Annotated in this window: 119 protein-coding genes and 4 tRNA genes (2 of these 123 running past the window's edge); 79 read left to right on the top strand and 44 right to left on the bottom strand. The window is 67.6% G+C overall.

Features of this window, described 5'->3' with window-relative positions:
• The 3 genes in view from ASF94_RS12645 to ASF94_RS12635 are tightly spaced (at most 5 nt apart) and all read right to left on the bottom strand, a layout consistent with a single transcriptional unit that may run on beyond the window.
• Window positions 1–865, bottom strand: the 5' portion of a protein-coding gene (locus tag ASF94_RS12645; protein ID WP_056667255.1) for an ABC transporter ATP-binding protein. The gene continues 221 nt to the left of window position 1, outside the view; only the first 865 of its 1,086 coding nucleotides appear in the window; its start codon is at window positions 863–865; its stop codon lies off the left edge, out of view.
• Between the two features lie 5 nt (window positions 866–870).
• Window positions 871–1,722 carry an ABC transporter permease gene (locus tag ASF94_RS12640; protein ID WP_056666665.1) on the bottom strand — a complete coding sequence of 284 codons (852 nt, stop codon included), beginning with the start codon at window positions 1,720–1,722 and terminating at the stop codon, window positions 871–873.
• A complete protein-coding gene (locus tag ASF94_RS12635; protein ID WP_056667254.1) occupies window positions 1,719–2,681 on the bottom strand; it encodes an ABC transporter permease in 963 nt (320 codons plus the stop codon). The genes ASF94_RS12640 and ASF94_RS12635 overlap by 4 nt, the downstream gene beginning before the upstream one ends.
• A gap of 277 nt (window positions 2,682–2,958) precedes the next feature.
• Between ASF94_RS12635 and ASF94_RS12630 the strand changes: the two genes are divergently transcribed.
• On the top strand, window positions 2,959–3,216 hold the full coding sequence (locus ASF94_RS12630) for a YfhL family 4Fe-4S dicluster ferredoxin (RefSeq protein ID WP_056666663.1): 258 nt from the start codon (window positions 2,959–2,961) through the stop codon (window positions 3,214–3,216).
• A 69-nt stretch (window positions 3,217–3,285) separates the two neighbouring features.
• Here ASF94_RS12630 and pth read toward each other — a convergent pair whose 3' ends face one another.
• The 7 genes from pth to ASF94_RS12595 all read right to left on the bottom strand — a co-directional run bounded on the left by pth (window position 3,286) and on the right by ASF94_RS12595 (window position 9,144).
• Complete coding sequence (gene pth, locus ASF94_RS12625; protein WP_056666661.1) at window positions 3,286–3,924, bottom strand: aminoacyl-tRNA hydrolase; 639 nt, start codon at window positions 3,922–3,924, stop codon at window positions 3,286–3,288.
• 143 nt (window positions 3,925–4,067) lie between these two features.
• Complete coding sequence (locus tag ASF94_RS12620; RefSeq protein WP_056666658.1) at window positions 4,068–4,706, bottom strand: 50S ribosomal protein L25/general stress protein Ctc; 639 nt, start codon at window positions 4,704–4,706, stop codon at window positions 4,068–4,070.
• 148 nt (window positions 4,707–4,854) lie between these two features.
• Complete coding sequence (locus ASF94_RS12615; RefSeq protein ID WP_056666655.1) at window positions 4,855–5,829, bottom strand: ribose-phosphate pyrophosphokinase; 975 nt, start codon at window positions 5,827–5,829, stop codon at window positions 4,855–4,857.
• A 47-nt stretch (window positions 5,830–5,876) separates the two neighbouring features.
• Window positions 5,877–5,953: transfer RNA gene (locus ASF94_RS12610), tRNA-Gln, on the bottom strand.
• A 37-nt stretch (window positions 5,954–5,990) separates the two neighbouring features.
• Window positions 5,991–6,842, bottom strand: coding sequence for a 4-(cytidine 5'-diphospho)-2-C-methyl-D-erythritol kinase (ispE, locus tag ASF94_RS12605; RefSeq protein ID WP_056666652.1), 852 nt, complete (start codon window positions 6,840–6,842; stop codon window positions 5,991–5,993).
• Window positions 6,843–6,844: 2 nt separating this feature from the next.
• Window positions 6,845–7,351, bottom strand: coding sequence for a lipoprotein insertase outer membrane protein LolB (locus tag ASF94_RS12600; protein WP_056666650.1), 507 nt, complete (start codon window positions 7,349–7,351; stop codon window positions 6,845–6,847).
• Window positions 7,348–9,144, bottom strand: a complete 1,797-nt coding sequence (locus tag ASF94_RS12595) for a tetratricopeptide repeat protein (RefSeq protein ID WP_056666647.1) — start codon at window positions 9,142–9,144, stop codon at window positions 7,348–7,350. Before ASF94_RS12595 ends, ASF94_RS12600 begins: the two co-directional genes overlap by 4 nt.
• 29 nt (window positions 9,145–9,173) lie before the next feature.
• Here ASF94_RS12595 and mutM point away from each other — a divergent pair, with 29 nt between their 5' ends.
• From mutM to mutY, 3 genes are all read left to right on the top strand, one after another.
• Entirely contained in the window at window positions 9,174–9,992 is an 819-nt protein-coding gene (mutM, locus tag ASF94_RS12590; protein WP_056666643.1) for a bifunctional DNA-formamidopyrimidine glycosylase/DNA-(apurinic or apyrimidinic site) lyase, read from the top strand.
• 126 nt (window positions 9,993–10,118) lie between these two features.
• Window positions 10,119–12,086, top strand: a complete 1,968-nt coding sequence (locus tag ASF94_RS12585; RefSeq protein ID WP_056666640.1) for a dynamin family protein — start codon at window positions 10,119–10,121, stop codon at window positions 12,084–12,086.
• Window positions 12,083–13,243 (top strand): A/G-specific adenine glycosylase, encoded by a 1,161-nt coding sequence (gene mutY / locus ASF94_RS12580; RefSeq protein ID WP_056666636.1) that lies wholly within the window; start codon window positions 12,083–12,085, stop codon window positions 13,241–13,243. Before ASF94_RS12585 ends, mutY begins: the two co-directional genes overlap by 4 nt.
• Before the next feature lie 201 nt (window positions 13,244–13,444).
• On the opposite strand, the gene rapZ is transcribed toward mutY, so the two are convergent.
• Genes rapZ through ASF94_RS12565 form a run of 3 tightly spaced genes read right to left on the bottom strand, consistent with a single transcriptional unit; the run spans window position 13,445 to window position 16,896 of the window.
• The gene (rapZ, locus tag ASF94_RS12575; protein ID WP_056666633.1) at window positions 13,445–14,308 is read right to left on the bottom strand and encodes an RNase adapter RapZ; all 864 of its coding nucleotides are present in this window, start codon (window positions 14,306–14,308) and stop codon (window positions 13,445–13,447) included.
• Window positions 14,309–14,311: 3 nt separating this feature from the next.
• The gene (gene recN, locus ASF94_RS12570; RefSeq protein WP_056666629.1) at window positions 14,312–15,997 is read right to left on the bottom strand and encodes a DNA repair protein RecN; all 1,686 of its coding nucleotides are present in this window, start codon (window positions 15,995–15,997) and stop codon (window positions 14,312–14,314) included.
• Between the two features lie 2 nt (window positions 15,998–15,999).
• Window positions 16,000–16,896: an NAD kinase gene (locus ASF94_RS12565; RefSeq protein ID WP_056666626.1), complete on the bottom strand. Its 897-nt coding sequence runs from the start codon at window positions 16,894–16,896 to the stop codon at window positions 16,000–16,002.
• A gap of 28 nt (window positions 16,897–16,924) precedes the next feature.
• Here ASF94_RS12565 and hrcA point away from each other — a divergent pair, with 28 nt between their 5' ends.
• The 5 genes from hrcA (at window position 16,925) to greB (ending at window position 21,803) form a co-directional block, all read left to right on the top strand.
• The gene (hrcA, locus tag ASF94_RS12560) at window positions 16,925–17,929 is read left to right on the top strand and encodes a heat-inducible transcriptional repressor HrcA (RefSeq protein ID WP_056666623.1); all 1,005 of its coding nucleotides are present in this window, start codon (window positions 16,925–16,927) and stop codon (window positions 17,927–17,929) included.
• A gap of 46 nt (window positions 17,930–17,975) precedes the next feature.
• Window positions 17,976–18,052, top strand: a tRNA-Ile gene (locus ASF94_RS12555).
• Between the two features lie 202 nt (window positions 18,053–18,254).
• Window positions 18,255–18,331, top strand: a tRNA-Arg gene (locus ASF94_RS12550).
• Between the two features lie 1,034 nt (window positions 18,332–19,365).
• Window positions 19,366–20,187 (top strand): hypothetical protein, encoded by an 822-nt coding sequence (locus ASF94_RS21340; RefSeq protein ID WP_156382531.1) that lies wholly within the window; start codon window positions 19,366–19,368, stop codon window positions 20,185–20,187.
• 1,037 nt (window positions 20,188–21,224) lie between these two features.
• Window positions 21,225–21,803: a transcription elongation factor GreB gene (greB, locus tag ASF94_RS12540; RefSeq protein ID WP_056666616.1), complete on the top strand. Its 579-nt coding sequence runs from the start codon at window positions 21,225–21,227 to the stop codon at window positions 21,801–21,803.
• A gap of 77 nt (window positions 21,804–21,880) precedes the next feature.
• On the opposite strand, the gene ASF94_RS12535 is transcribed toward greB, so the two are convergent.
• The 4 genes from ASF94_RS12535 to ASF94_RS12520 form a co-directional block, all read right to left on the bottom strand.
• Window positions 21,881–24,151, bottom strand: a complete 2,271-nt coding sequence (locus tag ASF94_RS12535) for a bifunctional (p)ppGpp synthetase/guanosine-3',5'-bis(diphosphate) 3'-pyrophosphohydrolase (protein ID WP_056666613.1) — start codon at window positions 24,149–24,151, stop codon at window positions 21,881–21,883.
• Between the two features lie 107 nt (window positions 24,152–24,258).
• Entirely contained in the window at window positions 24,259–24,462 is a 204-nt protein-coding gene (gene rpoZ / locus ASF94_RS12530; RefSeq protein ID WP_056666610.1) for a DNA-directed RNA polymerase subunit omega, read from the bottom strand.
• Between the two features lie 21 nt (window positions 24,463–24,483).
• Complete coding sequence (gene gmk, locus ASF94_RS12525) at window positions 24,484–25,104, bottom strand: guanylate kinase (RefSeq protein ID WP_056666607.1); 621 nt, start codon at window positions 25,102–25,104, stop codon at window positions 24,484–24,486.
• Between the two features lie 36 nt (window positions 25,105–25,140).
• Window positions 25,141–26,049 carry a YicC/YloC family endoribonuclease gene (locus ASF94_RS12520; RefSeq protein WP_200933067.1) on the bottom strand — a complete coding sequence of 303 codons (909 nt, stop codon included), beginning with the start codon at window positions 26,047–26,049 and terminating at the stop codon, window positions 25,141–25,143.
• 75 nt (window positions 26,050–26,124) lie between these two features.
• On the opposite strand from ASF94_RS12520, the gene ASF94_RS12515 reads away from it, so the two are divergent.
• The 5 genes from ASF94_RS12515 (at window position 26,125) to hemW (ending at window position 30,803) form a co-directional block, all read left to right on the top strand.
• Window positions 26,125–27,141, top strand: coding sequence for a serine/threonine-protein kinase (locus tag ASF94_RS12515; RefSeq protein ID WP_056666604.1), 1,017 nt, complete (start codon window positions 26,125–26,127; stop codon window positions 27,139–27,141).
• The gene (locus ASF94_RS12510) at window positions 27,138–28,040 is read left to right on the top strand and encodes a PP2C family serine/threonine-protein phosphatase (protein ID WP_056666601.1); all 903 of its coding nucleotides are present in this window, start codon (window positions 27,138–27,140) and stop codon (window positions 28,038–28,040) included. The genes ASF94_RS12515 and ASF94_RS12510 overlap by 4 nt, the downstream gene beginning before the upstream one ends.
• 105 nt (window positions 28,041–28,145) lie before the next feature.
• Window positions 28,146–28,892, top strand: coding sequence for a ribonuclease PH (gene rph / locus ASF94_RS12505; protein WP_056667249.1), 747 nt, complete (start codon window positions 28,146–28,148; stop codon window positions 28,890–28,892).
• A 45-nt stretch (window positions 28,893–28,937) separates the two neighbouring features.
• Window positions 28,938–29,537 (top strand): RdgB/HAM1 family non-canonical purine NTP pyrophosphatase, encoded by a 600-nt coding sequence (rdgB, locus tag ASF94_RS12500; protein ID WP_056666597.1) that lies wholly within the window; start codon window positions 28,938–28,940, stop codon window positions 29,535–29,537.
• A gap of 93 nt (window positions 29,538–29,630) precedes the next feature.
• Entirely contained in the window at window positions 29,631–30,803 is a 1,173-nt protein-coding gene (hemW, locus tag ASF94_RS12495) for a radical SAM family heme chaperone HemW (protein WP_235505367.1), read from the top strand.
• Window positions 30,804–30,975: 172 nt separating this feature from the next.
• Here hemW and ASF94_RS12490 read toward each other — a convergent pair whose 3' ends face one another.
• The 3 genes from ASF94_RS12490 to ASF94_RS21335 form a co-directional block, all read right to left on the bottom strand.
• Entirely contained in the window at window positions 30,976–31,302 is a 327-nt protein-coding gene (locus tag ASF94_RS12490; RefSeq protein ID WP_056666591.1) for an I78 family peptidase inhibitor, read from the bottom strand.
• Window positions 31,303–31,444: 142 nt separating this feature from the next.
• Window positions 31,445–32,857 carry an SPOR domain-containing protein gene (locus ASF94_RS12485; RefSeq protein WP_056666588.1) on the bottom strand — a complete coding sequence of 471 codons (1,413 nt, stop codon included), beginning with the start codon at window positions 32,855–32,857 and terminating at the stop codon, window positions 31,445–31,447.
• A gap of 121 nt (window positions 32,858–32,978) precedes the next feature.
• Complete coding sequence (locus ASF94_RS21335; RefSeq protein ID WP_156382530.1) at window positions 32,979–33,131, bottom strand: hypothetical protein; 153 nt, start codon at window positions 33,129–33,131, stop codon at window positions 32,979–32,981.
• Between the two features lie 172 nt (window positions 33,132–33,303).
• On the opposite strand from ASF94_RS21335, the gene ASF94_RS12480 reads away from it, so the two are divergent.
• The 5 genes from ASF94_RS12480 (at window position 33,304) to ASF94_RS12460 (ending at window position 38,459) form a co-directional block, all read left to right on the top strand.
• Complete coding sequence (locus tag ASF94_RS12480) at window positions 33,304–34,317, top strand: M14 family zinc carboxypeptidase (RefSeq protein WP_235505350.1); 1,014 nt, start codon at window positions 33,304–33,306, stop codon at window positions 34,315–34,317.
• 25 nt (window positions 34,318–34,342) lie between these two features.
• Window positions 34,343–35,179, top strand: coding sequence for an alpha/beta fold hydrolase (locus ASF94_RS12475; protein ID WP_082493230.1), 837 nt, complete (start codon window positions 34,343–34,345; stop codon window positions 35,177–35,179).
• Between the two features lie 70 nt (window positions 35,180–35,249).
• Complete coding sequence (locus ASF94_RS12470; protein WP_056667244.1) at window positions 35,250–36,257, top strand: tripartite tricarboxylate transporter substrate binding protein; 1,008 nt, start codon at window positions 35,250–35,252, stop codon at window positions 36,255–36,257.
• Between the two features lie 100 nt (window positions 36,258–36,357).
• Entirely contained in the window at window positions 36,358–37,026 is a 669-nt protein-coding gene (locus tag ASF94_RS12465; protein WP_056666585.1) for a response regulator, read from the top strand.
• Window positions 37,023–38,459: a sensor histidine kinase gene (locus tag ASF94_RS12460; protein ID WP_156382529.1), complete on the top strand. Its 1,437-nt coding sequence runs from the start codon at window positions 37,023–37,025 to the stop codon at window positions 38,457–38,459. The genes ASF94_RS12465 and ASF94_RS12460 overlap by 4 nt, the downstream gene beginning before the upstream one ends.
• A gap of 16 nt (window positions 38,460–38,475) precedes the next feature.
• Here the strand turns inward: ASF94_RS12460 and ASF94_RS12455 are convergent, their stop codons facing one another.
• From ASF94_RS12455 to ASF94_RS12445, 5 genes are all read right to left on the bottom strand, one after another.
• Window positions 38,476–39,471 (bottom strand): Bug family tripartite tricarboxylate transporter substrate binding protein, encoded by a 996-nt coding sequence (locus ASF94_RS12455; protein WP_369818674.1) that lies wholly within the window; start codon window positions 39,469–39,471, stop codon window positions 38,476–38,478.
• Window positions 39,472–40,584: 1,113 nt separating this feature from the next.
• Window positions 40,585–41,652 (bottom strand): DUF262 domain-containing protein, encoded by a 1,068-nt coding sequence (locus tag ASF94_RS20890; protein ID WP_082493227.1) that lies wholly within the window; start codon window positions 41,650–41,652, stop codon window positions 40,585–40,587.
• Window position 41,653: 1 nt separating this feature from the next.
• Window positions 41,654–42,454 carry an FRG domain-containing protein gene (locus tag ASF94_RS20885; protein ID WP_162244642.1) on the bottom strand — a complete coding sequence of 267 codons (801 nt, stop codon included), beginning with the start codon at window positions 42,452–42,454 and terminating at the stop codon, window positions 41,654–41,656.
• A 549-nt stretch (window positions 42,455–43,003) separates the two neighbouring features.
• The gene (locus ASF94_RS12450) at window positions 43,004–44,092 is read right to left on the bottom strand and encodes a phage portal protein (protein ID WP_056666579.1); all 1,089 of its coding nucleotides are present in this window, start codon (window positions 44,090–44,092) and stop codon (window positions 43,004–43,006) included.
• 2 nt (window positions 44,093–44,094) lie between these two features.
• Window positions 44,095–45,999 (bottom strand): terminase large subunit domain-containing protein, encoded by a 1,905-nt coding sequence (locus ASF94_RS12445; RefSeq protein ID WP_082493225.1) that lies wholly within the window; start codon window positions 45,997–45,999, stop codon window positions 44,095–44,097.
• Window positions 46,000–46,139: 140 nt separating this feature from the next.
• Here ASF94_RS12445 and ASF94_RS12440 point away from each other — a divergent pair, with 140 nt between their 5' ends.
• The 31 genes from ASF94_RS12440 (at window position 46,140) to ASF94_RS12295 (ending at window position 69,254) form a co-directional block, all read left to right on the top strand.
• The gene (locus tag ASF94_RS12440; protein WP_056666573.1) at window positions 46,140–46,949 is read left to right on the top strand and encodes a GPO family capsid scaffolding protein; all 810 of its coding nucleotides are present in this window, start codon (window positions 46,140–46,142) and stop codon (window positions 46,947–46,949) included.
• 58 nt (window positions 46,950–47,007) lie between these two features.
• Entirely contained in the window at window positions 47,008–48,012 is a 1,005-nt protein-coding gene (locus ASF94_RS12435; RefSeq protein WP_056666570.1) for a phage major capsid protein, P2 family, read from the top strand.
• 98 nt (window positions 48,013–48,110) lie between these two features.
• Complete coding sequence (gpM, locus tag ASF94_RS12430) at window positions 48,111–48,836, top strand: phage terminase small subunit (RefSeq protein WP_056666566.1); 726 nt, start codon at window positions 48,111–48,113, stop codon at window positions 48,834–48,836.
• 109 nt (window positions 48,837–48,945) lie between these two features.
• On the top strand, window positions 48,946–49,428 hold the full coding sequence (locus tag ASF94_RS12425) for a head completion/stabilization protein (protein ID WP_056666563.1): 483 nt from the start codon (window positions 48,946–48,948) through the stop codon (window positions 49,426–49,428).
• Entirely contained in the window at window positions 49,425–49,643 is a 219-nt protein-coding gene (locus ASF94_RS12420; protein WP_056666559.1) for a tail protein X, read from the top strand. The genes ASF94_RS12425 and ASF94_RS12420 overlap by 4 nt, the downstream gene beginning before the upstream one ends.
• Window positions 49,644–49,647: 4 nt before the next feature.
• Window positions 49,648–49,854, top strand: a complete 207-nt coding sequence (locus ASF94_RS12415) for a hypothetical protein (protein ID WP_156382527.1) — start codon at window positions 49,648–49,650, stop codon at window positions 49,852–49,854.
• Complete coding sequence (locus ASF94_RS12410; RefSeq protein ID WP_056666554.1) at window positions 49,854–50,423, top strand: hypothetical protein; 570 nt, start codon at window positions 49,854–49,856, stop codon at window positions 50,421–50,423. The genes ASF94_RS12415 and ASF94_RS12410 overlap by 1 nt, the downstream gene beginning before the upstream one ends.
• Complete coding sequence (locus ASF94_RS12405) at window positions 50,420–50,959, top strand: DUF2514 family protein (protein ID WP_200933075.1); 540 nt, start codon at window positions 50,420–50,422, stop codon at window positions 50,957–50,959. Before ASF94_RS12410 ends, ASF94_RS12405 begins: the two co-directional genes overlap by 4 nt.
• An 8-nt stretch (window positions 50,960–50,967) precedes the next feature.
• Complete coding sequence (locus ASF94_RS12400; protein WP_056666551.1) at window positions 50,968–51,483, top strand: phage tail protein; 516 nt, start codon at window positions 50,968–50,970, stop codon at window positions 51,481–51,483.
• A 2-nt stretch (window positions 51,484–51,485) separates the two neighbouring features.
• A complete protein-coding gene (locus ASF94_RS12395) occupies window positions 51,486–51,956 on the top strand; it encodes a phage virion morphogenesis protein (protein ID WP_056666548.1) in 471 nt (156 codons plus the stop codon).
• A gap of 80 nt (window positions 51,957–52,036) precedes the next feature.
• Window positions 52,037–52,630 carry a phage baseplate assembly protein V gene (locus ASF94_RS12390; RefSeq protein WP_056666545.1) on the top strand — a complete coding sequence of 198 codons (594 nt, stop codon included), beginning with the start codon at window positions 52,037–52,039 and terminating at the stop codon, window positions 52,628–52,630.
• Complete coding sequence (locus tag ASF94_RS12385) at window positions 52,630–53,001, top strand: GPW/gp25 family protein (protein ID WP_056666542.1); 372 nt, start codon at window positions 52,630–52,632, stop codon at window positions 52,999–53,001. The genes ASF94_RS12390 and ASF94_RS12385 overlap by 1 nt, the downstream gene beginning before the upstream one ends.
• Window positions 52,998–53,849 (top strand): baseplate J/gp47 family protein, encoded by an 852-nt coding sequence (locus tag ASF94_RS12380; RefSeq protein ID WP_056666539.1) that lies wholly within the window; start codon window positions 52,998–53,000, stop codon window positions 53,847–53,849. The genes ASF94_RS12385 and ASF94_RS12380 overlap by 4 nt, the downstream gene beginning before the upstream one ends.
• Before the next feature lie 32 nt (window positions 53,850–53,881).
• Window positions 53,882–54,784, top strand: coding sequence for a phage tail protein (locus tag ASF94_RS12375; RefSeq protein ID WP_156382525.1), 903 nt, complete (start codon window positions 53,882–53,884; stop codon window positions 54,782–54,784).
• Window positions 54,785–54,788: 4 nt separating this feature from the next.
• On the top strand, window positions 54,789–55,274 hold the full coding sequence (locus ASF94_RS12370) for a hypothetical protein (protein ID WP_056666532.1): 486 nt from the start codon (window positions 54,789–54,791) through the stop codon (window positions 55,272–55,274).
• Between the two features lie 11 nt (window positions 55,275–55,285).
• Window positions 55,286–58,537 carry a DUF4815 domain-containing protein gene (locus ASF94_RS12365; RefSeq protein WP_056666529.1) on the top strand — a complete coding sequence of 1,084 codons (3,252 nt, stop codon included), beginning with the start codon at window positions 55,286–55,288 and terminating at the stop codon, window positions 58,535–58,537.
• A 9-nt stretch (window positions 58,538–58,546) separates the two neighbouring features.
• A complete protein-coding gene (locus tag ASF94_RS12360; RefSeq protein WP_056666527.1) occupies window positions 58,547–59,260 on the top strand; it encodes a hypothetical protein in 714 nt (237 codons plus the stop codon).
• A 3-nt stretch (window positions 59,261–59,263) separates the two neighbouring features.
• Entirely contained in the window at window positions 59,264–60,010 is a 747-nt protein-coding gene (locus ASF94_RS21925; RefSeq protein ID WP_156382524.1) for a hypothetical protein, read from the top strand.
• Window position 60,011: 1 nt separating this feature from the next.
• A complete protein-coding gene (locus ASF94_RS12350) occupies window positions 60,012–60,422 on the top strand; it encodes a hypothetical protein (RefSeq protein WP_156382523.1) in 411 nt (136 codons plus the stop codon).
• Window positions 60,419–61,150 carry a hypothetical protein gene (locus tag ASF94_RS12345; protein ID WP_056666517.1) on the top strand — a complete coding sequence of 244 codons (732 nt, stop codon included), beginning with the start codon at window positions 60,419–60,421 and terminating at the stop codon, window positions 61,148–61,150. Before ASF94_RS12350 ends, ASF94_RS12345 begins: the two co-directional genes overlap by 4 nt.
• Before the next feature lie 163 nt (window positions 61,151–61,313).
• Window positions 61,314–62,510, top strand: coding sequence for a phage tail sheath subtilisin-like domain-containing protein (locus tag ASF94_RS12340; RefSeq protein WP_056666514.1), 1,197 nt, complete (start codon window positions 61,314–61,316; stop codon window positions 62,508–62,510).
• Between the two features lie 45 nt (window positions 62,511–62,555).
• Window positions 62,556–63,065: a phage major tail tube protein gene (locus tag ASF94_RS12335; RefSeq protein ID WP_056666509.1), complete on the top strand. Its 510-nt coding sequence runs from the start codon at window positions 62,556–62,558 to the stop codon at window positions 63,063–63,065.
• A 135-nt stretch (window positions 63,066–63,200) separates the two neighbouring features.
• Entirely contained in the window at window positions 63,201–63,572 is a 372-nt protein-coding gene (locus tag ASF94_RS12330; RefSeq protein WP_082493223.1) for a phage tail assembly protein, read from the top strand.
• An 8-nt stretch (window positions 63,573–63,580) separates the two neighbouring features.
• Window positions 63,581–63,709, top strand: coding sequence for a GpE family phage tail protein (locus ASF94_RS20875; protein ID WP_082493222.1), 129 nt, complete (start codon window positions 63,581–63,583; stop codon window positions 63,707–63,709).
• A gap of 20 nt (window positions 63,710–63,729) precedes the next feature.
• The gene (locus ASF94_RS12325) at window positions 63,730–63,945 is read left to right on the top strand and encodes a hypothetical protein (protein ID WP_056666506.1); all 216 of its coding nucleotides are present in this window, start codon (window positions 63,730–63,732) and stop codon (window positions 63,943–63,945) included.
• Window positions 63,946–63,984: 39 nt separating this feature from the next.
• The gene (locus tag ASF94_RS12320; protein WP_056666503.1) at window positions 63,985–66,630 is read left to right on the top strand and encodes a phage tail tape measure protein; all 2,646 of its coding nucleotides are present in this window, start codon (window positions 63,985–63,987) and stop codon (window positions 66,628–66,630) included.
• A gap of 20 nt (window positions 66,631–66,650) precedes the next feature.
• Window positions 66,651–67,115 carry a phage tail protein gene (locus ASF94_RS12315; protein ID WP_056666501.1) on the top strand — a complete coding sequence of 155 codons (465 nt, stop codon included), beginning with the start codon at window positions 66,651–66,653 and terminating at the stop codon, window positions 67,113–67,115.
• Window positions 67,116–67,117: 2 nt separating this feature from the next.
• Window positions 67,118–68,194, top strand: coding sequence for a contractile injection system protein, VgrG/Pvc8 family (locus tag ASF94_RS12310; RefSeq protein ID WP_056666498.1), 1,077 nt, complete (start codon window positions 67,118–67,120; stop codon window positions 68,192–68,194).
• A 52-nt stretch (window positions 68,195–68,246) separates the two neighbouring features.
• Complete coding sequence (locus tag ASF94_RS12305; protein ID WP_056666495.1) at window positions 68,247–68,525, top strand: BrnT family toxin; 279 nt, start codon at window positions 68,247–68,249, stop codon at window positions 68,523–68,525.
• 13 nt (window positions 68,526–68,538) lie between these two features.
• Window positions 68,539–68,802, top strand: a complete 264-nt coding sequence (locus ASF94_RS12300; protein WP_056666492.1) for a BrnA antitoxin family protein — start codon at window positions 68,539–68,541, stop codon at window positions 68,800–68,802.
• Window positions 68,799–69,254, top strand: a complete 456-nt coding sequence (locus tag ASF94_RS12295) for a DUF2442 domain-containing protein (RefSeq protein ID WP_056666489.1) — start codon at window positions 68,799–68,801, stop codon at window positions 69,252–69,254. The genes ASF94_RS12300 and ASF94_RS12295 overlap by 4 nt, the downstream gene beginning before the upstream one ends.
• Here the strand turns inward: ASF94_RS12295 and ASF94_RS20870 are convergent, their stop codons facing one another.
• Window positions 69,255–70,223, bottom strand: coding sequence for a BRCT domain-containing protein (locus ASF94_RS20870; protein WP_082493219.1), 969 nt, complete (start codon window positions 70,221–70,223; stop codon window positions 69,255–69,257). It abuts the gene before it with no gap.
• Window positions 70,223–70,909: a S24 family peptidase gene (locus ASF94_RS12290; protein ID WP_056667233.1), complete on the bottom strand. Its 687-nt coding sequence runs from the start codon at window positions 70,907–70,909 to the stop codon at window positions 70,223–70,225. The genes ASF94_RS20870 and ASF94_RS12290 overlap by 1 nt, the downstream gene beginning before the upstream one ends.
• Window positions 70,910–71,013: 104 nt before the next feature.
• Between ASF94_RS12290 and ASF94_RS12285 the strand changes: the two genes are divergently transcribed.
• From ASF94_RS12285 to ASF94_RS12225, 16 genes are all read left to right on the top strand, one after another.
• Entirely contained in the window at window positions 71,014–71,235 is a 222-nt protein-coding gene (locus tag ASF94_RS12285) for a hypothetical protein (RefSeq protein WP_056666486.1), read from the top strand.
• A 22-nt stretch (window positions 71,236–71,257) separates the two neighbouring features.
• A complete protein-coding gene (locus ASF94_RS21320) occupies window positions 71,258–71,548 on the top strand; it encodes a hypothetical protein (protein ID WP_156382522.1) in 291 nt (96 codons plus the stop codon).
• Window positions 71,538–71,723, top strand: a complete 186-nt coding sequence (locus ASF94_RS12280) for a hypothetical protein (RefSeq protein WP_156382521.1) — start codon at window positions 71,538–71,540, stop codon at window positions 71,721–71,723. The genes ASF94_RS21320 and ASF94_RS12280 overlap by 11 nt, the downstream gene beginning before the upstream one ends.
• 73 nt (window positions 71,724–71,796) lie before the next feature.
• Window positions 71,797–72,219: an ogr/Delta-like zinc finger family protein gene (locus ASF94_RS12275; protein ID WP_082493218.1), complete on the top strand. Its 423-nt coding sequence runs from the start codon at window positions 71,797–71,799 to the stop codon at window positions 72,217–72,219.
• Between the two features lie 119 nt (window positions 72,220–72,338).
• Window positions 72,339–72,746 carry a hypothetical protein gene (locus ASF94_RS21590; protein WP_200933066.1) on the top strand — a complete coding sequence of 136 codons (408 nt, stop codon included), beginning with the start codon at window positions 72,339–72,341 and terminating at the stop codon, window positions 72,744–72,746.
• Window positions 72,743–72,895 (top strand): hypothetical protein, encoded by a 153-nt coding sequence (locus ASF94_RS21315; RefSeq protein WP_156382520.1) that lies wholly within the window; start codon window positions 72,743–72,745, stop codon window positions 72,893–72,895. Before ASF94_RS21590 ends, ASF94_RS21315 begins: the two co-directional genes overlap by 4 nt.
• Window positions 72,892–73,056, top strand: a complete 165-nt coding sequence (locus ASF94_RS21310; RefSeq protein ID WP_156382519.1) for a hypothetical protein — start codon at window positions 72,892–72,894, stop codon at window positions 73,054–73,056. The genes ASF94_RS21315 and ASF94_RS21310 overlap by 4 nt, the downstream gene beginning before the upstream one ends.
• Window positions 73,053–73,499 (top strand): hypothetical protein, encoded by a 447-nt coding sequence (locus ASF94_RS12265; protein ID WP_056666479.1) that lies wholly within the window; start codon window positions 73,053–73,055, stop codon window positions 73,497–73,499. Before ASF94_RS21310 ends, ASF94_RS12265 begins: the two co-directional genes overlap by 4 nt.
• Before the next feature lie 2 nt (window positions 73,500–73,501).
• Window positions 73,502–75,499, top strand: coding sequence for a replication endonuclease (locus tag ASF94_RS12260; protein ID WP_056666476.1), 1,998 nt, complete (start codon window positions 73,502–73,504; stop codon window positions 75,497–75,499).
• On the top strand, window positions 75,496–75,783 hold the full coding sequence (locus ASF94_RS12255) for a hypothetical protein (RefSeq protein WP_156382518.1): 288 nt from the start codon (window positions 75,496–75,498) through the stop codon (window positions 75,781–75,783). The genes ASF94_RS12260 and ASF94_RS12255 overlap by 4 nt, the downstream gene beginning before the upstream one ends.
• Window positions 75,780–75,998 (top strand): hypothetical protein, encoded by a 219-nt coding sequence (locus ASF94_RS12250; protein ID WP_056666470.1) that lies wholly within the window; start codon window positions 75,780–75,782, stop codon window positions 75,996–75,998. Before ASF94_RS12255 ends, ASF94_RS12250 begins: the two co-directional genes overlap by 4 nt.
• Before the next feature lie 28 nt (window positions 75,999–76,026).
• Entirely contained in the window at window positions 76,027–76,287 is a 261-nt protein-coding gene (locus tag ASF94_RS12245; RefSeq protein WP_235505347.1) for a hypothetical protein, read from the top strand.
• 3 nt (window positions 76,288–76,290) lie between these two features.
• Window positions 76,291–76,512 carry a hypothetical protein gene (locus ASF94_RS12240; RefSeq protein WP_056666467.1) on the top strand — a complete coding sequence of 74 codons (222 nt, stop codon included), beginning with the start codon at window positions 76,291–76,293 and terminating at the stop codon, window positions 76,510–76,512.
• Window positions 76,509–76,835, top strand: a complete 327-nt coding sequence (locus ASF94_RS12235) for a DUF4406 domain-containing protein (RefSeq protein WP_056666464.1) — start codon at window positions 76,509–76,511, stop codon at window positions 76,833–76,835. Before ASF94_RS12240 ends, ASF94_RS12235 begins: the two co-directional genes overlap by 4 nt.
• Window positions 76,828–77,361: a hypothetical protein gene (locus tag ASF94_RS12230; protein ID WP_156382517.1), complete on the top strand. Its 534-nt coding sequence runs from the start codon at window positions 76,828–76,830 to the stop codon at window positions 77,359–77,361. The genes ASF94_RS12235 and ASF94_RS12230 overlap by 8 nt, the downstream gene beginning before the upstream one ends.
• The gene (locus ASF94_RS12225) at window positions 77,349–77,588 is read left to right on the top strand and encodes an AlpA family transcriptional regulator (protein WP_056666459.1); all 240 of its coding nucleotides are present in this window, start codon (window positions 77,349–77,351) and stop codon (window positions 77,586–77,588) included. The genes ASF94_RS12230 and ASF94_RS12225 overlap by 13 nt, the downstream gene beginning before the upstream one ends.
• A 421-nt stretch (window positions 77,589–78,009) precedes the next feature.
• Here ASF94_RS12225 and ASF94_RS21305 read toward each other — a convergent pair whose 3' ends face one another.
• The gene (locus ASF94_RS21305) at window positions 78,010–78,312 is read right to left on the bottom strand and encodes a hypothetical protein (protein WP_156382516.1); all 303 of its coding nucleotides are present in this window, start codon (window positions 78,310–78,312) and stop codon (window positions 78,010–78,012) included.
• Between the two features lie 231 nt (window positions 78,313–78,543).
• On the opposite strand from ASF94_RS21305, the gene ASF94_RS12220 reads away from it, so the two are divergent.
• Complete coding sequence (locus ASF94_RS12220; protein ID WP_056666456.1) at window positions 78,544–79,038, top strand: ferritin-like domain-containing protein; 495 nt, start codon at window positions 78,544–78,546, stop codon at window positions 79,036–79,038.
• Window positions 79,039–79,189: 151 nt separating this feature from the next.
• On the opposite strand, the gene ASF94_RS12215 is transcribed toward ASF94_RS12220, so the two are convergent.
• The 5 genes from ASF94_RS12215 to ureE form a co-directional block, all read right to left on the bottom strand.
• On the bottom strand, window positions 79,190–80,383 hold the full coding sequence (locus ASF94_RS12215) for a site-specific integrase (protein ID WP_056666452.1): 1,194 nt from the start codon (window positions 80,381–80,383) through the stop codon (window positions 79,190–79,192).
• A 188-nt stretch (window positions 80,384–80,571) separates the two neighbouring features.
• Window positions 80,572–80,659, bottom strand: a tRNA-Ser gene (locus ASF94_RS12210).
• A gap of 55 nt (window positions 80,660–80,714) precedes the next feature.
• A complete protein-coding gene (gene ureG, locus ASF94_RS12205; RefSeq protein WP_056666450.1) occupies window positions 80,715–81,389 on the bottom strand; it encodes an urease accessory protein UreG in 675 nt (224 codons plus the stop codon).
• Window positions 81,390–81,406: 17 nt separating this feature from the next.
• Window positions 81,407–82,156 carry an urease accessory protein UreF gene (locus tag ASF94_RS12200; RefSeq protein WP_056666447.1) on the bottom strand — a complete coding sequence of 250 codons (750 nt, stop codon included), beginning with the start codon at window positions 82,154–82,156 and terminating at the stop codon, window positions 81,407–81,409.
• Window positions 82,128–82,751: an urease accessory protein UreE gene (gene ureE / locus ASF94_RS12195; RefSeq protein ID WP_056666444.1), complete on the bottom strand. Its 624-nt coding sequence runs from the start codon at window positions 82,749–82,751 to the stop codon at window positions 82,128–82,130. Before ureE ends, ASF94_RS12200 begins: the two co-directional genes overlap by 29 nt.
• 71 nt (window positions 82,752–82,822) lie before the next feature.
• Between ureE and ASF94_RS12190 the strand changes: the two genes are divergently transcribed.
• Window positions 82,823–83,047 (top strand): AbrB/MazE/SpoVT family DNA-binding domain-containing protein, encoded by a 225-nt coding sequence (locus ASF94_RS12190; RefSeq protein WP_056667224.1) that lies wholly within the window; start codon window positions 82,823–82,825, stop codon window positions 83,045–83,047.
• A complete protein-coding gene (locus tag ASF94_RS12185) occupies window positions 83,044–83,445 on the top strand; it encodes a type II toxin-antitoxin system death-on-curing family toxin (protein WP_056666441.1) in 402 nt (133 codons plus the stop codon). The genes ASF94_RS12190 and ASF94_RS12185 overlap by 4 nt, the downstream gene beginning before the upstream one ends.
• Window positions 83,446–83,474: 29 nt before the next feature.
• On the opposite strand, the gene ureC is transcribed toward ASF94_RS12185, so the two are convergent.
• Genes ureC through ASF94_RS12160 form a run of 5 tightly spaced genes read right to left on the bottom strand, consistent with a single transcriptional unit; the run spans window position 83,475 to window position 87,224 of the window.
• The gene (ureC, locus tag ASF94_RS12180; protein WP_056666438.1) at window positions 83,475–85,193 is read right to left on the bottom strand and encodes an urease subunit alpha; all 1,719 of its coding nucleotides are present in this window, start codon (window positions 85,191–85,193) and stop codon (window positions 83,475–83,477) included.
• A 19-nt stretch (window positions 85,194–85,212) separates the two neighbouring features.
• A complete protein-coding gene (locus ASF94_RS12175) occupies window positions 85,213–85,896 on the bottom strand; it encodes a LysE family transporter (RefSeq protein ID WP_056666435.1) in 684 nt (227 codons plus the stop codon).
• The gene (locus tag ASF94_RS12170; protein WP_056666432.1) at window positions 85,893–86,210 is read right to left on the bottom strand and encodes an urease subunit beta; all 318 of its coding nucleotides are present in this window, start codon (window positions 86,208–86,210) and stop codon (window positions 85,893–85,895) included. Before ASF94_RS12170 ends, ASF94_RS12175 begins: the two co-directional genes overlap by 4 nt.
• A gap of 56 nt (window positions 86,211–86,266) precedes the next feature.
• Entirely contained in the window at window positions 86,267–86,866 is a 600-nt protein-coding gene (locus ASF94_RS12165; RefSeq protein WP_056666427.1) for a HupE/UreJ family protein, read from the bottom strand.
• A 55-nt stretch (window positions 86,867–86,921) separates the two neighbouring features.
• The gene (locus ASF94_RS12160) at window positions 86,922–87,224 is read right to left on the bottom strand and encodes an urease subunit gamma (RefSeq protein WP_056666424.1); all 303 of its coding nucleotides are present in this window, start codon (window positions 87,222–87,224) and stop codon (window positions 86,922–86,924) included.
• Window positions 87,225–87,473: 249 nt separating this feature from the next.
• Here ASF94_RS12160 and ASF94_RS12155 point away from each other — a divergent pair, with 249 nt between their 5' ends.
• From ASF94_RS12155 to ASF94_RS12140, 4 genes are all read left to right on the top strand, one after another.
• Window positions 87,474–91,067 carry an ATP-binding protein gene (locus tag ASF94_RS12155; RefSeq protein WP_056666421.1) on the top strand — a complete coding sequence of 1,198 codons (3,594 nt, stop codon included), beginning with the start codon at window positions 87,474–87,476 and terminating at the stop codon, window positions 91,065–91,067.
• A gap of 19 nt (window positions 91,068–91,086) precedes the next feature.
• Window positions 91,087–92,154 (top strand): response regulator transcription factor, encoded by a 1,068-nt coding sequence (locus ASF94_RS12150; protein WP_056666418.1) that lies wholly within the window; start codon window positions 91,087–91,089, stop codon window positions 92,152–92,154.
• Window positions 92,155–92,312: 158 nt separating this feature from the next.
• Window positions 92,313–94,928 (top strand): EAL domain-containing protein, encoded by a 2,616-nt coding sequence (locus ASF94_RS12145; protein ID WP_056666415.1) that lies wholly within the window; start codon window positions 92,313–92,315, stop codon window positions 94,926–94,928.
• Between the two features lie 167 nt (window positions 94,929–95,095).
• Window positions 95,096–97,714, top strand: coding sequence for an EAL domain-containing protein (locus ASF94_RS12140; RefSeq protein ID WP_056666413.1), 2,619 nt, complete (start codon window positions 95,096–95,098; stop codon window positions 97,712–97,714).
• A 72-nt stretch (window positions 97,715–97,786) separates the two neighbouring features.
• Here the strand turns inward: ASF94_RS12140 and ASF94_RS12135 are convergent, their stop codons facing one another.
• The 3 genes from ASF94_RS12135 to ASF94_RS12125 form a co-directional block, all read right to left on the bottom strand.
• Window positions 97,787–98,575: a hypothetical protein gene (locus ASF94_RS12135; protein WP_235505346.1), complete on the bottom strand. Its 789-nt coding sequence runs from the start codon at window positions 98,573–98,575 to the stop codon at window positions 97,787–97,789.
• Window positions 98,565–100,475, bottom strand: a complete 1,911-nt coding sequence (locus ASF94_RS12130) for a potassium transporter Kup (RefSeq protein WP_056666411.1) — start codon at window positions 100,473–100,475, stop codon at window positions 98,565–98,567. The genes ASF94_RS12135 and ASF94_RS12130 overlap by 11 nt, the downstream gene beginning before the upstream one ends.
• A 215-nt stretch (window positions 100,476–100,690) precedes the next feature.
• Window positions 100,691–101,017, bottom strand: coding sequence for a hypothetical protein (locus ASF94_RS12125; protein ID WP_056666409.1), 327 nt, complete (start codon window positions 101,015–101,017; stop codon window positions 100,691–100,693).
• Between the two features lie 312 nt (window positions 101,018–101,329).
• On the opposite strand from ASF94_RS12125, the gene ASF94_RS12120 reads away from it, so the two are divergent.
• The 6 genes from ASF94_RS12120 (at window position 101,330) to ASF94_RS12095 (ending at window position 107,197) form a co-directional block, all read left to right on the top strand.
• Complete coding sequence (locus tag ASF94_RS12120) at window positions 101,330–102,142, top strand: crotonase/enoyl-CoA hydratase family protein (protein WP_082493216.1); 813 nt, start codon at window positions 101,330–101,332, stop codon at window positions 102,140–102,142.
• A complete protein-coding gene (locus ASF94_RS12115; RefSeq protein WP_056666406.1) occupies window positions 102,142–104,277 on the top strand; it encodes an acetate--CoA ligase family protein in 2,136 nt (711 codons plus the stop codon). The genes ASF94_RS12120 and ASF94_RS12115 overlap by 1 nt, the downstream gene beginning before the upstream one ends.
• 32 nt (window positions 104,278–104,309) lie before the next feature.
• The gene (locus tag ASF94_RS12110) at window positions 104,310–105,248 is read left to right on the top strand and encodes an amidohydrolase family protein (RefSeq protein WP_056666403.1); all 939 of its coding nucleotides are present in this window, start codon (window positions 104,310–104,312) and stop codon (window positions 105,246–105,248) included.
• A 17-nt stretch (window positions 105,249–105,265) separates the two neighbouring features.
• Window positions 105,266–106,018, top strand: coding sequence for an alpha/beta fold hydrolase (locus ASF94_RS12105; RefSeq protein WP_235505345.1), 753 nt, complete (start codon window positions 105,266–105,268; stop codon window positions 106,016–106,018).
• A gap of 94 nt (window positions 106,019–106,112) precedes the next feature.
• On the top strand, window positions 106,113–106,529 hold the full coding sequence (locus ASF94_RS12100; RefSeq protein WP_056667212.1) for a nuclear transport factor 2 family protein: 417 nt from the start codon (window positions 106,113–106,115) through the stop codon (window positions 106,527–106,529).
• A 176-nt stretch (window positions 106,530–106,705) separates the two neighbouring features.
• Window positions 106,706–107,197, top strand: a complete 492-nt coding sequence (locus tag ASF94_RS12095) for a MarR family winged helix-turn-helix transcriptional regulator (RefSeq protein ID WP_056666400.1) — start codon at window positions 106,706–106,708, stop codon at window positions 107,195–107,197.
• A 46-nt stretch (window positions 107,198–107,243) separates the two neighbouring features.
• Here the strand turns inward: ASF94_RS12095 and ASF94_RS12090 are convergent, their stop codons facing one another.
• The 3 genes in view from ASF94_RS12090 to ASF94_RS12080 are tightly spaced (at most 44 nt apart) and all read right to left on the bottom strand, a layout consistent with a single transcriptional unit that may run on beyond the window.
• Complete coding sequence (locus ASF94_RS12090; protein WP_056666397.1) at window positions 107,244–108,215, bottom strand: PDR/VanB family oxidoreductase; 972 nt, start codon at window positions 108,213–108,215, stop codon at window positions 107,244–107,246.
• Window positions 108,212–109,291 (bottom strand): aromatic ring-hydroxylating dioxygenase subunit alpha, encoded by a 1,080-nt coding sequence (locus ASF94_RS12085; protein WP_056666394.1) that lies wholly within the window; start codon window positions 109,289–109,291, stop codon window positions 108,212–108,214. Before ASF94_RS12085 ends, ASF94_RS12090 begins: the two co-directional genes overlap by 4 nt.
• 44 nt (window positions 109,292–109,335) lie before the next feature.
• A protein-coding gene (locus ASF94_RS12080) for an SDR family NAD(P)-dependent oxidoreductase (RefSeq protein WP_056666391.1) crosses the window boundary here: on the bottom strand, window positions 109,336–109,616 show its end. The gene runs 505 nt beyond the window's last position; 281 of the gene's 786 nt are visible here — the last part of the coding sequence; the start codon falls outside the window, past its right edge; the stop codon is at window positions 109,336–109,338.

Here is a 109,616-nt window from a genome sequence, read left to right as displayed (position 1 = left end):
GCAGGTCGGCCAGGGCCGGCACTGTGCCCGGTATGGTCGGCAGGCGCGTTCCCGGACCCCGGGGCCCCAGCCACTGCGGCCGGGCGGCGAACAGGCCCTGGGTGTAGGGATGGGCACGGTGGTCGAACACTGCCTCGGTGCTGCCGCTCTCGACGATGCTGCCGCCATACATCACCAGCACCCGGTCCACGTTCTGGGAGATCACGCCCAGGTCGTGCGAGATCAGCAGCAGGGCCATGCCGCGCTCGTCCACCAGCCCGCCGATGAGGTCGAGGATCTGCTGCTGCAGCGTTACATCCAGCGCCGTGGTGGGCTCGTCGGCGATCAGCAGGTCCGGCCCGCAGGCCAGCGCCATGGCGATGGTGATGCGCTGGCGCTGCCCACCCGAAAATTCGTGCGGATAGGCCTCGAGGCGCCGCGCCGCCTGGGGAATGCCCACGCGCTCCAGCAGGTCGATGGCCTCGCTGCGCGCCGCGCGGGCACTCAGCGCCCGATGCAGGCGCAGCGGCTCTGCGACCTGGCGACCGATGGGGTGCACGGGGTTGAGGGCGGTCATGGGCTCCTGGAACACCATGCCGATGCGGTTGCCGCGCAGCCGGCACCAGTCCGCGTCGGGCCGGCCCAGCAGTTCGTCGCCGTCCAGGCGCAGGCTGCCGGTGACGGCGGCTCCTTCCGGCAGCAGGCCCATCAGCGCCAGCGCCGTGAGCGACTTGCCGCTGCCCGATTCGCCGACGATGCCCAGCGTCTCGCCACGCCGCAGGGTGAAGGACGCCTGCCGCACGGCGGTCGCCATGCCGCCGGCCACAGGCAGGCGGACGTGGAGGTCATCGACCTCCAGCAGCGGTGGGGCTGACGGGGGCGGCATGGTGCTCAACGCTGCCTCGCCAGCCGGGGGTCGAGCCCGTCGCGCAGGCCGTCGCCCAGCAGGTTCAGCCCCAGCACCGCCAGGGCGATGGCGAGGCCCGGCCACACGGCCAGCAGCGGTGCCTGGAACATCAGCGTCTGCGCCTCGCTGAGCATGCGGCCCCACGAAGGCTGCGGCGGCTGGGTGCCCAGGCCCAGGTACGAGAGCGCCGCCTCGGCCAGGATGGCCAGCGCGAAATGCGTGGTCGCCTGCACGATCAGCACGGGCAGGATGTTCGGCAGCACATGTTCCCAGGTGATGCGCCAGCGGCCCTTGCCGCAGGCCCGCGCCGCCAGCACGAAGTCGCGCGACCAGACGGCCACGGCCGACGCCCGGGCGACCCGCGCGAAGGTGGGTATGTAGAACACGCCGATGGCCACGATGGCATTCACCATGCCCGCGCCGAACACTGCCGCCAGCATGATCGCGAGCAGCAGCGCCGGGAAGGCGAAGGTGAAGTCGGCCAGCCGCATCACCAGCTCTTCGACCCAGCCGCGCCGCGCGGCGGCCAGCAGGCCGAGCGCGATGCCGATTCCTGCCCCGATGCCCACCGCCACTGCGCCCACCAGCAGCGACGAGCGCGCCCCCACCAGCAGCAGCGAGGCCACGTCGCGCCCGAAGGCGTCGGTGCCGAGCCAGTGGGCTGCGCCCGGGGGCTGGAGCTTGGCGGCCAGGTCCATGGCGAGCGGGGGCGCGGGCGTCCACACCAGCGACAGCAGCGCGGCGGCGACGAGCAGCGTGGTGAGCGCCGCGCCCAGCGCGAAGCTCGGGTGGCGCAGCAGGCGGGCTGCCGCGTGGCCTGGCACCCGCGCCGTCACGCCGCGCCCGCCTTCACGCGCGGGTCGATCACCGCATACAGCAGGTCGACCACGGCGTTGACGATGACCACCAGCGCGGCCAGCAGCATCACGCAGTTGCGCACCACGATCAGGTCGCGGTTGGCAATGGACTGGAAGATGAGCCGGCCCAGGCCCGGCAGGTAGAAGACGTTTTCGACCACGATGGTGCCCGCCAGCAGGTTGGCGAACTGCAGCCCCATCACGGTGACGACCGGGATCATCGCGTTGCGCAGCACGTGGCCCCAGAGGGCGGCACGGCGCGACAGGCCCTTGGCGCGCGCGGTGCGCACGAAGTCTTCCCGCAGCACGTCGAGCACGGCCGAGCGCGTGATGCGCGCCAGGATGGCTGCCTGCACCACCGCCAGCGCGATGGCCGGCAGCAGCAGGGCCTGCAGCGCGGGCAGCACGCCGCCGCCCGCCGCCTCCGTCCAGCCCGGAAAGCCGCCCGCGGAGAACCACTGCAGCTTCACCGAAAACAGCAGGATCAGCAGGATGGCGAACCAGAAGTTGGGGATGGCGATGCCCAGTTGCGCCAGCCCCATCACGCCCACGTCGCCCCAGCGCCGGTGGTGCGACGCGGCGTAGAGCCCGGCCGCCAGCGCCAGCACGGTGGTGAGCAGCATCGCCATGACGGCGAGCGGCACGGTCAGCGCCAGGCGTTCCCAGACCAGCTCGGCCACCGGCGTGCCGTAGGCGGCGCTGGTGCCCATGTCGCCCGAGAACAGGCCGGTGATCCACTGCGCGTAGCGCTGCAGCGCCGGCTGGTCCAGGCCCAGCTGGCTGGCCAGCTCGGCCACGGCCTCGGGCGCCGCATCGGGCCCGAGCAGCACCTGGGCCGCGTTGCCGGGCAGGATCTCCAGCACCAGGAACACGACCAGGGAGGCCCCCGCCAGCGTGGCGGCGAGCGTCAGCAAACGCCTGAGAACGAACAGGCCCATGGGCGGATCGGGTGTGGCATGGTGGCGCAGGATAGCGGCAAAAGCGCGCCCGGCCGGCCACGCGCTGCGGTGGGCGACCGGCTTGCGGGGAGAAGCGTCGGTGGCGCAGGCTGCGCTGGCCGGCAGCAACGGGCACCCGTCCGCAGGCAGCGGCGGCGGTCGCGTTGGTCACGTCGGGGCCAGGGGCTTGCTGCGGCTGGGATAATCGCGCCATGCCGTCTGCACGCCGTCCTCTGTTTTCCGCCGCCTCGGCGCGATGCCTCCTGGGAGGCGCGCCATGGCATTGACGATCACCGACGAGTGCATCAACTGCGACGTCTGCGAGCCCGAGTGCCCGAACGGCGCCATCACCATGGGTGAAGAGATCTACGAGATCGAGCCCTCCAAGTGCACCGAATGCGTGGGCCATTTCGACGAGCCGCAGTGCGTGCAGATCTGCCCCGTCGCCTGCATTCCCGTCGATCCCCGGAACACGGAGAGCCGCGAAACCCTGTGGCAGAAGTTCCACCGCCTGCAGGCGGCCAAGACGGCCTGAATCGCGGCGTTTTCAGGCGCGGGCGCCCGCGCATTAAGCGCCTCTCGCTATCGAATCAATAGCAGATGCTCAGTCGCCCGTGGGGCGGGGCTCCGCCGGGGGCATGGCCGCAGGGCGGGGCGGCTTCGGACGCGGGGGCTTGGTGGTGTGCACCAGCAAGGTGGCTTTTTCCATGTCGCCGGCCAGCATGGCGGTGTGCGCCTTGAGCGAATGCACGATGCTGTCCTCGATCAACACGCGCTGATCCGGCGAGGGCTTCTTGAGCACCCAGTTCACCACCTCGGCCTTCACGCCCGGGTGCCCGACGCCGATGCGCAGGCGCCAGTAGTCGGACGACCCCAGCTGCGCATGGATGTCGCGCAGGCCATTGTGTCCGGCATGGCTGCCGCCACGCTTGAGCTTGACCTGGCCGGTTGCGATGTCCAGCTCGTCGTGCGCCACCAGGATCTCTTCGGGCTGGATCTTGAAGAACCGCGCCAGCGCGGCCACCGATTTGCCCGACAGGTTCATGAAGGTCTGCGGCTCCAGCAGCCAGACGCTCTGGCCCTGCACGTTGACGCGGGCGGCCAGGCCCCAGTAGCTGCGCTCGGGCACCAGCGTGGCCTTCAGCTCACGCGCCAGCGCGTCGATCCACCAGAAACCCGCGTTGTGACGGGTGGCTTCGTATTCCGGGCCGGGATTGCCCAGGCCCACAAACAGTTTGATCATGATCTGCGCGATTATCCGTGCGGCACCAAAAGCAACGGCCCACGCAGAGGTGGGCCGTGGAGGGCAGCATCGCCCTGGGGCGACCTGCCCGAGCGCAGGAGCGGCGAGCGCGCATCCTGCATTCGGTCAGCGAAAACGCTGGATTACTTCTTCTTGCCCTTGCCCTTGGCGGGTTCGGCAGCAGGAGCGGCCGCGTCGGCTGCTGGTGCTTCTTCTTCCACGACGGGGTTGGTCACGGACACCAGAACGGGGTTGTTCTGGCCGCCGCGGATCACGGGACGCAGGCCGCGGGGCAGCTTGATGTCCTTGAGCTTGAGGGACTCGCCCTTCTTCAGCTTGCTCAGGTCCACGGAGATGAACTCGGGCAGCTCGGAAGGCATGCAGGTCACGTCGAGTTCGTTCACGACGGGGTTGACCAGGCACTTGTCGACCTTGACGGCGTCGGACTCTTCAGCGCCGCTGAAGTGCAGAGGCACCTTCACGTGCAGGCGGGTCTTGGCATCCACGCGCTGGAAGTCGATGTGCAGCACGAGCTGCTTGTAGGGGTGGTATTGCACGTCGCGCAGCAGGACCTTGCTGGTGGCGCCGGCGATTTCCATGTCCAGCACGCTGGAGTGGAACGCTTCCTTCTTGAGGGCGTGCCACAGGGCGTTGTGATCGATCTCGATCAGTTGGGGTTCAGCTGCACCGCCGTAGACGATGCCGGGCGTCTTGCCCGTGTTGCGCAGACGGCGGCTCGCACCCGTACCTTGCTTGGCGCGCTCAAAAGCGACGAAGTTCATAGTTGGCTCCTGATAGGGCAGGCCGCGACCAGCCTGTGCCCTGTTGAAAAAGACCCGCACCGACACGGTGGCGAGCCTGCTTTGTGTTCCCGAACGCGCAGGCCTCCCGAAGGAGGCCTGTGACGGTCACCGCCCGAAGGCGGCTGGATCAGAAAAGGTTTTCCTGGTCCGAGAACAAACTCATGACCGACTCACCCTTGGCGATGCGCTGGATCGTCTCGGCGATCAGCGGGGCCACGGAGAGTTGGCGAATCTTGGTGCACGCCCCGGCGGAATCGCTCAGGGGAATGGTGTTGGTCACGACGACTTCGTCGAGCGCCGTGCCCTTGGCGATGCGCTCGATGGCCGGGCCCGAGAAGATGGGGTGCGTGCAATAGGCATACACCTTCTTTGCGCCACGTTCCTTCAGCACTTCGGCCGCTTTCACCAGCGTGCCGGCGGTGTCGATCATGTCGTCCATGATCACGCAGTTGCGGCCTTCGATCTCACCGATCACGTGCATCACTTCGGACACGTTGGCCTTGGGACGGCGCTTGTCGATGATGGCCAGGTCGCAGTTCAGCTGCTTGGCAAGCGCCCGTGCGCGCACCACGCCGCCGACGTCGGGCGACACGACGATCAGGTCGTCGTACTGCTTTTGCCGCAGGTCGCCCAGCAGCACCGGCGAGGCGTAGATGTTGTCCACCGGGATGTCGAAGAAGCCCTGGATCTGGTCGGCATGCAGGTCCATGGTCAGCACGCGGGCCACGCCCACCGCCTGCAGCATGTTGGCCACCACCTTGGCGGTGATCGGCACACGGCTGGAACGCGGACGGCGGTCCTGGCGGGCATAGCCGAAGTAGGGGATCACGGCGCTGATGCGTTCGGCCGAGGCGCGCTTGAGCGCATCGACCATGATCAGCAGTTCCATCAGGTTTTCGTTGGTCGGCGCGCAGGTGGACTGCACGACGAAGACGTCGCGGGCGCGGACGTTTTGCTTGATTTCGACGGTGACTTCGCCGTCGGAGAATCGGCCCACGTCGGCAGAACCCAGCGTGGTGCCCAGGTGCTGGGCGATTTCAGCTGCCATGCCCGGGTTGGCATTGCCCGTGAAAACCATGAAATCGGGGTGATTGGCTTGCATGAGCGACCCAGCAGTCTGAAGAAAAAAGCCTGAATGCAAAAAGAATTTGGCAGGGGAAGAAGGATTCGAACCTTCGCATGCCGGAATCAAAATCCGGTGCCTTAACCAACTTGGCGACTCCCCTACACAGGTCGATTGCCGAGGGCAATCAACCGAAACTTTCAATCTGCTGCCCATCCTTCCAGAGGATGAACCGCGAGATTCTCACATGACCGGACCTGCCAGGCGCTGGGCGCGTCCTGCAAATCAACCGCATGCGGCATTGGTGCGAACACTGCACTTCCAGAGCCGGTCATTCTGGACTTCAAACCCTTCGATTCAAGCCACTGGAGGGCTTGCTCGATCTCGGGGCAAAGTGCCTGAGCAACTGGCTGCAAGTCGTTTTTACCAAACTGGTAGTGTGCTGCAGCAAAGCCTGAGATTGTAGCACATGCCGAATCGCGTTTAAGTGCTTGATGCGAAAAAATTGATTTCGTATCCAGCCCGGCTTCCGGCTTCACCACTGCGAATCTACTTCGCGGCAGTTCTTGCTCCAACTCAAGAGGCCGAATTATGTCACCAATTCCTTCCACCCAAGCGTTCCTGCCGCGTAAAAAAAACGGCACGTCAGCGCCGAGCTGCAAACCGATGGTTTCCAGCTGCGTCCGGGGCAGGTTCAGCCCCCACAGCCGGTTCAAGGCCAGGAGCGCCGTCGCCGCATCGGACGAGCCGCCACCCATGCCCGCTTGCGCAGGCACGCGCTTGTGCACGCCGATGTGCGCGCCCAGCGAGCCGCCGGCCGCGGCCTGCAGCGCATGCGCCGCGCGCAGCGTGAGGTCGTCCGGCGGCAGCGGCGTGGCAAGGTCTTCCCGCGTGATCCGGCCATCGCTGCGCAGGTCGAAATGCAGGGTGTCGCACCAGTCGATCAGCATGAACACCGACTGCAGCAGGTGATAGCCGTCGCTGCGCTGCCCGGTGATGTGCAGAAAGAGGTTGAGCTTGGCCGGGGCCGGTACGTCGTAGAGCGCGCGCATCGTCAGCGGCTCAACACGACGCGCAGCGTGGCCTGGGGCGGAGGCGCCAGGCGCTGGGCCACCAGCCGGCCCTCGTCGATGCGGCTCAGGTCCGCCTGCCAGCCGGTGGCCTGCACCGCTTCGCCACGCAGCCAGCCGAACAGCGCAGCGACGGGCAGGGCGCTGCCCGTCGTTTCCTGGACCAGGGCGTCCAGCGAATCCGACTCGCGCCGCTGGCCGCCCTCCACCAGCACCGCCTTGCCGGGCGACCAGTCGATGGTGGCCATGACGTTGCCGAGCGGGTTCAGCACGGTGAGCTGCCCCTGCTCGGGGCGGCCGTTCAGCTCGAAGCCCGCACTGAACGACTGCGCGGCGGCGTCGTCCACCTGCAGCGACAGGCGGCCGCTCCACGCGCCCATGGCCGGGTCGGTGCTGGCCTTGGGCGCGGGAGGCTGCGCGCAAGCCGCCAGCAGGCACAGCGATGCGCAGGCCAGCCAGGCGCGCGGACGGCGAGCGTTCGCAGGCGTCACGGCTTGGCCCCCAGGCGCTTGAGGGTTTCTTTCAAGGTGTCGTTGTCGGCATTGATCTTGAGCGCGTCACGCCAGACGCTCAGGGCCTGGTCGCGCTGGCCCAGGCTCCAGAGCACCTCGCCCCAGTGCGCGGCGATCTCGGCGTCGGGCTGCTTCTTGAAAGCCTGCTCCAGCAGGCGCGCGGCTTCCTCGCGGCGGCCCAGCTTGAATTCCACCCAGCCCAGGCTGTCGGTGATGAAGGGGTCGCCCGGCGACAGTTCCAGCGCCTTGGCGATCAGCGTCTTGGCTTCGGGCAGGCGAATGCCGCGTTCAGCGAAGGAATAGCCCAGCGCGTTGTAGGCGTGGTGGTAGTCCGGCTGGCGGGCGATGATCTGGCGCAGCTGGCGCTCCATCACGTCGAGCTTGCCCAGGCGCTCGGCCAGCATGGCTTGGTCGTAGGCCAGGTCGATGTCGTCCGGGTGCTTGGCGGCTGCTTGCGCCTGCAGGTCGTAGGCGGCCTGGAAGTCTTTCACCTCGCGCAGCAACTGCACTTCGGCGATCAGCTTCTGGCGTTCTTCCTCGGCAGTCTTGGTGGGCAGGGCACGCAGGATGGCCCGCGCTTCGGTCACCTTGCCCTGGCGCGCCAGCAGACCGGCCCGGCGGCTTTGCGCCGTGAGCAGCCCCGAGGGACTGTCGATGCGGGTCAGCCAGGCTTCCGCCTGGTCGACGTCGCCACGCTTTTCAGCAATCTGCGACAGCATCAGGTAGGCCTGCGTGCGGGCATTGCTGCGCGGCTCGCTGGGGGGTAGCGGCTCCAGCAGCGCCAGAAATTTCTGCAGCGACGCTTCGGCCTGCGGCAGCTGGTCGGCCTGCAGGTCCAGCGAGGCCTGGACCAGCCAGGCCTCGGGCATGTCGGGTTTCTCGCGCGTGACGGCTTCGATCTGCGTGCGCGCATCGGCAAAGCGCTGCGCCTCCAGCAGGGCGCGGGCATAGGTCATGCGGATTTCGGCCAGCGGTTTGCCGGCCAGATAGGGCGCCAGCAACGCCTCGGCGTCCTTCACGCCTTCTTCCATCAACTGCAAGGCCAGCAAGGCGGCGCCGTCGTTCGTCGGTTCCAGCGTGCCAACTCGCCGGGCGGCATCCAGCGCACCCGGCTTGTCGCCCGCGGCCAGCCGCATGCGGCCGATCGTCACCCAGGCCGTGGGTGCGACGGCGGGGTTGGTCAATTCCAGCGCCAGCGCCTTCTCGACCACGGCGGCGGCCTGCGCCTTGTCGCTGGCGCGGCCATAGAGCTGGGGCAGGGCCTGCACGGTGCCGACGCGGGTGCGGGCGGAGGAATTGCTCAGCTCCTGCTGCAACAGGTCGGGGGTTTCGCCGATGCGGTTGAGCGCTATCAAGATCTGCAGCAGGTAGCGGTTGGCGTCGCGCGATTGCGGCAGGGCTTCCTTCCAGGCCTTGGCCGCGACCAGGGCATATTCCGCCGATCGCGACTGCAATGCGATGTCGGTCGCGCGGCGGTAGAGCTGGCCATCCCGGCTGCGTCGGGCGGCCTCCAGCATCAGGGCGTAAGCCGTGCCGGGGTCGCCGTTGCTGGCGGTGATCTCGCTCAGCAGCAGTTCGTAGAACAGCTCCGCGTTGAGCGCGGCCGTCGCCTCTTCCGATGAGATGGCCGCCTCGGTTTCGGCCGCCGTGGGAGGCAAGGGTTCGGCAGGAACAGGTTGCGCCTGGACCGTGCTGGCGCCTGCAGCCAGTATGCAGGCCAGCGTAATGGCCCTTGAGCGAAGTGTTTGCACCATCAACTCATAATAATCCATGCCCCTTATACCGATTGACGAGTGCCGATATGCCTGAGTTGCCCGAGGTGGAGGTCACGCGGCGCAGTTTTGCCGACCGCATCGCCGGCGCCGAAATCCGTTCCGCGACCCTGGGAAAGCCGCTGCGCTGGCCGCTGGGCCGAAACCCGGCCGGCCTGGCCGGCCGGCGCGTGCAGGGGGTCAGACGCCGGGGCAAGTACCTGCTGGTGGACCTGGACGACGGCAGCCTGCTGCTGGTGCACCTGGGCATGTCCGGCAGCCTGCGCTTCGCCCATGACCTGCCGCCGCCGGGCGTGCACGACCATTTCGACATGGTGACCGACCGGGGCGTGTTGCGCCTGCACGACCCGCGCCGGTTCGGCGCGGTCGTCTGGGCCGCGAGCGAGGACGATCCGGCCGCCCACAAGCTGTTGAAGAACCTGGGGCCGGAGCCGCTCGACGGACTGTTCTCGTTCGACGCCTTCTTCGCCGGCCTGCAGGCCAGCCGCGCGCCCATCAAGCTGCTGCTGCTCAGCGGCAAGATCGTCGTCGGCGTCGGCAACATCTATGCGTCCGAAGTGCTGTTCCTGGCCGGCATCCGGCCCACCGCGCGCGCCAGCAGCATCGGGCCGATCCGGGCGCGGCGGCTGCATGCCGCCATCCAGCAGGTGCTGGCCCGCGCGGTGGAGCGGGGCGGCAGCACGTTGCGGGACTTCTCCAGCGCGGACGGCAACGCCGGTCACTTCCAGGTCGAGGCCAATGTGTATGGCCGCGACCAGCAGCCCTGCCGCGTGTGCGGCAGCCCGATCCGCCTGTTGCGACAGGGCCAGCGCAGCACCTTCTACTGCATGCGGTGCCAGCGCAGCTGAAGGCGGCTGCGGCGAATGGCCACACGGCGGCCCGCCCTCCCGCGGTTGGCTCACGGCCGCGATGCTATATTTTGATCCACACATCGCCCGCACGGGCTGGTTGACGCACGCTATCCCGGGAGCACAGTGGGACCCTCTTTCAACGAACAGTTCGACCAGCATGGCGCATGGAGGCGGGCTTTCGCCTTGCAGCTCAAGCACCTGGCCGACTGGATGGGTTCGCACGACTTGATGGACGCCGCGGTGCAGGAGCGCCTGCAGCGGCTGGAAGAGCAGGTGCGTACCGACAAGGTGATGGTGGCCTTCGTCGCCGAGTTCTCGCGCGGCAAGTCCGAACTGATCAACGCCGTCTTCTTCGCGGGCTACGGCCGGCGCATCATGCCGGCCAGCGCCGGCCGCACGACCATGTGCCCGACCGAGCTGGGCTACGACCCGGCCGGCGCGCCCAGCCTGCGGCTGCTGCCCATCGACACGCGCCTGCAGCCCCAGGGTCTGGCCGACTGGCGGCTGCGGCCGGACCAGTGGGAGGAAGTGGCGCTCGACGTGAAGGACGCCGAGCAGCTGGCCCGCTCGTTCGAGAAAGTGTCGGAGGTGCGGCGCGTTCCGGTGGAGGAGGCGAGGGCCCTGGGCTTCTGGAGCGACGACGAGCCGGCCGACAACCCCCTGCCCGACGCAGAAGGCAGGGTCGAGGTGCCTCGCTGGCGCCACGCGCTGATCAACATTCCGCATCCACTGCTGAAACAGGGTCTGGTGATTCTCGACACCCCGGGGCTGAATGCCGTGGGTGCCGAGCCGGAACTGACCATCAACCTGATTCCCCAGGCCCATGCCGTGGTGTTCATTCTGGGCGCCGACACGGGCGTGACCCGGTCCGACCTCGCCATCTGGCGCGAGCATCTCGCGGCGCCCGGCCAGTCGAGCGACGCGCGACTGGTGGTGCTCAACAAGATCGACACGCTCTGGGACACGCTGAGCACTTCCGACCAACTGAGCACACAGCTGCAAAGGCAGTGCCGCGGATCGGCCGACATGCTGGGCGTGCCGCTGACGCAGGTGTTGCCGGTATCGGCCCAGAAGGGGCTGATTGCCAAGATCCAGGGCGACGGCGGGTTGCTGGCCGCGAGCGGCCTGCCGCAGCTGGAAGCCGCGCTGGCCGAGGGCATCATGGGCCGGCGGCAGGCCATTTTGCGGTCCGCGGTGGCGGCCGGCGTGGTCCAGCTGCAGGCCGAGGCCACCCGGACCATTAACATCCGGCAGCGCGATCTGGACGACCAGATGCTGGAACTGCGCAGCCTGCGCGGCAAGAACGCGTCGGTGATCGACTCCATGCGCAGCCGCATCGAGCAGGAGCAGCACGACTTTGAGTCCAGCGCGGCGCGCATCCAGGCGGTGCGCGCGGTGCACCTGCGGCTGCTGCGCGAGGTGTTCCAGCAGCTGGGCTCCCGTTCGCTGCGCTCTGAATTGACGCCGCTGGCTGAGGCGCTCCAGGCCCGTGGCCTCAAGCTCGGCGTGCGCAAGACCTATGCAGAGACTTTCGGCCGCCTGCGCGCGCTGATGGACAACGCCCAGCGGGCCGGCACCGAGATCCACGAAATGCTCGGTGGAACCTTCCGCCAGCTGAATGCCGAGTTCGGCTTCTCCCTGCAGCCGCCCGCGCCGGTACAGCTGGCGGCTTCCGTGCAGAGCATCACGCAGATCGAGGAACGCCATCTGCAGTACCTCGGCATGGGCAATGCGTTGCGCCTGGCGCAGCCCGAGTTCGCCCAGCGGCTGGTGCGCGCCCTCGGGATGCGGCTGCGCACCGTGTTCGAGTCCGCCGCCAACGACCTGGAGTTGTGGAGCAAGTCGGCCACGGCGCAACTCGATGCGCAACTGCGCGAGCGCAAGCGCAGTTTCGCGCGCCGCATCGAAGCGGTGGACCGGATCCAGCAAGCCGCCAGCGGCCTGGTCGAGCGCATCGCAGAGATCGAACACGCCGAACGCGCGCTGGCCGAGCTGGAGGGGCGCTTGCGCGACCTGACGCGTCAGCTGGTGGCGCTGCCCATGGCGGACGACGACGCCAGCGACACCGCGCCCCAGGCCCTCTCCGCATGACGCTGCCAGAGGACGATATCGCCGCGCTGGTGGTGCGGTGGCAGAAGGAGCATGGGCGCAACCATCTGCCCTGGCAGAACACGCGTGACCCTTACCGGGTGTGGCTGTCGGAAGTGATGCTGCAGCAGACGCAGGTGGCGACCGTGCTGGACTACTACGCGCGCTTCCTGGATCGGTTTCCCGATGTGCGCGCGCTGGCCGAGGCGCCGCAGGACGATGTCCTGGCACTCTGGAGCGGGCTGGGTTACTACAGCCGCGCGCGCAACCTGCACGCCTGCGCGCGCCAGGTGGTGGAGCGCTTCGGCGGCCAGTTCCCCCGCACGGTCGACGAGCTGGCATCGCTGCCCGGTATCGGTCGCTCGACCGCTGGCGCCATCGCCTCGTTCTGCTTCGGCGTGCGGGCAGCCATCCTCGACGCCAATGTGCGCCGCGTGCTGACCCGCGTACTGGGCTTCGACGCCGACCTGGCGGTGGCCAGGAACGAACGGCTGCTGTGGGACAAGGCGGAAGCGCTGTTGCCCACGCACGACCTGGCCGAGACCATGCCGCGCTACACCCAGGGACTGATGGATCTGGGCGCCAGCCTGTGCTCGCCCCGCAAACCGGCCTGCATCGTCTGTCCGCTGCATGCGCGCTGCGTGGCACGCCGTGAAGGCAACCCCGAGGACTACCCCGTTCGCACGCGCAAGCTCACCCGCAGCGCGCAGGCGTGGTGGCTGCTGCTGCAGCGCGATGCCGAGGGCCGCCTGTGGCTGCAGCGGCGTCCGCAGACGGGCATCTGGGCCGGGCTGTATTGCCCGCCGGTGTTCGAGGATCGCGATGCGCTGGAGCAGGCCCTGGTGGTGGGGCAGCCGCCAGCGGCGATGGATTCGATGGGGCCGCACGGCGCAGGCCTGGCAGCGCCTGCCGCCGCGCCGGGCAGCGGCTACACGCTGCGCGACTTGCCTGTTTCGCTCCATGTGCTGACCCACCGCGACCTGCACCTGCATCCGGTGCTGGCGACGGGCGGCGATGGCGCCTGGGCCGGCGGCAGCGTCCTGGCGCGGGAACCAGAGCCCACTGCTGCAGGCAGCGGCTGGTTCAGTCCTTCCGCGTGGGCGGCGCTGGGGCTACCGGCGCCCATCCGCAAGCTGCTGGATGCCTTGCCTTCCCCCTGACCGGCAACACGGTGCAGTACACGCAGTTGCTCTTCTTTTCATAGCTGGTTGCGCCCGTATCACAAGGGGTTGAGCAGGAATCGACCTGAAAAGGCCGCTGAATAAGCGCAACCAGCTATTGTCCTGATAGCAAGCGGGTGGGTGATCGGCGGGTCGCGGCCCTCTGCCCGCTGGCGGTGGCGGGCCGCCGGCTGGGCCCGCTCAGCGAGCGTCCAGTTCGCGGTGGCGCCGCAGCGTGGTCCAGACGGGGCTGAACTGGTGGGCCAACTCCTCCACCAGGTACACCGAGCGGTGCTGCCCGCCCGTGCAGCCGATGGCCACCGTCACGTAGCTGCGGTGGTTCTGGGCCAGCGCCTTCAGCCAGTGGCCGAGGAAGTGGCCGATGTGGGAGCGCATCAGCTCCACTTCCGGCTGCTGCAGCAGGTAGTCGATCACCGGCTGGTCGCGGCCCGTCAGGTCCCGCAGGCCCGGTTCGTAATGCGGGTTGGGCAGCATGCGCACGTCGAAGACGTAGTCCGCATCCACCGGTACGCCGCGCTTGAAGGCGAACGACTGGAACACCAGCGTGAGCCGGCCGGGCGGCGTGGCCATCAGGCTCTTCACATAGCTCTGCAGCTGGGACGATCGGATCGCGCTGGTGTCGATCACGTGCGAATGCTCGCGCAGGTCGGCCAGCAGTTCGCGCTCCAGCTCGATCGTCTGCAAGAGCGCGCGCTGGCCCTCGCGCAGCTCGTCCTTGGAGAGCGGGTGGCGGCGCCGCGTCTCCGAGAACCTCCGCACCAGCGTGTCGGTGGTGGCATCCAGGAACAGCGACTGCACGTGCACACCCTGCGCCCGCATCTGCTCCAGCTGCTGGGGCACCAGCGGCAGGGCGGTGGCGCTGCGCACATCCATGGCAATCGCCAGCCGGTTGCCATGGTGTTCGTGTTCCAGCGCCACGAACGACGCCAGCAGCTCCGGCGGCAGATTGTCCACGCAGTAGTAGCCGGCGTCTTCCAGCGCATGCAGCGCTACCGACTTGCCGGAGCCGGACATGCCGGTGATAAGGACGATTTCGAGTGCCATCGGTCAGCCGCGCTCCGTCGTTGCTGCGGGTGCTGCTGCCGGGCGCGCATCGCCCAGCATCTCGCGCGCATGGGCCAGCGTGGTGGCCGACACGCGCTCGCCGCCCAGCATGCGAGCCACTTCGCCGGCACGCGCATCGCCCTCGGCAGGCTGCACCGAGCTGGTGGTGCCGCCAGCGCGCTTGTGCTTGGCGACCACCAGATGGTGGTCGGCGCAGGCGGCGACCTGCGGCAGGTGGGTGACGGCCAGCACCTGCCGGTCGCGGCCGAGCTGCTGCATGAGCCGGCCCACGGTTTCCGCCACCGCGCCGCCCACGCCGGAATCGACCTCGTCGAAGATCAGCGTCGGCGCCTCGCCCAGCTCGCTGGTGGTGACCGAGATGGCGAGCGAGATCCGCGACAGCTCGCCTCCCGAGGCCACCTTGCCGATGGGTTTGGGCGTCATGCCGGGATGGCTGCTGACCAGGAAGCTGATCGCATCGGTGCCGTGTGGTCCGGGTTCGGCGGCCGAATCCACGGCCACTTCGAACCGGCCGCCCGTCATCCCCAGGCCCTGCATGGCCTGCGTGATGGACTGCGCCAGGCGCGGCGCGGCCTTGGCGCGGCGCTGCGACAGGCTGCGCGCAGCCTTGTCGTAGGCGGCCGCGGCGGCGCGTTCCGCGGCCTCCAGCTTGGCCAGGTCCGCCGCAGAATCGAGCTGCTGCAGCTCGGTCGTCCAGCCCTGCAGCAGGGCGGGCAGGTCGGCCGGCGCACGCTTGTAGCGGCGCGACAGCGACACCCATTGCGACAGGCGCGCGTCCAGCTCCTGCAGGCGATCGGGGTCGAGTTCGGTATGGCGCAGATAGCCTTGCAGCGAATGCGCCACGTCGCTGGCCTGTGCCAGGCAGGAGGTAAGCACCTCGTTCATCGAACGAAACGCTTCGTCCACCTGCTCATAGTCCTGCAGCAGGTTCTGCGCCTGCGACAGCCGCCCGAGTGCGCCGCTGTCGTCGTCTTCGAGCGCGGCCAGCGCGCCCTGGGCGCTGTCGAGCAGCGCCTGAGCGTTCGACAGCCGGCTGTGCTGTGCATTCAGCTCGTCCCATTCGTCCGGGCCCGGGGCCAGCTTGCCGACTTCACCGATCTGCCACTGCAGGCGTTCGCGTTCCTGCTGCAGCGTGTCTTGCGCCGCCCGGGCCTGCGCCAGTGCTTTCTGCGCATCGCGCCAGGTCGTCCACAGCGCGGCCAGCGGGCCGGGCTGCAGCCCGGCATAGGCGTCGAGCAGGCCGCGCACGGCATCCTGCCGCGTCAGGCTCTGCCAGGCATGCTGGCCGTGGATGTCCAACAGCTGGCCGCCCACCACGCGCATCTGCGTGGCTGTCACCGGCACGCCATTGATCCACGCGCGGCTCTTGCCCTGCACGTCGATCGTGCGGCGCAGCAGCAGCGAGTCGTCCGGCGGAATGCCGGCTTCCTCCAGCCAGGGGGCGAGCGAGGCCTGGGCGTCGAATTCGGCCGCCATGTCGGTACGTTGGGCACCTTCACGGATGACGCCGGTATCGGCGCGGCCGCCCAACAGCATCTGGAGCGCGTCGATCAAGATGGACTTGCCGGCGCCGGTTTCGCCCGTCAGCACCGTGAAGCCCGCATGCAGGTCCAGCTCCAGCGCTTCGACGATGACGAAATCGCGAAGCTCGATTCGCTTGAGGGCCATGGTCAGGAGCCCCCTTCGTTCCAGCGCAGCTTCTTGCGCAGCGTGGCGAAGTAGTTCCAGCCGCGGGGGTGCAGAAACCGCACGCTGTGTTCGGAGCGCCGCACCAGAATGCGGTCGCCGTGCAGCACCGAAGCGAGCGACTGCATGTCGAAGTTGGCACTGATGTCGCGGCCGCCCACCACCTCCACGGCCACTTCGGTCGCGTCGGACAGCACGATCGGACGGTTGGAGAGTGTGTGCGGTGCAATCGGCACCAGCACCCAGCCGGGAATAGAAGGGTGCAACATCGGCCCCCCTGCGGACAGGGAGTAGGCCGTCGAGCCGGTCGGCGAGGCGACGATCAATCCGTCGGCGCGCTGGTTGGAGACGAAATGCCCGTCCACCTCCACACGCAGCTCCACCATGCCCGAGGTCGATCCGCGGTTCACCACCACATCGTTGAGCGCCAGCGCCTCGAACACGCAGTCGCTGCCCCGCATTACGCGCGCCTGCATCAGCGGGCGCAGGTCTTCCTCGTACTCGCCCGCCAACATGGGCGTCAGCGTGGCTTCGAATCCTTCCAGCGGAATGTCGGTGATGAAGCCCAGGCGGCCCTGGTTGATGCCGATGAGCGGCGTGCCATAGCTGGCCAGCCGGCGGCCGACGCCCAGCATGGTGCCGTCGCCACCCACCACCAGCCCCAGGTCGCACTGCGCACCGATCGCGTCCACATCCAGCACCACCGGGCCGGTAATGCCGGTGTTGGCCGCCGTCTCCGCCTCCAGCACCACTTCGCAATCCATGCCGTCCAGGAAACGCACGATGGCGTCGATGGCCTGGCGCGAACTGTCGGACGCCGCTGCCGCTTGGCTGGCCTGGTATTTGCCGATGAGCGCAACGCGCCGGAAAGTGGACTTCATTCAGAAATTACATCACTAAAATGAGTCAATGCTCGATGACCGGTCCAAGTTGTTGCTGAAAGCGCTCGTAGAGCGTTACATCGCCGACGGCCAGCCCGTGGGGTCGCGCACGCTCTCGCAGGCGTCGGGGCTCGATCTCTCGCCGGCCACCATCCGCAACGTCATGGCGGACCTCGAGGGGCTGGGCCTCATCGCGAGCCCGCACACGTCCGCCGGCCGGGTGCCCACCGCCAAGGGCTATCGCCTGTTCGTGGACACCATGCTGACCGTGCAGCGTGGCCAGTTGATGACACCCGAGCTGATGCCGGAGCAGCCGCAGAAGGTGATCGCCAATGCGGCCCATCTGCTGTCCAACCTCTCGCAGTTCGTCGGCGTGGTCATGGCGCCGCGCCGAGCATCCGTGTTCCGGCACATCGAGTTCCTGCGCCTGTCCGAGCGGCGTTTCCTGGTGATCATCGTGTCGCCCGAGGGAGACGTGCAGAACCGTGTGATCTTCACCGACGCCGACTATTCGCAGTCGCAGCTGGTCGAGGCGGCGAACTTCCTGAACGCCCACTATTCCGGCCTCACCATGGAGCAGGTCCGTGAGCGGCTCAAAAGCGAGGTCGACCAGCTGCGCGGCGAGATCGCCGACCTGATGCAGGCGGCGGTGAGCGCCGGCACCGAAGCCATGACGCAGTCGCAGGACGAGGTCGTCTTCTCGGGTGAACGCAACCTGCTGGCGGTGAGCGACTTTTCCAGCGACATGGGCCATCTGCGCCGGGCGTTCGATCTGTTCGAGCAGAAGACGCAGATCCTTCGCCTGCTGGACATCTCCAGCAAGGCGGAGGGCGTGCGCATCTTCATCGGGGGCGAGAGCCATGTCGTGCCTTTCGAGGAACTCTCCGTCGTCAGCGCGCCCTATGCCGTGGACGGGCAGGTCGTGGGCACGCTGGGCGTCATCGGCCCGACGCGCATGCCCTACGACAAGATGATCCAGATCGTCGACATCACCTCGCGCCTCGTCAGCAACGCGCTGAGCCACCGCAAGTAACCACATACAATCGCCGGGTGTCTTGCCGACTGCGGCGCTGGCGCAAGGGGCGTTAGCTCAGTTGGTTAGAGCAGGGGACTCATAATCCCTTGGTCGTCGGTTCAAGTCCGCCACGCCCTACCAACTACAGCCACGGGCTGCGATGTTTTCGTCGCAGCCCGTGCTTCTTTGGAGGTAGATGCAAAAAACTGCACCGATCTTCAAAACAGGCGCCGCAGCTGCGGTACAATTCTTCATCGTCTTTCAATGACTGCCCAGCAAGGCAATTAAAAAAAAGACGATTTTTTGAAGAGGCATGTAATTTCATGCTAGAATTCAAAGCTTAGCGGCTGTAGCTCAGCTGGATAGAGTACTTGGCTACGAACCAAGGGGTCGTGGGTTCGATTCCTGCCAGCCGCACCATACGGTAAGCCCTGCAAGATCTTGATCTTGCAGGGCTTTTTCCTTTGTGGATCGCGTTCTCACATGACCCGCTCTAGCAGTCCTTGGGGACTTTGGGGGGGAGTGGCACCAGCCAACCGCGCCTGGTGCTTCGCGCGCAAGGTAGTCAGCCTCTTTTTGCTTCAGCCTGAATCCTTCATGAGCTTCTGCAACACAGCACGCTGTTGCACGATCTGCTTCATGCCCACGGTGCCGAACGCACGGTCTTCGGGAAGCATCATCTGTCGCCCGACACACTGGGCTCGCCTACTCCAGCCTTTGATGGCAGATGCCCGGATGATGAAAGTGCCGGTTGCCAAACCCCGCTGTCCGCGGGGCCTTACTCACTCTGCAGGTTCGCACCACGCCTCCAGGACGGCTCGCACGGTTTCTGCTGAATGGGTGAGATTGCAAGCTCTGCCCAGCAGGGCGTTTTGGGTGCAGGACGCTGTCGGCCCAGCTCCCACTTTTCCACCTTTCCCGCCATGAGCTTTGGCGTGCGTGCCGGCATAGGCATGTGAGACGCTGCACCGCACAAGCCAGCGTAGCGTTCAGGCTGGCGCGCTGCGGTTACACCCGACGACGTGACCAAGAGAATTTCAGGCGCCACCGGCTCCGCACTCTGCTCCGCGACAAGCCCTCGGTGAGAAATCGAGGTTTGCAGGCTGCCGCTGCAATCAATCAGCTGAGCGGGCGAACCTGGTATGGACATTTCAGGCTAGAGCAACTCAGCCGCTTTCTTTAGCCGCTTTCTTTAGCTGTCTACAGAATAATCCGGCTCTTCGGTATCAAGCCGATGGCATGAGCGCAGTTGCGCTACGCTAAGTTATGAAAATAAGTCAGTTAATCAAATGGAGACAATGTTTGACAATTGTTGACGGTTGGAGGTGAACGGCTTCCGGAATATGCAAGCGAGCGGCACTGGCGGTGGTTACGATTTATCCAACTGCTCTGTGAGGATTGGCGGCGATCTTGCGCGAGGCAGTCACCTTTATCCATGACTAGTGAGCGCTGAAATGATGACTGAGAAGAAAACCCCCCTCTGGATATTCCAACGGACAGGGTGGCTCGCGGGGCTGATCGTGAGTGCCGCAGTCAGCGCCCCCGCATTCGCTCAAGAATGGATTGACGCGCCGCTCGTGACGTCCGAAGTGGTCAACGGAACGCTTGGCTCTGTGCCGGTCAAGTTGTCATCGTATTACCCCTCGGGAACGAGAGCCCCAGGCGTGGCTTTCAATATCCAAACGAATACAGCGCCCGGATACAACATCTGGGGTAACAACATCCCGCAGAACAATGCCAAGCTCTACCCTGCGGCTGCGGTCAATGCTACGCGGGATATCGTGCTGCTGACGCAGTCCAGATCCACGCCGGCTGATCCGCATCGGGTGAGGATGAGTTTTGGCTCGCCCGTCGTCAACCCGACATTGCTGTTTTTCAGCATCGATACCAGCACTCTGGATTTTTCCTCGGCGGTCACGGCATCGGGGGCGGCTGCCGAGTTGACGATGACGACCAATCCTCCGGCGCTGGTCACCGGTAAGTCAGTGACAAAGAATCCCGCTGCCACCACCACCCAACCAGACGGTGACGAGGGGTGCAGGATCGACACGGCCCGGGCTTGCGGGGTCGTTCAATTCACAGGTGTGTATGACGAAATCACCTTCGATGTCACAGGGGCGGATGGGATAGGCATGCAGATCGGCGCCGGCGTCGTGCCTGATGCGCAGAAATCGGCAAGATCCGTACCTTCTCTTTCAGGCGCAGGGCTCATGACGATGATCTTGTCGATGGTCGGATTGGGTGGCTGGTTCGCCCGCCGCCGTATCGCAGGCTAGTAGGCACTGAAAATCCGCGCAATGCCGAATTCTCCGAAAGTTGGGGCTGCGGACAGTACGAAAACCGTGTCGCCCACTTGGCGGAGGGGAAGCCGTCGGGAATGGCGGTTGTCTTCCTTGAGCCTATTGCGTCGTGTGATGCTAGAAATTCTCCCGTTGCGCGCCCATCAGAACGCGTGGCACCCATCCATCTGAATGGTATTCAAGCCGGCTACTTGTCTAAATAGCAGGTGTATGTCAATCGAATCGATGAGCGGGATCTCACCCGCTCATGTTCGATGCAATCAAGCGGGTGAGAAATAATCGGGAGCCTGCAGGCAGGTCCGAGAGAAACCGCCATCACTGTGAGGGCAGTCACCCGCTACCGGCTGGGCCTGCAGCAGCTGATTGGGTTCGAAAAACCGTGGGATTGAGTTGGACGATTTTGAACGCCCCTGGGCAGGCGAGCGTCAAGCAGTTCGCTTCAGAGACCGTCGGCGTCTGACGAAAAATGGATCGCAGAACCAGCCGAAATGCCACCCGCCGTAGATCCTACTCCTCTCATGAGGGCGATGCGACCGCCTGATTCGAAAGAATGCCTGTCCATTCGATCACCCTCAGTGTCCCGTTGTCGCAGGCTTCAATCCAGGGCTGAATGCGGCATTGGCTGGCACGCACGAAATCCCTGCTTCGCTAGGCTCAAGGGTCCGCAACGAAAGGATCTCCATGCTCCAGCCTTCCTCGTTCCAGTCCATTCCCCAACCCGGTGGCCCACAGCCGCAACCCGTGCCGCCGCTGGACACGCCTCCGTCACCCCAACCCGGTGGCCCACAGCCGCAACCTGTGCCGCCGCTGGACACGCCTCCGTCACCCCAATGGGTGCCCCAGCCGGAAGTCGATGACCCGCCAGCGCAACCGGGAGGCGACCAGCCGGTGCAAGACCCACCTGCCCACCATTGAGTCGTGGGCTCGTTCGGCAGGCTGCCAGAATCCGGCGGCCTTTTGGCGCTTTAAGGGGGGGAACCGGAACGCTCCGACCCGGCTACAACTGCGATGCAATGAGTAAAGCTTTCACCAAAGAAAACGACGCGGCCGAAGACGATGACGACGCTGGCGGCTTGCCCGCTCCAGCGTTGCCGCAAGGCAGCAAGAACTATGTCACGCCTGCAGGGTACGAGCGACTGCGCTCGGAACTGCTGGAACTGATGGACACCGAACGCCCCAAGATCGTGGACGTCGTGCACTGGGCCGCGAGCAACGGCGACCGGTCGGAAAATGGCGACTACCTCTACGGGAAAAAGCGTCTGCGGGAGATTGATCGCCGCATCCGGTTTCTGACCAAGCGCCTGGAGATTGCAGAGGTGGTAGACCCGAGCGTCCACGATGGCAGCGACCAGATCTTCTTCGGCGCCACGGTGACCTATGCGGACGACGAAGGCGAAGAGCGCACCATCACCATCATGGGGGTGGACGAAGCGGACAACGCACGGGGCCAGGTGAGCTGGATTTCGCCCGTCGCGCGGGCATTGCTCAAGGCCCGCGAGGGGGACGCGGTATCGTTGCAGACCCCAGGCGGACTGCGCACGCTGGAGGTGATGAAAGTCCGCTATCCGGTGCGGCAGGCCGCAGCCACTTGACTCGTTGCCCGCCGGGCTGAAGCCTCGGCTGCGAAAGGCAGCTCGTTAGGTCCTCAGGTCCTCAGGTCCTCAGGTCCTCAGGTCTGCGGCAGTACCCTGAAGGCTCTCAACACCGCATTCGTGCGGCGCAGGTTGCGTAGCGCAGACTCCATGTGGGCCTGATCACGGACAGCCACGATCAGGCGCAGATCCGTGGTGTCCATCGCAGCGGCATCGTCCATCTCCACGTGCACGATATCCGCTTCCGAACTCGCCAGTTCCGCAGCCACCCGGGCCAGCACACCCTTGCCGTTCGACACCGTCACCACCACGCCGGTTTCGAACATGCGGGTCGGCTCGTCAGCCCAGTCTACGGCAATGAAGCGTTCGCTGTCGCGGTGCTGCAGCTTCTTCGCGGCGCTGCAGGCACTGTTGTGAACGACGAGCCCTTCACCTTTGCCCAGGTAGCCCACGATCGGGTCGCCGGGCACGGGGCGGCAGCAGTGGGCGTATTGCACCGATGCGTTTTCGCTGCCGTCCAGCGTCACGCCACCCTGCGAGAGGTTTTCATGCGAGCTGTAGCGCTCGCGCGTGAGCAGCAGGGCGTCGGGCCGGTGGCCGTGTTCCGACATCAGCACCACCAGCCGCTTGGCGACGATGCCGGCGATGCGCTTGCCCAGGCCGATGTCGGTCATCAGCTCCACCCGGCTGCGGTTGCCCGTGAAGCGCAACAACTTCTCCCAGAGGGCGTGATTGCTCTCTTCGTCAGGCAGTTGTTCCAGGCCTTCGGCGCGCAGCGCCTGGGTGAGCAGCTTCTCGCCCAGCCCCGCCGATTCGGTGTGGGCCAGTGTCTTCAGGTAGTGCCGAATCTTGGAGCGCGCACGGCCGGTGCGCACGAACCCCAGCCAGGCGGGGTTGGGTGTCGACACGGGTGCCGTGATGATTTCCACCACGTCGCCGTTCTTGAGTTCGGTGCGCAGCGGCACCTGCTCGTTGTTGATCTTGGCGGCCGTGGTGCGATCGCCCACGTTGCTGTGGATGGCGTAGGCGAAATCCACCACGGTGGCGCCCCTGGGCAGGGCCATGATCTGGCTCTTGGGGGTGAACACGTACACCGCATCAGGGAAGAGATCGACCTTGACGTGGTCCCAGAACTCCGCCGCGTCCCGGGTTTCGTTCTGGATGTCGAGCAGCGACTGCAGCCACTTCGTGCCCATGCGCTCGGCGGCCGTGCCGTCCGAGTCGTGCGCTTTGTAGAGCCAATGCGCCGCCACACCCGCTTCGGCGACGACGTGCATTTCCTCGGTGCGCATCTGGAACTCGATATTCACGCCCGACGGGCCGACCAGCGTCGTGTGTAGCGACTGGTAGCCATTGAGCTTCGAGATGGCAATGTGGTCCTTGAACCGGCCAGGCACCGGTTTGTACATCTGGTGCAGCACACCCAGCGCGGTGTAGCAATCGGTGACCGTGGGCACGATCACACGGAAGCCGTAGATGTCGGTCACCTGGGCGAAGCTCAGGTGCTTGGTGTCCATCTTCTGGTAGATGGCGTAGAGCGTCTTTTCACGCCCTGCCAGCCGCACGTTCATGTGGATGCGCGCAAACGCGGCGTCCACTTCGGTCTGCACGCGCTGAACGATGTCGCGCCGGCGGTTGCGGGCCTTGTTGACGGCTTTCGACAGGGTGGCATACCGCCAGGGGTGGAGGTGGCGGAACGACAGGTCCTGCAGCTCGCGATAGGTCTGGTTCAGGCCCAGGCGGTGCGCAATGGGCGCATAGATTTCGAGCGTCTCGGACGAGATGCGGCCCCACTTGCTGCGGGGCATGTCGGACAGGGTGCGCATGTTGTGCGTTCTGTCCGCCAGCTTGATCAGGATGACGCGCACGTCGCGTGCCATGGCCAGCAGCATCTTGCGGAAGGACTCGGCCTGATTCTCTTCGCGGGTGTCGAACTGCAGCTTGTCGAGCTTGGTCAGTCCATCGACCAGTTCCGCCACCGGTGCGCCGAAGCGGTCGATCAGGTCGGCCTTGGTGACGCCGCAGTCTTCCATGGCGTCGTGGAGCAGGGCGGCCATCAGGGCCTGTGCGTCGAGTTTCCAGGTGGCGCACTGCGCGGCGACCGCGATCGGATGGGTGATGTAGGGTTCGCCGCTGCTGCGCAGCTGACCCAGGTGGGCCTCGTCCGCAAAGCGATAGGCCTGCCGGATCTGCTCGATGCTGGCGGCATCCAGGTAGTCCAGGTTCTCCAGCAGGGCTGCGAAGCTCGCTGCCGCAGCGTTGGCGGCGGCCGCAGACGTGCTGGCGCCGCGCGGGGCATGGCCGGGAAGTCCATCGGAAACGGAGGGCTTGTTCAACACCACTGTCATCCCTCAAATGTAGCCTGCGATCGGCAAACCGACATTTCAGGCAAAAAAAAGCACCGCAGCGCGGTGCTTTTTGACAATTCGGCGGCTGGCCGGACTGCGGACTGCGATCAGCCTGGAACCTTCTTGAGCATTTCCAGGCCGACCTTGCCGTCGGCGATTTCGCGCAGTGCCGTCACCGCGGGCTTGTTGCGGCTTTCGATCTTGGCGGCATGGCCCTGGCTCAGCATGCGGGCGCGGTAGGTCGCGGCCAGCACCAGCTGAAAGCGGTTGGGGATCTTTTCAAGGCAGTCTTCGACGGTGATGCGGGCCATGATGGTTCTCTGGAAAAGGGATCAGGAGATGTTGAGCGACTCGAAAGTGTCGGCGCGGGTGCGGCGCTGGGCCGCGAACTTCAGGCGCTGTGCGTGAACGATGGTTTTCAAGTCGAAAAGCGCACGCTCAAATAACTCGTTGATTATAACGAAGTCGAATTTGCACGCCTGTGCCATCTCGCCGGCCGCATTCTGCAGCCGCATCTCAATGACGTCGGGCGCGTCTTCGCCCCGCCGCTCCAGGCGTGACCGCAACTCTTCCCAGCTGGGGGGCAGGATGAAGATCAGCACCGCGTTGGCAAAGGCTTCCTTGATCAGGATGGCGCCCTGGAAGTCGATCTCCAGCACCACGTCGGCACCTTCGGCAACGCGTTCTTCGATGGCCTTGCGGGACGTGCCGTAGCGCCGGCCGTGCACGTGCGCCCATTCGACGAAACCGTTGGACGCGACCATCGCGTCGAATTCCTGGTCCGACGTGAAGAAGTACTCACGTCCGTGCTTTTCCTGGCCGCGCGGTGCGCGGGTGGTGTGCGACACCGAAGGCTGAACGTGGGAGTCGAGCTCCAGAAGGGCCTTGACCAGGCTCGACTTGCCGGCACCGCTGGGTGCTGCCACTACAAAGAGATTTCCGGGATAGTCCATACGGCGTCTGCGCTAGCTGCTATCAAAATTGAATTATCACTCGATGTTCTGCACCTGCTCGCGCATCTGCTCGATCAGCACTTTCATGTCCACGCTGATGCGTGTGAGATCGAGCGCCGCAGATTTCGAGCCCAGCGTGTTCGCCTCGCGGTGCAACTCCTGAATGAGGAAGTCGAGGCGCTTGCCGATTTCGCCGCCCTTTTTCAGCAGCCGCTCGATTTCATCCAGATGCGATTGCAGCCGTGTGACCTCTTCCGCCACGTCGATGCGAATGGCGAAGGCGGTGGCCTCGGTCAGGGCGCGGTCGCGCGCGGCGTCGGCGTTGACCGTGCCTTCGCCCGCGCTGAGCGCCTCGTTCCAGCGCTCCAGAAAGCGTTGCCGGTGCTGCTCCACCAGCTGCGGCACCAGCGGCACGGCCTGCGCGGCCAGGGCGCGCAACTGGCCCAGTCGGTCCTGCAGCATGGCGACCAGGCGCTTGCCTTCCCGCTCCCGGGCGGCCAGCAGGTCCTTCAAGGCCTTTTCGGCCAGCGCCGGGACGGCCTCGCTCCAGTCTTCTGCCGGGCCGGAGATGTTGCCGCACAGGCGCAGCGCATCGGCCACGCTCAGGGGCGCGGCCTGGGGCAACCAGGCCTTGACGGCGTCCTGCAGGCTGTTCAGGCGCTGCAGCAGGCGTGGCGCGGGGTCGGGCAGGGCGCCGGTGTCGGCGTTCTCGATGAAGGCGCGCACCTCGACCTTGCCGCGCTTGAGCTTGGCGGTGAGCAAGGTGCGCAGCGCGGGCTCCTGCGACCGCAACTCGTCGGACAGGCGGAACGACAGATCCAGAAAGCGGCTGTTGACCGAGCGGATTTCCAGCCCCAGACGGCGCGTCGGCGCCTCGGATTCGGTGTCCGCCGCGGAGGCGCCGTGCTGGGCGCTGGCGTATCCGGTCATGCTGTAAACTGCCATGGGACTTTCGGTGGTTGCTTGCAAAACAGGCGATTATCCCGGTTCCGATTCGTGCCCGAGTCTTCTTCGCAGAATATGTCCAAGATCAAGCCGGCACCTTTGCCTCCCGAAACCCTCATTGGCGGTTACCGCGTCATCCGGCGTGTGTCCGCAGGCGGCTTCGGCGTGGTGTACCTCGCCACCGGGCCCGACGGCCAGCAGGTCGCCATCAAGGAATACCTCCCTTCATCGCTCGCCACGCGCGAACCCGGCGAGCTGCTGCCCAAGGTGCCGCCCGAGAAGCTGTCGCTCTACCGGCTGGGCCTCAAGAGCTTTTTCGAAGAGGGCCGGTCGCTCGCGCAGATCTCGCACGCCTCGGTCGTGAGCGTGCTGAATTTCTTCCGCGAGAACGAAACCGTCTACATGGTGATGAACTACCTGGAGGGCGCGACCCTGCAGGACTTCATCATCACCGCGCGCGACCTGAAGACCCAGAAGGTGTTCCGGGAATCCACCATCCGCTCGCTCTTCGACGAGGTGCTGCGGGGCCTGCGCATCGTGCACCAGCACAAGATGCTGCACCTGGACATCAAGCCGGCCAACATCTTCATCACCGACGACAACAAGGCGGTGCTGATCGACTTCGGCGCGGCGCGCGAGGTGCTGTCCAAGGAAGGCAATTTCATCCGTCCCATGTACACCCCCGGCTTCGCGGCCCCGGAGATGTACCGGCGCGATGCGCAGATGGGGCCGTGGACCGACATCTATGCCATCGGTGCCTGCATCTACGCCTGCATGCAGGGCTTTCCACCGAACGAGGCGCCCCAGCGGACCGACAAGGACCGGCTGGCGTTGGCGCTCACCAAGTTGCGGGGTGTCTATTCCGACAACCTGATCGAAGTGGTGGAGTGGTGCATGGCGCTCGATCCGCTGTCTCGGCCGCAGTCCGTCTTCGCGCTGCAAAAGGAACTCAGCCGCGAGGGCGAGCGCCGCTACACCAAGCTGACGATGGGCGAAAAGATGCGGCTGCAGCTCGACACGCTGGTGGCCGACACCAAGAAGAACGTGCAGAAGATGGGCGAGGCAACCCGGTTCGGCGGAAAGCCGAAATGAAGTTCTCGGTATTCCAGGTCAGCCGGCGCGGCGGCCGCGACAAGAACGAAGACCGGATGGGTTACTGCTACACGCGGGAGGCGTGCCTGTTCGTGCTGGCCGACGGCATGGGCGGCCATCCCGATGGCGAAGTGGCCGCGCAGATCGCCATCCAGACCGTGTCGGCATGGTTTCAGCGCGAGGCCAAGCCGGCACTGAACGACCTGCGGGAATTCCTGTCCACTGCGCTGCTCGCGGCGCACCAGCAGGTGCTGCGCCATGCCAGCGACCGCGGCATGCTCGACACGCCCCGCACCACGCTGGTCGCCGCCGTGGTGCAGAACGGCCGGGCCTGCTGGGTGCATTGCGGCGACTCACGGCTCTATCTGGTGCGCGGCGGTGAGGTGCTGGCCCGCACGCGCGACCATTCGTACCTGGAACTGCGCAACAACCCGCAGTCCGGGCCGGAACACGTCAACCGCAACGTGCTCTTCACCTGCCTGGGCTCACCCTCCAAGCCCATCTACGACCTGGCCGGGCCGCTGGTGCTGGAGCAGGGCGACCGTCTGCTGCTCTGTTCCGATGGCCTCTGGGGCACACTGGAAGACGCCGACATCGCGCGCCAGATCGGCCGCCAGCCGGTGTCCGTCGCGGTGCCTGACCTGGTCGAGGACGCATTGCGCAAGGCCGGCAGTTTCAGCGACAACGTCACCGTCGTGGCAATGGAGTGGGAAACGCCGGACACCTTCGATTCCACGCAGGGCATCAGCACCGAAAGCATCAGCGACGGTGTGTTCGCCTCCACCATCCAGGGCGGCCCGCCGGAGGGTTTCGACGACGATCTGGACGACGAAGCCATCGAGCGTTCCATTGCCGAGATCAACGAAGCGATCCGCCGATCTGCTGCCCGCAAGGCCTGAAGGCCGCAGCGGGCCCCGCCGCGCCGGCCTTGCCACGCTGGTCTTTCCATCCGTGGCTCCGCGCCCAGCGACTGCCCTATTTTGCTGACCACCGAACATCACTTCATGATCACCGCTGCCTTCACCCGCCCTGGCGCCCGCGCCGTCGACCAGTTGCGTCCGGTGCGCATCACGCGCCACTACACCATGCATGCCGAAGGCTCGGTGCTGATCGAATTCGGCAACACCAAGGTGCTGTGCACCGCGTCGGTCGAAGAGCGCGTGCCCCCGCACAAGCGCGGCAGTGGCGAAGGCTGGGTGACGGCTGAATACGGCATGCTGCCGCGCTCCACCCACACGCGCAGCGACCGGGAGGCCGCGCGCGGCAAGCAGAACGGCCGTACCCAGGAGATCCAGCGGCTGATCGGCCGCAGCCTGCGTGCGGTGTTCGACCTGAAGGCGCTGGGCGAGCGCACCCTGCAACTCGACTGCGACGTGATCCAGGCCGACGGCGGCACCCGCACGGCGGCCATCACGGGCGCCTGGGTGGCCGCGCAGGATGCGGTCGCCACGCTGATCGCCAGCGGCAAGCTGGCGGCCTCGCCGATCACCGCGCCCCTCGCGGCCATCTCGGTGGGCATCGTGAACGGCACCCCCGTGCTCGACCTGGAATATGTGGAAGACGTGGCCTGCGACACCGACATGAACGTCGTCATGACGGTGAACGGTGAAGGCGCGGCCCACTACGTGGAAGTGCAGGGCACGGCCGAGGGCGCCGCGTTCACGCGCCAGGAGATGGACCGCCTGCTGGCGCTGGCCGAGAAAGGTGTCGGCGAGCTGGTGGCGCTGCAGCGGCATTCGCTATCAAATTAATAGCGCTATCCCCTTGTTGATTAAGCGCGAAAGGCACTTTTGACGATGAAACTAGTTCTTGCATCCAACAACCGCGGCAAACTGGCCGAACTGCAGTCCATGCTGGCGCCGCTGGGCGTGGAGCTGGTGCGGCAAGCCGACCTGGGCGTGGGCGAGGCCGAGGAGCCCTTCCACACTTTCGTCGAGAACGCGCTGGCCAAGGCGCGCTTTGCCGCCCAGCACACCGGGCTGCCCGCGCTGGCCGACGATGCCGGCTTGTGCGTCGATGCCTTCGGCGGCCTGCCGGGCGTGCAGACGGCGCATTACGCCACCCAGTTCGGCTACGAGAAGGGCGACGACACCAACGTGCAGGCTCTGCTCGAGCAGATGGCCGGCATCGACAACCGTCGGGCCGCCATGGTCAGCACGCTGGTGGCGGTGCGCAGCCCGCTCGACCCCGAGCCGCTCATCGCCGTCGGCCGCGTGGTGGGCGAGATCGCCCGCGAGCGCCGCGGCGCCAACGGCTTCGGGTTCGATCCCATCATGTTCATCCCTGAATTCGGCGCCACGTTCGCGGAACTGCCTGTGGACGTGAAGAACGCCCACAGCCACCGCGGCCGCAGCGCGCAGCAGATGCTGGCGCTGATGCGCGAGCGCTGGTTCTGACGCGGGGCCCGGCACGTGTCCATTCCCATCATTGCGGCAGAAGCCCCGGCGGGCGAGGGCGAATCGGCAGCGCTCAAGGACGTGCAGCACTACATGCGCCCGGGGCTGCTGCAGCTGTCCAGCCTGCCGCCGCTGTCGCTGTACGTGCACCTGCCGTGGTGCCTGAAGAAGTGCCCGTATTGCGATTTCAATTCGCACGAAGCGCGCAGCGGCGCCGAGGGGCTGCCCGAAGCGCGCTACCTCGACGCGCTGATGGCCGACCTGGAAGCGGCGCTGCCCCTGATCTGGGGGCGCACGGTGCACAGCATCTTCATCGGCGGCGGCACGCCCAGCCTGTTCTCGCCCCAGTCCATCGACCGCCTGCTGGGTGACCTGCGCGCGCGGCTGCGGCTGGAAGCCGATTGCGAGATCACGCTGGAGGCCAACCCCGGCACCTTCGAGAAAGACCGCTTCCGCGGCTATCGCGCGGCGGGGGTCACGCGCCTCTCGATCGGCGTGCAGAGCTTCGACGACCGCTTCCTGCAGGCGCTGGGCCGGGTGCACGACCGCGCCCAGGCACTGGCTGCGGTGGAGGAAGCGCGCGACGCGTTCGACACCTTCAATCTGGACATCATGTACGCCTTGCCCGGGCAGGGCATGGCCGATCTGGAGCAGGACCTGCGCACTGCGCTGTCGCTGTCGCCGCCGCACATCTCGATCTACCACCTGACCATCGAGCCCAACACCTATTTCGCCAAGTACCCGCCCGTGGTGCCGGAAGACGACACGGCCTACGCCATGCTGGACCGCATCACCGAGATGACGGGTGCGGCCGGCCTGCAGCGCTACGAGGTGTCAGCCTATGCGCGCAGCGGCCATGCATCGGCGCACAACACCAACTACTGGCAGTTCGGCGATTACCTGGGCATCGGCGCCGGGGCGCACAGCAAGCTGAGCTTTGCGCATCGCATCGTGCGGCAGGTGCGCCTGCGCGATCCGCGCCGCTACATGGATGGCGCCCTCACCGGCCGGGCCATTGCGCAGGACGCCGACGTGCGCCGCGCCGACCTGCCCTTCGAATACATGCTGAATGCGCTGCGCCTGCGCGAAGGCTTCACGCTGCAGCAGTTCATGGAGCGCACCGGACTGCCGCTCACCGCCATCGCCCGGGGGCTGGCGGAAGCCGAGCGCAAGGGGCTGCTCACGCAGGACGCCGGCCATGTGCGGCCCACCGAGCGCGGCTTCGACTTTCTGAGCGACCTGCAGGAGCTGTTCCTCGCCGATTGACAGCCTGGCCGGAGGTCCGTGCCCACCGGTGCTCAACCGGAGGGCCGGGCCGGATCGCTCCTGTCGTGCAGGGGGGCCAAGGCGCGCCGGCATGCTCCGGAAGGACGGCGCCTGAGCCGCCGTCAGACGGCGTCAGAGTGCGTCAGAGGCCCGGGGAGCCCGCCGAAGGATCTCAGCCGCAGCGCACGGCCACGATGCGGTCGGCCGCATCCACCTCCAGGTTCAGCCGCTGGGTGCTGTATTCCTTGGTGATCATCTGGCCCGGGCGCAGCACCCGCGCCATGTTGGCGCCGGACTTGACGCGCGCTGCCTCCACCACTTGCGCCGTGCTGTTCTGGCCCACGAACGATTGGGCGGGCTGCGCGTCGCACACGCCGCCGACCGGTGCGGTGGAGGCGCCCGCCACGGTCGAGGGGCTGGACTTGCTGAACGGCCCGGTGGTGCAACCGGCCATCAGGGCGAGCGAGGCGAGGGGAAGGGCCATCAGGGAAAAGCGCATGGGTGGGAACTCCGTAGTCGGTGAGGGGAAGGAAAGCAGTGGGCGACCATAGCGCAGCGCCCGGCGGCGGCCGTCACCAGTGGTAACCGGCAGGGTGGAATGGGGCGACGCGCGCACCCGCATTCGCCAGGGACCGGGGCCGCTAGCGCTGGGCAGGCGCGGCGTCCAGGCCCAGCAGTTGGACCTGCGCCATCGCTGCATTGGCTTCTGCTGCCGAAGTGAACGGGCCGGCCCGAACCCGGGTGAGCACCCGCCCGCTGGTGGATCGCACTTGCGCGGTGGAAGCCGGCAAGCCGGCTTCCCGCAGCCGCGCGTGGGCGCGGCGCGCGTTGTCCGGATCGCCGAACATGCCGGCGTTGATGTAGAGCTGCCGGCGCGCCGGTTCGGCCGCAGCGGCCGCCGCAGCGCTGGCGCGAGCGCGCGGTGCTGTGGCTTTGGCTGCGGTGGCCGCCGCGCTGGCCAGGACTGTCGGTCGGGTGAGGCGCGCGGCACTCTGGCTGCCGGCGGGGCGTGCGGCAGCCTCGGCGCTGGCTGCGGGGACGGGCGGCGCACCGGGAACACCGGCCGTGGCAGTGCTGCCGGCAGCGGCAGTGGCTGCGGCAATGGTTCCCGTGGCGGCAGCGGCGGCGGCGGGCGTGCTCGCCACGGCAGGCGTGGCGGTCCGCCCAGGCGGGTTGGATGACGCCGCCACAGGCGCCGGCTCCGCCGGGTTGGCGCTGGCATTCGGTGCAGCGGCGCCCGCCGATGCAGCCGGGGCGGGCAGGGGGGTGGTCGCGGCTTCGGCGTTGTTGGCGGTGGTAGCGGTGGTAGCGGTGGTAGCGGGGCTGGTGGGATCGGACGACGTCACAGGGGCCGTGGTGCTCTGTTCCCCTGCGACTGCCTCTGCCGCTGCCGACGTGTTCGTTGCGAGCACGCCGGCCGCTGCCGGTACTGCCTGCGCGGGTGCAGCCCTCTCTGTCGGCGACGCGCCGTCCGTCGGGCGAAAGCTCTCAGGGAAGGCGATCCACCACAGCAGCGCCACCGCAGCCAGGGCCGCATGGGCCGCGATCACCCAGCCCAGCCGCTTGCGCGTCGGGGCCTGGCGGGCCAGCAGTTGAACGGCCTGCGGCAGGTTGGCCGAGGCCGAGAGCGCCTTGGTGATCTTCTTGCGCACCTCGGCATGCATGGCGGCGTCGCCATAGAGGCCCGGCACCACGCAGGCCGCGCACCAGAAAGCCAGCGTCACGCCGGCCAGCACCGGCAGCGGGGCGCCGAGCCACTGGTGCCCCAGCACGAAAAGCAGCAGCGCCACGCCTTCCACGGCGGCGAGATAGACCAGCGCTGGCGCCCACAGTTGTCGGAACACCATCCACCCGAGAGTGAAGAACGCGGCGGCGGCATTCCAGCCGGGCAGGGTGCGTCCGGTGTCGTCCTGCCGCTGGAAGAACGCCAGGTAGCGCTCGGTGTGCTGCGAGCCGAGTGCAGCGCGGTACAGCGCCGGCATGGCGGTGTTTTCGGCAGGGCGCGGCGCCAGCACGGCGGCGGCCTGGGCCGCATAGGCGGTGTGGGCTTGCATGGGCGGAATTCTGGCACGCTGCCAGCGCCGGCCGGGGGTGTGGTTCTACCGAGTCACATGCACTGGGCGCCCGCCGGTCGCCACGCGCCCTGCGGTGCGGGGCGGGCGTGCCACGCGCCCGTCAGCGCAGGGGCGCACGGCGCTGCGCAAGACGCCGCGACCGCAGCAGCGCCAGGCACTCCACCAGCCCTGCGCCCACGCCCAGCACGATGGAGGCGGCAGCCGTCCACCGGCGATGGAGGGAGGGTCTGCGACGCAGTGGGGGCGAGGTCATGCGGCGGGAGCTTGCCGCCGTTTCATGTCAGTTTGACGACGCGCCGCAGTAGCCCCGTGGCCGCGACGGACAAGGCCCGTCCGGTGGCCGGCCCCCGCTATTCTGGACAGCTTCTGGCTCCCCAGCCGCAGCGGGCTCCCCGGCGCCCGCCCCACCCATTCCTTCCCTCTTCGTGACCGCGCCGCTGCTGCCAGAACTGACCGCGCTCGAGCGCATCATCGAGCAGGGTGCGTCCCATCTGCAGGTGCGCACGCTGCGAAGCATCGCAGCGCCGCCCGGTCCCGACCTGCCGCTGCATGCCATCTGCATGGGAAGCGCAGCCCCCGATGCTCCGGCGGTGGGCTTCTTCGGCGGGGTGCACGGGCTGGAGCGCATCGGCGCCCAGGTGGTCATCGCCTATCTGCAGAACGTGGTGAACCGGCTGCGCTGGGATGGCCTGCTGCACCGGCAGCTGGAAGAAGTGCGGCTGGTGTTCATGCCGCTGGTCAACCCGGGCGGCATGCGCATGGCCACGCGCGCCAACCCCCGTGGTGTGGACCTGATGCGCAACGCCCCCATCGCCGCGGACGACCGCGTGCCCTACCTGATCGGCGGGCAGCGCATCAGCGCGCGTCTGCCCTGGTTTCGGGGCGAACCGGATGCGCCGATGGAGGACGAGAGCCAGGCCCTGTGCGAACTGGTGGAGACGGAACTGCTGTCGCGCCAGTTCAGCCTGGCGCTGGACTGCCACTCGGGCTTCGGCCTGGCCGACCGGTTGTGGTTCCCTTTCGCCCATACGCGCGAGCCGATCAGGCATCTGGCGGAATTGCATGCGCTGCAGGAGATCTTCATGCAGGCCTACAGCAACCACCGCTACCTCATCGAGCCGCAGAGCGTGCACTACCTCGCGCACGGCGATCTGTGGGACCACCTCTACATCCGCGCGTGCGAGGAGCCGGGTCGCATCTTCCTGCCGCTGACGCTGGAGATGGGGTCGTGGCTCTGGATCAAGAAGAACCCGCTGCAGCTGTTCACCCGCTCGGGCATGTTCAACCCGCTCATCGATCATCGCCAGCAACGCGTGCTGCGCCAGCATCTGGCACTGCTCGACTTCCTGCCCAGGGCGGCCTGCAGCTACCGCGACTGGCTGCCGGGCGCCGCCGTGCAGGAAGTGCGGCGCGCTGCGGCGCTGGCAGCATGGTACTGAAGGCACGCCGTATGAAAGCCGACCCATGGCCACCTGGATACTGTTGCGCGGCCTGACACGCGAGGCCGGTCACTGGGGGAGCTTCCTTCCAGAGTTTCACGCCCTGGTGGGAGCGCAATGCGTGGTGCTGGCCCTGGACCTGCCCGGAAACGGGAGCCTGCACCGGGAAAGCAGCCCATGGCGCGTGCAGGACATGCTGGCCGCATGCCGGGCGCAGGTCGCCCAGGCCGGACTCAAGCCGCCCTTCCACCTGCTGGCGATGTCACTGGGCGCCATGGTCGCCGCCGAGTGGATGCAGCAGTCACCGGAGGACATCGCCGCCTGTGTGCTGATCAACACCAGCGTGCGCGGATTCAGTCCGTTCTACCGCCGGCTGCGGGGGCGCAATTACGGCACTCTGCTGACATTGGCTTGTGTGTGGGCGCAGCCTGCGCGTGCAGAGGCCGTGGTCCACGCGCTGACCAGCCGCCAGGCAGCGTCAGCGTCGCGCGAAGACTGCGTCGTGGAGTGGGTCGCCATCCGGTCGCAGCGTCCCGTGTCGCGGGCCAATGCCCTTCGGCAATTGGTGGCGGCCGCCGTCTACCGCCCGTCGGTCGCTCCCCCTGCCGTGCCGGTGCTGCTGCTGGCAAGTGTGGGCGACCGGCTCGTGCACTGGGGCTGCTCCGCCGCCATCGCCCGCGCGTGGGACTGCGCGCTGGCCGTCCATCCCGCTGCCGGGCACGACCTGCCCCTGGATGCGCCGCAGTGGGTGCTGTCCTCGGTCGCCACCTGGCTGCGCTCACTGGAGGCTGACAGAGCCTCGGGTGCGCTGGGGCGCCCCGCGTCGATTGGGGTAAACAAGGGGAAACCGGGCGTCTTTTGAAAGGCCTTTGAAAGCCCGCGTCCGCCATCATTACCGCCAGCAACCACCTCAAGAGATACACGTGACCCCTATCGAATCCAACACGGTCCGCGCGCAGGCGTCGATCCGCCGCCGCCAGCTTCTGATCGCCGGCGGGGCCGTGGGGCTGGGCAGCCTGCTGCCAGGCGTGGCCTCCGCGCAATCCGCCTGGCCGGCCAAGTCGATCCGCTTCGTCGTGCCGTTCGCGCCGGGTGGCAGTTCGGAGATCGTCGCCCGATCCACCGCAGTGGAGCTGTCCAAGACGCTGGGGCAGAGCGTCTATGTCGACAACAAGCCCGGCGCGGCGGGCAACATCGCCATGTCGGAGGTCGCTCGCTCCGAAGACCTGCACACCATCATCCTGGGCCACATCGGCACGCTGGCCGTCAACCCGTACATCTTCGACAAGCTGCCGTGGGCACTGAAGGACTTCAAGCCGGTCAGCCTGCTGGCCAAGGTGCCGAGCCTGTACGTGGTGAACGCCGACCTGCCCGTCAAGAACCTCAAGGAGTTGATCGCCCACGCCAAGCGCAACCCCGGCAAGCTCAGCTATGGCTCGGCCGGGAATGGCAGCGCCGGCCATCTGGCCTTCGAATACTTCAAGATGGCCTCCGAGGTCTTCATGCTGCACGTGCCCTACAAAGGCACCGGCCCCATGTTGACCGATCTGCTCGCCGGCCGGGTGGATGCGTCAGCCATCGGTGCGGCCGCCATCATCCCCTTCATCAAGTCCGGCAAGGTGCGTTGCATCGCGACCGGCTCCGCGCAGCGTCTTCCTCAATTGCCGGACGTGCCCACGGTCGCCGAGCAGGGCTTCCCCGGCTTCGAGATGACGCAGTGGTACGGCATGCTGGCGCCGTCCAACATGCCGCAGGCCAACATCGACAAGCTGGCCGCGGAAACGATGAAGGCGGTCAAGGCGCCCGAATCCCAGCGCCGGTTGACGGGCGATGCCGCCGAGGCCATTGGCGGTACGCCCGAGCAGTTCGCACAGTTCATCGCCGCCGAGCAGGAGCGCTGGAAGAAGGTCATCGCGCGGGCGCAGATCCGACCGGACTGAGCCACGCTCGCACTGCGCCCAGGCGCTGCCCAGGCAGTGCCCGGGTGGCGGCACGTCCCGTGGTCTTCGCCCGGCAGGGCCCATCGATAATGGAGTTCGCATGAAACTCCTGCTGGCCGAAGACGAATCCGCGCTCGCCGACTGGCTCATGCGCATCCTCGCGCAGAGCGGCAATGAGGTCGATTGGGTGGCCGATGGGCGCCTGGTCCGGCGTGCGCTGCGGAATGCACGCTACGACGCGCTGATCCTGGACCTGGGGCTGCCGGGCCTGGCCGGGGAGGACGTGCTGCGCAGCCTGCGCGATGAGGACAACCAGGTCCCCATCCTCATCCTGACGGCGCGCGATACCCTCGCCGGGCGCGTTGCCACCTTGAAGGCCGGCGCGGACGACTTCCTGGCCAAGCCCTTCGAGGTGGAGGAACTGGAAGCCCGGCTGCTGGCGCTGACCCGCCGTGCGAAGGGCCGTGAACCCGCCCGACTGGCCTGCGGCCCGCTCACGTTCGACACCGCCACCAAGCGCTTCGACGTGGGCCAGGAAACCCTGGTGCTCACGGCGCGCGAGCACGCCGTGCTGCGCACGCTCATGCAGAGCGGCGGCGAGCCCCTCACCAAGCGGGAGCTGCTCGAGCGCGTGTTCCCGAACGACAGCGACATCCACCCCGAGGCCGTGGAAGTGCTCGTCCACCGCCTTCGCAAGCGGCTGGCGGGCACGGGCGTGCAGATCACGACGTTGCGGGGCCTGGGTTACCTGCTGGAGGCAGTGCCGTGAACCTCGACGCCCTGCACCGGGTCAGCTTGCGCCGAATGCTCATCGCGGTCCTGCTGGCCGGGGTGACGGTGGGCTGCTGCCTGCAGGTCTGGCTCACTTGGCACACGGCGAGCTCTGCCGTCAATGCGGCGTTCGACCGCTCGCTGTTCGGCGCCATCAAGGCGATCGATGCCAACGTGTCGACCGACAGCGGCGGCCTGGCGGTCGAGCTGCCCTACGTGCTGTTCGAGTTCTTCGAACTAACGGCCAGCGGACAGGTGTTCTACCGGGTGGCGACCCTGGACGGGCTGGTCGAGATCGGTAACCCGGATCTGCCGCTGCCGGCGCAGCCGCTGCAGGACCGTCAGCCCTATTTCGAGACCGTGGACTATGCGGGCACCCAGGTCCGTGTCGGAACCTATGTGCGGCCGCTGCTCCATCCGGTCGGCGGGAGCAGCGACCGGCGTCTGGTCGTGCAGGTGGCCGAGCCGTTCGCGTCCCGTGACCAGTTCAGCCGGCAGTTCATCGTGGGCGCGGTGGTTCGCGATGTGCTCCTGGCCGCGCTGGTGGCGGGGATGGTGGCCGCCGCAGTGGCCTGGTCACTGCGCCCGCTGCGGCAACTCCGGCAGGAGGTGATTTCACGGGCCCCTTCCGATCTCTCGGCCATCGACACCAGCCGCGTGCCGCAAGACGTCATTCCGCTGGTGGATGCGATGAACCAGCACATCCATCGCTACCGCGAGCTGCTGGAGGGGCAACGGCAGTTCGTGGACGACGCTTCGCACCAACTGCGCACGCCGCTGAGCACGCTGCTGACGCAGGCCGCCTTTGCCCAGCGGGCCACCGACATCGACAGCATGCGTGACGCCTTGACCGCGCTGCGCGAGCAGCTCAAGCACACGGTCCGGCAGACCAACCAGATGCTGGCGCTGGCCCGTGCCGACACGGTGGAGGTCGCCATGCAGGCCATTGACCTGGGCGCGCTGGCCCGCGACGTCACCAAGCGCTGGTGGCCGCAGGCGCGCAGCCAGCAGATCGACCTGGGATTCGAGATGGCCTGCACGCCGCCACTCGTCCGGGGCCACGGTGGCCTGCTGGAAGAAGCCTTGGCCAACCTGCTCGACAACGCGCTGCGCTACAGCCCCGGGGGCGGCCGGATCACGGTCAGCGTGTCCGTTGCCGGCGCTTGGGCCAGCGTGACGGTCAGCGACAGCGGGCCCGGCATGCCCGCGCATGAGCTACCCCAGGCGGGCACTCGTTTCTTCCGGGCCAGCAATTCGCAGGGCGGCGGGTCGGGGCTCGGCTTGGCCATCGTCCACTCGATTGCCAAGCGGCATGGTGCGATCTTCGATCTGCAGCACGCGCCCGGCGAAGGCGGGCTGGTGGCGCAGCTGCGCTTTGCCTGGGATGGGGAAGCGCCGCATGCATCCTCCGGGCTGGCCTGCGTTGCCTGAGTGGTGCACGAACCGCTTACCGGGCCACGCTCAAACCGAATTCCTTCACCAGCGTGCGGTAGTCCGCAATTTGCTTCTTGACGTAGGCATCCACGTCGTTGCCCACCAGCGTGAGCGGGAAAAGGCCGCGTTCCGCGCGCAGTCGCTCAAAAGCCGGGTCCGCCATCATCTTGCTGAATGTCTCGCGCCAGGCGGCATAGTCGGCGCTGGACACCCGGGGCCCCATGTAGAAGCCGCGCACGATGGGCCACTCGATGGGGGCACCCGCTTCCCTGGCCGTCGGAACCTGGGCCAGACGGCCCGGAAGCCGCTCGGAGGACATCACCGCCAGAATGCGGATCTTCGCCCCGGCCATTTGCTGCTGGCTGGCTTCGGCGGCGTCTCCCGTCACCACGTGGATGTGACCGCCTTGCAGTGCGGTGAGCGCCTCACCCCCGCCTTCGAAAGCCACGAAGCGCATGAGCTTGGGGTTGATGCCGGCGGCACGCGCCAGCAATGCGGCCTTCATCCAGTCCTGGCTGCCGATGGTGCCGCCGGCACCCAGCACCACTCTCGTCGGGTCCGCCTTCATGGCCTTCATCACATCGGCCAGGGTCCGATAGGGCGAGTTGTCGGCCACGATCAAGGCCCCGTAGTCGGTGCCCACGGCGGACAGCCAGCGCACGTCGTTCTCGGTGTGCTGGCCGAACTTGCCCTGCGCGAGATTCAGCAGGGAACCATCGGAGAACGCGACGATGCTGTTGCCGCGATCGCCACGCTGCGCGATGACCGCGTTGTACGCCGCCGCCCCGATGCCGCCCGGCATGTAGGTGAGCCGCATGGGCTGATTGATGTACTTGCCCTGCAGCAACGCGGTCTGGACCAGCTTGCAGGTCAGATCGAACCCGCCGCCGGGCTTGGCCGGTGCAATGCACTCGGTGTTGTCGAGCGGGCCGGCCAGCGCCGCCGGAATGCAGAGGCACCCGCCGGCCAGCGATGCCAGTCGGATAGCGGCCTTCGCAGCCTCTTTCAGGCGTCGGGACGCGGCATCAGCGGCGATCGAGGCCACCGCGCGGCGCGGGCTGGAGGGTACGTGGGAAGACATGGGCAGGGATGAAGCAGGGGCCGTGATCGGTGTTCCCCCAGAAGCCGAGACGCACGGCACGGGCGGGCAGGGACAGGGACAGGGACAGGGACAGGGACAGGGACAGGGACAGGGACAGGGACAGGGAGTTTTCAACAGCGGCATCGGATCGCACGCGCCGTAAAGCGCCTCTTTTGAATGATGGATGAGCGCAGGGCGCTTCGGGCTGGGTCGTTGTATAGCCTTTACCGAAAGCTGGTCGTACTGGGAAACCCGCAGGCGAAGCAGGCGGCTTCCGAAGCCCGTTCCAAGCCCATGCAGTGGCGCAAGCGGGCTCGCTCAGGCCACGAATGCGAACGCACAAGCGAAACCACCGACTGATCGCGCGCAGGTGCCAAGCCACAATGAACCACGCTCAACGTGTTCGCCATGCTCCTCGTGTTCGTCGCACTCGCCGCCCTGACGGTGTTGGCGCTGGGCAGTCTGGTGCTGCCCGTTTACCTGTGGCTGTTGGCGCGGGACGCGGTGGAAGCGCCGCAGCGCGAGGCAGAGCTGGCGGAGATCGAAAGGCTGCTGGCCGAGACTGCGGACCTCGCTGACTGCACCTGTTGGGGGGCGGCGGCGATTCAAGGGCGGGCGCCGTGGCGGAACACCTGCGTCCGCGCACAGCTGCCTTGCGGCTGCGCGATGGTTCAAGGGATTGAACCCCCAACAGGCGGCCATCGATGGCACCTGCGAGCCTCTCCAGCCCGATGCTCGTTGTCTGGCTGCTGTCGCCGGGCGTGCGGGCCAGCCTCTTGATCCGCCGCGGCGCGCGGTCGATTTCCGTTGCGAATCTCTTCACCGTCGGTTGGGGCCTGCCGTTGTTTGTAGGGGCTTATGGCGAGGCAGCAGCTGCGCAACACCCATGAAAAACGCGCCTTGCGGCGCGTTCTGGTGTGCTTTGAAATGTCGTACTGGCGGAGACTGTGAGAGCTAAACACCGCGCAAATTCGTCATCTGCAACGGTTTCAGGAGCATATGTAGGCCATCCAGTAGGCCATCAAGAAACGTGCAGTAGCCTTAGTGGTTAAGGTGGAGCCACCTCAGAAACGATGACTCCAATATTTCGAAACGAGTTTCATGGCTAGTTCTATCATTGATTGAACGACTTGCAGCTTTATATGCATTCCAATTTTCTACACTCAATAACTGGCGGCGGTTCCTCGGTGGAGGACCAGTGCGAATGAATTCCTGAAATTCCTCAAGGAAGTCTCTTAGATAAATCACATGTTCTTGAGGTGAATTTCTGACCAGCCAGTAGTAGACCGGGATATTGCCTTCGGACTGAAGAAGTGGATCACGAAACAAAAAGAGGTCAGACATCAATCCTAGAACATCAAAGATTCTTGTTAGTTCCATAGTTGCGTCATTATCGTCGACCGAATATTGCTCCACAAACTTGTCAAGACTTGTCTTCTTGGTCTCTTGAATGCCTGCAACCTCAAACATAAGAATCTTTGCGGCAGCGTTAAGGTTCTGCCCCTTATTAGTATTGAAGCGAATATTATGAGAAAAGAATGGATGATTGCCGATTTCGCGAATAACGCCTGTAATAGGGCTTGAAAAAGCGTTTCGAAGCTCGGCACCACTAAGCGGCTTGCTCCTGTTCAATCTAACAAAAAGTTCCTCTATAAATGATAAGTCGTCGCTTATAACTCCCACAACGTCCGGATTGAAATTATCGAAATCCTCCGCCACAGCCGGATAGTCTCTTTTAAGCTCTGAATATTTCTTTCCGCCCAAATGTAAGCCTGGGTTTGAGAACAATTTGAAAGTCGGAGACAGTCCGAATTCATCATCGAAAAAGTCGAATATAGCCTCCAGCCGCTGCTTGCCGTCGATAACGGCATAAGACTTCTTCTTTTCGTTGAGTTTGGATGAGCCGAAAACGAAATCAGCGACGTAAAACTTAGGAACATCAAATCCATTGAGGATGGAGTCCACGAGATATTGCTTATCACTCGTGGACCACCGTCGTCCTTTCCGCTGATAGGACGGTTCGAAATCAATTTGGTCGCGGCGATTTTTCCACCATGACAGTGTCTTGGAATCAAGACGATGTATTTTAAAAAGATTGTGACTCGACATGCTAAAATCCAAACGTTCGCTTTAATTCGGCGGCGAGACCCTCTAGATCTGGATAGATTGTAGACTCAGATACCCCTAGAGAAAAAATCTCCTCGCGCACCGAACGCACCTGATCTTTAGGAATTATATATTTTCGGAGCGATTCCAATGGAAAAACCGGTTTGCCGTCTTTGATCCATGAAAATGTTTTTTCCATGGGTTCGGCTTGCGGGCCAAAAACAGTAAAAAAGCCTTGTTGCGCGACAATTCGAGCACTATTGTGAACCCCTCGCATAGCCATAGGAGGGAGTGGTCCAGAAAAAGTATAAACCTCAGATGGGCTATAGCGTTTCAACCAAATATCTTTCGAGGAAAGTACGCCACCGGGAAATCCGGTTTCGGCGTACGCCGCATTGTTCCATTTGTTTGGATCAAGGACGTAAATTGCAGCGTCCGACAACGCATTGCCATGTTTATCAACTTGAACGGATGTGACTGCAAAATGCATTGAAACTAATGGGCTGCCTGACCAATCCAAAAGTCTGGTAGGAACGCGATAATGCTGCATGAAAAACAATCGTTCCCAGTCGTCCTCAGCCCAAACCCTTGATTCAGCGTACGGCAAACTACGCATTTCAAATGTCTCATTGAGTTCAAGCTCTAATTTTTTATACGCTGGTTGATTTTTGGCAGTTTTGTGGCGGAAAAGTGACGGTGTAAGTTGGTAGCTTGCGTCTCCAACCCCTCTATACCAAAAAGAGTTTTTGGTGTAATTAATCCTGTGCAATTCCGAAAGAAACTCCGCAAAAGAGGAAACTACCATCTCCGTCGGCTTTTGATCCCTCGAAGGTTGCGACTGCCCGATTACAGATAACTTTGATGAACCAGGATCCAACCGAATTCTTCTTCTACTCGTATTCGCTGTCATTGCTACGCCTCAAACATTAAAATTTTTTGTGCGAACTTGCCTGCTCGACCCCCTACCGGTAGGGATGTAAGGAATCGATCACCGGATCTGACCAGCGTGTCCAAGATGATGAGCACGCCAACGATTCTCGACGAAACACGACACTACGCAGCATAGGGAAACCGCCCGAGACGCCGCGCCACGCATAGCGAGCGCTCTAGTCGGCACCTTCGACGAATTCAGCACATTAAGCAAGCAGGCGCGGCGGGGTCTCGACCGCGCGCCAGGGGGTTGCACGGGGTCTGGGTCTCGGGGCGTGGGTGGGCCTGGAGGGCCTCCCCGGGGGCAGGGGCGCCCCGGGGCGGGCCGAACGGGTGGGGGGAAGGGGTTCGAGTGGGCGTGAAAAAGCCCGCGCTTGGCGGGCTTCTGATGCGGTGCGCGGCAGCCGCGCTGCGGTGGCCCGGGTTACGGGACTAGGGCCGGGGCCTGCGGTGCGTCGGTCAACAGGTAAGGGCGAAAGTTGCAGGCCGTCACCCCTGCCCAGGCGTTGATGGCGTGGGCCATGGTCGCCTGCAGCGGCGAAATCTCATTGCGGGCGAACACCATCGCCGCTTTCTCCACGTCCCCGAAGCCGCCCACGTTGTTGGGCAGCATGCCCATCAGCTGGGGCGGCACCCGGTGCGCTGCCAGCACGTCGTCGCGGCTGGTGTTCTTGATGTTGAGGAAGTCGTCCTTCGCGGCCACCTCGCTGATCGGGATGAGCTGGATGCCTTCCTTCTTCCCGTTCGGCGCGTAGTAGAAGAGATTCCGGAAGTTGCCGCCGCCCTTCGTTTTGGTCAGCTGGTCGCGCATGGCGTCCACGTCGGACTGCTTTTGGGCTGGGTCGGTCACATAGAGAATGAAGCCGGCGTGGCTGCCGTTGTTGTAGTAGCGGCGGCGGAACAGCGTGGCCGACTCGTTCAGCATGGCCGACTGCAGCGCACCCAGGTACGGCGGCAGGCCGTAGATTTCCTGGTGGATGTCCTGCTCCCGCAGCTGGAACACGTCGCCTGGCGCGAATTCGTGCGGCGTCTGCAGATCGGTGACGAAGAAGAAGCGCCCGGGCTCGATGCCCCGGCGCGCGTACTTGCCCAGCACGTGGCGCAGCTCCAGCAGGCCGCCCAGGCGGTTGCGGCGCCGCTCCAAGTAGCCATTGCCCAGCACCAGAAAATCCAGCGCCATGGCGCGGAAGGCCTCGGCGCTGAGCCACTGCGATGGCACGAACGTGCTCGCCAGCACGTTGATCTTGAACCGCAGCGCCGATTCGTGGTGCGCGCCCACGCGCAGCAGCCGCGCCAGCGCCGCCAGGCTTACGGGCGGCTCGTACCAGTCGCCCGACTCCATGCACTCCGCATACTCCAGCAGCGCCGACCGGCCGCCGATGACTGGCTCGGGGTCGCCCAGGTCGAAGGTGAAAGAATGCGCGGGCGGTATCGATGGCGCTGCATCCGCTGGCGCGGTGGCTGCGGGCTGATGCGAAGAATGGTGGCGTGCGGTGCGGTTGCGTCGTGTCATGGTCAATCCGAGAAAGCGATGAAGGAAGTGGCATGCGGGCTGGCCATGTCGGTGCCCGTCTCCAGTGGTTCGTTGCTGAGCGCATTCATGCAGGCCCAGGCCAGGTCAGAGTGGCCCGTTTCCTGGCTGCGGCCCGCGGCGTAAGTCACGCTGCGCCCGCTCGCGGTCAGCTCGCGTTTGATGGCCATGAAGCTGCTGGCCAGCTCCTTGTTGCCGGCGTCGAACTCCAGCCGGCCGGCCTTGATGACCTGCTGCGCCTTGAGCACCAGCATGGTCTTGCTTTCCACGCTGTAGTTGATGCCCTGCACTGCGGGGAAGAACTGCTGCACCAGCTGATACACGCCCTGGCCGATGCCGGTGGTGTCCACCGTGATGGCCGTGACGTTATAGCGGGTGGTCACGTCCTTGATGGCCTTTGCCTGGGCCTCGAAGTCCATCCCCTTGAACTGTTCGGTGTGCAGCACGCGCAGCGGACCGCCTGCGCGGGTCGGTGGCGCCAGCACCACCAAGCCGGCGGAGTCGCCCGTATGGCTGGGGTCGTAACCCACCCAGACCGGCTGCCAGCCGAAAGGGCGCTGGCTGAACGGCTTGAAGTCCTTCCAGACGTCCCAGCTGTCCACCATGCACGGCTGCAGCATCGACAAAGGGAACACCGAGAAAGAGTCGTCCACGAACCCGCACATCAGCAGGTTGGCGAACTCCGCATCCGAATACTCCAGCCGCAGCTCGTCCAAGTCGAACAGATCGCAGCCGCCGGCCAGCGCATCCATGATCGTGACGATGTTCCGCCACACGCGATCCTCGCCTGTGAACCCCGAGCCGCCCAGGCGCAGGTGCGAAAGATCCACCTCCACCTTGTCGCGCTTCTTCAACCGGGCCGCGCTCCAGAACGCATAGGCGGCGTGCTGAATGCTGGAGGGCGTAGAGAAGTAGGTTTTGCGCCACTTCTTGTGCATTGCCATCCCGCTGGCCACCTTGTTCAGGCGCTCGAAATCCTGCGTCCAGAAGAACTCATCGAAGTAGAAATTGCCGTGGTAGCCCTGCGCCGTGCGCGCGTTGCTGCCGAGGAAATACAGCGTGGCCCCATTGGCCAGAATGATCGGGTCGCCCTTCAACTCCACGCCGGTCACTTCGTGGACGAACGCGCAGATGTACTGTTTGAAGATGTGCGCCTGGGCCTTGCTGGCAGACAGGAAAATCTGATTTCGACCCGTCCCCAGCGCATCGATGAGCGCCTCGCGGGCGAAGTACCAGGTGGCGCCGATCTGGCGGCTTTTGAGGATGGCGCGCGTGCGCTGCTGGCTGCTCTGCCACCAGCCCAGCTGGTACTTGAAAAGCGAATCGAGGAACGCGCTTTTCAGCTGCTCGATTTGCTCATCACTGAGGAAGTTCTTGCCGCGCGACTTCTTCGGCGCCGCGTTGCGCGCCTCGATGTTCGGGTTCAGGTCGGCTTCCCGGCCCGTCTTTTCGTACTTGCCGATGCGCGCCAGGCGCTCCAGCTGGCGGCCGAGCAGGTCGATTTCCTTGAAATCGCCGCCCGTCTTCACATCCTTGGCGATGAGCGTGGACATGCGGGCTTCCAGCGCGTACTCCACCCGCTGGGCTGCTGGCGTGTCCTGCCACTTTTCCGCCTTGCACCACCCGTGCAGCGTGCCGCGCGGAACGCCCAGGTGTTCGGCGATGTGCGAGAGCTTCCAGCCCATCCAGTAGAGCGCGCGGGCCTCGCGCCGCACGCCCGCGCCGCCGTCTATCGGGCTCGATTCGCCTGCAGGCAAGGAATCGAGCGCCAGTGATCGAGCGCCCGACGTGATGGCCTTTTGCGCGGCGCAGCCCGTGTTGCGCACAGCGCTTCGGATCGGTCGCGGCTTCTTGCCTGCCGGCGCTTTGGATGGGGCTTTCTCTTTCATGGCCGCCAGTGTGTTTCGCGCGCGCGCGGAAATCGACCGGCAGAAACTGTGATGCGCGCAGCCACAGTGCGCGCCAATTGCGACGGTGGCGCCAGGTGCGGAACATAGGCATCAGTTCAACACACCGCCGAAAGCGCACCATGCCATCCAAGTTTTTCCGCGTAGCCACCGAAGGCGCCACCACCGACGGCCGCGAAATCCAGCGCAGCTGGATCGAGCAGATGGCCAAGAACTTCAACCCCGCGAAGTACGGTGCGCGTGTCTGGCTGGAGCACTACCGCGGCGTGCAGCCCGACAGCTCTTTTGCGGCGCTGGGTGATGTGCTGTCCTTGCAGTCGCGTCCGGTCGAGGACGGCAAGCTGGCCTTGTTCGCGCAAATCGAAGCGCTGCCCGCTTTGCTGGCCATGAACAAGGCCAAGCAGAAGATCTACACCAGCATCGAGGTGGACCCTGATTTCGCCAAGTCGGGCGAGGCGTACCTGACCGGCCTGGCCGTGACGGACACGCCGGCCAGCCTCGGCACCGAGGTGCTCAAGTTCGCAGCGCAGAACCCGGACGCCAGCCCGTACAAGGGCAAGAAACACAGCGAGGGCGCGCTGTTCAGCGCCGCCATCGAAACCGACCTGGGCCTGGAAGGTGATGCGGACACCATCGCATCCACGCTCATCACCCGATTCAGCGACCTGCTGAAAAACTTGCGCGGCATCGCCGAGCCCAAGCCCACGCCAGAAACCACCAACGACTTCGCTGTCAAGACGCTGGAAGTGCTGGGCGCGGCCGATGCCGCCATTCAACGACAGGCCACCGAGCTGGCCGAAACCAAGACGGCGTTCACGAAGCTGCAGAGCGACTTCGCAGCGCTGACCGTGAAGCTGAGCCAGGAAGACGGCAGCGGCACCCAACGCCCGCAAGCCACCGGCACCGAAGGCGCCGCAAAGGCCGACTGCTGAGCCCCCCGCACCTCACCAGCGAAGCAACCCCGCAACATCCCACCGAGAGACACCACCCATGAAAAACGATACCCGCCGACAGTTCAGCGGCTACCTGCAAGACCAGGCCACGCTGAACGGCGTGCCATCCGTCGCCGTGAAATTCAACGTCGCGCCCACCATCCAGCAGAAGATCGAGAACCGCATTCAGGAAAGCAGCGCATTCCTGAAATCCATCAACATCGTGCCCGTCGATGAGATGCAAGGCCAGAAGCTGGGCCTGGGCACCGATGGCCCGGTGGCAAGCCGCACCGACACCACGAAGAACGATCGTGCGACCCGCGACGTTTCCAGCCTGGAAGGCCGCGGCTACCAGTGCGTGCAGACCAACTACGACACGCACATTCGCTACAACAAGCTGGACATGTGGGCGAAGTTCAAGGACTTTCAGGTGCGCATTTCGCGCGCCATCCAGATCCAGTGCGCGCTCGACCGCATCATGATCGGCTTCAACGGCAAGGCCGCCGCCGCTGACACCGACCGCGTGACGAACCCGCTGCTGCAGGACGTGAACATCGGCTGGCTGGAAAAAATGCGCGTTGAAGCGGCGGACCGCGTCCTCAAGAGCGGCAAGACGCCCGGCAAAGTCACGATTGGCGCCGCCGGGGACTACAAGACGCTGGACGGCCTGGTGTACGACGCGCACAAGTCCCTGCTGGAGCCGTGGCACGCCGCTGCTCCTGATCTGGTCGCCATCGTCGGCCGCGGGCTGATGCACGACAAGCTCTTTCCGCTGGTCGATGGCCAGGACGCTCCCACCGAAATGCTGGCGGCCGACATCGTGCGCAGCCAAATGCGCCTGGGTGGCCTCCAGGCGATCACTGTCCCCTACATGCAGGAAGGCGCGGTGCTCGTCACCAGCCTGGACAACCTCTCTATCTACTTCCAAGAGGGTGGCCGTCGCCGGCATGTACTGGACAACCCGAAGCGCGACCGCATCGAGACCTACGAAAGCTCGAACGACGCATTCGTGGTCGAAGACCTGGGCAAGGCCTGCCTGATCGAGAACATCGCACTGGTCTGACCCCGCGCCGCCGACTGCGAGAAGCCGCTCTAAAAAAGGGAGCCGCTTTTTGCGGTCAGCCAGCCCAGGCACCCACCGCACGACAGAAAGCACCCGCCATGCGCCAGACCCTCGCCCAGCGCCACCGCATGCACCACCTCGCGCTGGCGCAGGCGGCCCAGGCCGCCACCGCCGACGTGCACGGCCAGACCGTGGGCACTGCCTACGAACTCCAGCTGGCGCAGCTGCACCAGCACCGCCTGCGGTTGAAAGACCTGCAGAGCGTGGAAAAGAAGATCGAAGCCAAGCGCGTGCTGCTGCCCGAATACGACGCCTATGTGGACGGCGTGCTGCAGGCGCGGCCGGGCACCCAGGACGAAGTGATCGCCACCGTGCTGGTCTGGCACATCGACGCCGGCAACTACGCCCGCGCCCTGGAGATTGCCGACTATGCGCTGGCCAGCGGCATCACTCCACCGGACCGCTTCCACCGCGACCTGCACACCATCGTGCAGGACGAAGTGGCCGAGGCTGTCATCGAGGGCAAGGTGAAGGGCAGGGAAGCCCTGCAAATCGTGGCCAAGGCCATGGCGCTGACTGAAGCGGCCGACACACCCGACCAGGCGAAAAGCAAGCTGTACAAGGCGGCCGGCTGGGCGGTGCTCGGCAAGACGGGCAGCCACGACGTGGACATGGCCGGGCGCGGCGTCAAAGCCTGCCGCGAGGCGCTGCCGCTACTGCAGCGCGCCATGCAGCTCGACAGCCGAGCCGGCGTGAAAAAAGACATCGAGCGACTGGAACGCCGACTCAAGCCGAGTGCGGCCGAGAAAGCCCAGGCGCTGTAACCCGAGCGTACCCCGCACCCGTGGCGGCTCCTGGGCAACGACAGGCATTGACTTGCTCTGCTCCGACGCCCAGGACCACCGCCACACCTAACACCCCCGAAAGCCGCCCATGTCATTCGTCGCCACTGCGAACCCGCCCGCGAAGGGAACGGAAGCCACCGTGCGCAACGATGGCTTCTGGCCAGATATCGACCGCGAGCAGCTGCGCGCGGACATCCGCCTGGACGGAACGGTGACGCCCGACCGTCTGCACAAGGCTTTGCTGGCTGCGATGTGGTCAGTGAACGACGAACTGCGCCCGTGGAAGTTGGCGCAGATCGTGGCCGGCCGGCCCACGCTGCAAGACGTGCCCGCCGACCAGCTGGACGGGCGCAGCGTCAAGGTGCAGCAGTACCGCGCCGCCATCTACGCCCACGTGCAGGGCCAGCTGGCCGAGGCGTACCGCGACATCGACACGCTGCCGCAGGGGGCCGGCAAAGAGGCGCGGGTGATGAGCGCCATCGAGACACGCATCGACAGCTTCAATCAGGCGCTGCGCTGGGCGGTCGCAGACCTGCAGGATGCGCCCCGTGTGATCGCGGCGCTGCTATGAGCGGCGCCCAGGGCGTGACGGTGCGCGCCCACGCACACGAAACCCTCGACGCCCTGGCTTGGCGCCAGCTGGGCACCACCGCCGGCCACGTGGAAGCCACGCTGGCAGCCAACCCCGGGCTGGCGAAGCTCGCCGCCGACTTACCCGAAGGCCAGGCAGTCCGCCTGGTCAACGCACCGGAGCCCACAAGGCCGATGGTTCACCTGTGGGACTGAAATAATGGCAAAAGAGAAAGTCGTTGACGTGATGGTGGAGGCGGCCAAGGTGTCGCCGCCCGCATTCATCGTGGGCAAGTCCATCGCCGAAGGCTGGACGATCAACCACACCGTGGCTGCCCTGACCATCGTCTACCTGCTGCTGCAAATCGGCTGGCTCCTGTGGCGCTGGCGCCGCGCCGCGCTGGGCCAGGACGTGAAGGGCGAATGATGGACACGCGCCAGAACCTGCTGCGCGTGGCCGTGGCCGCGCTCACCCTGTCCGCCGCCGGCTTCGCTGGCTGGAAGCAGAGCGAGGGCGACGGACCCACCAGCGTGCGTGCAGACGGCGTGCAGGTCCATCACCCCTACATCCCGACGCGCGGCGACGTGCCCACCATCGGCCACGGATCGACACGCTACGAAGACGGCACCCCCGTGCGCCTCTCTGACGCGCCCATTACCCGTCAGCGTGCCGAGCAGCTTGCGCGCAACCTGAACCGCGCCGAAGAAGCGAGATTCAAGGCCAGCCTGCCGGGCGTGCTGCTGTACCCGGGCGAGTTCGACCTTTACGTGGACTTCGTGGGCCAGTACGGCATCGGCAACTGGCTCAAGCCGCGCAGCCCGCGCACCTGGCTGCTGGTGGGCGACTACGTGCGGGCGTGCCACGCCCTGCTGGAATGGCGCTTCCAGGCCGGCCGCGACTGCAAGCTGCCCCAGAACTGGGGGCCGCAGGGGTGCCGCGGCGTCTGGACCCGCCAGCAGAAGCGGCACAGCGACTGCATGGGGATGCAGACGTGATCGGCGCTGCCGTGAAGGCTCACGCCTGGCAGCTGGTCGCCCTCGGCCTCGCCGGCCTGCTGCTGTGGCAGACCCTGCACCGCCACGCGGCCGAGCTGGACGCCGCGAACACCCACGCCACCCTGTCCAGCGAACGCGCCGCAAACGAGAGCAACGCCCGCCGGCAGGCCGAACGGTACCGAACCCTCGAAGGAAACCACCGCGATGACATTGCAAAGATCACGGCCGACGCCTCAACCGTCAACGCTGCTGCGGTGGGTGACGCTATTCGCGCCCGCGCTGCTCATGACCGCCTGCAGCGCGACGTCGCCGAATTCCTCACCGCCCACCGTGTCGCCGCCCAGGCTCGCGCCGCTGCCGGCGATGGCGCGCCAGACTCCGCCGCCCTCGATCTGCTCGCCGACCTGCGCCGCCGGGCTGATGAACGTGCGGGAGAGCTGGCGGAAATCGCTGACCGCGCCCGAATCAGCGGCACCGCCTGCGAGCGCGCCTACGACAGCGCGCACGCGCTGAGCGTGGCAGCACAGCAACCGTAGGCCGGCCCATGTACAAGCTGCAGAGCCTGCGTGCGCTCATCGAGAGCGCCGTGCCGTCCCTCAAGACCAACCCGGAAAACCTCATCGTGATGGCGACGGCTGGCCGCGCTGTGTCCACCATGGCCGGCGGCCTGTCGTTTGAATACGCATACGACATCGCCGTCACCGTGCTGGACTACGCCGGACACGCCGACGCGCTGTTCGTGCCGGTGCTGGCCTGGGTGCGCGTCCACCAGCCCGACCTGCTCGACAACCCAGGCGCGCAAGCGCGCGGCATCGAGTTCAAGGTGGAGCCCTTGAACACCGCGGCGGTGGACATCGGCATCAGCATTCCTGTCACGGAACGCGCCATCGTCAAGCCGGCCCCCGCTCATCCCACGCGCTTCGACATCGACCACCCGCATGAACCCTGCCACCCGGGTGGCCAATGCCTGCCCGAGCATTGGGAGCTGTGGCTGAAAGACCAGAAGCTGGCCGAATGGGACCTGCCGCTGCCGCCTGAGCGCGACCGCTTCGACCTGTAGCCATGGCCGAACTCTCCGCGCTGGAAGACTGGACGGCCGAGCTGCTGCGAAAGCTGCAGCCCACGCAGCAGCGTCGCCTGCTGGTGGAAGTGGCCCGCCGCCTGCGCACGGCGAACGCGCAGCGCATGCGTGCCCAGACCGACCCCGAGGGCCAGGCATGGCAGCCGCGCAAGCCACCGGGCACCCTGCGCAGCCAGCGCGAGCGCCTGCGGCAGCAGGCCAAGCAGCGCACCCCGATGTTCGCCAAGCTGCGCCAGCAGCGCCACCTGAAGGCCAAGGGCCAGGGGAACGCGGCGGTGGTCGAATTCGCGGGCCGCGCGCACCGCATCGCCCGCGTGCATCACTTCGGCGAGTCGGATGCGGTGAACCCTGGCGGCCCGATGTACGACTACCCGGCGCGCGAGCTGTTGGGCATCACCGCGGCCGACATCGATACCGTACGGGACGTGGTGCTGGCCCATCTGCAGGCCTGAACCACCACCGCGAAATGTGAAGCGCGCAGCCACAGTGCCCGCCGCTGGCTTCCCCGCGCGCGCGGCAGCACCATTGCTGCATGCCCGGAAACACCCCCCAACAAGAAAGCCCGCAGGAACTCGCGCGGCGCGCTGAGAACATCGCGCGCATCGGCACGGTCGTGGCGGTCCGGCACGCCAAGCCCGCACGGTGCCGGGTCAAGCTGGGTGACAACACCACCGACTGGCTGCCATGGCTCGCCGGTCGCGCTGCAGGCAAGGCCGGCAGCACATGGTGGCCCCCGGTGGCTGGCGAGCAGTGCCTGGTGATCGCGCCAGGCGGCGACCTGGCCCAGGGCGTGGCGCTGCTCGGCGCTTACAGCGATGCCATGGAAGCGCCATCGGATGAGCCCGGGGTCGAGCGCACTCGCTGGAGCGAAACCGAATTCGCCGAATACCGCGAAGGCCGCCGCACCATCCACACCGAGGAAGCCATCGTGCTGGAAGTCGGCGCAGGCTGCAGCATCGCCATGGCACCCGACAGCATCACGCTGCAGGTGGGCGGCGCTGTGCTGCACATCGGCGCCGACAAGATCACCAGCACTGTGGACATCGTGGCGCACGGCATCAGCGCGGTTCACCACATCCACGGCGGCGTGCGCCGCGGTGGCGACACGTCGGGAGAACCCGAATGATGAACCGCAACACAGGCGAGCGGATGGGCCTGCATGCGCACCTGCAGCAGAGCGTGGCCGACATCCTGGCGACGCCCATCGGCAGCCGCGTGATGCGGCGCGAGTACGGCAGCCTGGTGCCTGCGCTCATCGACCAGCCCGACAACCTGGCCACGCAAACCCGCGTGTTCGCCGCCATCGCTTCGGCCCTGATGCGGTGGGAACCGCGCCTGCGGCTGGCCAAGGTGGCAGCCATCCGCCACGCTGACCGGCCTGGCCGCGTGGACATCGAACTGACAGGCACCTACGTGGGCGCCTTGGGCCGTGAGGCCGCGCCGCTGTCCCTCACCGTTCCCTTGACCGGGGCGCAGTCACAAGGCGGCATCGCATGATCGACCTGCAGACCCTGCCCGCCCCGAATGTGGTGGAGGTGCTTTCTTTCGAGTCCATCCTGGCCGCCGGCAAAGCGGACTTCGCCGAGCGCATGCGCCCGCACCTGCCGGCCATTGACGACATCCTGGCGCTGGAGTCCGACCCGGTGGTCAAGCTGTTGGAGTCGCACGCCTTCAGCGAGCTGCTGATTCGCGCCCGTATCAACGACGCAGCCCGCGCCCACCTCCTGGCATTTGCCGCGGGCTCTGACCTCGACCAGCTGGCCGCGCTCTTTGGCGTCAGTCGCATGGCTGGCGAAACTGACGAACGCCTGCGCGCCCGGCTGCAAAGCAAGATCGCCGCGCTGGGGGCGCACGGCACCCGCCAGCACTACGAATTCCACGCCATGACGGCCACGCCCCTAGTGCGCGCGGCCCACGCCAGCCAGTCCGCGCCCGGCGTGGTGCTGGTCATGGTGTGGGTCACCGACCAGGCCCAGGCGGAGGCAGCCCGGGCCGCCGTCTATGCCGCGCTGGCGGCCGACGAGGTGCGCACGCTGGGCGTGCGCCTCCTGGTGCAGGTCGCTGTGCCGCTGGCCATCGACATCACCGCCCGCATCGCGCGGACCGCCAGCGCCCCCACCAACCTGATGGCGCAGCTGCGCGAACGGCTCGCCGCCGCCTTTGCTGGAATGAACGTCATGGCCGATAGCGTGGCCCGGTCCTACGTCACGACGGTGCTGCACGTTGAGGGTGTCCATGCGGTGGACTACCCGCTATCCAATACGCCGGCCGCCCTCACGCCGCTGGCGGTCGGCCAGTACCCGGTGCTGGGGACGGTCCACCTGATCGATGCGGGGGCCGCGTGAACACGCCGGCCCAAGCGAACCGCCGCACCCTGATGCCGCCAGCGTCCACACCGCTGGAGGTGGTGATGGACACCACGTTTCCGCGCGCGTGGTCAGCGATGGCGGATCTGGCCGAACCCGGCGCCACCGCGCACAACGCCCAGCTGCTGCCCTGGATTGCCCAGCAGTGGCAGGTGACGCAGTTCGCTCCCTATTTCGACACCGTGGACGCGCTCATGGCAGAGGCGGTGCCCTGGCTCATGGAGCGCGGCAGCGCCGCCAGCGTGCGCCGGTCGCTGCGCTGGCTGGGTCACACCGCCGTCACGATTGACGAGGACGGGGCGTGGCTCCACATCGACGCAGGCCGCAACCTCACCGCCGCCGAGCTGGCGCCCGTGGCGCATGTGGTGCGCGAGAGCCTGCCGGCGCACGTGCATTTCTGGCGGGTGTTCCACGGCTACGACGTGCGCCCCCTCGTGCTGGACCGTGGCCCGGCGCTCGATTTCGGAATGCTCGACGGCTACAGCGGCGTTCCCAGCGATGCAGGCCTGCAGGTGTCCTTCGGCGAACGTCAGGGCGGCACGCTGCCCGCTGCGCAGGCGCAGGCCGGCACCAGCGCCGGCACGCATCGCCGCATCAGCGTGGCCCGCTACGACGACTTGCCCGTGCTGGACGCCTGGCGGCTCGACTCCCACGTGCTCGCGGGCGTGTCGGGCGGGGTCATGGAGCTGTACAGCAGCTCCTGCAATCCGGCCAACCCCGGCGGCGGCACGTTGCTGCAGCGGGCCATCCCGTCGGTGGCCGTCGCCTGGTTCGCGCCGCCGCCCGTGGGCGCACGCACTGCCACTGCCAGAAGCCTGCAGCCGTTGCCAGTTCACCCGGCGCCCCATTGGGGTGGCGCCTGGTCTGGGCCGTGGCAGCCCGTCATCCCACTTATTTCATCCGAGGAAACCTAAAACCATGGCAGTTTTGCAAGACAAGGGCCGCACCGCGCTGGCCCGCGCCATCGCTGCGCAGTCCATCTATCTGGCCTGGGGCCGTGGCCTGCCGGCGTGGGACGCCGCGCCGCAGCCCGAGCCCTCCACCGCGTCCGCGCTGGTCGATGAGATCGGCCGCCGGGTAGTGACGGCGGTGCAGTACGTGCAGCCGGATGCCGATGGCGCCATCGAGCTGCCCGATGGCAGCCGCTACGCGCCCGCGCCCCAGCCCACGAAATGGCTGCACGTGCAGTGGACGTTCGACTTTGCCGACGCCGCCGGCGAGAAGGTCCGCGAGCTAGGCATCTTCGTGGGCGGCACGGTGGTCGCCGGCCTCCCTGCCGGCCAGCGCTACTTCACCGCCGCCCAGGTCGCCAACCCCGGCGACCTGTATTCCATGGAGCGCATCCCCGTATTCACACGCAACCCTGGCGTGCGCCAGGTGCAGGAATACGTGCTTCCCTTCTAAGGCGCCCACCCATGACGACACACCACCGTTTCGACCCCACCAAAAACTACGAGCGCATCGACTACCGGCAGGACAAGGTGCTGCAGAGCGCCGAGCTGATCGAGCAGCAGGACATGCTGACGCACCGCATGCGCAGCTTCTTCGATGTGCTGATGCGCGACGGCGACGTGGCGCGAGACGCCCAGATCATCGTGGACCCCATGACGGGCGACGTGCAGGCGCAGGCCGGCGCCATCTACCTGCAGGGCGCCGTCCGCGGGGTGCCGCCGGCCAGCTTCAAGGTGCCGGTGGTGGGCGTGGTCACGGTGGGCATCTACCTGCTCACCACCAGCGTGTCCGAACTCGAAGACCCCGACCTGCTGAATCCGGCCACCGGCTCCCCCGCTTTCCAGCAGCCCGGCGCGCTGCGCACCAAGGTGCAGCCGGCCTGGGGCCATGACAGTGACGGCCAGGCTGGCGCGTTCTTCCCGGTCTATACCGTGGACGCCGGCTACCTGCGGGCCAAGGAAGCGCCGCCGAACCTCGACAGCGTGACCCGTGCCATCCAGCTGTACGACGAAGACAGCACGGGCGGCAGCTACATCGTGGAAGGCTTGGACGTGGTCATGGGCGCCGACAACGCAGACGGCGCGCAGGTGTTTTCCGTGGCCGAGGGGCGCGCCCGGGTGGGCGGCGCGGCTGTGCGTCTGCAGGCCGGCCGCCGGCTGGTGTCGGCGACCGCACCCGACCTGCTGCTGATCGACAGCGAGCCGCACCAGTCGGCCACCGTGGAGGCGCAGCGCATCAACATCGGCCGCCCCCCCATGAAGGGCGTTCCGCAGGTGCGCATCACCGCGCGCAAAACCGTGAACGTGGTGCATGGCGGCTTTTCCGGTGCGGCCGATCCGCTGCCCGATGCCACCGTGATCCAGATCGAGCAGGTGAAGCAAGGCGCCACCGTGTACAAGGCAGACGGCACGGACTGCAAACTGGTCGCCGGGCAGGTGGACTGGAGCCCGGCGGGTGCAGAGCCGGCGCCGGGCAGCAACTACAGCGTGACGTACAAGTACATCGCCAACGCCGAGCCCACGGCGGTGGATGCGCGCGGCTTCACCGTGGCTGGAGCGCTGCCCGACTCGCTGGTCATGGTCACCTACAGCCAGATGCAGCGCCGCATCGACCGGCTGTGCCTGACCCGGGACGGCACATTCGAGTGGCTGCGCGGAATCTCCAGCCCGTGGAAGCCCACCGCCCCGGTGGTGCCCGACGACATGCTGGCGCTGGCCAGCGTGTTTCAGACCTGGGACGCTGACCGCCGGGTCATCATGGACGCGGTCAAGATGGTCCCCATGGCGGAGATCGTCGGCGAACGCGCGCGGCTCGATTCCGTCATCCTCGACCAGGCCGAACTGCGCCTGGCGCTCAACGCCCAGGGCCTGGATTCCGGCATCAAGAAGGGCATCTTTGCCGATCCGTTCCTGAACGACACCCAGCGCGACGCCGGCCTGGAGCAAACCGCCGCCATCGTGCGGGGCGCACTGCAGCTGCCCATCAAGCCCACCGTGTACCAGCTCGGCGCCGGCTTGCCCGAGCGCATCGCCCCCACCCACGGTTACCGGGTGGTGCTGGCGCAGACCATGCGCACGGGCAGCATGCTGGTGAATCCATACCTCGCCTTCGACCCGGTGCCGGCCGCCGTCACACTTACCCCGAACGTGGACCGCTGGACGGACGTGGTGACGCAGTGGGCATCCCCCATCACCGAGCGCCTCTACACGGGTTCCGGCCCTCAGTCGAACTACGCCGGCAGCAGCACCACCAACAAGGTGCTGTCCGAAGTCTCCAGCACGCTGGAGACGCTGCGCCCCATTACCGTGCGATTCGACCTCAAGGGCTGGGGCCCGGGCGAATCGGTGGGCGCGGTGCTGTTCGACGGTTTGGCCGTCGCGCCGCAGCCGGTCGCCGGCCGGACGCTGGTGGCCAACGCGGCCGGCGAGGTGGCGGGCACGTTCGTGGTGCCCGCCAACGTGCCGGCCGGCGCGCGGGTGGTGGAGTTCGCCGGCCCGCTCAAGTCGAAGGGCTCGCAGACCTTCTACGGCCAGGGCACATCGGTGCTTCGCACGCAGCAGAAGGTCACCACCGAAACCTGGTCCCTGTCGTACCCCGCACCCATCGACACGGGTGGCGCGGTGTTCGGCCCCAGCGGCGCGGGCTCGACCCCCACCCAGGTGAACAGCGTTTGCAGCCGATGGCTCTACAGCGGCTATTTCGACCCGCTGGCGCAAACCTTCATGGTCGATGAGCTGACGCAATGCGCCGGCATCGATCTGAGGTTCACCGCCAAGGGCGGCCCGGTGGTGGTGCAGGTGCGCGAGACGGAAAACGGCGTGCCCTCGCAGGTGGTGGTGATCGAGCAGCGCGTGGCGGCCGATGCCATCCAGCTGGGCGCAGACACCCGCATTACCTGGGCGCCCACCCTGCTGCAGGCCCGGCGCGAATACGCCATCGTGGTGCTGTGCGACGACGCCACCACGGCGCTGGCCATCGCCGAACTCGGCAAGCAAGACCCGACCAGCGGCTATGTCACCAGCCAGCCCTACCAGGTGGGCGTGCTGCTCTCGTCCTCCAACGCCTCGACGTGGACGCCCCACCAAGACCGCGACCTGTACTTCCGCCTGCTGGGCGCGCAGTACACCGAGGCCGAGCGCGTCATCGAGCTGGGCGAGGTGGAGCTGAAAGACGCCACCGACCTGATGGTGCTGGGCTTCGCCGAGCGACCATCGGCGGCGGCGAATCTGCTGTTCGAGGTGCAATTTCCCGACAGCATGAAGAGCGAGGTGGTCCGCCTCACGGATGGCCAAGTGGTATGGCTCGCCGCACCCTTCACGGGCAAAGTGAAACTGCGCGCCCGCATCAGCGGCGGCGGCACGCTGGCCGCTGTGCTGCAGAACGGCATCCAGCTGATTGCCGGCACCATCCAGAACACCGGCACCTACATCAGCCGCACCGTGGCGGCCGACGCTAATTGCCGTGTGAAGGTGGTCTATGAGGGCGACCTGCCCGGCGGCTCTGCCGTCAAGGTGGAAGTGCAAGGCACACAGGCCGGCGCGCCGTGGGTGCAGGTGCCCTACCTGTCGGCTAGCACCAGCACGGCCGGCGTGCGCCAGATAACCCACCAGCTGGAGCACTTCAACGCTGGCGCGGGCGCGCGCGTCCGCCTGACGCTGACCGGCGGAACGACGGCCCGGCCGCAGGTGCGCAACCTGCACGGCGTGGTGCTGTAAGGGGGCGGCATGGTCGATACCTACCGCCAACAAGGCAACCCGGTGGATGAGCGCACCCCAGCGCTCGATCTACCCCTGCCTCACCTGCTGAACGACACCCGCGACGACGTGCCGCGGCTGCGCGCCGCCCTCGGCCTGATCGACGCAGCGCACAAGCTGCTGGCCGACAACAAGGCCGATAAGAGCGCGCTGCAGGCATTCGCGCTGGCGACAGCCGACGCCATGGAAGCCAGCGAGCAGGCCGCCGCGAACGAAGTGGCAGAGCTGGCCGCGCAGCTGGCTACGCAGACGCAGCAGCTCGGAAAGCAAATAACCGACATGGGCAAGGCGCTGGAGGCCAAGCGCATCGATCTGCAAGCAGTGGCTGCAGCGAGCACGGCCGCACAGGCCCGCGCGGGGTCGGTGGCTGAACGCCGGCTGAGGCAGGCGCACATCAACACCAGCAACGCCCCCACCGGGGTGCTGCAGCCTGGTACGGAGTATTCCGTCTATGCCCCCGCGTGGACCGAGGGGTGGACGCTGCCCGCTGCGCCACAAATCGGCGACCAGATCGTGCTGCTGGACTCATGGAACACCTGGGGCCTGCGCACCTTCGCGGTCAAGCGGGGCGAGGCTTCGCACCACATCAACAACCGCGCCGAAGACGTGCGGTTCAACCTCGATGTGTGGCGCGTGACGCTGACCTACGTGTGGACCGACAAATGGACCCTCTCGATCGGATGAGCAATGTCATATCTCAGTGAATTTTTGGCAGGGCGAAAGCCTTTGCGCGTAACTCGACTCACCTCCGGAGCCGGGAATTTCACCAAGCTGCCGGAAAGCACTTTCGCCATCGTGCGCCTGCAAGGGGGTGGCGCCAACGGCGAGAACTCCGGCCCCACCTACAACGACGCGGCTGCAGGTGGCGCGGGCGGCGGCGCAGGTGGCTATCTGGAGCGGCGTCTTGTCCTTCAGACCACCACGTATTACGCAGTGGGCGCAGCCGGCTACCCGGGCGGCCATACGGTATTCGGCTCCCTGCGCGCCCCCGGTGGACTGCCTGGCCCGGCCAATAACAACATCGCCATGCTGATGGACGGATACACCGCAGGCGGCGCAGGAGGGCTGGGCGGGACAAAAGGTTTTCTTGCCGCCAATGGCGGCGTCGCGGGGACTAACGGCGGACCCGGCATCGCAGTGGGCTGCACCAACTCATCTGTGGCCGGATGGGGTGGTGCTGGCGCAGCGGGATGGAATGGGCCATCCAACCAAGGCTCCGGTGGCGGTGGTGGAGGCGGTGGCGATTCCGTCATGGGTGCCGGCGGCAACGGCGGGCCGGGCGGCACGGACGGCGCCCCGGGCACGCCGGGCAACAGTGCGACCGGCTACGGCGGCGGAGGCGGCGGGGCGGGCGGCGGTGGCGGCGCCGGCAACAGCGCCGGGGTCAGCGGTGGCTGGGGTACCGGCGGCTGCATCGAAATTGAGGAGTACTGATATGCGGTGTGCGCGAGTGATTAACGGCGTGGTCGACAACGTGGTGGAAGCTGGCGAGGTGCCCGAGGGCTGGGTGCCCTGCGGGAACGCGGCCCCTGGCTGGCTCCAGCGGGCTGGCGGCGACTTCGTGCCCCCGGTGGTGGTGGAACTCCGCCAGGTCAGCCGCAAAGCGTTCCTGTCGCGCTTCACCGACGACGAAGCGGTGGACATCGACCTGGCATCCATCGGCGCCACCCGCGAAGCGGCCACCGTGCGCCGGTACCTCTCCAAGACCAACGCCGCCCAGCACATCGACCTGGCCGACGAAGAGACGCGCGAAGGCGTGCAGGCGCTGGAGGCGGTCGGGCTCATTGCCGCCGGCCGCGCGCTGGAGATCCTCGATTCCCCCATCCAACCGAAAGAACTTCCATGACCTGGCTTTCCTTCCTGGCCGTCCTGGCCGCCATCGTGTTCGTGTGGTGCGCCATCCCCTCGCTGTGGGTGCTCATGCTGCCAGGCGTGCCCGTCGAGCACCGCCGTGCAGCTGCCCGCCATTTCGCCCGTGCATCGGTGCGCGGCCTGGCGATGCTGCCGGCCGATGTGCTGGCGCCGCTGGTGGTGCCCTTCGCGCTGCTGGGCACGCGGTGGGAGTCCGAGCAGCTGCCGCGCTGGGCGCGGTGGTGGGATAACGATGTGGGCCTGAACGGCGACAACTTCCCGGTGTGGGTCGCAGACCCTGATTCGAGCCTGGGCCGCCCGCTGCCGGTACCGCTGGAAGACACCGCCGAGGTGCGCGCGCTCTGCTATTGGGCCAAGGGCCACCACCCGCGAAGCTTCTGGGCGCGTTTCGTGTGGCTCGGCCTGCGCAACCGGGCCAGCGCGCTGGCGCTGTCGCTGGGCGAGCCGGCCGACTACAGCCAGCCGGTGACCGAATGGGGCGACCCCGCCACCAGCCGCGAGCGGGAGGGCTGGCACCTGCGCGTGCATGCCGGCATCTACCAGTTCTATTCCGTCCGCAAGCTGGGCCCGCTGGCGCTGCGCACCAACTACGGCAACAAGCTCAACTTTCTGTCGCTGCACCGGCCGCGCCTGCCGGTGGTGTGCATCACGGCATCGCTGCTGGCCTGGAAAGGCAAACCCGAGCAGGCCGCCACCGCCTGACCACCATCACCCACCACGCCCGCCCGGCCACAAGCCCGGCGGGCTTTTTCTTGTCTGCGCGCCAGCCACAGTGCCCCGCGCTGGCTTTCGCGCGCGGGCGAAAGCACCATCAAGGCCTTCACGCTTCACCGCACAGCACACGCACCGAAAGGGCAACCACTCCATGGCCACAGCAGATTTCCACCACGGCGTTCGCGTCACCGAAGTGACCGAGGGAACCACCTCCCTGCGCCTCGTTTCCACCGCCATCATCGGCCTGGTGGCCACCGCCAGCGATGCCGACGCTGCCGCCTTCCCCATCGACAAGCCGGTGCTGTTCACTTCCATCGCCAAGGCCCAGGCCAAGGCGGGCACCAAGGGCACGCTGGCCACGGCGCTGGCGGCCATCGCCGACCAGGCGCGGCCCGTGGTGGTGGTGGTTCGCGTGGCGGATGGCGTGGGCGCGGATGCTGCCGCCAAGGAAGCAGACCAAACCAGTAAGGTGGTGGGCGACTACATCGGCGGCGTGCGCACTGGCATCCAGGCCCTGCTGGCTGCCGAGCAGCAGCTGGGCGTGAAGCCGCGCATCCTGGGTGCCCCGGGCCTGGATACCAAGCCCGTTGCCGAAGCCCTGACCGCCGTGGCCGAAAAGCTGCGCGCCATGGCCTACGTTCATGCCCACGGTGCCGAAGACGTCAGCGAAGCGCTCGCCTATGCCGAGGGTTTCGGCAAGCGCGAAACCATGGTGATCTGGCCCAACTTCACGCAGTGGAGCACGTCGCAGAACAAGGTGGTGGAGGTGCCTGCAGTAGCGCACGCGCTCGGCCTGCGCGCTGCCATCGACCAGGCGCAGGGCTGGCACAAGAGCCTGTCGAACGTGGCGGTAAACGGCCCCACCGGCATCAGCAAAGACGTGTTTTTCGATCTGCAGAACCCGGCCAGCGATGCCACGCTGCTGAACGACGGCAAGGTCACCACCCTGATCCGCAAGCAGGGCTTCCGCTTCTGGGGCAACCGCACCTGCAGCGCAGATGAGGCTTTCTCTTTCGAGCCGGCGACCCGCACGGCCCACGTGCTGGCCGACACGATGGCGGAGGGCCATTTTGAGTTCATCGACAAGCCGCTCACGCCATCGCTGGTGAAAGACATCCTCGAAGGCATCAACGCCCGGCTGCGCAGCTTGAAGGCCGGCGGCTACATCCTTGACGGGCGCGCCTGGGTGAACTACGAAGTGAACACCACCGAGCTGCTGAAAAGCGGAAAGCTCACCATCGACTACGACTACACGCCGCTGCCCCCGCTCGAAGACCTGGGGTTCCGCCAGCGCATCACCGATGCGTATTACGCCGACTGGTCGGTGCGCGTGGCGGCCGGCGAATAACCGCCGAACGCACCAACGCACACCCCCGCAAACTGAGGAACCGACATGGCACTGCCCCGCAAACTGAAAGCCTTTGCCACCTTCGTGGACGGCACCAACTACATGGGCGAAATGCCCGAAGTCACCCTGCCCACCCTGTCCCGCAAGATGGAGGAATACCGGGGGGGCGGCATGAACGGCGCCATCGAGCTGGACATGGGCCAGGAAAAGATGGAGGCCGAGTTGAAGGGCGCCGGCTGGCTGGTGGGCCTGGCCACCAAGTGGGGCGCCGCTGCGCACGACGCCGTTCTGCTGCGCTTCGCAGGCGCAGTGCAGACCGACGACGACGGCCGGGTCACGCCCGTGGAAGTCGTGATGCGTGGCCGCCTGACCGAGCGCGACCCGGGCAGCGCCAAGGCCGGCGACATGATCGAGCGCACCTACAAGTACAGCCTGAGCTACTACAAGGAAGTGGTGGACGGCCAGACGCAGCTCGAAATCGATCTGGTGAACATGGTCGAAAACGTGGGCGGCGTGGACAACCTGGCCGGCGTGCGCGCCGCCCTGGGCATCTAAGCCCGACCGATTGCCAAGCTCCCAGGCGAAGCCCGTGCCGGGCGGCCTGGTTCGCAGCGGGCGGGTGCGGGTAAGCGCAACTCACCACGAACCCCGCCCGCTGCCTTTTTACAACCATCCACACGAATCCACACCATGACGACGAAGCAAGTCAACACCCCCACGGCTGCGGACACCGCCCAGACCGCTGACGCCGCCACCCCTCTGACCATCAACGGCCGGCGTGCTGTCGCCGTGCCGTTGCAGGAAGCCATCAAGCGCGCGGGCGGCGATGTGACCACGTTGCACCTGATGAAGCCGCGCACCGGCGACCTGCGCGGCCTGCTGCTGGCGGAAGTGCTCCAGATGAAAGCGGACACCATGGCGGCCCTGATTCCGCGCATCAGCGTGCCCACGCTCATCAAGAGCGAGGTGGAAGACCTGGACCCCGCCGACTTGGTGGCGTGCAGCGTGGAGGTGGCTAGTTTTTTGGTGCCGAAGGCGGCTTTGGATTCCCTGCCTGCGTAGAAGACGCCATGGCCGACGTGGCCATGCTCTTTCACTGGCCCCCTATCGCCATGCAGACCATGGAAGTGGGCGAACTCATGGCCTGGCGGCAGCGTGCGGTTGAACGCCACAACCAGCAGCACGCATCGGCCGACTGAAAGCGATAACATGTCCACCAATGGGCACCACTCTCGTCCTCGTTACGTCTTTCTTCTGCATCTCGCTGGTGGTCGGTGCCGTGTTGGCCTTCGTGTGGCTCTGCGGCCTGGCCGGCGGTGCGGTCATGCGCCAGATTGTTCCCGAGCCGATGCCCGATGCGCCGCATCGTGCCGGCCAGCTGGCTGCGCTGATTCGCCGCACCCGCGTGGCTGCCGGGCTCCCGCCTATCAACTGACCCGCGCGTCCTGCGCCGCCCCTTGCAACGGGGTGCGGTATGGCTGACAAACTGCGGCTCGAAGTCCTGTTGGCGGCGGTGGATAAAGTGACCGCGCCGCTCAAGCGCATGGGCAGTGGCGCACGTGCGCTTGCGGGCGATCTGAGCCAGGCCGAAGCTGCCTTGAAGAAGCTGGAGAGCCAACAGCGCGCAGTGGCGGCTTTCAAACGCACCGCCGAACAACTGCGCACCACCCGCGCCCAGCTGCAGGCGGCAAGGCAGGGCCACGCCGAACTGGCCGCGCAGACACACCAAGGGGCAGAAGCTCAAAAAGCACATGCCGTGCAACTGCGAGCGGCGGCTGCCGTGGTGCGGCGCCTGACGGCCAGCTTTGAGCAGCAAGCCAGCGCCGCACGCCGCGCTCGCGCCGTGATGGAGTCTCGCGGCATATCCAACCCTGCAGCGGCGGAAGCGCAGCTGTCCGCCCAGATCGACAAGACCACGCAAGCCCTGCAGCGCAAGCATGCGGCCTACCAGCGCATGGCGGCTCTGGAGAAAGCGCACGGTCGCGTTGCCATGCATGGGGCCATGGTGGCTGCGGGCGGTGCCGGCGCCATCGCTGCCGGCCGGCGCACCGTGGCCACCGGCCTGGCCCCAGTGGGCACCTTCATCCAGCACGAAGACGCGATGCTGGGCATTGCTCGGCAGGTGGCGGGCGCCAGGGACAACGCCGGCAATCTGACCCAGGTCTACCGCGACGTGGAAAAGCAGGTGCGTGAGCTTTCCACCCGGCTGCCGCAGACCACGGTGCAGATCGCGGCGATGACCACGGCGGCTGCTCGGATGGAAGTGCCCACCGAAGAACTCGGGGCGTTCGTGGAGCTTTCCAGCGAGATGGCTACCGCCTTCGATGCGGTGCCTGACCAGCTGGCCGAAAGCATGGGCAAGGTGGCCAAGAACTTCAAGATTCCGGTCACGCAGATTCGCGGCCTTGCGGACTCGATCAATTACCTTGACGACAACGCCATCAGCAAGGGTGCGGACATCATCGACGTGCTGAACCGCACCAGCGGCGTGGCATCGACGGTAGGCATCTCGGCCGCGAACTCTGCAGCCCTCGGCAGCACCTTGTTGACGTTGGGCGAGCGCGCGGAAACCGCCGGGACGGCCATCAATGCCATCTTCACGAAGTTCGCAGCTGCCACGAAGGGAACGAAGAAGTTCAAGGCCGCAGTGGCCGAGATCGGCATGACCACCGAGCAGATACAAAAGGGCATGGCGAAGGACGCGGCCGGCACGCTGTTGAAGGTCGCCGAGGCCATCCGCTCCTTGCCAGAAGACAACCGGATCGGCGTGATGGCCGAAATGGTGGGACTGGAGCACAGCGACACCCTGGCCAAGCTGGTGGACAAGCCGGAGGAACTGACCCGCCAGATGGAACTGGCGAACGGGAGCGCAGGCGAAGGCAGCATGACCCGCGAAGCGCAGGCACGCAATGCCACGCTGAGCGCGCAGCTGCAGATGCAGAAGAACCGCGGGTTCAACGCCATGGCCGTGGCAGGCGAGACGTTGAAAGCCCCGCTGCTGGAGGTGTTCCGGATCATCAACCCACTGCTGGAGGGATTCACGGCCTGGATGCAAGCCAACCCCGCACTCGTCGGCGGGATTCTGAAAGCCGTAGTGGTGTTGGGCCTGGCGTCCGCCGCAATGGGCGCCGTGCTTCTGCCGCTGGGGTTGCTCATGGTGAAGGGAATGCTGCTGCGCTTGATGTTCGCGCGGTTGATGCTGGCGTTCACGGGGTGGGGCGGGACCGTAGCGCGCGTGGCGCCAGCGCTCACCACCGCAGCGCAAGCGCTTTTTGCCTGGGGCCAAGTGCGAGTGCTGACACCGGCCATCGGCATGCTGGCCCGCGCATGGGCATGGGCCGGTGGCGCGGTGGCGCGCCTGGGCCCGTGGCTCCTGCGCGGCGCGCAATGGCTCAGCGCCTGGGGCTCTGCACTCGCCGCCTACCTGCCGGCCGCCCTGCGCTGGGGCGCGGTGCTGCTGCGAATTGCCGGTGGCCCCGTCAGCCTGCTGGCCCTGGCAGCCAACATGCTCTATTCGCGGTGGGCCGACGTGGTCGGCGGGTTCTGGCTGCTCAAGGATGACATCGGCGCCGCAGTGATGGCCGCGGCGAACTACGTGCGAGGCCTTGGCACGCAGTTCTTCGATGCGGGCGTGGCCATCGTGCAGGGGATGGCCAACGGCATCACCAGCCGCATCGCCGCAGTGCGAGACGCCATCAGCATGGTGGCCGGCGACTCCATCGACTGGTTCAAGGAAAAGCTGGGCATCCGCAGCCCGAGCCGCGTTTTCATGCAGCTGGGCGGCTACGTGGGCGAAGGCGCGGCCCTCGGCATTGAACGCAGCTCGGCCGGCGTCCGCGTGGCGGCGTTGGGCATGGCAGCCGCCGCCGCGGTGCCGCTGGCGATGCCGGATCTGGCAATGGCTGCGGGCGGGATGCCGGCCATGGCGCCGATGGCCGCAGTGAGTCAGCCGTTCGCAGCGCCCGGGCCTGCCGCTTCCGGCAGTAGCTACCAGATCACGATCAATGCCGCTGCCGGCATGGACGCCCAAGCCATTGCCCGGGCCGTGGCCGCTGAACTCGACCGGCGTGAACGCGAACGCGACAGCCGCCGTTTCAGCCGCCTCTCTGACATCGACTGACCGAAGAAGGACGCACCACCATGATGGCCGCGCTGGGGCAATTCGTCTTTGCCCTCAACACCCTGGCATTCCAAGAGCTGCGGCGCAGCAGCGCCTGGCGCCACCCGAGCAACAGCCGGGTGGGCGCCAGGCCGGCCCGGCAGTTCGTTGGGCCTGGCGACGAGACCCTTTGCTTGTCTGGCCTGCTGGCGCCTGAGTTCATGGGCGATCGCCTGGCCCTTGACCGGCTGCGCGGCATGGCCGACAAGGGCGCCGCGTATGCACTGGTCAACGGGGCCGGCGAGGCCTTCGGCGCCTGGGTGATCGAGAGCATCGAGGAAACCGGCAGCATCTTCGTGCGCGAAGGCGTGGCGCGCCGGGTGGAATTCACCATCAACCTGGCCCGGGTGGACGACGCGCTCGCCGACCCGGCCGGCGGCACCGATGGCGGCGACGACTGGGGCGACTGGTGGAGCGGCGACGATTGGGATTGGTGGACCGAATAGCCATGGCGCCGAACAGCACCGACACCCCGCACCGCCAGGTGCAGTACGCCCTGGTGGTGAACGGGCGCGACATCACCGCCACCGTGCGCCCGCTGCTCATGCGCCTGCGGCTGCGCGAGAGCCGCGGCGAGGAAGCCGACCAGCTGGACATCACGCTGGACGACGCGCTGGGCAATCTGGCACTGCCCCCGGTGGGTGCGACCGTGGCGGTGCAGCTGGGCTACCGGCACACCGGAATGATCGACAAGGGCACCTACACCGTGGACGAGATCGAGCACACGGGCGCCCCTGACGTGGTGCAGCTGCGCTGCCGCAGCGCCGAGCTGCGCGCCACGCTGCGGCAGCGGGCCACACAGAGCTGGCATGGCGCGACGCTGGGCCAGATCGTGCGAGACATCGCGGCCAAGAACAAGCTCCAGCCCAAGGTGGACGACGCCCTGGCCAGCATCGCCGTGCAGCACATCGACCAGACGAACGAGAGCGACGTGCATTTCCTCACCCGCCTGGGGCGGCAGCACGACGCCGTGGCCACCGTGAAGAAAGGCCGCCTAGTGTTCCTGCCCATCGGCAGCACCACGAACGCCGCAGGCCAGCAGATGGAAGCCATCCTGCTGACCCGTGAAGCCGGCGACCAGCACCGCTACCACTCGGCCGCGCGCGACAGCTATAGCGGCGTGCGGGCCTATTGGTACGACAACAAGGCGGCCGACCGGAAAGAGGCCATCGCCGGGGATGAAGCGAACCTCAAGACCCTGCCGCACAGCTACGCCAGCAAGTCCAGTGCGCTGCGCGCCGCCCGGGCCGAGCAGGGACGCATTGCGCGCGGCGCAGCCACTCTGGAAATCGCCCTGGCCATCGGTCAGCCTGCGCTGATGGTGCAGACCCCGGTGAACGTGCGCGGCTGGAAACCTGAGATCGACGGCACCGGCTGGCTGTGCAAGACGGTGGAGCACAGCCTGGAAAACAATGGGCTGACCACCCGGCTGGAACTGGAACTGCAGCAGCGCGAAACAAAGGCGCGCGAGCCCGAAGCGGCAGAAAGTTCACCTGAAGCGGAAGAGGACGTGACCACCAATTGATGTATGTACGGAAAGACTTGCATTAGAAGATATCCGTACATACAATAATCGCATGCACACAGAGTATGACACCCAGAAAGATGCAGTCAATCTGCAGAAGCACGGCGTGTCTCTGGCGTTGGCTCGGGAAATCGATTGGTCGGCCGTCTTGTGCCATGTCGACAGCCGGGCGGACTACAACGAGGTGCGAGAGGTGGGGTATACGCTGATCGATAGACGGCTGTACTCCGTGGTGTTCGTGCAGCGCGGCGAGACGATGCGAATCATCAGCTTGCGCAAGGCCAATAGTCGTGAGGTGAAGCACTATGAAACAGCCATCCAGTCGCAGTAAAACGGGCATCATCATGCCGACCGCAGCAGAAGACGAAGCCATCAACCGGGGGATTGCGGCAGACCCCGACGCCATGGAGCTGACGGCGGAGCTGGCCATGCGTTTGCAGCCACTGCGCCGCCCAGGCCGCCCGAAGGCGGAACAAACCAAAGTACCGATGACCATGCGCGTGGATGCCGACGTGCTCGACGCCATCAAGGCGACGGGCACTGGGTGGCAGACCCGCGTGAATCTGGTGCTGCGCGAGGCCGTGCGACGCGGCAAGCTGGTGGCATGACTAGGGACAGCCGCAAGCAATTCACGCTGCAGGCAGTAAAAGCCAGGGCCGGCGGAATTCTGCAGATCACCTTCGCCGATGGCGAAGAGATGCAGGTGGACATCGACCCCATCGTGGAGCGCTCTCCCGTGCTGAGCCCGTTGCTGGATGCCGCCGTGTTCAAGCGCGCGAAGCTTGGCGAATGGGGCGGCTCCGTCAAGTGGAGCGGAGACGCGCTAGAACTGGCCGCCGACAACCTGCGCGCCCGAGCCATCGAGCAGGCCGGCGGCTATTCGCACGAGACGCTCATGGAGTGGATGCACCGCCACGGCCTGACGCAACAGGCGGCAGCCGATGCGCTGGACATGTCACGCCGCATGCTGGCCTACTACCTAAGCGGGGAAAAGCCGGTGCCGCGCACGGTGGGCCTGGCATGCTTGGGATGGGAAGTCGAACAGCGGCTCGCCGCTTAGTCAAACGGCCAGCGACAAAAAGGTTTCTTCGTCAACAACCGCGACCCCAAGGGCCTCGGCCTTCGCCACTTTTGAAGCACCAGCGCGAGGGCCTATCACCAGGTAATCAAGCGTGCTTCCCACCGTCGCACGAACAGACCATCCGGCGGCTTGCGCGATGTCTTCCAACTGGTCGCGGCGCTTTGCAGTAAAGCCGGTGAACAAGACGGAGTTCTGCCACTCTTTTTGTTTCGACCGCGCTGCAGGTCGAACTGGCGCGGGTATATACGCCATCACCGTGCTGTGTTGTTCGGCTTCCAAAAGCACTCGAACGGGTATCAGTTCGCCGGTAGTCAGATCGGTCAGATCACCTAGAACGCGGTCGCTGCGGAAAGTGCGATTTTCGAGGCGATCCTGGCAGAAACCCTCAAGGTAAGAGTCGCCTCTGTCATTGGTGCTAATACTCGAGATAGTGGCAGTCCTGATAGTGTGGTTGCCGATGTGATCGCAGTAACCGAACCGAAAAACGCTTGGCAGAAGGATCTGCGCCCGGGGTGCCGGCTCGAATGTTGCCGCACGATGTTCGACGGCCTTCGGTCGGGCAGGTGCTGATGTCTCGGGTACCGGTGGCGATGATGGGAGGCCCGCTGGCTGGGCGGCCACAGGTGGAACCGATATGGCGGGTCGCGCGAGGCGGACGGCTAATGTGCGAGCGCTGCGTAGGGCCAGGCAATGCGGTACCAGCAGGAGAACGCCGATGCAAAAAAACACCACGCTTATTTCTGAAAGCGGCATGGCGAGGGCGCCAGCTACCAAGGCTGACGCGAAAGCTGACAAGGCGCCCGTGACGAAGCCCGCGACATGCGCCACCAGCCTATGAGCGTTGTAAGTCGCCGAAAGCCAATTTGCAAACGCGATCCAGCCAAAGACCCACCCGGCGAGAGTGCAGGCAAGGATGAACGAAACTTGTGCGTCGGTCAGCGGGGCCATCAAAACCTTCTACCGTTCCACCCGTAAACCACGCGCCCGCAAATTCGCACTGGTTGCGAGCCGTCAAGCACGTCAACGGTGCGCACGTTCGGGTTGTCACTGGTCACAACATAGGCGCCGTCCATCCTGCGCGTCACACGCTTGATGAAGAGCTGGCCATTGGCTTGCAGCACATAGACCCCATCGACGTCGGCCACCTGACAGTCCGTGTCCACGACAGCGAAATCACCACTATTCAGTGTGCCCAGCATGCTGTCGCCGTAGGCGTGGACAAGCTGCAGCGCCTCGGGTCGGCTGCGCGGCAGATTGAGGTCAAGCCACCGCCGCGAAACGGGAATGCTTCCCAGGATCACGTCTTCCGTGATGAGGTCGCTGCCCGGTCCCATGCTGCCCGTTGCGCTAAACAAAGGCAACGACACAACATCGTCGGCAGGTGCGGGCGCGGGGACAGGCCCAGAGAGCCTTGTGCCGGCACGCTCCCCGGTAATGACATAGCTCACATCAACGCCAATAGTTGCGGCATGCGCCAGAAACTCGGCTTTCGGGGCAAAGTTGCCGGACTCCCACCCCTGCACCGTTCGGTGCCCTACCTTGCCCGCAGCAGCTACCTCCTGCTGCGTGAGGCCCAAACGCTCACGCTCTTGCTTGAACCGAGCGGAAATGCTTGCGCTACTTTTTTCGTCCATGTTGTTGTAATACGCTAGTAGTTGCGTTACCATCGGGCGCATCAGGTAAACACGCCATCTAACACGATGGTACACACCGCCACACATGGCGGGGAGCTTTGGCAATGGCATACGACAACAGGGAAGAGCACGCCCGCGTGTTCCGTCACACCGTGCGGTTCAAGAAGGCGGACCAGCAGCTGCTGGCCGTACTGGCTGAGCGCCTGGGCATGCAGAAAGCCACGCTCATCGAGAGCATGGCCATGCGGGCCGCTGAAAAGGAGCTGCAGCAGCTGGGCCTGCTCGGCGTAGCCACCGCGGCAAACGGCGCCCCCGCAGGCCGCTAAAGAGCATGAGAGCCATGGACCGATGCAAACCACAGAAACCCAGGTGGAAGTCTCTGCCGAAATGGAGCGCCGCCTGGAGCTACTGCGCAAGCACTACGGGCTGCCCAACACCACTGCGGTGATCGAGCTGCTGATTAGCAGGCAGATCGAGCGCAGCGTTTACGAAATGACGGGCCAGCGGCCCGGCCCGAGATTGGCCATCGACAACACGAAGGATGAACATGATGCAAGCCGCGACCACCCCGAGCAGCTTCCAGGCGCTGGTGCAGGCCAGCCGTGCGCGCGGCCGCCTGGTCGAACCCGTGGCACCTGAACCCAAGCCGAAGATGGTGCAGGCCGGCGTGCGGCTGCATCCCGAGGAAATGGACCAGGCCCGCGAGCTGGCGGCGCTGGAAGAGCGCAGCGCCGCCAGTTTCATCCGCCGGGTGTACCTGCGCGGGCTGGCTGCCTACCTGGCCGATCAGGGCCAGGACACGGCCACCACCTGAACCGGGGCAGCAAATAGCCGCGAAAGAGCCGCTCAAAAGCACCAACCTCATGCCTGACAGGAACGCCCCCGTGATGCACACCACCGCTGAAATCGAAGCGCTGCAGACCGTCGCACCTGCACGCCAGCAGCGCCGCCATCAGGGGCGCGAACTGCGGTACGAAGGCACGCGCATGGAGTGCGCCCACTGCGGGGCAAAGAGCGTCATTCGCCACGGTCGCGTAGTGAGTAAGACCATGCGCGAGGTGATCTACCAGTGCACGGATGTCGAGTGCGGCCATTGCTTCGTGGTGATGGCTGAAACCGTGCGCAGCCTGACGCCAAGCGGCAAGCCCGACCCCACGGTCACGTTGCCGCTGTCCAAGCACCTGCGGCGCGGCCTGGTGCGCGTGCTGCTGGACAACGCGGCAGACGCCGACCACGTGCCATTGACGGACATCGAGCCCACCACGGGCGATCTGTTCGCCAGCGCCAGCCCGCCGGCCGACACGACTTAAACGCCGTCACCTGAGCCGCTCAAAAGCAGCGGCCCAGCCCCCTCCGAACCTACCCCCCGACAGAGCCTGTTTCGCAGGCGCTGCGGACTTTCTCACGCCCAAAAACCGATAGGACCGCCATGACAGCAGCTACCGCCGCCGCAACCGTCGCCCCGGCAGGAGACGACAACGCCATCGCCATGGAGGCGTTGACGCGCCTTTTCATCCTGGCCAGCACGCAAACCCACAGCGGCGCCCGGACGGCGGCCTGCCTGCTGCTGGGCCTCTACAACGGCGCGCGTTTCCCGTTCGACCTGACGGACCTGCGCCTGCTGGACGAAGACAACCTCGCGCGCGCGCTGGCGCTGCTCAAGCTGGATGCTCGGCCCGCCATGGAGGTGCACCAGTGGCTCAACCTGCTGCACGGCCGCACCGACTTCGGCGCGCGCTTCGAGCACCTGGCCCACCGCTGGAAGTTGAAGGGCAAGTGCAAGAAGGAATGGCTGGAGCCGGTGCAGTCCATCGTCTGGGAAGGGGCAGCGGCATGAGGGCGGCAGCCGTGCGCATTTCCGCGCTGTCCACCCTGCTGGGCGTGGCCGGGATGGCCGCCGATGCGCCGCCGCTGGTGTGGCTGTCGCTCGCGCTGGGCATGGTCGGGCTCTGTGCGCTGGTCGCCGCGCTGCGGGGCCATGCGTGAACACCTACGCCATCACCTACCGCGCGGGCGGAGACCTGCGCATGTGTCCTGTGCAAGCCGCCAGCATGGCCGCCGCATGGATTTGCGCATTCGATGTGATCGAGGCGCTGGGCGTGCCTGTCGCTGGCTTCGGCGTGCGCCTTGTGGGTGCCGGCGCATGAGCGGTGCAGCAGTGGTGACCGGCGGCGAATCGCAAGTGGCGCCGTGGCCCGTCGATGCGCTGCCCATGGTCACCGCGCCGCGCGTGCTGAACGTGCTGGCGCCGGGCCAGGACGATGTGACAGCCGAGCCCGCCAAGGGCAAGGTGCTGGCCGACCTGATGCGCGTGCGCGATGAATACGCGGAGATCGCCACCCGTGGCCGCTTCAAGGATGCCGCGTCGCGTGAGTGGGGCGCCATTCCGCTGAACTGGCGCATGAACCTGCTGCTGGTCGCCGGCATAGGGGTGGATGCCGACGATCTGGAGGCGCTGGCCCGCAGGCGCTGGGACTTGTTCTCGCCGCATGAGCGCAACCAGCTGCGCATGGAAATCCGCACCGGCAAGAGAGCGCTGGCCCACGTGGTCGCACTGGCGGCGCGCGTGGTGGAAGTCGAGGTGCAATAGACATGGCCGCGATTCCGCGCAAATTGCCCAATGGCAGCCTGGCCGAGTGGAACCGGGACAAGCCCACGCCTCGGATGGCCCGCGACCACATGGAGCGCGTGATCCGGTGCGCCCCCGCAGGCTGGCAGGCGGCGGTCCGCGCGCGGTTCGAGGTGGTCAAGCCGCCCATGTTCGGGCTGCAGCAGACGGCGGCTGAATACCTGGCTACCCCGCCGGATTGGGCCGTCGCGTGGGACCTGATGCAGTCCATTGCCGACTTCGAGAAGGAGTTCGGCGTAGCCAGCCTGTGGAATCTGGACGACGGCGAAATCTGCGACATGGCCAAGAAGTTGGCCGGCGAAGCGGAAGAGCTGGACTCCGCGTGCATCAACGGCGGCGGCGACCTGGCGGCGCGTGTCGATTCGGTGCGGCTGCTGGTGCGCTGTGTGGGCATCACCGAGGATGTGCCGATCCACGGCGAGCCCGCCGTGAGGCGCGCGCAGGACGCCGCCTGGTGGCGCCGCCGGCTGCGCGTGCATGTGGCCCGCACCGTGGAGGCCGGCGAGATTGGCCTGGGCATGGTCCACAAGGGCCGTGGCGGGTATATCAGCCAGAACGGGCTGGTGCGACGCCAGCATCAGCTCAAGCGGAACGCCGAGGCGCTGGAGTGCACGCTGTTCCGCAACGAGGCCGGCCAGGTGTACACGCTGCGCGAGCTGGCCGCGCTGGGGAACGCCAACCCCATCATCCGCGGCGGCGAGCTGATGACCCGCATTCGCGGCGCTGAGGAATACGCCGACGCCCGCGCCCATGTCGGCCTGTTCTTGACGCTGACGCTGCCGAGCCGCTTTCACCCCGTGAAGCTGGGCAGCGGCGGCCGGCCATTCCCCAACAAGAAGTTCGACGGCGCCACCCCGCGCGATGGCCAGCTGTGGCTGCGTGACATGTGGGCCAAGACGCGGGCCGCCCTGGCGCGCAAGGGCGTGCGCATGTACGGCTTGCGCGTGGCCGAGCCCCATCACGATGCCACCCCCCACTGGCATGCCCTGATCTGGGCAGAAGACGAAGCCGGCGCCCAAGCCATCGAGCAGCAGGTGCGCCACTACTGGCTGAGCGACGACGGGGACGAACGTGGCGCCGAGGCCAACCGCGTGAATATCAAGCGGATGACCAAGGGCGGCGCGGCCGGCTACGTGGCGAAGTACATCGCCAAGAGCGTGGGCCACCTGGCACTGGCCCAGCACATGGACGTGGTGGACGGCCAGCAGATCACGCTGGACCTGGGCCCCACCGGCACGAACGACGTGAAGGAAACAGGGCAGGGCTTCAAGCGCGTGGACGCCTGGGCGGCCACGTGGGGCATCCGGCAGTTTCAAACCATCGGCATGCCCAGTGTGACGGTGTGGCGCGAGCTGCGCCGGGTGACACCTGACCAGCTGGAGCTATTCGAGCGCGAAGGCGACCGCACCACGTCGCGCGCGTTCCATGCCTGCCACCGCCGGGGCGACATCCGCGCCGACTGGCGTTCGTTCATGGAGGCCATGGGCGGCCACGCGCTGCCGCGCAAGCGCTGGCACCTGCGCACGGCCCACGACATGGTGGAGCCGGGCGAGACGAATAAATACGGCGAGGAACTGCGTCACGGCCCCATCGCCGGGCTGGTGCCGCAGCAGGGCCGCATGTGCGGCCGGTGGCTGGTGTCGCGCCGCATCTTGTGGCGCCCGGTGGTCGATGAAGCCACGCATGCGGCGCACGCCGCAGGGGCGAGTGCGCAAGGTGCTGCAGGTCAAGCGCAGGGCCAGGGTGCGACCCCGGCCCGCGCGGCTTTGCCGCGCGCTTGGACTGGTTTCAATAACTGTACGGCCCGCATCACGGGCGAGCTGCGCCGGCTAGTTTTTGGCCCCGGCGACGTCCATGCGTCCGAGTGGCTGACCCCCGAAACGGTCGATTTCTACCGAAATCTGCGGGTTGCTGAGCGCGCAGAGCCGGCGGCCGAGCTGGAAGACGGGTGGGACTGGTGAAAAAGCAGCCCGCTACGCCCACCCGCGCCGCCCAGGCCGGCCGCCGCATGCCCGCCGACCCCGAAAACGCCTCGCCACTGCGCCGCCAGGTGCTGGTCGCCGCCCGCCGCCGCTGCGAAGACATGCAGGACGGGCCCGACGCCCGCGAAGCCATGCGCCGCGAGGTGATGGAAACGCCGGCGGGCCTGCTGCCCGACCTGTTGACCGCGCTTTCCACCGTGCGCATCGACCGCACGGCCCTCTTTTTCCGCTCCGCCATCCCGACCGAAAGGACCAACCCATGAACGCGAAACGCACCGACCCGCGCGTGCATTGCTTCCAGCGCCCCCGCCACGGCGACTACGTGCCAGCCGCCGGTACCACGCCGGACCACCTGCGCGCCGTCTTCGAGGCCGAGCGCAAGCGCCTGGCCGAAGCCACCAGGCCGCGGCGCCGGCGGCGGCAGCCTGCTGCGCCCGCCGTGAACCCTCACCAGGCCCAGCTGCAGCTGGTGGCCTGACACCTGCCAACCACCGAAAGAGAACACCATGCGAACGCATCACGACTGCCCGACCCGCCTTGCCGTCAAGCCGGCCGCGACTCACCCCACCCATGGCATCCAGCCGCGGCGCAGCTACCGCGCGCATCTGATTCCGACCAACGCCAACAGCGCCGACCTCGAAGACCTGGCAGACGCTAACCTGCTGCCGACCATCCGCGTGAAGGCGGCCAACGCCACCCAGGCCGAAGCCCATGCCCACCTGGCCAGCGGCAAGGGCGTGCTGCGCGTTGAGCGCGTGGAGGCCTGAACAATGACGCAAGCGAAGAAGAACGCCGGCCTCTCCCAGCCCGTGGCCCGCACCCGCTGGGACGAGATCAAGGAAGCGGAGCGGGTGCGCTACGGCACCGCGCAGCCCGCGCGCATGGACTGGCGCGCCGGCGCGCCATACACCTGCCCGGAGCTGCATCACCGCAGCGCGAGCGTGCGGCATCCGAGCATCATCGCCGGCCGTCGCGTTGGGGGTGCAGCATGAAGCGGATCTATGTCGCCGGCCCGATGTCCGGTTATCCCCAGCTCAACTTTCCCGCCTTCCACGCCGCCGCTGCGGCGCTGCGCGAGGCCGGTCACCATGTCGAGAACCCGGCCGAAATCAATGCCGATCCGAACGCCGCTTGGCTGGATTGCATGCGCGCAGACATCGCCCGACTGGTCACCTGCGATGCGGTGTACATGCTGCCAGGCTGGGAGCAGTCCCGCGGCGCGCGCATCGAGCAGCAGCTCGCGGCCGGGCTGGGTCTGGACGTGCTTCACGCTGCGACCACATCACTGTTGGAAAGCGGGCGCGGCAATGGCTAGGCGTGATCGGCTGACGAAAACAGACCGTGCCCTGGCCAGCCCAGTGGCCAAGGCGCTGGCCAGGCGCGCCATGCTGGAGCTGCAGGCGGAAATGGCTGCCATCGGCCACCAGTGCCTCCAGGTGCCGCACCTGAGCGAACAGCGCGAGCTGCTGTCTCGGCTGGCGGTCATGCTCGGGGTCGGCGCCGAAGTGGCCGCAGTCGTGCCGGTGCTGGGCGACAACCGCGCCGGCTTGCACCAGGCGCTCGAAGAGGTGGTGCGCATGGCCTGCGATGGCTGCCGCTGGAGTGCGCCGTGGGCCGCGCACTTGCACTTCGCCCTAGAGGTGGCCGCCGAGGTGATGATGGACGACACAGTGCTGGCCATGCGCGTGCTGCCGGGCGCGCGGGCGCTGGCCGGAGACATCATGGCCGGACGCATCCGGCCGCATGCTATCACCCCGCTGGTAACGCCTGAACACTACAAGAACAAGCGCAACGCGGGCCCACCTGATGCCATGCGGGAGGTCGAAACATGCAACGTCTGATATTTAGCAAGGCGCAGCTGCTGGAAGAGCTGGGAATTGTCGAAAACACCCTGCGGGCGTTGATCGAGCAGCGCGCGTTCCCCCGGCCGCGCAAGATGGGAGCGAAGTTGTTCTGGCTGATTGCGGAGGTGGCCGATTGGCTGGCTGGGTGTCCTATGGCGTGGGCGGGCGACAGCACCACGGCACCTACGTCAGGGCAAAAGGAAGGGCGGGCACCCACCGCGTGAGAAGTGCTGAATACGCGAGCCCGAACCGGTGTTCCAGAGCGGTCACGCCCATCCACAGGAGCAAGCGGTCGGTGAGGTCGATTGGCTGATTCCCACCGATGGCCTCGGAACTGAGTTCACCCACTCCGTGACCCTACGGTCGCGTTCTCGCCCCGCGCCATGGCAAGGCCCACTCCCGTCACCCGCTTCACCGTGGCAGATCGCCCCGGTTGGTCCGGGATCTGCGCCTCAACCATTCCAGCGGCTCGCAACACCCGCAAACGGTCAACCTCGTTCTCGTCGACCATTTCTACGGGAAATTTGTCGCAGGCCGCAAGTTTTCTTAGTAAATCTACACACACGGATTCCCTCCAAGCAATGTTTGCCGATTGCATGGTTCAATGCAGAACCACATTCAGCCTATAGGTTCTGAAGCGCGTTCTCAGTGCACTAGGTCGCCGGTGAGGAAATTGCGCAAGTAGGCCTCGCGAATACTGTGTTCGTTGAGGAAAATAATTCCTTCGGCGTTTTCCTTTGCAGCCTCTAAAGCGGCCATTCCTAGCACCGTTCTTCGAGCATGCACAATATTTACAATACTGACAAAGTCCGTACCTGTGCCGAAAGCCTCCTGCAGCGACTGACGCGCAATCCGCAGACTTAACAACCTGCGGTCCGCCTCTAAATCAACTTCGATCTCCTGCGGGCTCCCAGCGACCATGATTATTCGATTGACAGTGCAAAACATGAAGGTGCTCTCTGAGATAAAGTTCGTTATTTATAGGGTCGTGCCCGAGGCGAATCAGCCGCCATGAGGAGGGCCGAGCCGTGTAGGACAAGGTCCCGCTTCAACACCACGGTGTAACCAAAAATTCAAGCGCCCAGCCATGGCGACACAAGAGAAAGGTGAGGCGTTGTCTTACAGACTGGGCGGTAGCCTGCGCTAGAGCATTCGCTTCCCATAACGACTGGAGTGACCATGGCTATTAAGACCGTTGCTGACCTTTTACTTCATGAGCTTTCTGACACATACAGCGCAGAAAAACAGATGACCAAGTCTCTTCCGCGTATGGCTCGGGCGGCAAACGACATTGAGCTTGCTCAAGCCTTCTTGGACCACTTGGAAGAAACGCGTGCCCAAGTAGAAAGAATCGACCAAGTGGTTGAGCTGCTGGGTCTAAAGCTGAAGCGGATCAAATGCGCAGCCATGGAGGGCTTGGTTGAAGAAGGCAAGGACCTTATCGACGGCATCGAAAAAGGACCTGTCCTAGATGTTGCCTTGATCGGGGCAGCCCAAAAGGTCGAGCATTACGAGATCGCGAGCTACACAACGCTAATCACGCTTGCATCCAAACTCGGCTATACCGCGGCGTTGCCATTGCTGGAAGCCTCCTTGGCTGAAGAAAAAGCCACCGATGAAAAGCTCGGCTTGCTTGGCCAAGCGGCAGCTATCGAAAACGCTCAAGCTGATTAATCGATTGGCGGGCACGCTGCATCTCGGCGCAACCGGCAGAGCGGGCAGTAAGCACGAACGGGCGATGCGGCAGTAGCTACGGACGCCGCGGTAAACCAGGAGGCTGGAAGAGTTGCCGCTGGCGCGGGCACAGGCGGATGCGGCGGCCGGCCTACCGGACGGGCGCTGCGAAATAGGCCCACTCTTGCATGATGACCGCACGTTTCTCGAGCATGTCGGCGCGTCGATAGGCCGCCTCGGTCTTCGTGTCGATGGTGTGTGCCAGGCACAGCTCCACCGCATCGCGTGGGTGGTTTGTCGTTTCTCCAGCCCAATCCCTGAACGTCGAGCGGAAGCCATGCGGCACGGCGTCCAGCCTATGGCGCCGCATGAGCGTGGTCAGCGCCATGTCGGAGAGCGCGCCCGCGCGGTTGGAAGGGAAGACGTGCGACACGAGCGCATGGCGCGGCTGTGCTTTCAACAGCGCGACGGCTTGTCGAGAGAGCGGTACGCGATGCTCTTTCTTCGCCTTCATCCGCTCGGCTGGTACTGTCCACAGCGCCGCGTCTAAGTCCACCTCGTCCCACACCATGCCGCGCACCTCACCAGACCGGGCGGCGGTCAGGATCAAGAAACGGAGTGCCCGCGCGCTCTGCCCATCGAGCGTGGACAGCAACAGATAGACGGTCGGCAGCTGGGCAAAGGGCACCGCGGCGTGATGCTTCACCGGCGCTACCTTGTTCGGGTCGGCCAGGATGTGTTCCAGCTGCCCGCGCCACCGTGCCGGGTTCGTGCCCGAGCGATGACCATGCGCGGTGGCCCAATCGAGGATCTGTTCGATGCGCCCGCGCAGGCGTGTGGCTGTTTCAGTCTTTGTCTTCCAGATTGGTGACAGTGCGCGAAGCACCATGGATTGATCGATCTCTGAGACAGGCACGCTCCCGAACTTGGGCGACACGTAGGTGGCAAGCGTGTTGCGCCACTGCTGCGCGTGCTTGGTGCTGCGCCAAGTCGTCTCATGCTCCTGGATGAATGCTTCGGCCGCTTTGTCGAACTCCAGTTTCTGAGCATCCGCCAGCCGCGCAGCCTCACGGGCGGCGGCGCGCGCTGCCAGTGGGTCGGTGCCAGCATCACGAAGTCCGATGGCGCTGCGCGCGGCTTCGCGGGCGGCCGATAGCGACACGCGTGGATAACTGCCCAAGCTCATGCGGCGGCGCGCCCCGCGAAACACGTACCGAAGGACCCACATGCGCGTGCCGCCTTCAATGCGCAGATTCAGGCCGGTCGCCCCACCCACCGCGTGCGAGCCCTCGACCCGAAGGCGGGACACCTCAAGGGCGGTCATCTCAAGAATGCGCTTGGGCATATCTAAATTTGTAGGCCATCAAGTAGGCCAAAAGAGTCTGAATTGAGGATGGGCAGCTGCTGATGGGCCGCTGATTGAATGCTGTATATAACAACAGCAAACGCAGCGTAACACGATGATCTATAAGGGTCAATGCTGTAGCATGGACGAAAAAAAGCGCCCTCATGGGGCGCTGGTTTTTGGTCATCTGGCGGAGACTGTGAGATTCGAACTCACGGACGGTTGCCCGTCGGCAGTTTTCAAGACTGCTGGTTTAAACCGCTCACCCAAGTCTCCGGAAAGCAGAGGCCGCATTCTAGCCGTGTGGCCGGTGCCTCCCGTGCACGGCGCATTACTGCGCGCGCAGCAGGCCCTTCTGCTCCAGGAAGCCGATGACCTCGTCCAGCCCCTGCAGCGTTTTCAGGTTCGTCATCACGAAAGGCTTGCTGCCGCGCATGCGGCGGGTATCGGCTTCCATCACCTCCAGGTTCGCGCCGACGTGGGGCGCCAGGTCGGTCTTGTTGATGACGAAGAGGTCGCTCTTGGTGATGCCGGGGCCGCCCTTGCGCGGGATCTTCTCCCCGGCGGCGACGTCGATCACGTAGATGGTGAGGTCGCTCAGTTCGGGGCTGAAGGTGGCGGCCAGGTTGTCGCCGCCGCTTTCGACGAAGACGATGTCCGCGTTCGGGAACTGCACCAGCATGCGGTCGATGGCCTCCAGGTTGATGGAGCAGTCCTCGCGGATGGCGGTGTGGGGGCAGCCGCCGGTTTCCACGCCCATGATGCGTTCGGCGGGCAGCGCGCCGCTCACCGTGAGCAGGCGCTGGTCTTCCTTGGTGTAGATGTCGTTGGTGATGGCGACCAGGTCGTACTGGTCGCGCATGGCCTTGCACAGCATCTCCAGGATGGTGGTCTTGCCGGAGCCGACCGGGCCGCCGATGCCCACGCGCAGCGGGGGCAGGGGTTTGGTGCGGTTGGGAATGTGGTGCAGGGCGGAGGTTGTGGTGGCGGTGGCAGGTGTGTTCATGCGACGGGCTCGGAATGTCAGGAGCGGAAGAGGCGGGAATACTGGGTTTCGTGCTGCGCCGACAGGATGGCGAGCATCGGTGAAAAGGCTTGCCGGTCGGCGTCGCCCGTGTCGAGGGCCTGGTTCACGGCAGCGGGAATGGCGGCGGCCAGCCGGGCCAGGATGCGCTGGCCCGCGCTCTGGCCCAGCGGCACCGCCTTGATGGCGGCCTGCACCATGTTCTCGGCCCAGCCGAAGGTGTAGGCCAGCAGCACGTCGCGGGGGCTGGCCTCCAGGGTGCTGGCGGCCAGGGCGAAGGCGATCGGATAGGTGGGCGGCAGGGCTGCCAACAGCGCTACGTCGCGTAGAACCGCGGGGTCGTTTGCATGCTGGTTGCGCAGCCAGTCGGCGAACGAGCGGCCCATCTGCTCGGTCTGCAGGCGCATTTCGCTGGTCTCGCGGGTGTGCAGCACCCAGTCGTTGAGGGCGCGAACACGGGTGTGGTCGGCAGACCGCCAGGCCGCCAGCGCCTGTTGCAGCACGGCCATGTCGCCGCGTTCCTGGGTCAGCTGCAGTTGGGCGACCAGCCAGTCGGATGCTGCAGCTTCCGTAGCAACACCCGCCCGATCGACGGCCACTTCCAGCCCTTCCGAATAGGAGAAACCGCCCACCGGCAGGGCGGGCGATGCCAGCCAGATCAGCTGCAGCAGGCTGGCGGGCGGCAGGGGGGATTCGGATGCGCCAGGAGACACGGACAGCTCAGCGATGGTGGTGATGGCCGTGGTCATGCCCGCAGTCGGCGTGCGCATGGCTGTCGTGGCCGGGCGCGTGGCTGTGCCCGGCGGCATGCGCGTGTGCTTCCCCATGGTCATGACCGTGGCTGTGGCCGTGATCGTGATCGTGGCTGTGACCATGGTGGTGGTGTCCGCCGCCCGTGTAGGCACCGCCTTCCGGTTCGAACGGCGCCTGCGTCGCCACCACCGTGAGGTGCATGGCGCGCAGCATGTCGGCCAGTACGTGGTCGGGCTCTATCTGCAGATGGGCGGGCGTGAGTTCGATCGGCACGTGGCGGTTGCCCAGGTGGTAGGCGGCGCGTGTCAGATCGAACGGCGTGCCGTGCTCGCTGCAGTGCGTGATGCGCAGCACTGCCTGGGGCGCGGCGACCACGCGCACCAGCGATCCGTCCTCCGCCACCAGTACATCGCCGCCCCGCACCACCGTGCCGCGCGGCAGGAAGATGCCGAGTGCGCGGCCGGTGGAGTCGGTGGCCGCGAACCGGCTTTTCTGGCGCGTGTCCCAGTCCAGTTCCAGCGTCGCTGCGCGCTTGAGCAGGACCGGCGCCAGGCCCTGTCCCTGGGGAATGCATTTGCTGATGTGAAGCATGGCTAGCGGTGTCACGGGAAAAGTTGAATAATAACGTTCGTTATAACTTGATTCGAAGCGAGGTGTTCGCCATGTCCGCACTCAAACTGACCCAGATCGGCAATTCCGTCGGCGTGATCCTGCCCAAGGAGGTGCTGGCGCGGCTCAAGGTGGAGAAAGGCGATTCGCTGTTCGTGACCGAAGTGGAAGACGGCATTACCTTGCGTCCGTATGACCCGGAGTTCAGCGAGCAGATGGCTGCCGCACGCGCCATCATGAAGCGCCGGCGCAACGTACTGCGCGAGCTGGCCAAGTGAGCGCCGTCAACGACACCTGGGTGTGGCTCGCCCAGGCCGTCATCGTGGCCGTGCACGAAGAGCAGTTGGAAGAACACGGCGGCGGGACGGGCACGCGCGACGAGGGTTTGCTGGAGTCTGCCCTCGCCCGTCCTCGGCAACTGGCGCACTATGGCCGTCCTGACGCTGCGGCCTTGGCTGCCAGTTATGGCTACGGTCTGGCCCGCAATCACCCATTCGTCGACGGCAACAAGCGAACGGCTTTCGTGGCGGTCGAGCTGTTCTTGGCGCTGAATGGCTGGACGCTGGATGCGAGTGACGCGGACTGCGTGATGACCATGCTGGCCGTCGCCTCCGGCGCCCTCGAAGAACCCGCTTTCGCCGACTGGATCCGCGCCCACGCGCAACCGCGCGGCTGACGAGCCGAAGGCCATCGCGCCCGGCCGTCTCAGAAAAGAAAGTACCGCTGCGCCATCGGCAGCACGGTGGCTGGCTCGCAGGTCAGCAGCTGGCCGTCGGCGCGCACGGTGTAGGTCTGGGCATCGACTTCCATGCGCGGCGTATAGCTGTTGTGCACCATGTGCTGCTTGCGCACGCCGCGGATGTTCTTCACCGCCGACAACTGCTTGGCCAGGCCGAAGCGTTCGCGGATGCCGCTGGCAAGGCCCGCCTGCGACACGAAGGTGAGCGACGTGCGGGCCAGGGCGCCGCCGAAGGCGCCGAACATGGGCCGGTAGTGCACGGGCTGGGGCGTGGGGATGGAGGCATTCGGGTCGCCCATGGCGGCCATCGCGATGAAGCCGCCCTTGAGAATCATCGCCGGCTTGACGCCGAAGAAGGCCGGCTTCCACAGCACGATGTCGGCCCACTTGCCCACCTCGATGCTGCCCACCTCGTGGCTGATGCCATGGGCGATGGCGGGGTTGATCGTGTACTTGGCCACGTAGCGCCTGATGCGCGTGTTGTCGTTGCGCTCGCCGTCGCCGGGCAGCGCGCCGCGCTGGGCCTTCATCTTGTGCGCTGTCTGCCAGGTGCGCAGGATGACCTCGCCCACGCGGCCCATGGCCTGGCTGTCGCTGCTCATCATGCTGATGGCGCCCAGGTCGTGCAGCACGTCTTCGGCGGCGATGGTCTCGCGGCGGATGCGGCTTTCGGCGAAGGCCAGGTCTTCGGCGATGGACGCATCGAGGTGGTGGCACACCATCAGCATGTCCACATGCTCGTCCAGCGTGTTCACCGTGTAGGGCATGGTGGGGTTGGTGGAGGAGGGCAGGAAGTTGTCCTCGCCCACCACGCGCAGGATGTCGGGCGCATGGCCGCCGCCCGCGCCTTCGGTGTGGAAGGCGCAGATGCCGCGCCCGCCCACGGCGGCGATGGTGTTCTCGACGAAGCCGCTTTCGTTGAGCGTGTCGGAGTGGATGGCGACCTGGGTGTCGGTCTCGTCCGCCACGTCCAGGCAGTTGCTGATGGCGGCGGGCGTGCTGCCCCAGTCCTCGTGCAGCTTCAGGCCGACCACGCCGGCATCGATCTGCTCACGCAGCGCCTGTGGCTGGCTGGCGTTGCCCTTGCCCAGGAAGGCCAGGTTCATGGGGAAGGCGTCGGCCGCCTGCAGCATGCGTTCGATGTTCCAGGGCCCGGAGGTGCAGGTGGTGGCCAGCGTGCCGGTGGCCGGGCCCGTGCCGCCGCCCAGCATGGTGGTGATGCCGGAGGCCAGGGCTTCCTCGATCTGCTGCGGGCAGATGAAGTGGATGTGGCTGTCGATGCCGCCGGCGGTGACGATCAGGCCTTCGCAGCTGATGATCTCGGTGCCCGGGCCGATGACGATGTCCACGCCGGGTTGCGTGTCGGGGTTGCCGGCCTTGCCGATCGCGGCGATGCGGCCGTCCTTCAGGCCGATGTCGGCCTTGACGATGCCCCAGTGGTCGATGACGAGGGCGTTGGTCAGCACCGTGTCCATGGCACCCTGGTTACGAGTGCGCTGGCTCTGCGCCATTCCGTCGCGGATGGTCTTGCCGCCGCCGAACTTCACTTCTTCGCCATAGCCGCCGGCGCGCAGGGTGTAGTCCTGCTCCACCTCGGCGATGAGGCCGGTGTCGGCCAGGCGCACGCGGTCGCCGACAGTGGGGCCGAACATCTCGGCGTAGGCGCGTTTGGAAAGGGTGGCCATGGTGTGTCGTACGTTCGGTTCAGCGGGGTAGCGCCAGCGTGGCGGGGGCGGCTGCGGGGGCAGACGGTGACGTGGCGGGCGCGCCCTGCAGCAGGTCGCGCAGCGTGCCCAGCGCCAGGGCCAGCAGCACGGCGGCGCAGAGCCGGTAGGTGAAGCGCGCCCAGCGTGCCCCGGCGCGGCGGAAGAGCCGGTCCACCACGGCGGCGCAGACAAAGCACCACAGGACGGAGGAGGCCATGAAGCCCGCAAAGAAAATGCCGTAGTCGCCGGCGGTGGGGTGCGTCACGCCCACTGCGCCCAAGGCGCTGCCCATGGCGGCCCAGTAGGCCAGGTTCTGCGGATTGGTCAGCGACAGCACCATGCCGCTCTGCAGCGCCTGCCGGCCGGCCTGCGCGGGCGCGGCGGCGTCCAGCGCATGCTCCACGCGGGCCGCGCGCCAGCTGTCCCACGACAGCCAGGCCAGGTAGGCGGCACCTGCCAGGCCCACCGGCCAGCGCAGTGCTTCGATCTGCATCGCCATGCCGATGCCGGCCAGGCCCAGCACGGCCCAGGTGGCGTCGCCCACCAGCGAGCCCACCTGCACGGCCAGCGCCGGCCGGAAGCCGCCGCGCACGCCCTGGCGCACGGTCTCGGCGAACACCGCGCCGGGCGCGGCGTTGAACACCAGGCCCAGCAGGAAGGCGGCGGCGAACAGCCCCGTCATGCGGATGCGTCCAGCGGGCCTTGGGTCAGCCCGCGGAAGCCATGCACCACGCGGCTGCCGGCGTAGTCCACCAATTCGACGGTGCGCTGCTGGCCGGGCTCGAAGCGCACGGCCAGGCCACTGCCGATGTTCAGCCGCATGCCGTGGGCGGCGGCGCGGTCGAATTCCAGCGCGGCGTTGGTTTCGGCGAAGTGGTAGTGCGAGCCGACCTGGATGGGCCGGTCGGAGGTGTTGCGCACCACCAGGCCGAGCGTGCGCCGGCCGGGGTTGAGGGCGTGCTCGCCCTCGTCGATGAGGAGTTCACCAGGGACCATGGGATAGCGATCGATGGAGTGGAGTGGGGGGGGGAGTGGGTGGCGCGAGGCCGCGTTCAGGCCAGCCGGGCCAGCATCGCTGCGCCCAGCAGGGCCATACCCGCGCCGCCCGCCACGGCCAGCCAGCGGTGCCGCGCCATGACCATGCGGCCCAGCACCACGCCGGCTGCGTGCAGCAGTGCGGTGGCGATCACCATGCCGGCCAGGGCCAGCCACTGGCTGCCACCCGCCAGCTCCGCGCCATGGGCCGCGCCGTGGAAGAAGGCGAACACGCCCGTCAGCCCGGCGGCCAGCGCCAGCGGCAGGTGGCGGCGCCATGCCACCAGCAGTCCCAGCACCAGCAGCGAGGCTGCGATCATGGGCTCCACGGCCGGCACGGCCACGCCGACAAAGCCTGCGGCCGCCCCGGCCGTTAGCAGCGCCACGAAGGCGGCGGGAGCGAGCCAGACGGGGCGCACGGCCAGGGCGCTCCACACGCCCACGGCCAGCATGGCAGCCAGGTGATCCAGCCCCGTGAACGGGTGGATGAAGCCGTCCAGGAAACCGGCGCCCGCATGCAGCGCGTCTTCCGCGCCATGGCCGGGATGCGCCAGCGCCAGAGCGGGCAACAGGCCCAGGGCGCCCAGAACGATCAGGTTTTTTGCTTTTTTTTTCATAGCATATGGTCCAGTGGATAGGGGCGCTTGAGGCCAAAAAGGCTTGAAATTGGGGTCAGACGATCGGCTGATGCACGGTGACGAGCTTGGTGCCGTCGGGAAAGGTGGCCTCCACCTGGATGTCCGGGATCATCTCGGGCACGCCTTCCATCACCTCGTCGCGGGTCAGTACCGTGCGGCCCTCGCTCATCAGCTGCGCCACGGTCTTGCCGTCGCGCGCGCCCTCCATCACCGCGGCGCTGATGAGCGCCATGGCCTCGGGGTAGTTCAGCTTCAGGCCCCGCGCGCGTCGCCGCTCCGCCAGCAGCGCGGCGGTGAAGATCAGGAGCTTGTCTTTTTCGCGGGGGGTGAGTTCCATGGCGCGGCTGCGGGGCGGAGAGAGGGAGGAGGGATGGGGGGAAATCGGGAGCGCGCCGCGAAGGCCGCGCGCAGTCGGGGATCGTCGGGCGGATCGTAGTCAGCAAGCGCCGTGCCTGTCCATACGCCGAAGGGCGCAGGCCCGGTGCGCCCCGCACGCCGCCCGTGCCTGCACCCCTGCCTGTGCCGGCGCTGGTGCCTGCGCTGGTGCCGGCCGTGGCATGGAACCTGCACCCCGCCCCGTGCCCTCATGTCCGCCTCCGCCCCGCCCACTCCCTCGCCTGCACCCACCGCTGCCGCCGCACCCCTGGATCCCGTGCCCCAGCAGGTGGTGAAGGTGCGCCGGGACTACAACAGCTGGGTCGCCACCGAGACCATGGAGGACTACGCCCTGCGCTTCACGCCGCAGCGCTTTCGCCGCTGGTCGGAGTGGCGGGTGGCCCACACCGCGTTCGGCGCCGCCTCGTTCCTGGTGCTGGAGGCCGTCGGCGCCACCCTGCTGGTGCAGTACGGCTGGGCCAACGCCTTCTGGGCCATCCTGGCCACGGGGCTGATCATCTTCCTGGCCGGCTGGCCGATCAGCGTGTATGCCGCGCGGTACGGCGTGGACATGGACCTGCTCACGCGCGGAGCCGGCTTCGGCTACATCGGCTCCACCATCACTTCGCTGATCTACGCCACCTTCACCTTCATCTTCTTCGCGCTGGAGGCTGCCGTGATGGCCTACGCGCTGGAGCTGGCGCTCGACATTCCGCCGCGCTGGGGTTATCTGATCTGCGCGCTGGTGGTGATTCCTCTCGTGACCCACGGCGTCTCGGTCATCAGCCGACTGCAGATGTGGACGCAGCCGCTGTGGCTGGTGATGCTGGTGGTGCCTTTCGTGTTCGTGTGGATGCGCGAACCTGGTGCGTTCCACGGCGTGCTGCACTACGGCGGGGAATCGGGCGCAGGCGCGGTCTTCAGCCTGCCCCTGTTTGGTGCAGCGCTCACGGTCGGCATCGCCCTCATCACCCAGATGGGGGAGCAGGCCGACTACCTGCGCTTCATGCCGGCGCAGGCGCCGCAGCGGCGCGCCCGCTGGTGGCTGGGGGTGCTGGCGGGCGGGCCGGGCTGGGTCGTGCTGGGCGTGGGCAAGATGCTCGGCGGGGCGCTGCTGGCCTACCTCGCCATCACGCACATGGTGCCGGTGGAGCGGGCGGTGGACCCCAACCAGATGTACCTGGCGGCATATGAATACGTGTTCCCGCACTACGGCTGGGCGGTGGCGGCCACGGCGCTCTTCGTAGTGGTGTCGCAGATCAAGATCAACGTCACGAACGCGTATGCCGGCTCGCTCGCGTGGAGCAACTTCTTCTCGCGCCTGACGCACAGCCACCCCGGCCGCGTGGTGTGGGTGGTGTTCAACACGCTGATCGCCTTCATGCTGATGGAGATGAACGTCTTCACCGCCCTCGGGCAGGTGCTGGGCCTTTACTCCAACATCGCCATCGCCTGGATGATGGCGGTGGTGGCCGACCTCGTGGTCAACAAGCCGCTGGGCCTGTCGCCCCGAGGCATCGAATTCAAGCGCGCCCATCTCTACGACGTGAATCCGGTGGGCGTCGGCGCCATGGCGCTGGCCTCGGCGGTCTCCATCAGCGCGCACCTGGGGCTGTTCGGGCCGCTGGCCCAGGCGTTCTCCGCCGTCATCGCCATGGTGACGGCCTTCGTCGCCGCGCCGCTCATCGCCTGGGCCACGCGCGGGCGCTACTACCTGGCGCGGCCCGCGCAGGCCGTGCCGCCCGCCGGCCGGGCCACGGCGCTGCAGCGCTGCGTGGTGTGCGAACGCGAATACGAGGCCCCCGACATGGCGCAGTGCCCCGCCTACCAGGGCGCCATCTGCTCGCTGTGCTGCACGCTGGACGCGCGCTGCGGCGACATGTGCAAGCCGCACGCGCACCTGGCGGTGCAGTGGAGCGCCGCCCTGCGCTGGCTGCTGCCGCGCCGCGCCTGGCGGCTGCTGGACACGGGCCTGGGCCACTTCCTGCTGCTGATGCTGGTCATTGCGCCGCTGCTGGCCGCCGTGTTCGGGCTGTTCTATCACCAGGAGCTGCAGGCCCTCGGCACCACCGGCGCCCCGGGGACGGCCCTGCGGTCGGGGCTGCTGAAGGCCTACGTCGCGCTGCTCGTCATCTCCGGCATCGTCGCCTGGTGGCTGGTGCTAGCGCACACCAGCCGCAAGGTGGCGCAGGAGGAATCGAACCGCCAGACCCACCTGCTGCAGCGCGAGATCACCCTGCACCGCCGCACCGACGAAGCCCTGCAGGAAGCCCGCCGCACGGCGGAGCACGCACGCGGCGTGGCCGAGGAAGCGCGGGAAGAGGCCGAGCAGGCCCGGCGCCTGGCCGACCAGGCCAACCAGGCCAAGAGCCGCTACATCAGCGCCATCAGCCACGAGCTGCGCACGCCGCTCAACAGCATCCTGGGCTATGCGCAGCTGATGGGCGAGGACACCACCGTGCCGCCCCACCGCCAGCAGGCGGTGGGAGTGATCCGGCGCGGCGGCGAGCACTTGCTGACGCTGATCGAAGGCACGCTGGACATCGCCCGGATCGAAAGCGGCAAGCTCACGCTGCAGGTGCGGCCCATGCGCTTTGCCGACTGCATGCACGAGATGGTGGAGATGTTCGAGCCGCAGGCGCGCGCCAAGGGCCTGCAGTTCCGCTTCGACCCGCGCGGCGTGCTGCCCGAAGTGGTGCGCGGCGACGACAAGCGCGTGCGGCAGATCCTCATCAACCTGATCGGCAACGCCATCAAGTTCACGGCCGCCGGCCACGTGCGGCTGGGCGTGCGGCACGCGCGTGAACTGGCGCTGATCGAGATCGAGGACAGCGGCCCGGGCCTGACCGAGGCCGAGCGCGCCAGCATCTTCGAGCCCTTCGAGCGCGGCGCGGCCAGCAGCCAGGGCGCGGCGCCCGGCGCCGGCCTGGGCCTGACCATCGCCAAGATGCTGACCGAGCTGATGGGCGGCGAGATGACCGTCGTCAGCCAGCCGGGCGCAGGCGCGCTGTTCCGCATCCGGCTCTTCCTGCCCGAAGTGCACCCGGGCGCCCTGGGTGCGGCCGACCTGCCCAGCGCCGGCCTCCGCCCCGTGCGGCGCGGCTATGCCGGCCCGCGCCGCCGGCTGCTGGTGGTGGACAACGAAGAGCCCGACCGGGAGCTGCTGGTGCAGCTGCTCGCACCCCTGGGCTTCGAGCTGCGCACTGCCGCCAGCGGGCACGACGCGCTCGACCTGCTGGCCGCCGGCTACCGGCCCGACGTGGTGTTCATGGACCTCGCCATGCCGGGCATCGACGGCTGGGAGACCATCCGCCGCCTGCGCGCGTTCGGCCATGTGGACGCGCAGGTCGCCGTGGTCTCCGCCAATGCCTTCGACAAGGGGCTGGAGAACGACGTCGGCATCCGGCCCGAGGACTTCATCGTCAAGCCGGTGCGCCACAGCGAACTGCTCGACTGGCTGGAGCGGCGGCTGGCGCTGCAGTGGCTGGAGGCCGGCCCTGAGGCCACCACGCCCCTGCCCGGCGGCGCACGGGCCGCTGCCGACGCTGGCGTGGCTCCGGATACCGCAGCCCCCCTCGTGCTGCCGGGCGCGGCCCTCGCCGCCCCGCTGGCCGAGGCCGTGGCGCTGGGCTACTACCGGGGCGTGCTGAACCAGCTGGCCGCCATCGAGGCCGCGCAGCCCGAATGCGCGGGCTGGGTCGCCCAGGCGCGCGCGCTGGCGCGGCAATTCGACTTCGACGGCCTGGGCCGGATGGTCCCGCCCGCCGTGCCGCCCTCTGCCCCGGCCCCCGGCGGCCCACCCTGAACACGTTCCGAGACAACCCATGCACTCCGCCGCCCCTAGCGTACCCACCACCGTGATGGACCGCGCCCAGTCCGACCTGGTGCTGATCGTGGACGACGTGCCCGACAACCTGGCGATGCTGCACGACGCGCTCGACGAGTCCGGCTTCACCGTCCTGGTGGCCACCAGCGGCGAGACGGCGCTGTCACGCGCCGCCCAGGCGCTGCCGGACGTGGTGCTGCTCGACGCGATGATGCCGGGCATGGACGGCTTCGAGGTCGCCCGGCGATTGAAGTCCCAGCCCGCCACCGCGCACATCCCCATCATCTTCATGACCGGCCTCACCGAGACCGAGCACCTGGAAGCCGCGCTGGCCGCCGGCGGCGTGGACTATGTCACCAAGCCCATCAAGCCGCGCGAGGTGCTGGCGCGCATGAACGTGCACCTGCAGGGCGCGCGCCGTGCCCGGCAGGAGGTGCGGCAGGCCGGCCAGGCGCGCAATGCGCTCGACGCCTTCGGCTATGCCAGCATCACCGTGCGCGCCAGCGACGGACGGCTGATGTGGCAGACGGCGCTCGCGCGCACGCTGCTGCGCGACTACTTCCCGCCCCAGGAGTCCGCGCAGCCGCCGTCCGATGCGGCGGGTGGGATCGCCCCGGCCCCGGCCGGTTCCGTGCCCCCGCCGGTGGCCGACTGGCTGCGCGCGCTGCTGCCGCAGGTCGCGGGGTTTTCGGCGCAGCAGATCGAGCCGCCGCGCTTCGTGGTCGAGCGCGGCGCGCGGCGCCTGTCGTTCAGCCTGCACCAGCAGACCGGCGACAGCGAGGGCGGCGGCGACTGGCTGATCGTCATGCGCGAGGTGTCCGATGCGGCCGTGATCGAGGCGCTGGCCCTGGGCTTCAAACTGACCGCGCGGGAGGCCGAGGTGCTCTACTGGCTGCTCAAGGGCAAGACCAACCGCGACATCGGCGACATCCTGGGTTCCAGCCCGGCCACGGTGAAGAAGCATCTGGAGCGCGTGTACGTGAAGCTGGGGGTGGAAACACGCACGGCAGCCGCCGGCATCGCCATGGCGCGCATCCGGCAGACGCATCCGCAATTCGAGGGCTGACGCCAGGGCGGGGGGAGGGGGCACCGGCTTGCGCGGGGCAGCCGGGGGGAGGGGCAGCGGCCCATAGGGCTATACACATTCTGTGACAATTGCGGCCCCACCCGCAGCGGCGTGGCTCCAGGACGAATGTCTCCGGCCCCCGCTGCCTTCGCATTGTCATGAACGATCCCGCATTTCCACCCCGGGCGCTGGTCCGGCGCGGCAGCCTGCTGCGGCGCAGCCTGTTTCCTTGCATCCTGGTGCTGCTGGTGGTGATCGGGCTGGGCGCCTATCTGCTCATCGTCAACGCGCTCAGCCAGGACGCCGACGTGCTGCAGCGCTCCCGGGTGTTCATCGCCCGCAGCCTGGAGCAGCAGCGCAACGAGGCCGGGCGCAACATCATCGATTACAGCAAGTGGGGCGAGGCCTATTTGCACCTGCACCGCACGGTGGACACGCACTGGGCCTATGAACGCAACAACGTCGGGGTCGGGCCGTTCAAGCTGTACGGCTACAACGGGGTGTGGGTGGTCGATGCGGCCGGGCGCACGGTGTATGGCGTGCTCGACGGCCAGCGCAGCGCCGTGCAGCTTGCCGACTGGCTGCAGGGCGACGTCGCCGGCCTGCTCGACGCGGCACGGGCGCCTGAGGTGCAGGACGGCAGCGTGGTGCGGATCCTCCAGGTGGGCGGGGTGCCCGCGATCGTGGCTGCGGCATCCATCACCACCGGGCGCGACGAGACGGTGTCGATGGTGCCCGGGCCTGCCTCGGTGATGATGTTCGTCACCCTGCTCGATTCCGCCTGGTTCGCGCAGCTCAGCGAGCAGTACGGCCTGCCTGCGCTCCAGCCCTCAGGCCAGGCGCTGCCCGGATACGAATCGATGCCCTTGCTCGATTCGCCAACCCTGCTGCTGAACTGGGACCCGCCGGAGCCCGGCCGTGCACTGCTGCGCACCACGCTGCCGGTGTTCGCGAGCGGCGTTGCGCTGCTGCTGGCGGTGCTCTTCCTGCTGCTGCGCAACGCGCTGGTGTCGGCCCGGCAGATCGAGTCGCAGCTGCTCGCACTGCACGGCAGCCGGTCCGACCTGCAGAACAGCGAGCAGCGCTTCCGGGACATGGCCGAAACCTCGTCCGACTGGCTGTGGGAAGCCGACGCCGAAGGGCGCATCACCTACCTTTCCGACCGGTTCTCGGAGGTCACCGGACTGGATCGCAGTGCCTGGCTCGGCCGTCCGCTGGCCGACCTGCTGCGGCGCGAGGACGCCCAGCCGCTGGCGCCCTGGCTGGGCGGGGCGGTGCCGGGCGGTGGCGAGGGCGGGGCGGGCCGCGGCACGCTGCTCTGCCACATCGACGACCACGCCGGCCTGCGGCGCGTGTGCCGCATCACCGCGCGCGTCATCCAGGGCGGCTTGGGCTTTCGCGGCACGGCGACCGACCTGACCGACGAATGGCAGGCGCAGGAGCGGCTGCGCCACCTGTCGCTGCACGACGCGCTCACGGGCCTGGCCAACCGGCGGCAGCTGCACGAATTCCTCGCGGCCCGGCTGGACCCCACGGCCGGCGGCGAGCCGGCGGTCACGGTGCTCTGCCTCGACCTGGACCGCTTCAAGCCGATCAACGACGCGCTGGGCCACGCCCTGGGCGACCAGGTGCTGCAGGAGGTCGCCCGGCGCCTGCAGGCGCTGGTGGGGCCCCGCGAACTCGCGGCGCGCCTCGGCGGCGACGAATTCATCCTGGTGCTCGCCGGCACGCTGCCGCCCGAGGAGGTGGACCGCCGCTGCGCTGCGGTGGTGGCCGCGCTGGCGCGCCCCTTTCAGCTGGGCGACCACACCGTGCAGACCGGCACCAGCATCGGCGTGGCCCTGGCGCCCCTGCACGCCCGCACTGCCGACGAATTGCTGCGCCAGGGCGACATCGCGCTCTACGACGCCAAGGCCGCCGGCCGCAACACCTGGCGCTGCTACACGCAGGCGCTTGACCTGCAGGTGTCGGCACGCCTGCAGATGGAGCGTGAACTGCGGCTGGCACAGCGCCGCGGCCAGATGCGCCTGCACTATCAGCCCTGCCATGCGGTGGAGGGCGGGGCGCTGCGCGGCCTGCAGGCGCTGGTGCGCTGGCAGCACCCTGAAAAAGGCCTGCTGCTGCCCGGCGCCTTCATGCCGTTGGCGCGCGAGACCGGCCTGGTCCGCGCGCTGGGTGCATGGGTGATCGACACGGCCTGTCGCGATGCCGCCGGCTGGCCCGCCGACCTGCGGGTGTCGGTGAAGCTCGCGGGCGGTCAGTTCGGCGATGCGGCGCCGGGCGTGGCGACCGACGACCTGCCCTCGGTCGTGGCGCGGGCACTGGAGGGCAGCGGCCTGCCCGCCGCGCGGCTGGAGCTGGAGATCGACGAATGCATTCTGCTGGCGCACGGTGCAGAGGCACTGCAGACGCTCACCGAACTCAAGCGGCTGGGGGTGCGCCTGACGCTGGGCGACTTCGGCGCCGGTTTTGCGTCGCTGGCCTGCATGCGCGACCCGCTGCTGGACGGCTTGAAGATCGGCCCCGGCTTCGTCACCCGGCTTCCCGAACGGCCGCAAGGCCAGGCCATCCTGCAGGCGCTGGGCCTGCTCGCCCGCTCGCTCGGCCTGCCAGTGCGGGCCGAAGGGGTGGAGAGCCAGGCGCAGTGGGACTGCCTGCAGCGCCAGCCCGTGGACGAAGTGCAGGGCTTTCCCTTCCGCCCGGCGCTGCCGGCGGACCAGCTGGCCCCACTGTGGGCCGGCACGGCGGCGCCGGGCACGCCGCGCTCGGACTGAGGCCTGGAGGCTGGTTTCAGACGTTTTCGGCCTCGGGCGCCCTTCATCATTGGGTTGTTTGCTATTAAAAACATAGCGGATGCCCACCGGGGCGTTCCTGCCGAGGGCTTCTGGGACAATCCGCCTCCGTCCCGCCGCTTCGGAAGCCGGGCGCTGCCGGCTTTTCCATGAACGACATACCGCCGCTGCGCTGGTCCACCCTGCGCCGCAACCATCCTCTGCTGCTGCGGCTCTTCCCCGCCATCTGGGCCCTGCTGGTGCTGATCGGCGTGGGGGTCTACCTGCTGGTGACCAACGCGCTGAGCCAGGATGACGACGTGCAGCAGCGCTCCCGGACCTTCATCGCCCACAGCCTGGAGCAGCAGCGCGGCGAGATCGGCCGCAACATCATCAACTACAGCAAATGGGGCGAGGCCTACCGCCATCTGCACCTGACGGTGGACAAGGCCTGGGCGGACGACCAGCGCAACGTGGGCGACATTCCATTCGATCTTTACGGCTACAACGGCGTCTGGGTGGTCGATGGCGCCGGCCGCACCGTCTACGGCGTCATCGACGGCCAGCCCTCGGCGTCGGCGCTGACCGACTGGCTGCAGGGCGACGTGGACGGCCTGGTCGCCCAGGCGCGCGCGCCGGCGCTGGCCGACGGCAGCGTGGTGCGCGCGATGGAGGTGGCGGGCGCGCCGGCCATCGTCGCGGCCGCCAGCATCACCCCCGGGTGGGACCCATCGATCGCGGTCGTGCCCGGGCCACCCTCGGTGATGATGTTCGTCACCGTGCTGCGGCCGGACCGGCTGGCGCAGCTGAGCGCCAACTACGGCCTGCCGCCGCTCACCGCATCGCGCCAGCCCCTGCCGGGCTACGAGTCCATGCCGCTGCTGGAGTCCGCCACGCAGCTGAACTGGCAGCCGCCCCGGCCCGGCCGCGGCCTGCTGCGGCAGACGCTGCCGCTGTTCGTGGCCAGCGTGCTGCTGCTGGCTGGCGTGCTCTACCTGCTGCTGCGCCATGTGCTGGCGACGGGGCGGCAGATCGAAGCGCAGATGCAGGCGCTGCGCACCAGCCAGGCGGAGCTGCAGGGCAGCGAGCGGCGCTTCCGCGACATGGCGGAGACGTCTTCCGACTGGCTGTGGGAGGTGGATGCGCAGGGTCGGCTCACCTATCTGTCCGACCGCTTCGCGCAGGTCACCGGGCAGCGGCGCAGCGACTGGCTCGGCCGGCCGCTGGCCGATCTGCTGCGGCCCCACGAAGGCGCATTGCAGCCCTGGCTGCAGCACGCGCTGTCGGGCATGGAGGGCTCCGCCACGCTGGTCTGCGAGACCCGCGGCCCCGCCGGCCAGCAGCGCATCTGCCGCATCACCGCCCGGGCCATCGAGGGCGGCCGGGGCCATCGCGGCACGGCGACCGACCTGACCGACGAATGGCAGGCGCAGGCCGAGGTGCGCCACCTGTCGCTGCACGACGCGCTGACCGGCCTGCCCAACCGACGCCAGCTGGACCAGTTCCTGTCGCAGCACTTGGCGCCGGCCGCCGGGGCGCCGCAGCCCGGGCTGGCACTGCTCAGCCTCGACCTCGACCGCTTCAAGCCGGTCAACGACGCGCTTGGCCACGCCGTCGGCGACCAGGTGCTGCAAGAGGCCGCGCGGCGCCTGGCCGCGCTGGCCGGGCCGGGCGGCATGGCCGCGCGCGTGGGTGGAGACGAATTCATCCTGGCGCTGCCGCAAGCGGCGGGCGCCGCCACCGCGCCGCTCGACCTCGACGCGCTGTGCGCCCGCGTCATCGCGGCGTTGTGCGAGCCCTTCTGCCTGGAAGGCCAGGTCGTCTTCATCGGCACCAGCGTGGGCGTGTCCCTGGCGCCCGCGCATGCGCGCACACCCGACGAGCTGCTGCGGCGCGGCGACATTGCCTTGTACGAGGCCAAGGCGGCGGGCCGCAGCACCTGGCGCCTCTACACCGACGCCATGAATGCCCACGTCTTGGCGCGGCGGCAGATCGAGGGGGAGCTGCGCACGGCGCTGGCGGATGGCCAGCTGCGCCTGCACTACCAGCCGCGCTATGCCTTGCCCGGCGGCGCCCTGCGCGGGCTGGAAGCGCTGGTGCGCTGGCAGCACCCCGAGCGCGGTCTGCTGCTGCCGCAGGAATTCATTCCGCTGGCCGAGGAAACCGGCCTCATCCGCCCGCTGGGCGAGTGGGTGCTGCACACCGCCTGCCAGGAGGCCGCCCGCTGGCCCGCGGCGGTCAGCGTGTCGGTGAACCTGTCGCCCGGCCAGCTGGGTGGCGACGGGCCGGGTGCCGGCGACCGGGCCCTGCCCCGGGTGGTGGCGCAGGCCCTGGAGGCCAGCGGCCTGGCCCCCGGCCGGCTGGAGCTGGAGATCACCGAACGCGTGCTGCTGGACCACGAGCAGGGCGTGCTGCAGACGCTCACGGCGCTCAAGCAGCTCGGCGTGCGCCTCAGCCTCGACGACTTCGGCACCGGTTTCTCGTCACTGGCCTATCTGCGCCAGTACCCGCTGGACGGCATCAAGATCGACCGCAGCTTCGTCGCCCAGCTGCCCAGCCAGGGCAGCGACCGCGCCATTGTGCAGGCCATGAGCCAGCTGGGCCGGTCGCTGGGCCTCACGGTCACGGCCGAGGGCGTGGAGACGCAGGGCCAGCTGGACTGCCTGCTGCAGCAGCGCTGCGACGAGGTGCAGGGCTTGCACTTCAGCGCGCCGCTGCCGCCCGAGGGCGTGGCGGCGCTGTGGACGGCGGCGGGGGTGGCGGGCGATTCGGCGCTGCCCCAGCGATGACGGGGCGCGGGCGCCCCCCGTGGATGAGCACCTGCAGCGATTCAGGGAGAAGCGACAGGCACCCGGGCCGGGCTAGAAACGCACCCCGGTGGACAGCCGCACCATGTTCTGCCGCGTGAAGTTCACCAGCGGGTCCCACGCGGCGCGCACGAACCAGGTGGGCATGTCGTAACCCACCGACAGGCCGGCGCGGCGAGCGAAGCGGCCATCCACCGTGCCCTGCTTGGCCAGCAGGTCGATCGTGAGCCGCTCGCCGCCCGGCCGCGGACTGCGCCACACCAGGTGCAGATTCTGCTGGTCGGGGTTCTGCCGGTTGTCGCGCACCAGCTGGAGCGCCAGGGTGTCGCCGCTGCGCCAGCGGTGGCTGGCGTACACGCTGTACGCGTCGTTGGGGTCGAAGTTCAGGTTGGCGTAGTCGCGCAGGTTGGTGCGCCCCAGGCCCATGCCCACCACCCAGGTGGTGCCGGTCTCCACGGCCAGGCTGCCGCCGACGAAGCCGCCCGAGGCGATCTGCACCGACGGCAGCATGCGCCACGCACCCAGGGCCAGGGTGCTGTCCCATCCCGCGCGCGGCTGCGAAAAGCCGAGCGCGGGCGAGCGGAACATGCCCACCCACCACTGGTCGTCGCCCCGGCTGTAGCGCAGGTTGACGTCCACCCCGGGGCCGGCGGGCAGGCCGCCGCCCGCGACCTGGTAGAGGCCCGTGGTGAGCTTGAAAGGCCCGGGCGCGTCGCCCGCCGTGTCGGTGGCGGCGCGGGCGACCGGCATGGCCAGGGCCAGGGCGGCCAAGCACAGGGCCGCCGGCACGGCGGCGCAGGCTGTGGGGCGCAGCAGGCGGGGGCGCGGGGTGTCAGAGGGCACGGCGTCCGATCTCGATCAAGCGGTTGTCGGGCAGCTGGAAGTAATCGGAGGCCCGCGCCGCATTGCGCTGCAGCGACCCGAACACCGCCTTGCGCAGCGGGCCCAGGCCGGCCAGCCGGCCCGCGCCCAGCGAGGCGCGCGAGGTGAAGTACGAAGTGGACATCGACTCGATGTGGAGCCCCTTCTGGTAGGCCAGCAGCCGCAGCGTCTCGGGCACGTCCGGCCGCTCCATGAAGCCGTGGCTCGCCGTCACGCACCAGACGCCATGGCCCAGCTCGCGGGCCTGCAGGCGGCCGTCGGCCGGCACCCGGGGCACCGGCCGGGTGTGCACGGCCAGCACCACCACGCGTTCGTGCAGCACCTGGTTGTGCTTGAGGTTGTGCAGCAGCGCGTGCGGCACGCTGTCCGCGTCGGCGGTCATGAAGACGGCGGTGCCCCGCACCCGATGCGGCATGCCGTGCGCCAGGCCCTCGACGAAGGGCGCGAGCGGCAGGCGCTCCTGCGCGGCGGCCTGTTCGGCCGTACGCCGCCCCCGGGCCCAGGTGGTGAAGACGAACAGCACGAGCGCCGCGACCGCCAGGGTGAGCCAGCCGCCGTCGGCGATCTTCAGGGTGTTGGCGACGATGAAGGTGATGTCGACGAGCGCGAAGCAGCCCACGCCCACCCCTACCGCCAGCGGGTTCCAGCGCCAGAGCCGCAGCGCCACCACGCCCGCCAGCAGGGTGGTGGTGAGCATGGTGAGCGACACGGCGATGCCGTAGGCCGCCGACAGCGCGCTCGAACTGCGGAAAGCCAGCACCAGCATCAGCACGCCGGCCATGAGCAGCCAGTTCATGGTGGGCAGGTAGATCTGGCCGATGGCGGCGCCCGAGGTCTGCACGATGCGCATGCGCGGCAGGTAGCCCATGCGGATGGCTTGCGCCGTCATGGAGAACGCGCCCGAGATCACGGCCTGCGAGGCGATGACCGTGGCGCAGGCCGCCAGCACCACCACCGGCAGGCTGGCCCAGGCGGGAAAGAGGCGAAAGAACGGGTTGTCGATGGCCGCGGGGTTGGCCAGCACCAGCGCGCCCTGGCCGAAGTAGTTCAGCACCAGCGAAGGCAGGGCGATGAACAGCCAGGCGAGCCGGATCGGCGTAGCGCCGAAATGGCCCATGTCGGCATAGAGCGCCTCACCGCCCGTGAACGCGAGGAACACCGCGCCCAGCACCGCGAGGGACTGGGCCGGGTGCGTGGCCAGGAACCGCAGGGCCCAGCGTGGGTCGACGGACTGCAGCACCTCGGGGTTCTGCGCGATCTGCAGCCCGCCGGACACCGCCAGCACGCCGAACCAGAGCAGCATCACCGGGCCGAACACGCGGCCGACCGATTCGGTGCCCCAGCGCTGCACGAAGAAAAGCCCGATCAGCACCAGCAGCGTGATCGGCACCACATAGGGCTTGAATACCGGCGTGGCGACTTCCAGCCCTTCGACGGCCGACAGCACCGAGATGGCGGGCGTGATCAGGCTGTCGCCGTAGAACATGGCCGCGCCCACCAGCCCCAGCCCGGCGACGGTGCGCCACGCCCACGGGCGTGCGCCGCCGCGCTCCAGCGCCTGCGCGGCCAGGCCCTGCAGCGCGAGGATGCCGCCTTCGCCGTCGTGGTCGGCGCGCAGCACGAACACCACGTACTTCAAGGTGACGACCAGCATCAGCCCCCAGAGCACCAGGGACAGCAGGCCGAGCACGGCGGCCCGGTCCAGCGCCACGCCGTGTTCCGGGTTCAGGCATTCCTTGAAGGCGTAGAGCGGCGAGGTGCCGATGTCGCCGAAGACCACGCCGAGCGCGGCCACGGTGAGGGCGGATCGGGCGGCGAGGCCGGGGACAGGAGCGTGCGCACGCGCCGGAGTGGAGGTCATGAGGGAGAGAGGCCGAGTAACGTCGGCGCATTGTGCGTCGGCGGCCGCGGCCGGTCACGGACCGTGCCGGCGCCGTGATGCACCCGCGCAACGGTGCGCGAGGGGGCGGCTCACGCCCCGGCGCCCCTCTCGGCGGTTTCAGGAACCTTTCAGGCCCGCAGCACTTGATATACCTGCGCATTCAGCTATGAAAGGCATAGCAAAAGGCAGAAGGTTCAGCGCCCGACGGCTTTTTCCAGCTCGGCCTTGTTCATCTTCGAGCGGCCGGCGATGCCCTCCTTGCGCGCTTCTTCATACAACTGCTCGCGTGTGCGGCCCTGCGCGCCGCTGTGCGAGCGCTGCCCGCCGCGCACCGGCGCCGGCGTGTCGCGCACGGTCTTGGGGTTGGGGTCTTTGGCCTCGCCGTGCTGGGCGCGCTCTTTGTTCACAGTGCGCGCCGCGATCGACTCCGCCGTCTTGGTGCTGCGCCCCTGCTCCTTCAGGCTGTCCTTGATGTGCTCGTATTGGCGTTCGCGCTTGGCGCTCCAGGCGGCTTTGGGCATGGCGGACCTTTCGGGTGACGATGGTCCAGCGATCTGAACCGCCCGCGCAGCGCCGGCCTGTCGGCCAGGAGGTCCGCCGGGCGTAGGACGCCCCGCGCCTTGCGACGTGGCGGGCTTGCGACCCGGCGGGCTTGCGAGCGGTCGTTTGCGCTGCCGTTCCCGGCTGCGGCAACGGCCCGGCTGCCCCAGGCGTGCCCCTAGGGTTTCACCCAGGCCCTGGCAAAAGCCGTTCGACTACGATCAAAACGTTATCCAAGCTAATCATTTGGCTGTGAAGACGGATTGCAGCCTTTCGCCCCACCAGGTCTTGCCATGTCCCAAGCTCCCAGTCCCACGGCCTACGCCCACCTCCAGGTGCGCCACGAGGGTGCCGTCACCTGTCTCACCCTGAACCGGCCGCACAAGCGCAACGCCCTCAGCCTGCAGGTCATCGCCGAGCTGCGCCACGCCATCGAGCACCTGCCGGAATCGACCGGCGCGGTGGTGCTGGACGGTGCGGGCGAGCACTTCTGCGCCGGGCTCGACCTCAGCGAGCTGGCCGACACCTCGCCCGCCGAGGGCCTGATGGTGTCGCGCAGCTGGTACGAGGCGTTCGAGCGCATCCAGTTCGGCCGCTGCCCCGTGGTGTGCGTGATGCACGGCGCGGTGATCGGCGGGGGGCTGGAGCTGGCCTCCGTCGCCCATGTGCGGGTGGCAGAGCAGGGCGCCTACTTCGGCCTGCCGGAGGGCCAGCGCGGCATCTTCCTGGGCGGCGGGGGCTCGGTGCGGGTTTCCAAGCTGATCGGCGCGTCGCGCGTGGCCGAGATGATGTTGACGGGACACGTCTACACGGCGGACGAAGGCCTGGCGATCGGCCTGGCCCACCATGTGGTCGCGCCCGGCGAGGGCCGCCGCAAGGGCCTGGAGCTGGCGGCCCGCATCGCCAGCAATGCGCCGCTCTCGAACTTCGCCATCATGCATGCGCTGCCGCTGATCGCCGAGCAGCCCATGTCGCACGGCCTCATGACCGAAGGCCTGATGGCCGCCGTCACCCAGTCCGACGCCGAAGCCAAGGCCCGCATGCAGGCCTTCCTGCAAAAGCGCGCCGGCAAGGTCACCCCCGAAGCCCACCAAGGAGTCCGCTGATGGACGCGCAAGTGACGTTGACCGATGACCTGCAACCCCTGGTGGCGCCGCGCTCGGTGGCCATCATCGGCCTCTCGACCAAGCCCGGCTCGGCCGGCATGGTGGTGCTGCAGAACCTGATGACCGCCGGCTATGGCGGCGGCCTGCACCTGGTGGGGCGCAGCGGCGGCGTGGTCGAGGGCCGGCCCGTGCGGACCTCGGTGGCCGAACTGCCCGAGGGCGTGGACCTGGCCATCCTGCTGCTGCCGTCCGACGTGGTGCTGGACACGGTGAAGGCCTGCGTGGCGCGCGGCGTGCGCGCGGGCGTGTGCTTCGCCTCCGGCTTTGCCGAGATGGGCGATGAAGGCCGCGCCCGGCAGCAGGAGATCGCCGACACCGCCCGGGCCGGCGGCATGCGCCTCTTGGGGCCCAACACCATCGGCTTCTTCAACAACGTCGACGGCTTCCACGTCTCGATGGTCAAGCTCACGCTGCCGCCCCGCCTGCGGCCGGAGGACGGCCCGGCCGTGGCCGTGGTGGCGCAAAGCGGCGGCATCGGCGTGCACGTGTCGGCCGCGCTGCAGTCGCGCGGCGTGCCCGTTTCCTATGTGCTGGCGACCGGCAACGAGGCGCAGATCGGCCTGGCCGAGGTGCTGCGCTTCCTGGCGCGCGATCCGGCCACCTCCACGGCGGTGATCTATGCCGAACAGATCCGCTCGGTGCCTGCCGTGCTGCAGGCGCTGGCCGACATGCGCGCCGCCGGCAAGCGCGTGGTGCTGCTGCACCCCGGCCGCAGCGAACTCGCGCAGCAGGCCACCAGCTCGCACACCGGGGCTTTGGCCGGCAACCACGCCGCCATGCGGCTGGCGGTGGAGCGAGCCGGCGTGCTGGTGGTGGACAGCCTGGAAGAGGCCAGCGACCTGGGCGAGCTGATGCTGCGCTTCCCGGTGCCGCCCGTGGGCGGGCTGGGCCTGATCACCGCGTCCGGGGCGCTGTGCGGCATCGCGCTCGACTACCTGGAGCCGCTGGAACTGGCCATGCCGCCCATGTCGCCCGCGCAGGTGGAGTCGCTGCGCGAGCAGCTGCCGGTCTACACGCCGCCGCGCAATCCGCTGGACCTGGGCACGCTGGTCGATCCCCGCCCCGACCTGATCGGCCTGGGCGTGATCGCGCAGCAGGAGGACCCGGCCATCGGCAGCCTGCTGGTGTCGCTGCCCATGCCGTCGCCGCAGCTCGCGTCCGTGTGGCTCGACTCCTTCCTGCAGGGGATGCAGGGGCGCAGCAAGCCGGCCATCTTCGTGATGCAGAACGAGGGCGTGCCGCTGCCCGCCGAGGTGCAGCAGATGGCCGTGCGCTCCGGCACCGTGCTGATGCGCTCGCCCGAACGCGCCCTGCGCGCGCTGGCCCGCTTCGCCCGGCACGGCCGGCTGCAGGCGGAATGGCAGGCCAAGTCCGATGCGGCCGCAGCGCCGGCGCTGGCGGGCTTGCCCGCACTGCCGTCCGGCACGCTGCCGGAATGGCAGGGCAAGGAGCTGCTGCGGGCCGCGGGCCTGGCCACGCCGGCCGGCGCGCTGGCCACCACGCCGGGTGATGCCGTGGCCGTGGCGGCCCGCATCGGCTACCCGGTGGTCATCAAGGCCCAGGCCGGGCGCCTGGCCCACAAGACCGAGGCCGGCGGCGTGCTGCTGAACCTGGCCGACGAAGCCGCGCTGCGCGCCGGCTGGCAGCAGCTGCTGGACAACATCCGCCGCCACGACGCCAGCCTGGTGCTGGACGGCGTGCTGGTCGAGGCCATGGGCGAGCGCGGCGTGGAGCTGGTGATCGGCGCGGTGCGCGATCCGCAGTGGGGCCCGGTCGTCATGGCGGGCCTGGGCGGCATCTGGGTCGAGGCGCTGGGCGACGTGCAGCTGATGTGCGCCGACCTGCCGCTGCCCGCCATCGTCTCGCGGCTGCTTGCGCTGAAAGGCGCCAAGCTGCTGCAGGGCTTTCGCGGCGCGCCGCCGGTCGATCTGCAGGCCGTGGCGCAGGCCGTGGCCACGGTGGGTGCGCTGATGACGGCGCGGCCCGACATCACCGAGATCGACATCAACCCGCTGGTGGCCTATGGCGAGGGGCGGGGCGTGCTGGCGCTCGATGCGCTGGTCGTGGTGCGCTGATATCGGCCGAAGACAAAAGCCAGGCCAAGGACATGGACAGCACGCCGTTTCTCGATGCGGTGGTGGCCATCGACATGCACACGCATGCGACGCGCTCCACCCGCAATCCGCCCGACGAGGTGGCCATCGCCATCGATGCGGCGATGGACGCGTATTTCAAGCAGACGCTGCCGCGCCCGACCATCGACGAGACGGCGGCCTACTACCGCGAGCGCCGCATGCTCGCGGTGATCTTCCCGGTCGATACCGAACGCGAGACCGGCCAGGCGCGCATCACCAACGAAGAGGTGGCCGAAGACGCCGCCCGCCACCCCGATGTGCTGATTCCCTTCGCCAGCATCGACCCGCTGCGCGGCAAGATGGGCGCGCGCGAGGTGCGGCGCCTGGTGCAGCACCACGGCGTGCGCGGCTTCAAGTTCCACCCCTCGGCCCAGGGCTTCTACCCGAACGACCGCGCGGCCTATGCGGTCTATGAAGCCATCGCCGAAGCCGGCCTGCCCGCCATCTTCCACAGCGGCCAGACCGGCGTGGGCGCGGGCCTGCCGGGCGGCGGCGGCATCCGCCTGAAGTATTCCGACCCGATGTTCCTCGACGACGTGGCGGGGGACTTTCCGGTCATGCCCATCGTGATCGCGCATCCGTCCTTCCCCTGGCAGGACGACGCCCTGGCCGTGGCCACGCACAAGCCCAACGTCCATATCGACCTCTCGGGCTGGTCGCCGCGATACTTTCCGCCGCAGCTGGTGCAATACGCCAACACGCTGCTCAAGCACAAGGTACTGTTCGGCTCCGACTTTCCGGTCATCACGCCGGACCGCTGGCTCCAGGACTTCGAGGCGCTCGACATCCGCCCCGAGGTGCGCCCGCTGATCCTCAAGCGCAACGCCATTCGGCTGCTCGGCCTGGACCGCGACCCGGTGCTGGGCCGGTACCAGCGCCTGAAGCCGCCGGCGGCGGCGGGCTGCTGCTGAAAGACGGTCTGCACGCGATGATGACCAATGCTGATGCCCGGCCGACGGTGGTGCTGCTGCCCGGCCTGCTGTGCGACGACGCCGTGTGGGCGGACCAGCAGGCCGCGCTGCACGCGCTGCACCCGCTGTGCGACGTCCGGGTGGGCGACTACGGCCGGCTCGATCGCATCGACGCCATGGCCCGCCACATGCTGCAGTCCGTCGCCGCGCCGCGCTTGCTGCTGGCAGGGCATTCCATGGGCGGCCGGGTGGCGCTCGAGATGGCGCGGCAGGCGCCCGGGCGCGTGGCCGGGCTGGCGCTGCTGGACACCGGCACCGCCGCCCGTCCCGCTGGCCCTGCCGGCGAGCAGGAGCGGCAGGGCCGCCACGCCCTGCTGGCGCTGGCCCGGGCCGAGGGCATGGCCGCCATGGCTCGGCGCTGGGCCGCGCCCATGGTCCATCCCGATGTGGTCGGCACGCCGCTCTTCGAGCGCATCGTGGCCATGGTCGCCCGCAGCGACCCGGAGCGCTTCGCCGCGCAGATCGAGGCGCTGCTGCACCGGCCCGACGCGCAGCCCGTGCTGCAGGGCCTGCGCTGCCCCGTGCTGCTGGTGTGCGGCCGGCAGGACCTGTGGAGCCCGCCCGCACGGCACGAAGCCATGCACGCCGCGGTGCCGGGCTCCGCGCTGTGCCTGGTCGACGCCTGCGGCCACATGAGCCCGATGGAGCAGCCCGGCGCAGTGTCGGCGGCCATGGCCCGCTGGGTGCACGCCTGTGAGCACGGGCGCTGAACCACCGGGCCCACCCCGGCCGGTGCCGTCGGCCGAACGGCGGCCGGGCGCTGGCAGGGCCGGGCGATGGGAGGCCGCCGCCCCCCTTCGCCGGCTGGGCGCAGAGTTGCGCTGCCGCGATCTGGTGCTGCGCTCCGCCGCCTGCGTGGATGCGGGCGATGCCGCCGGCCTGGCGGCGCTGTTCACGGCCGATGCCACGCTGGCCCGCCCGGACGGGACCGTGCTGCACGGCCGCTCCGCCATCGCGGATGCCTACGCCCGCAGGCCGGCGGGCCGCATCACCCGGCATCTGGTGTGCGGCACCCTGTTCGACACCCTCGGCGAAGACCAGGCCGAGGCGACCAGCCAGGTGCTGCTGTGGACGGCCGATGCGGACCAGCCACCGGGCCCGCACGGTCGGCCGGCCCACCCCCTGCAGCGGCTGGGCCATTTCAGCGACCGCTTCGCGCGCACGGCCGCCGGCTGGCGGATCGGTCACCGCCAGGCAGGCTTCGATCTGTTCGCCACCTGAGCCCGTGGCGCAGCCGGAGGGGCTGGCCGGTGGACTGGCTGGAGGGCGCCCTGGGTGCCCGCGCAGCCCGGCCTGCGAGCGATCGGGCGGTTTCGCACATTCCACGCATCAAGCCCGGAATAGGGTGCGGCAGGGGGCCGGGACACTATGATTGTTACCTCGGATAAGGAGATTGCATGGACCGAAACACGGGTGCGGAGCCGGCGGCGCCGGCCAAGCGCGCCAGGCCGAAGGCCCGCAAGGCGGTGCCCTCGCACGATTTTCAGAGCGACGCCCTGGGCTACAAGCTGCGCCTGGCGCAGGTGCGCGCCTTCGACCTGTTCTTCGAGATGCTGGCGCCGCTGGAACTGTCGCCCGCCCGCGTCACGGCGCTTTCGCTCATCGCCATGAACACCGGCACCAACCAGGCCGCCCTGGCCAAGGAGCTGGGCGTGGCCGGCCCCAGCGTGCTCAAGCTGGTGGATGCGCTGGAAGGCGCCGACTGGATCCGCCGCGTCGAGGTCGAGGGCGACCGCCGCCGCTATTCGCTGGAGATCACCGAGCAGGGCCAGGCGCGGCTCGCCACGCTGAGCGAGCGGCTGGCCGAATACGAAGTGCGGCTCTCCGCAGGCCTGTCCGACGCGGAGCGCGAAACCCTGATGGACCTGCTGGACCGCGTGGCCCGGTGAGCCTGCGGGGCCCGCCCTGGCGGGCCGGTGCCGGGTTGCGGGCGGCTCAGAGGGCAATCACCAGCCGCGCGCCGAGCGCGCGCGAGCAGCAGGGCAGGAACTGATCGTTGGCCGCCTGCTCTTGCGGGGTCAGGTACTGGTCGCGGTGGTCGGGCGTGCCGCTCACCACCCGCGTGAGGCAGGTGCCGCAGACTCCCTGTTCGCACGACGTGTAGAGCGGCAGGCCCGCAGCCTGCAGCGCCTGGGCGGCGGTGCAACCCACCGGCACCGGCACGATCTGCCCGGTGCCTGCCACCTCGATGTCGAACGCCGTGTCGCCACCGGCTGCGCTCGCCGGCGGCGCCGCGCCGAACAGTTCGCGGTGCAGGCGGGATGCCGCCCATTGGCGCTCGGCGGCTGCGGCGAAGGCCGCGTCCATGAAGCCGGCCGGGCCGCAGACGTAGAGCTCGGTGCCTTCGGGCTGCGCCTCCAGCAGGGCGCCCAGGTCCAGCGGGCCGTGCTCTTCGGCCACGTGCAGTTGCGCACGGCCGGCCAGCGGCGCGGTGGCCAGCACGTCGGTGAAGGCCATGCGCGCACGGCTGCGGCCGGCATAGCGCAGGTGGAAGGGGCGCCCTTCGCGGGCCAGCTGGCGCGCCATGCTCAGCACCGGCGTGATGCCGATGCCGCCCGCCAGCAGCAGCTTGTGCACGGGCGTGGGCTGCAGCGCGAAGTGGTTGCGCGGCGCGCTGGCGCTCAGCGTCTGGCCGACCTGCAGCGCATCGTGCACGGCGGCCGAGCCACCCCGCGATGCGGCTTCGCGCAGCACGCCCAGCACGTAGCGGTGCGTCTCCGCCGGGTCGTTGCTCAGCGAATAGGGGCGCACCAGGCCGCCCGGCAGGTGCAGGTCCAGGTGCGAGCCGGCGGTGAAGGCCGGCAGCGCCTGGCCGGGCAGCGGCTCCAGCGTCAGCTCCACGATGCCCTCCGCCGCAGGGCGCTTTGCTGCCACGCGCAGTTGCAGCAGGCCGGCAGCGGCGCTCATGCGGCGGCCCCGGCCGCTGCAGGCGCTGTGGCGGTGGCGGGGCGGGCTGCGGCTTCCGCCGCCAGCATCCGCTCGATCACCTTGCGCGACTGCACGCCGCCGCTGTCGATGTTGAGCATCAGCAGCTTGCGGTCGGGGTAGGCCAGCAGGTTGGCCTGCTGGCGCTCCAGCATTTCCTGGTCTTCGGCAAAGATGCGGCCCTGGCCCTCGCGGATCTGCGCCGTGAGGCTCTCGTCCTGCGGCTTGAAGCGCCGCGCCATGCCCCAGAAGTAGTGGATCGAGGTGTCCGTCTCGGGGGTGATGAAGTCCACCACCCAGCTGGCCGCCTTGCAGTCGTCGGGCGCGCCATGCCCGCCCCGGCCCTGCAGCGCCACGCCGACTTCGATCATCACGTGGCTGGGGGGCGTGAAGTGGCAGATCTGCCAGCGGTCCACCGGCTGGTCGTCGGGCAGGCCATTCATGCGCAGCGCCATCTTCCAGAAGGGCGGCGCCTCGATGCCCTCCATGTGCCGCTGGGTGACGACGTGGTCGCCCTCCACCTTCGTCTGGCAGGGCACCTCGTCGATCTCCTTCTGGCCGATGCTGCTGGCGTGCACATAGGTCTCGTGCGTCAGGTCCATCAGGTTGTCGATCATCAGCTGGTAGCCGCAGGCGATGCGGTAGAGACCGCCGCCGTAGCCGAACGCCGGGTTGCCCAGCCATTCGAAGCGCGGCAGCAGGCCCGGGTCGGCCAGGGCCTGGTCGCCGGGCCAGACCCAGACGAAGCCGTGCGCCTCGTGCACGGCGAAGCTGCGCACCGACGGGAAGCCGCGCACCCGCTGGCAGGGCATCGACACGGGCTTGCCGTCGCAGCCCATCGCCAGGCCGTGATAGCCGCAGACCAGGGTGTCGCCTTCCACGCGGCTCAGCGAGAGGGGGGCGCCCCGGTGCGGGCAGAAGTCCTCCACCGCGGCGACGGTGCCCTGGCCGTTGCGAAAAAAGGCCATGGGCACGTTGCAGATGCGCCGGCCCAGCGGGCGGTCGTTCGGAATCTCCTCGCTGCGGGCAGCGACGTACCAGGTGTTGACGGGGAACATGGGGCGTCTCCTTCGGGGGCAGTTTTCGTGCGGTCGTCGTGGGCTCAGCGCGGCGCCATGCGCAGCGCGCCGTCCAGGCGGATCACCTCGCCATTGAGGTGGCCGTTGCCGGCGATGTGCAGCGCCAGGGCGGCGAACTCTTCCGGATGGCCCAGGCGCTTGGGAAAGGGGATGGAGTCGGCCAGCGATTGCTGCACCGCCTCCGGCAGCTCCTTCAGGAGCGGCGTGGCGAAGATGCCGGGCGCGATGGTGCACACGCGGATGCCCCACTGCGCCAGGTCGCGCGCCAGCGGCAGCGTCATGCCGGCCACGCCGGCCTTCGAGG

The organism is Acidovorax sp. Leaf160 (genome assembly GCF_001424265.1).
GTDB lineage: Bacteria > Pseudomonadota > Gammaproteobacteria > Burkholderiales > Burkholderiaceae_C > Paracidovorax.
Note: the sequence above shows the minus strand (reverse complement) of the source record. Positions and strands in the feature narration are given on the sequence as shown.

Coding starts and splice junctions, on each gene's coding strand:
- ASF94_RS12635 (WP_056667254.1), bottom strand. CDS start 2,681: ATGGGCCTGTTCGTTCTCAGGCGTTTGCTGACGCTCGCCGCCACGCTG.
- ASF94_RS12630 (WP_056666663.1), top strand. CDS start 2,959: ATGGCATTGACGATCACCGACGAGTGCATCAACTGCGACGTCTGCGAG.
- pth (WP_056666661.1), bottom strand. CDS start 3,924: ATGATCAAACTGTTTGTGGGCCTGGGCAATCCCGGCCCGGAATACGAA.
- ASF94_RS12620 (WP_056666658.1), bottom strand. CDS start 4,706: ATGAACTTCGTCGCTTTTGAGCGCGCCAAGCAAGGTACGGGTGCGAGC.
- ASF94_RS12615 (WP_056666655.1), bottom strand. CDS start 5,829: ATGCAAGCCAATCACCCCGATTTCATGGTTTTCACGGGCAATGCCAAC.
- ispE (WP_056666652.1), bottom strand. CDS start 6,842: ATGCGCGCGCTCTACGACGTACCGGCCCCGGCCAAGCTCAACCTCTTT.
- ASF94_RS12595 (WP_056666647.1), bottom strand. CDS start 9,144: ATGGATTATTATGAGTTGATGGTGCAAACACTTCGCTCAAGGGCCATT.
- mutM (WP_056666643.1), top strand. CDS start 9,174: ATGCCTGAGTTGCCCGAGGTGGAGGTCACGCGGCGCAGTTTTGCCGAC.
- mutY (WP_056666636.1), top strand. CDS start 12,083: ATGACGCTGCCAGAGGACGATATCGCCGCGCTGGTGGTGCGGTGGCAG.
- rapZ (WP_056666633.1), bottom strand. CDS start 14,308: ATGGCACTCGAAATCGTCCTTATCACCGGCATGTCCGGCTCCGGCAAG.
- recN (WP_056666629.1), bottom strand. CDS start 15,997: ATGGCCCTCAAGCGAATCGAGCTTCGCGATTTCGTCATCGTCGAAGCG.
- ASF94_RS12565 (WP_056666626.1), bottom strand. CDS start 16,896: ATGAAGTCCACTTTCCGGCGCGTTGCGCTCATCGGCAAATACCAGGCC.
- hrcA (WP_056666623.1), top strand. CDS start 16,925: ATGCTCGATGACCGGTCCAAGTTGTTGCTGAAAGCGCTCGTAGAGCGT.
- ASF94_RS21340 (WP_156382531.1), top strand. CDS start 19,366: ATGATGACTGAGAAGAAAACCCCCCTCTGGATATTCCAACGGACAGGG.
- greB (WP_056666616.1), top strand. CDS start 21,225: ATGAGTAAAGCTTTCACCAAAGAAAACGACGCGGCCGAAGACGATGAC.
- ASF94_RS12535 (WP_056666613.1), bottom strand. CDS start 24,151: ATGACAGTGGTGTTGAACAAGCCCTCCGTTTCCGATGGACTTCCCGGC.
- rpoZ (WP_056666610.1), bottom strand. CDS start 24,462: ATGGCCCGCATCACCGTCGAAGACTGCCTTGAAAAGATCCCCAACCGC.
- gmk (WP_056666607.1), bottom strand. CDS start 25,104: ATGGACTATCCCGGAAATCTCTTTGTAGTGGCAGCACCCAGCGGTGCC.
- ASF94_RS12520 (WP_200933067.1), bottom strand. CDS start 26,049: ATGGCAGTTTACAGCATGACCGGATACGCCAGCGCCCAGCACGGCGCC.
- ASF94_RS12515 (WP_056666604.1), top strand. CDS start 26,125: ATGTCCAAGATCAAGCCGGCACCTTTGCCTCCCGAAACCCTCATTGGC.
- ASF94_RS12510 (WP_056666601.1), top strand. CDS start 27,138: ATGAAGTTCTCGGTATTCCAGGTCAGCCGGCGCGGCGGCCGCGACAAG.
- rph (WP_056667249.1), top strand. CDS start 28,146: ATGATCACCGCTGCCTTCACCCGCCCTGGCGCCCGCGCCGTCGACCAG.
- rdgB (WP_056666597.1), top strand. CDS start 28,938: ATGAAACTAGTTCTTGCATCCAACAACCGCGGCAAACTGGCCGAACTG.
- hemW (WP_235505367.1), top strand. CDS start 29,631: ATGCGCCCGGGGCTGCTGCAGCTGTCCAGCCTGCCGCCGCTGTCGCTG.
- ASF94_RS12490 (WP_056666591.1), bottom strand. CDS start 31,302: ATGCGCTTTTCCCTGATGGCCCTTCCCCTCGCCTCGCTCGCCCTGATG.
- ASF94_RS12485 (WP_056666588.1), bottom strand. CDS start 32,857: ATGCAAGCCCACACCGCCTATGCGGCCCAGGCCGCCGCCGTGCTGGCG.
- ASF94_RS21335 (WP_156382530.1), bottom strand. CDS start 33,131: ATGACCTCGCCCCCACTGCGTCGCAGACCCTCCCTCCATCGCCGGTGG.
- ASF94_RS12475 (WP_082493230.1), top strand. CDS start 34,343: ATGGCCACCTGGATACTGTTGCGCGGCCTGACACGCGAGGCCGGTCAC.
- ASF94_RS12465 (WP_056666585.1), top strand. CDS start 36,358: ATGAAACTCCTGCTGGCCGAAGACGAATCCGCGCTCGCCGACTGGCTC.
- ASF94_RS20890 (WP_082493227.1), bottom strand. CDS start 41,652: ATGTCGAGTCACAATCTTTTTAAAATACATCGTCTTGATTCCAAGACA.
- ASF94_RS20885 (WP_162244642.1), bottom strand. CDS start 42,454: ATGGTAGTTTCCTCTTTTGCGGAGTTTCTTTCGGAATTGCACAGGATT.
- ASF94_RS12450 (WP_056666579.1), bottom strand. CDS start 44,092: ATGACACGACGCAACCGCACCGCACGCCACCATTCTTCGCATCAGCCC.
- ASF94_RS12445 (WP_082493225.1), bottom strand. CDS start 45,999: ATGAAAGAGAAAGCCCCATCCAAAGCGCCGGCAGGCAAGAAGCCGCGA.
- ASF94_RS12440 (WP_056666573.1), top strand. CDS start 46,140: ATGCCATCCAAGTTTTTCCGCGTAGCCACCGAAGGCGCCACCACCGAC.
- ASF94_RS12435 (WP_056666570.1), top strand. CDS start 47,008: ATGAAAAACGATACCCGCCGACAGTTCAGCGGCTACCTGCAAGACCAG.
- gpM (WP_056666566.1), top strand. CDS start 48,111: ATGCGCCAGACCCTCGCCCAGCGCCACCGCATGCACCACCTCGCGCTG.
- ASF94_RS12425 (WP_056666563.1), top strand. CDS start 48,946: ATGTCATTCGTCGCCACTGCGAACCCGCCCGCGAAGGGAACGGAAGCC.
- ASF94_RS12420 (WP_056666559.1), top strand. CDS start 49,425: ATGAGCGGCGCCCAGGGCGTGACGGTGCGCGCCCACGCACACGAAACC.
- ASF94_RS12415 (WP_156382527.1), top strand. CDS start 49,648: ATGGCAAAAGAGAAAGTCGTTGACGTGATGGTGGAGGCGGCCAAGGTG.
- ASF94_RS12410 (WP_056666554.1), top strand. CDS start 49,854: ATGGACACGCGCCAGAACCTGCTGCGCGTGGCCGTGGCCGCGCTCACC.
- ASF94_RS12400 (WP_056666551.1), top strand. CDS start 50,968: ATGTACAAGCTGCAGAGCCTGCGTGCGCTCATCGAGAGCGCCGTGCCG.
- ASF94_RS12395 (WP_056666548.1), top strand. CDS start 51,486: ATGGCCGAACTCTCCGCGCTGGAAGACTGGACGGCCGAGCTGCTGCGA.
- ASF94_RS12390 (WP_056666545.1), top strand. CDS start 52,037: ATGCCCGGAAACACCCCCCAACAAGAAAGCCCGCAGGAACTCGCGCGG.
- ASF94_RS12385 (WP_056666542.1), top strand. CDS start 52,630: ATGAACCGCAACACAGGCGAGCGGATGGGCCTGCATGCGCACCTGCAG.
- ASF94_RS12380 (WP_056666539.1), top strand. CDS start 52,998: ATGATCGACCTGCAGACCCTGCCCGCCCCGAATGTGGTGGAGGTGCTT.
- ASF94_RS12375 (WP_156382525.1), top strand. CDS start 53,882: ATGCCGCCAGCGTCCACACCGCTGGAGGTGGTGATGGACACCACGTTT.
- ASF94_RS12370 (WP_056666532.1), top strand. CDS start 54,789: ATGGCAGTTTTGCAAGACAAGGGCCGCACCGCGCTGGCCCGCGCCATC.
- ASF94_RS12365 (WP_056666529.1), top strand. CDS start 55,286: ATGACGACACACCACCGTTTCGACCCCACCAAAAACTACGAGCGCATC.
- ASF94_RS12360 (WP_056666527.1), top strand. CDS start 58,547: ATGGTCGATACCTACCGCCAACAAGGCAACCCGGTGGATGAGCGCACC.
- ASF94_RS21925 (WP_156382524.1), top strand. CDS start 59,264: ATGTCATATCTCAGTGAATTTTTGGCAGGGCGAAAGCCTTTGCGCGTA.
- ASF94_RS12350 (WP_156382523.1), top strand. CDS start 60,012: ATGCGGTGTGCGCGAGTGATTAACGGCGTGGTCGACAACGTGGTGGAA.
- ASF94_RS12345 (WP_056666517.1), top strand. CDS start 60,419: ATGACCTGGCTTTCCTTCCTGGCCGTCCTGGCCGCCATCGTGTTCGTG.
- ASF94_RS12340 (WP_056666514.1), top strand. CDS start 61,314: ATGGCCACAGCAGATTTCCACCACGGCGTTCGCGTCACCGAAGTGACC.
- ASF94_RS12335 (WP_056666509.1), top strand. CDS start 62,556: ATGGCACTGCCCCGCAAACTGAAAGCCTTTGCCACCTTCGTGGACGGC.
- ASF94_RS12330 (WP_082493223.1), top strand. CDS start 63,201: ATGACGACGAAGCAAGTCAACACCCCCACGGCTGCGGACACCGCCCAG.
- ASF94_RS20875 (WP_082493222.1), top strand. CDS start 63,581: ATGGCCGACGTGGCCATGCTCTTTCACTGGCCCCCTATCGCCATGCAG.
- ASF94_RS12325 (WP_056666506.1), top strand. CDS start 63,730: ATGGGCACCACTCTCGTCCTCGTTACGTCTTTCTTCTGCATCTCGCTG.
- ASF94_RS12320 (WP_056666503.1), top strand. CDS start 63,985: ATGGCTGACAAACTGCGGCTCGAAGTCCTGTTGGCGGCGGTGGATAAA.
- ASF94_RS12315 (WP_056666501.1), top strand. CDS start 66,651: ATGATGGCCGCGCTGGGGCAATTCGTCTTTGCCCTCAACACCCTGGCA.
- ASF94_RS12310 (WP_056666498.1), top strand. CDS start 67,118: ATGGCGCCGAACAGCACCGACACCCCGCACCGCCAGGTGCAGTACGCC.
- ASF94_RS12305 (WP_056666495.1), top strand. CDS start 68,247: ATGCACACAGAGTATGACACCCAGAAAGATGCAGTCAATCTGCAGAAG.
- ASF94_RS12300 (WP_056666492.1), top strand. CDS start 68,539: ATGCCGACCGCAGCAGAAGACGAAGCCATCAACCGGGGGATTGCGGCA.
- ASF94_RS12295 (WP_056666489.1), top strand. CDS start 68,799: ATGACTAGGGACAGCCGCAAGCAATTCACGCTGCAGGCAGTAAAAGCC.
- ASF94_RS20870 (WP_082493219.1), bottom strand. CDS start 70,223: ATGGCCCCGCTGACCGACGCACAAGTTTCGTTCATCCTTGCCTGCACT.
- ASF94_RS12290 (WP_056667233.1), bottom strand. CDS start 70,909: ATGGACGAAAAAAGTAGCGCAAGCATTTCCGCTCGGTTCAAGCAAGAG.
- ASF94_RS12285 (WP_056666486.1), top strand. CDS start 71,014: ATGGCATACGACAACAGGGAAGAGCACGCCCGCGTGTTCCGTCACACC.
- ASF94_RS21320 (WP_156382522.1), top strand. CDS start 71,258: ATGCAAACCACAGAAACCCAGGTGGAAGTCTCTGCCGAAATGGAGCGC.
- ASF94_RS12275 (WP_082493218.1), top strand. CDS start 71,797: ATGCACACCACCGCTGAAATCGAAGCGCTGCAGACCGTCGCACCTGCA.
- ASF94_RS21590 (WP_200933066.1), top strand. CDS start 72,339: ATGACAGCAGCTACCGCCGCCGCAACCGTCGCCCCGGCAGGAGACGAC.
- ASF94_RS21315 (WP_156382520.1), top strand. CDS start 72,743: ATGAGGGCGGCAGCCGTGCGCATTTCCGCGCTGTCCACCCTGCTGGGC.
- ASF94_RS12265 (WP_056666479.1), top strand. CDS start 73,053: ATGAGCGGTGCAGCAGTGGTGACCGGCGGCGAATCGCAAGTGGCGCCG.
- ASF94_RS12260 (WP_056666476.1), top strand. CDS start 73,502: ATGGCCGCGATTCCGCGCAAATTGCCCAATGGCAGCCTGGCCGAGTGG.
- ASF94_RS12250 (WP_056666470.1), top strand. CDS start 75,780: ATGAACGCGAAACGCACCGACCCGCGCGTGCATTGCTTCCAGCGCCCC.
- ASF94_RS12245 (WP_235505347.1), top strand. CDS start 76,027: ATGCGAACGCATCACGACTGCCCGACCCGCCTTGCCGTCAAGCCGGCC.
- ASF94_RS12240 (WP_056666467.1), top strand. CDS start 76,291: ATGACGCAAGCGAAGAAGAACGCCGGCCTCTCCCAGCCCGTGGCCCGC.
- ASF94_RS12235 (WP_056666464.1), top strand. CDS start 76,509: ATGAAGCGGATCTATGTCGCCGGCCCGATGTCCGGTTATCCCCAGCTC.
- ASF94_RS12230 (WP_156382517.1), top strand. CDS start 76,828: ATGGCTAGGCGTGATCGGCTGACGAAAACAGACCGTGCCCTGGCCAGC.
- ASF94_RS12225 (WP_056666459.1), top strand. CDS start 77,349: ATGCAACGTCTGATATTTAGCAAGGCGCAGCTGCTGGAAGAGCTGGGA.
- ASF94_RS21305 (WP_156382516.1), bottom strand. CDS start 78,312: ATGTTTTGCACTGTCAATCGAATAATCATGGTCGCTGGGAGCCCGCAG.
- ASF94_RS12220 (WP_056666456.1), top strand. CDS start 78,544: ATGGCTATTAAGACCGTTGCTGACCTTTTACTTCATGAGCTTTCTGAC.
- ASF94_RS12215 (WP_056666452.1), bottom strand. CDS start 80,383: ATGCCCAAGCGCATTCTTGAGATGACCGCCCTTGAGGTGTCCCGCCTT.
- ureG (WP_056666450.1), bottom strand. CDS start 81,389: ATGAACACACCTGCCACCGCCACCACAACCTCCGCCCTGCACCACATT.
- ASF94_RS12200 (WP_056666447.1), bottom strand. CDS start 82,156: ATGACCACGGCCATCACCACCATCGCTGAGCTGTCCGTGTCTCCTGGC.
- ureE (WP_056666444.1), bottom strand. CDS start 82,751: ATGCTTCACATCAGCAAATGCATTCCCCAGGGACAGGGCCTGGCGCCG.
- ASF94_RS12190 (WP_056667224.1), top strand. CDS start 82,823: ATGTCCGCACTCAAACTGACCCAGATCGGCAATTCCGTCGGCGTGATC.
- ureC (WP_056666438.1), bottom strand. CDS start 85,193: ATGGCCACCCTTTCCAAACGCGCCTACGCCGAGATGTTCGGCCCCACT.
- ASF94_RS12175 (WP_056666435.1), bottom strand. CDS start 85,896: ATGACGGGGCTGTTCGCCGCCGCCTTCCTGCTGGGCCTGGTGTTCAAC.
- ASF94_RS12170 (WP_056666432.1), bottom strand. CDS start 86,210: ATGGTCCCTGGTGAACTCCTCATCGACGAGGGCGAGCACGCCCTCAAC.
- ASF94_RS12165 (WP_056666427.1), bottom strand. CDS start 86,866: ATGAAAAAAAAAGCAAAAAACCTGATCGTTCTGGGCGCCCTGGGCCTG.
- ASF94_RS12160 (WP_056666424.1), bottom strand. CDS start 87,224: ATGGAACTCACCCCCCGCGAAAAAGACAAGCTCCTGATCTTCACCGCC.
- ASF94_RS12155 (WP_056666421.1), top strand. CDS start 87,474: ATGTCCGCCTCCGCCCCGCCCACTCCCTCGCCTGCACCCACCGCTGCC.
- ASF94_RS12150 (WP_056666418.1), top strand. CDS start 91,087: ATGCACTCCGCCGCCCCTAGCGTACCCACCACCGTGATGGACCGCGCC.
- ASF94_RS12145 (WP_056666415.1), top strand. CDS start 92,313: ATGAACGATCCCGCATTTCCACCCCGGGCGCTGGTCCGGCGCGGCAGC.
- ASF94_RS12140 (WP_056666413.1), top strand. CDS start 95,096: ATGAACGACATACCGCCGCTGCGCTGGTCCACCCTGCGCCGCAACCAT.
- ASF94_RS12130 (WP_056666411.1), bottom strand. CDS start 100,475: ATGACCTCCACTCCGGCGCGTGCGCACGCTCCTGTCCCCGGCCTCGCC.
- ASF94_RS12125 (WP_056666409.1), bottom strand. CDS start 101,017: ATGCCCAAAGCCGCCTGGAGCGCCAAGCGCGAACGCCAATACGAGCAC.
- ASF94_RS12120 (WP_082493216.1), top strand. CDS start 101,330: ATGTCCCAAGCTCCCAGTCCCACGGCCTACGCCCACCTCCAGGTGCGC.
- ASF94_RS12115 (WP_056666406.1), top strand. CDS start 102,142: ATGGACGCGCAAGTGACGTTGACCGATGACCTGCAACCCCTGGTGGCG.
- ASF94_RS12110 (WP_056666403.1), top strand. CDS start 104,310: ATGGACAGCACGCCGTTTCTCGATGCGGTGGTGGCCATCGACATGCAC.
- ASF94_RS12105 (WP_235505345.1), top strand. CDS start 105,266: ATGATGACCAATGCTGATGCCCGGCCGACGGTGGTGCTGCTGCCCGGC.
- ASF94_RS12095 (WP_056666400.1), top strand. CDS start 106,706: ATGGACCGAAACACGGGTGCGGAGCCGGCGGCGCCGGCCAAGCGCGCC.
- ASF94_RS12090 (WP_056666397.1), bottom strand. CDS start 108,215: ATGAGCGCCGCTGCCGGCCTGCTGCAACTGCGCGTGGCAGCAAAGCGC.
- ASF94_RS12085 (WP_056666394.1), bottom strand. CDS start 109,291: ATGTTCCCCGTCAACACCTGGTACGTCGCTGCCCGCAGCGAGGAGATT.